At 72.0% G+C, this 81,793-nt stretch carries 64 protein-coding genes and 5 pseudogenes; 34 read left to right on the top strand and 35 right to left on the bottom strand.

Translation table 11 applies throughout. The features are described 5' to 3' along the window. Nucleotides 1–15 precede the first annotated feature (15 nt). The 5 genes from E6R18_RS23790 to E6R18_RS23770 all read right to left on the bottom strand — a co-directional run bounded on the left by E6R18_RS23790 (nt 16) and on the right by E6R18_RS23770 (nt 4,968). Nucleotides 16–2,412: an FtsX-like permease family protein gene (locus tag E6R18_RS23790; protein ID WP_136318935.1), complete on the bottom strand. Its 2,397-nt coding sequence runs from the start codon at nt 2,410–2,412 to the stop codon at nt 16–18. Then, entirely contained in the window at nt 2,409–3,095 is a 687-nt protein-coding gene (locus E6R18_RS23785) for an ABC transporter ATP-binding protein (protein WP_136318934.1), read from the bottom strand. Before E6R18_RS23785 ends, E6R18_RS23790 begins: the two co-directional genes overlap by 4 nt. Then, a complete protein-coding gene (locus E6R18_RS23780) occupies nt 3,092–3,616 on the bottom strand; it encodes a PadR family transcriptional regulator (RefSeq protein WP_136318933.1) in 525 nt (174 codons plus the stop codon). Before E6R18_RS23780 ends, E6R18_RS23785 begins: the two co-directional genes overlap by 4 nt. An 87-nt stretch (nt 3,617–3,703) precedes the next feature. Continuing rightward, nucleotides 3,704–4,000 (bottom strand): hypothetical protein, encoded by a 297-nt coding sequence (locus E6R18_RS23775; protein ID WP_136318932.1) that lies wholly within the window; start codon nt 3,998–4,000, stop codon nt 3,704–3,706. After that, entirely contained in the window at nt 3,997–4,968 is a 972-nt protein-coding gene (locus E6R18_RS23770) for an SPFH domain-containing protein (RefSeq protein WP_136318931.1), read from the bottom strand. The genes E6R18_RS23775 and E6R18_RS23770 overlap by 4 nt, the downstream gene beginning before the upstream one ends. Nucleotides 4,969–5,190: 222 nt before the next feature. Between E6R18_RS23770 and E6R18_RS23765 the strand changes: the two genes are divergently transcribed. Beyond that, nucleotides 5,191–7,467 (top strand): transglycosylase domain-containing protein, encoded by a 2,277-nt coding sequence (locus E6R18_RS23765; protein ID WP_136318930.1) that lies wholly within the window; start codon nt 5,191–5,193, stop codon nt 7,465–7,467. 85 nt (nt 7,468–7,552) lie between these two features. Here E6R18_RS23765 and E6R18_RS23760 read toward each other — a convergent pair whose 3' ends face one another. From E6R18_RS23760 to E6R18_RS23750, 3 genes are all read right to left on the bottom strand, one after another. Beyond that, complete coding sequence (locus tag E6R18_RS23760) at nt 7,553–9,442, bottom strand: ATP-binding SpoIIE family protein phosphatase (protein ID WP_136318929.1); 1,890 nt, start codon at nt 9,440–9,442, stop codon at nt 7,553–7,555. A gap of 455 nt (nt 9,443–9,897) precedes the next feature. After that, entirely contained in the window at nt 9,898–10,605 is a 708-nt protein-coding gene (locus tag E6R18_RS23755; RefSeq protein WP_136318928.1) for a DUF402 domain-containing protein, read from the bottom strand. A gap of 44 nt (nt 10,606–10,649) precedes the next feature. Continuing rightward, nucleotides 10,650–12,053 carry a class II fumarate hydratase gene (locus E6R18_RS23750; protein WP_136318927.1) on the bottom strand — a complete coding sequence of 468 codons (1,404 nt, stop codon included), beginning with the start codon at nt 12,051–12,053 and terminating at the stop codon, nt 10,650–10,652. 103 nt (nt 12,054–12,156) lie between these two features. Between E6R18_RS23750 and E6R18_RS23745 the strand changes: the two genes are divergently transcribed. Beyond that, nucleotides 12,157–13,683, top strand: coding sequence for a ricin-type beta-trefoil lectin domain protein (locus E6R18_RS23745; protein ID WP_136318926.1), 1,527 nt, complete (start codon nt 12,157–12,159; stop codon nt 13,681–13,683). Nucleotides 13,684–13,749: 66 nt separating this feature from the next. Here E6R18_RS23745 and E6R18_RS23740 read toward each other — a convergent pair whose 3' ends face one another. Both E6R18_RS23740 and E6R18_RS23735 read right to left on the bottom strand, forming a co-directional pair. Further along, nucleotides 13,750–15,051, bottom strand: a complete 1,302-nt coding sequence (locus tag E6R18_RS23740; protein ID WP_136318925.1) for a M18 family aminopeptidase — start codon at nt 15,049–15,051, stop codon at nt 13,750–13,752. Between the two features lie 718 nt (nt 15,052–15,769). Then, on the bottom strand, nt 15,770–17,446 hold the full coding sequence (locus E6R18_RS23735) for a fumarate hydratase (RefSeq protein ID WP_136318924.1): 1,677 nt from the start codon (nt 17,444–17,446) through the stop codon (nt 15,770–15,772). Between the two features lie 173 nt (nt 17,447–17,619). On the opposite strand from E6R18_RS23735, the gene E6R18_RS23730 reads away from it, so the two are divergent. Both E6R18_RS23730 and E6R18_RS23725 read left to right on the top strand, forming a co-directional pair. Next, on the top strand, nt 17,620–18,288 hold the full coding sequence (locus E6R18_RS23730) for a DUF1707 domain-containing protein (RefSeq protein WP_136318923.1): 669 nt from the start codon (nt 17,620–17,622) through the stop codon (nt 18,286–18,288). A 131-nt stretch (nt 18,289–18,419) separates the two neighbouring features. Then, nucleotides 18,420–18,785, top strand: a complete 366-nt coding sequence (locus E6R18_RS23725) for a WhiB family transcriptional regulator (protein WP_136318922.1) — start codon at nt 18,420–18,422, stop codon at nt 18,783–18,785. Between the two features lie 118 nt (nt 18,786–18,903). Here E6R18_RS23725 and glpX read toward each other — a convergent pair whose 3' ends face one another. Next, nucleotides 18,904–19,935, bottom strand: coding sequence for a class II fructose-bisphosphatase (gene glpX, locus E6R18_RS23720; RefSeq protein ID WP_136318921.1), 1,032 nt, complete (start codon nt 19,933–19,935; stop codon nt 18,904–18,906). Nucleotides 19,936–20,077: 142 nt separating this feature from the next. Here glpX and E6R18_RS23715 point away from each other — a divergent pair, with 142 nt between their 5' ends. Next, a complete protein-coding gene (locus tag E6R18_RS23715) occupies nt 20,078–20,596 on the top strand; it encodes a DUF4245 domain-containing protein (protein ID WP_136318920.1) in 519 nt (172 codons plus the stop codon). A gap of 152 nt (nt 20,597–20,748) precedes the next feature. On the opposite strand, the pseudogene E6R18_RS23710 reads toward E6R18_RS23715, so the two are convergent. After that, nucleotides 20,749–21,375 (bottom strand): annotated as a pseudogene (locus tag E6R18_RS23710) (ABC transporter ATP-binding protein); the annotation flags it as partial. Between the two features lie 152 nt (nt 21,376–21,527). Then, nucleotides 21,528–22,139 (bottom strand): annotated as a pseudogene (locus E6R18_RS23705) (ATP-binding cassette domain-containing protein); the annotation flags it as partial. A gap of 1 nt (nt 22,140) precedes the next feature. On the opposite strand from E6R18_RS23705, the pseudogene E6R18_RS35000 reads away from it, so the two are divergent. After that, a pseudogene (locus E6R18_RS35000) lies at nt 22,141–22,260 on the top strand (tetracycline repressor protein class H); the annotation flags it as partial. A gap of 146 nt (nt 22,261–22,406) precedes the next feature. Here the strand turns inward: E6R18_RS35000 and E6R18_RS23695 are convergent. The 4 genes from E6R18_RS23695 to E6R18_RS23680 form a co-directional block, all read right to left on the bottom strand. Next, a complete protein-coding gene (locus E6R18_RS23695; RefSeq protein WP_136318919.1) occupies nt 22,407–22,997 on the bottom strand; it encodes a malonic semialdehyde reductase in 591 nt (196 codons plus the stop codon). A gap of 179 nt (nt 22,998–23,176) precedes the next feature. After that, entirely contained in the window at nt 23,177–23,461 is a 285-nt protein-coding gene (locus tag E6R18_RS23690) for an exodeoxyribonuclease VII small subunit (protein WP_136318918.1), read from the bottom strand. 78 nt (nt 23,462–23,539) lie between these two features. Then, complete coding sequence (gene xseA / locus E6R18_RS23685) at nt 23,540–24,751, bottom strand: exodeoxyribonuclease VII large subunit (RefSeq protein WP_136318917.1); 1,212 nt, start codon at nt 24,749–24,751, stop codon at nt 23,540–23,542. 40 nt (nt 24,752–24,791) lie between these two features. Beyond that, nucleotides 24,792–26,165 carry an APC family permease gene (locus E6R18_RS23680; protein ID WP_136318916.1) on the bottom strand — a complete coding sequence of 458 codons (1,374 nt, stop codon included), beginning with the start codon at nt 26,163–26,165 and terminating at the stop codon, nt 24,792–24,794. Between the two features lie 74 nt (nt 26,166–26,239). Here E6R18_RS23680 and E6R18_RS23675 point away from each other — a divergent pair, with 74 nt between their 5' ends. Then, complete coding sequence (locus E6R18_RS23675) at nt 26,240–27,229, top strand: 4-hydroxy-3-methylbut-2-enyl diphosphate reductase (RefSeq protein ID WP_206308376.1); 990 nt, start codon at nt 26,240–26,242, stop codon at nt 27,227–27,229. Nucleotides 27,230–27,291: 62 nt separating this feature from the next. Next, nucleotides 27,292–28,029, top strand: coding sequence for a polyphosphate--glucose phosphotransferase (ppgK, locus tag E6R18_RS23670; RefSeq protein WP_136318914.1), 738 nt, complete (start codon nt 27,292–27,294; stop codon nt 28,027–28,029). Between the two features lie 41 nt (nt 28,030–28,070). Here the strand turns inward: ppgK and E6R18_RS23665 are convergent, their stop codons facing one another. After that, on the bottom strand, nt 28,071–28,607 hold the full coding sequence (locus tag E6R18_RS23665) for a DUF6542 domain-containing protein (protein WP_136318941.1): 537 nt from the start codon (nt 28,605–28,607) through the stop codon (nt 28,071–28,073). A gap of 256 nt (nt 28,608–28,863) precedes the next feature. Here E6R18_RS23665 and E6R18_RS23660 point away from each other — a divergent pair, with 256 nt between their 5' ends. From E6R18_RS23660 to E6R18_RS23625, 8 genes and pseudogenes are all read left to right on the top strand, one after another. Beyond that, nucleotides 28,864–29,748 carry an AraC family transcriptional regulator gene (locus E6R18_RS23660; RefSeq protein ID WP_136318913.1) on the top strand — a complete coding sequence of 295 codons (885 nt, stop codon included), beginning with the start codon at nt 28,864–28,866 and terminating at the stop codon, nt 29,746–29,748. Nucleotides 29,749–29,900: 152 nt separating this feature from the next. Continuing rightward, nucleotides 29,901–30,764 carry an ABC transporter ATP-binding protein gene (locus E6R18_RS23655; protein ID WP_136318912.1) on the top strand — a complete coding sequence of 288 codons (864 nt, stop codon included), beginning with the start codon at nt 29,901–29,903 and terminating at the stop codon, nt 30,762–30,764. 77 nt (nt 30,765–30,841) lie between these two features. Continuing rightward, the gene (locus E6R18_RS23650; protein WP_136318911.1) at nt 30,842–31,909 is read left to right on the top strand and encodes an iron-siderophore ABC transporter substrate-binding protein; all 1,068 of its coding nucleotides are present in this window, start codon (nt 30,842–30,844) and stop codon (nt 31,907–31,909) included. Nucleotides 31,910–31,941: 32 nt separating this feature from the next. Beyond that, nucleotides 31,942–34,014 (top strand): iron ABC transporter permease, encoded by a 2,073-nt coding sequence (locus E6R18_RS23645; protein ID WP_136318910.1) that lies wholly within the window; start codon nt 31,942–31,944, stop codon nt 34,012–34,014. Nucleotides 34,015–34,085: 71 nt separating this feature from the next. Continuing rightward, on the top strand, nt 34,086–35,207 hold the full coding sequence (locus tag E6R18_RS23640) for a peptidase C39 family protein (RefSeq protein ID WP_136318909.1): 1,122 nt from the start codon (nt 34,086–34,088) through the stop codon (nt 35,205–35,207). A gap of 141 nt (nt 35,208–35,348) precedes the next feature. Next, a complete protein-coding gene (locus tag E6R18_RS23635) occupies nt 35,349–36,590 on the top strand; it encodes a GNAT family N-acetyltransferase (RefSeq protein WP_136318908.1) in 1,242 nt (413 codons plus the stop codon). 356 nt (nt 36,591–36,946) lie between these two features. Beyond that, entirely contained in the window at nt 36,947–38,035 is a 1,089-nt protein-coding gene (gene ychF / locus E6R18_RS23630; RefSeq protein ID WP_136318907.1) for a redox-regulated ATPase YchF, read from the top strand. Nucleotides 38,036–38,325: 290 nt separating this feature from the next. Then, a pseudogene (locus E6R18_RS23625) lies at nt 38,326–38,445 on the top strand (type I restriction-modification system subunit M N-terminal domain-containing protein); the annotation flags it as partial. A gap of 36 nt (nt 38,446–38,481) precedes the next feature. Here the strand turns inward: E6R18_RS23625 and E6R18_RS23620 are convergent. Then, a pseudogene (locus tag E6R18_RS23620) lies at nt 38,482–38,673 on the bottom strand (transposase); the annotation flags it as partial. Between the two features lie 33 nt (nt 38,674–38,706). Between E6R18_RS23620 and E6R18_RS23615 the strand changes: the two are divergent. Next, nucleotides 38,707–38,952: a hypothetical protein gene (locus E6R18_RS23615; RefSeq protein WP_240799836.1), complete on the top strand. Its 246-nt coding sequence runs from the start codon at nt 38,707–38,709 to the stop codon at nt 38,950–38,952. Nucleotides 38,953–38,961: 9 nt separating this feature from the next. On the opposite strand, the gene E6R18_RS23610 is transcribed toward E6R18_RS23615, so the two are convergent. The 5 genes from E6R18_RS23610 to E6R18_RS23590 form a co-directional block, all read right to left on the bottom strand. Then, nucleotides 38,962–39,369, bottom strand: a complete 408-nt coding sequence (locus E6R18_RS23610; protein WP_014048105.1) for a PIN domain-containing protein — start codon at nt 39,367–39,369, stop codon at nt 38,962–38,964. Next, nucleotides 39,366–39,641: a hypothetical protein gene (locus E6R18_RS23605; RefSeq protein ID WP_136318906.1), complete on the bottom strand. Its 276-nt coding sequence runs from the start codon at nt 39,639–39,641 to the stop codon at nt 39,366–39,368. Before E6R18_RS23605 ends, E6R18_RS23610 begins: the two co-directional genes overlap by 4 nt. A 304-nt stretch (nt 39,642–39,945) precedes the next feature. After that, nucleotides 39,946–40,527 (bottom strand): Uma2 family endonuclease, encoded by a 582-nt coding sequence (locus tag E6R18_RS23600; protein ID WP_136318905.1) that lies wholly within the window; start codon nt 40,525–40,527, stop codon nt 39,946–39,948. 124 nt (nt 40,528–40,651) lie between these two features. After that, complete coding sequence (locus tag E6R18_RS23595) at nt 40,652–41,083, bottom strand: CPCC family cysteine-rich protein (RefSeq protein WP_240799835.1); 432 nt, start codon at nt 41,081–41,083, stop codon at nt 40,652–40,654. Between the two features lie 488 nt (nt 41,084–41,571). After that, nucleotides 41,572–42,570: an NAD-dependent epimerase/dehydratase family protein gene (locus E6R18_RS23590; protein ID WP_240799834.1), complete on the bottom strand. Its 999-nt coding sequence runs from the start codon at nt 42,568–42,570 to the stop codon at nt 41,572–41,574. Nucleotides 42,571–42,653: 83 nt separating this feature from the next. Between E6R18_RS23590 and E6R18_RS23585 the strand changes: the two genes are divergently transcribed. Further along, nucleotides 42,654–43,115 carry a MarR family transcriptional regulator gene (locus tag E6R18_RS23585; RefSeq protein ID WP_136318902.1) on the top strand — a complete coding sequence of 154 codons (462 nt, stop codon included), beginning with the start codon at nt 42,654–42,656 and terminating at the stop codon, nt 43,113–43,115. A gap of 31 nt (nt 43,116–43,146) precedes the next feature. Here the strand turns inward: E6R18_RS23585 and E6R18_RS23580 are convergent, their stop codons facing one another. Both E6R18_RS23580 and E6R18_RS23575 read right to left on the bottom strand, forming a co-directional pair. After that, the gene (locus E6R18_RS23580; protein WP_136318901.1) at nt 43,147–43,410 is read right to left on the bottom strand and encodes a transposase; all 264 of its coding nucleotides are present in this window, start codon (nt 43,408–43,410) and stop codon (nt 43,147–43,149) included. Between the two features lie 197 nt (nt 43,411–43,607). Then, the gene (locus E6R18_RS23575; RefSeq protein ID WP_240799833.1) at nt 43,608–46,823 is read right to left on the bottom strand and encodes a BTAD domain-containing putative transcriptional regulator; all 3,216 of its coding nucleotides are present in this window, start codon (nt 46,821–46,823) and stop codon (nt 43,608–43,610) included. A 308-nt stretch (nt 46,824–47,131) separates the two neighbouring features. Between E6R18_RS23575 and E6R18_RS23570 the strand changes: the two genes are divergently transcribed. The 5 genes from E6R18_RS23570 (at nt 47,132) to E6R18_RS23550 (ending at nt 55,138) form a co-directional block, all read left to right on the top strand. Further along, nucleotides 47,132–48,355 (top strand): SGNH/GDSL hydrolase family protein, encoded by a 1,224-nt coding sequence (locus tag E6R18_RS23570; protein WP_136318899.1) that lies wholly within the window; start codon nt 47,132–47,134, stop codon nt 48,353–48,355. A gap of 42 nt (nt 48,356–48,397) precedes the next feature. Beyond that, a complete protein-coding gene (locus E6R18_RS23565) occupies nt 48,398–49,912 on the top strand; it encodes an FAD-dependent oxidoreductase (RefSeq protein ID WP_136318940.1) in 1,515 nt (504 codons plus the stop codon). Nucleotides 49,913–49,979: 67 nt separating this feature from the next. Further along, complete coding sequence (locus tag E6R18_RS23560; RefSeq protein ID WP_136318898.1) at nt 49,980–50,528, top strand: hypothetical protein; 549 nt, start codon at nt 49,980–49,982, stop codon at nt 50,526–50,528. 1,029 nt (nt 50,529–51,557) lie between these two features. Then, entirely contained in the window at nt 51,558–52,925 is a 1,368-nt protein-coding gene (locus tag E6R18_RS34140) for a hypothetical protein (RefSeq protein WP_168712420.1), read from the top strand. After that, nucleotides 52,922–55,138 (top strand): tetratricopeptide repeat protein, encoded by a 2,217-nt coding sequence (locus E6R18_RS23550; RefSeq protein ID WP_136318897.1) that lies wholly within the window; start codon nt 52,922–52,924, stop codon nt 55,136–55,138. Before E6R18_RS34140 ends, E6R18_RS23550 begins: the two co-directional genes overlap by 4 nt. A 79-nt stretch (nt 55,139–55,217) precedes the next feature. Here the strand turns inward: E6R18_RS23550 and E6R18_RS23545 are convergent, their stop codons facing one another. The 7 genes from E6R18_RS23545 to E6R18_RS23515 form a co-directional block, all read right to left on the bottom strand. Further along, nucleotides 55,218–56,468 (bottom strand): hypothetical protein, encoded by a 1,251-nt coding sequence (locus E6R18_RS23545; RefSeq protein ID WP_136318896.1) that lies wholly within the window; start codon nt 56,466–56,468, stop codon nt 55,218–55,220. Beyond that, entirely contained in the window at nt 56,465–58,462 is a 1,998-nt protein-coding gene (locus tag E6R18_RS23540; RefSeq protein WP_136318895.1) for a hypothetical protein, read from the bottom strand. Before E6R18_RS23540 ends, E6R18_RS23545 begins: the two co-directional genes overlap by 4 nt. Continuing rightward, on the bottom strand, nt 58,459–59,250 hold the full coding sequence (locus tag E6R18_RS23535) for a toll/interleukin-1 receptor domain-containing protein (RefSeq protein ID WP_136318894.1): 792 nt from the start codon (nt 59,248–59,250) through the stop codon (nt 58,459–58,461). Before E6R18_RS23535 ends, E6R18_RS23540 begins: the two co-directional genes overlap by 4 nt. A gap of 297 nt (nt 59,251–59,547) precedes the next feature. Next, nucleotides 59,548–60,792, bottom strand: coding sequence for a helix-turn-helix transcriptional regulator (locus tag E6R18_RS23530; RefSeq protein WP_136318893.1), 1,245 nt, complete (start codon nt 60,790–60,792; stop codon nt 59,548–59,550). Nucleotides 60,793–61,101: 309 nt separating this feature from the next. Next, nucleotides 61,102–61,818 (bottom strand): lytic polysaccharide monooxygenase, encoded by a 717-nt coding sequence (locus tag E6R18_RS23525; RefSeq protein ID WP_136318892.1) that lies wholly within the window; start codon nt 61,816–61,818, stop codon nt 61,102–61,104. A gap of 251 nt (nt 61,819–62,069) precedes the next feature. Further along, the gene (locus tag E6R18_RS23520; RefSeq protein WP_136318891.1) at nt 62,070–64,931 is read right to left on the bottom strand and encodes a LuxR family transcriptional regulator; all 2,862 of its coding nucleotides are present in this window, start codon (nt 64,929–64,931) and stop codon (nt 62,070–62,072) included. A gap of 183 nt (nt 64,932–65,114) precedes the next feature. Further along, nucleotides 65,115–67,295: a M4 family metallopeptidase gene (locus E6R18_RS23515; protein WP_136318890.1), complete on the bottom strand. Its 2,181-nt coding sequence runs from the start codon at nt 67,293–67,295 to the stop codon at nt 65,115–65,117. 426 nt (nt 67,296–67,721) lie between these two features. Between E6R18_RS23515 and E6R18_RS23510 the strand changes: the two genes are divergently transcribed. The 6 genes from E6R18_RS23510 (at nt 67,722) to E6R18_RS23485 (ending at nt 73,347) form a co-directional block, all read left to right on the top strand. Next, entirely contained in the window at nt 67,722–68,048 is a 327-nt protein-coding gene (locus E6R18_RS23510; protein WP_136318889.1) for a hypothetical protein, read from the top strand. 181 nt (nt 68,049–68,229) lie between these two features. Beyond that, nucleotides 68,230–68,982: a GntR family transcriptional regulator gene (locus E6R18_RS23505; RefSeq protein ID WP_136318888.1), complete on the top strand. Its 753-nt coding sequence runs from the start codon at nt 68,230–68,232 to the stop codon at nt 68,980–68,982. Nucleotides 68,983–69,271: 289 nt separating this feature from the next. After that, nucleotides 69,272–69,454, top strand: coding sequence for an SPOR domain-containing protein (locus E6R18_RS23500; protein ID WP_136318887.1), 183 nt, complete (start codon nt 69,272–69,274; stop codon nt 69,452–69,454). 84 nt (nt 69,455–69,538) lie between these two features. After that, nucleotides 69,539–69,943, top strand: a complete 405-nt coding sequence (locus E6R18_RS23495) for a (deoxy)nucleoside triphosphate pyrophosphohydrolase (protein WP_136318886.1) — start codon at nt 69,539–69,541, stop codon at nt 69,941–69,943. A gap of 220 nt (nt 69,944–70,163) precedes the next feature. Then, a complete protein-coding gene (locus tag E6R18_RS23490) occupies nt 70,164–70,592 on the top strand; it encodes an ATP-binding protein (protein WP_136318939.1) in 429 nt (142 codons plus the stop codon). 193 nt (nt 70,593–70,785) lie between these two features. After that, a complete protein-coding gene (locus E6R18_RS23485; protein ID WP_136318938.1) occupies nt 70,786–73,347 on the top strand; it encodes a SpoIIE family protein phosphatase in 2,562 nt (853 codons plus the stop codon). An 18-nt stretch (nt 73,348–73,365) separates the two neighbouring features. Here E6R18_RS23485 and E6R18_RS23480 read toward each other — a convergent pair whose 3' ends face one another. Further along, nucleotides 73,366–74,079 carry a PspA/IM30 family protein gene (locus E6R18_RS23480; protein ID WP_136318885.1) on the bottom strand — a complete coding sequence of 238 codons (714 nt, stop codon included), beginning with the start codon at nt 74,077–74,079 and terminating at the stop codon, nt 73,366–73,368. A 57-nt stretch (nt 74,080–74,136) separates the two neighbouring features. After that, nucleotides 74,137–76,278, bottom strand: coding sequence for a TPM domain-containing protein (locus E6R18_RS23475; RefSeq protein WP_136318937.1), 2,142 nt, complete (start codon nt 76,276–76,278; stop codon nt 74,137–74,139). 141 nt (nt 76,279–76,419) lie between these two features. On the opposite strand from E6R18_RS23475, the gene E6R18_RS23470 reads away from it, so the two are divergent. The 5 genes from E6R18_RS23470 to E6R18_RS23450 form a co-directional block, all read left to right on the top strand. Further along, nucleotides 76,420–77,412 (top strand): acetylxylan esterase, encoded by a 993-nt coding sequence (locus E6R18_RS23470; protein WP_136318884.1) that lies wholly within the window; start codon nt 76,420–76,422, stop codon nt 77,410–77,412. Between the two features lie 63 nt (nt 77,413–77,475). After that, nucleotides 77,476–77,931 (top strand): MarR family transcriptional regulator, encoded by a 456-nt coding sequence (locus E6R18_RS23465; protein ID WP_136318883.1) that lies wholly within the window; start codon nt 77,476–77,478, stop codon nt 77,929–77,931. An 11-nt stretch (nt 77,932–77,942) separates the two neighbouring features. After that, entirely contained in the window at nt 77,943–79,346 is a 1,404-nt protein-coding gene (locus E6R18_RS23460; protein WP_136318936.1) for an MFS transporter, read from the top strand. A gap of 35 nt (nt 79,347–79,381) precedes the next feature. After that, a complete protein-coding gene (locus E6R18_RS23455; protein WP_136318882.1) occupies nt 79,382–79,933 on the top strand; it encodes an isochorismatase family protein in 552 nt (183 codons plus the stop codon). 234 nt (nt 79,934–80,167) lie between these two features. Beyond that, nucleotides 80,168–81,793, top strand: a 1,626-nt coding sequence (locus tag E6R18_RS23450) for an ABC transporter family substrate-binding protein (RefSeq protein WP_136318881.1), incomplete at its 3' end; no start/stop codon positions are given.

The following is an 81,793-nucleotide window of genomic DNA, read 5'->3' as shown; positions in this document are numbered from 1 at the left end:
CCGCCCGCCGGGGTCCTACTCGCTGCGCAGCCCGTCCGGGCGCATCATGCGCCACAGCGGAGGCAGGGAGAGCAGGGTGACCAGGAGGATGAGGCCCGCGCCCGCCCCCGCCAGGGGCAGGAACACCAGCCAGTCGTCGACCTGCTTGTCGACCATCCAGCACAGCGCGGCCCCCAGGGCGAGGCCGCCGGCCACCGCCACCGCGAGCCCGATGACCACCGGGACCGCGGTCTGCCACAGCACCGACCAGCCGAGCGTGACCCGCCGGGTGCCGAAGGCGACCAGTACCGAGAGCAGGCGCTTGCGCTCGCGCAGCTGCTCCAGCTGGGAGACCAGCATGGAGGCGGCGATCAGCAGCAGGGTGATGGTCGCGCCGACCTGGAGGCCGGTCTGGATGCTGGCGTACTGGCGGTCGCGTTCGACGGAGGTCATGGTGACCAGGCGCATGCCGGGGTCGATCCGGGCCGCCGTGTTGCGTACGTACTCGGCGGCCTCCGGGACGCTGTCGTCGATGCGGATCTGCGAGACGGTGCTGGCGCCCGGCAGGGTGGTCGCGTCGATCGCGCCGGGGGTGGCCATGATCCCCCAGCGGTCCTCGCCGACCGGGTCCTTGCGGCTGACGACGGTCTTCGCGTCGGCCGGCAGCGTCCAGCGCAGCTTCTCGCCGCTGCCCGACTCGAACTCGACCTCCTTGCCCTTGCGGGCGGTCTGGTCCATCCAGCCCTGCATCTCCTTGTCGTTCCCGGGATGCACGACGAAGGTGTCGCCGTCCTCGCAGGAGTCGATGCGGGCGACCTCGCGCAGGGTGGCGCAGTCGCCGACGCTGAAGGAGGTGGTGGGCTGGATGTCGTCGTCGGAGTACTTCCCCGGCTTGCTGGCGTACGCCTCGACCATGCCGATGACCTGGGTGACGCCCTTGGTGGCGCGGAACTCCTTGATGGTCCGCATGGCGGCGTCGCCGGTGACCTGCTCCGAGGAGGCGTAGAACTGGGCGCGGCCGGTGTCCTGCCCGGTGAGCTTGTTGAAGTCCGCGTTCATCGCGGCGAACAGCATCTGCACGGCCACCGCACCGGCCACCGCCACGGTGACGCCGCTGACCGCGCGGGAGGCGGCCCCGCTGCTCAGCTGGAGCCTGCGGGTGGCGAGCTGCCAGGGCACCGGGCCGCCGCGCAGCCGCTTCACGCATGCCTCGACCAGCCACGGCAGCAGCAGGGCGAGCCCGACCAGGACCAGGACCGCGCCGGAGGCGATGGCGTACGGGTTGACGACCTCGTACTCGCCGGCCTTCCCGGTGAGCGCGAACACGCCGAGCCCCGCGAGCGGGAGCAGCAGCCGCCACCACAGACGGCGCTTGCGGGGCCGGCTGTCGCGGACGACCCCGAGCGGTTCGATCACCACGGAGCGCATCGCGGTCAGTGTGACGAGCACCGCGGTGAGCGGCACGGCGAGCGCGATGAGCAGGCACAGCCGCAGGTCGGGGGCGAGGTCGGCGGGGAAGGCGCTGACGTCCCACACCTCGATGCAGCCCACGAATTGACGCCCCACCAGGAAGAGGACGAGGCCGACGACCAGGCCGAGGGCCGAGCCGAACAGGGCCTCGCCGGCCGCGATCCGGCGGGTCATCCGGATGTCCGTGCCGACCAGGCGCAGGGCGGCCAGCCGGCGGTCGCGGCGGTCGCCGCCGAAGCGCACGGCGGTGGCGATGAAGATGGCGACGGGCGCCAGCAGCACCACGCAGACCATGATCACCAGCACGATGAGCATGGGGGCGAGCGGCGGGGTGGGGCCGGGGTCGCCGTATCCGGTGATCCGGTGGCCGCCCGAGGCCGGGGTCAGGGTGTCGCTGCCGGCGTAGAACCACAGTTCGCTGGGCGAACGCAGCCCCTCGTCCGCGATCGTGCCGGTCACCTTGTACGGGAAACGCTCTTTGAGCAGGGCGTTGTCCGGCGAGCCCAGGAGGTCCTTCAGGGCGGGGGAGACGACCATCTCGCCGGCCGCGGGCAGGGCGTCGACGCCCGGCGGAAGGACCGGGTGGCTGCCCTCGGCGCGCATCACGTAGCCGATGATGGAGCGGTCGTGGTACTCGGTGTCCGCCGAGATCCGCAGCACCGAGCTGTCCGACTTCTTCGCCTGCGCGTCGGGGCTCTCGGAGATCCTGGTCTCGCTGCGTGCGTCGTCCCGTGCGGTACGTGCGTCGAGCGCGTGCGGCACGGAGGCGGCGAGGAACAGGAGCGTCACGCCGAGGCCCACCCCGACGGCGGTGAGCAGCGTGCGGGTCCAGCCCTCGCGGCCGCCGCCGGCGGCGAACCGGATGCCGAGCCCGAGGTCGCGCAGCCAGGGCGCGATGCGGGAGGGGCGGGCCGGCGGCTCCTGTGCGGCGGCCGGTGCCCGCTTCTGGTCGAGCAGCGTCATACGGCGTGCTCCAGGTCGCGGGCCCGGCCGTCGCGCACGGTGACGTCGCGGTCGGAGTACGCGGCGACGCGGGCCTCGTGGGTCACCAGGACCACGGCGACGTTGGCGGAGCGGGCGGCCTCGGTGAGCAGCTGCATGACCCGCTCGCCGTTGAGGGAGTCCAGGGCGCCGGTCGGCTCGTCGGCGAAGATCACCTTCGGGGAGGCGGCGAGCGCGCGGGCCACGGCGACGCGCTGGCCCTGGCCGCCGGAGACCTCGCCGGGGCGCTTGGCGCCGATGTCGTCCACCTCCAGGCGCTCCATCCAGGCGAGGGCGGTGCGCTCGGCGTCCTTGCGGCGGGTGCCGTTGAGCCGCAGTGGCAGGGCGACGTTTTCCACGCAGGTGAGTTCCGGGACGAGCTGGCCGAACTGGAAGACGAAGCCGAAGTCGCTGCGGCGCAGGGCGCTGCGGTCGGCGTCGGACATGGCGGACAGCTCGCGCCCGGCGTAGGTGATGGTGCCCGAGTCGGGTGTGATGATCCCGGCCAGGCAGTGCAGCAGGGTGGACTTGCCGGAGCCGGAGGGGCCCATCACCGCGACGACCTCGCCGGGGTGCACGGAGAACGAGGCGCCGTCGAGCGCGGGGGTCGAGCCGTAGGTCTTGCGCAGGTCGTGCGCGGCGAGCAGGGAGCCGGCGGGGGTCACGGGGCCACCACCTTCGCGAGCTGGCCGAGTCGCGCGGCGGTCAGTTCCAGCCAGCGCAGGTCGGCTTCGAGGTGGAAGAGCGCGTGGTCGCAGATCAGCTGGTCCGCGAGGTCGCCGCCGCGCTTGCGGTCGGTGAGGATGCGCATCAGGCGCAGGTGCTCGGAGCGCTGGGCGTCCAGCACGTCGGCGGCGCTGCGGCCGGTGAGCATGGCCAGGACGACCTTGGTGTACAGGGTCGACTGGAGGTACGGCTCGGGCTTCTCGGGCTGCGCGAGCCAGGTGGCGACATCGGTGATGCCGGCGTCGGTGATCGCGTAGCGCTTGCGTTCGGGGCCACTCCCGCTCTCCACGCCGTCGACCTCGACGAGGCCGTTTTTGAGGAGCCGGGACATGGTCGAGTAGACCTGCCCGTAGTGCAGCGGGCGGTCGTGCCCGAACTTCTCGTCGAAGGTCCGCTTCAGGTCGTAACCGTGGCGGGGGCCGGACTCCAGGAGCCCGAGCAGGGTGTGGCCGATAGACATGCCGCGCACACTACACGGCGTGTATACCTGCCGTGTATACCCGGGGGGTACACCCGGACGGCCGGCCCCTGCGGGCGGGCCGCACGGTCACGCGTCGCCCTCCGGCTCCTGCGGCTCGTGGGGCTCCTGCGGTTGCCGGGTCTCCGTGCCGGCGGCCTTCGGGGGGCGGCCCCGGCGGGCGATCGGCGCGGCCCCGCCCGGCAGCCGGCCCGCCTCGGCGAGCGCTCGCCGCAGCAGGAACTCGATCTGCGCGTTCGCGCTGCGCAGTTCGTCCGACGCCCAGCGGGCCAGCGCGTCGTGCACGGCGGGGTCCAGCCGCAGCAGCATCTGCTTGCGCTGCCGCGACCGGGACCGCGGTGCCTCCCCGGCGCTCTCCTCGGTCACTGGTAGAGCGTGCCCGTGTTGAGGACCGGCTGGGCGGCGCGGTCACCGCACAGGACCACCATCAGGTTGCTCACCATGGCGGCCTTGCGCTCCGAGTCCAGCTCCACGATGTCCTGTTCGGCGATCCGGGTCAGCGCCATCTCGACCATGCCGACCGCGCCCTCCACGATCTGCTGCCGGGCCGCGACGACCGCGCCGGCCTGCTGGCGCTGGAGCATCGCGGAGGCGATCTCGGGGGCGTAGGCGAGGTGGCTGAAGCGGGACTCGATGATCCGCACGCCCGCCGCCTGCACCCGGGCCGTCAGCTCCACGGCCAGCTTCTCGGTGATCTCCTCGGCGTTGCCCCGGAGCGACAGGCCGCCTTCCTCGTGGGCGTCGTACGGGTACTCGATGGCGATGTGCCGGACGGCGGCCTCGGTCTGCGTGGCGACGAACTCCAGGAAGTCGTCCACCTCGAAGAGGGCCTGAGCGGTGTCCTCGACCTTCCACACGACGATCGCGGCGAGCTCGATGGGGTTGCCGTAGGCGTCGTTGACCTTGAGGACGGCCGTCTCGTGGTTCCGGACCCGGGTGGAGATCTTGCGGCTGGAGGTCAGCGGGTTGACCCAGCGCAGGCCGTCGGTGCGGATGGTGCCCACGTACCGGCCGAAGAGCTGGATGACCCGTGCCTCGCCCGGTGCGACCATCTTCACACCGCCCATGCAGAAGAACGAGGCGATGGCGAGCAGGACGCCCAGGATGCACAGCGGGATGCCCACCGCGTTGTTCCCGTTCGATCCGATGACGCCCCCGATGATGGCGAGTCCGATGCCGGCGATCACGCCGAGCACGGTCAGCAGCAGCCCGAGGCCGCCCGCGATGCTGTGCGCCTTCATCTCGCGGACCTGCGGTTCCGGCATCTCCGGGGCGTCCGGCGTCAGGTCGGCCGTCGGCTGGGTCTCGGTGTTCCGGTCGAGCGGATCGGTCATGGGAGCCCCCGTGGTGTGTGGCTAGCCGGTCGCTAGCAATGTGATTACACATTACTGGATTTCGCAACCTTGCGCACCCCTCAGGAGTCGGTTCCACAGGGGGCGGGTGCTGATTCTCACGTCCGTAAAACATCGGAACGCCTGCTTTTTGGGCTTGCCAACGGTGTTAGCTGGCAGGTCCGAGCTGATCCGGCCGAGCAGAGAAACGGGAGCGACCAAGCGATGGGTCGAGCGGAAGCGCGACGAGCCCAGCGGCGGGCTGAGAAGAGCGGCATACGCAGGCTCTTCACCTGGCGCAAACTACTGGGCACCGCCCTCGGGGTGATCCTGCTGGGCATGGGCGCCTTCGCAGTGCTCTACATGCTTGTGGACGTGCCCGAGGGCAACCCCAAGATGGAGTTGCAGGCGAACGTCTACAAGTACGCCGACGGCAGCCTGCTCGCCAGGACCGGCGAGGTCAACCGCGAGATCGTGAGCCTCGCCGAGGTGCCCAAGGAGGTCCAGGACACCTTCGTCGCCGCCGAGAACAAGTCCTTCTACGACGACCACGGCGTCGACTTCAAGGGCACCGCCCGCGGCCTGCTCAACACGCTCTCCGGCAAGGGCAAGCAGGGCGGCTCGACCATCACCCAGCAGTACGTCAAGAACTACTACCTCGACCAGGACCAGACGGTCAGCCGGAAGCTCAAAGAGCTGGTCATCTCACTGAAGCTGGACCAGAAGAAGACCAAGAAGGAAATCCTCGCCGGTTACATCAACACCAGCTACTTCGGCCGCGGCGCCTGGGGCATCCAGGCCGCCGCGCAGGCGTACTACGGCGTGGACGCCAAGGACCTGAACGTCTCCCAGGGCGCCTACCTCGCCGCGCTGCTCCAGGCGCCGAGCCAGTACGACTGGGCCGTCGCGGGCCCGAACGGCAAGCGGCTCGTCAAGGCGCGCTGGGCGTACACGCTGGACAACATGGTCGAGGAGGGCTGGCTCGACGCCGGCAAGCGCAAGGGGCTGACGTTCCCGAAGCCGCGCGACCCCAAGCCGCTCAACGGGACGGCCGGCCAGAAGGGCTACATCGTGGACGCGGCCAGCAAGGCCGTGATCAAGCAGATGGGCATCAGCGAGGACCAGTTCGACCTCGGCGGCTGGACGATCACCGTCAACATCGACAAGAAGAAGCAGAAGCAGCTGGAGAAGTCGGTCGGGACCAAGCTGCTCGACAAGCTGGACACCAAGAAGCGCAAGCTCGACAAGGACATCCAGGCCGGCGCCGCCTCGGTCGACCCGAAGACCGGCGCGGTGGTCGCCCTGTACGGCGGACGCGGCCAGAACGAGCACTGGATATCGAACGCCGGCCGCAAGGACTTCCAGCCCGCCTCCACCTTCAAGCCCGTCATCCTCGCCGCCGCCCTCGACCAGAAGTCGAAGACGCAGGACGGCGAGCAGATCACCGCGAACACCCGCTACGACGGCACCAGCAAGCGCCCGGTCGTCGGCAGCGACAGATACTTCGCCCCGGAGAACGAGGACGACCACGACTACGGCCAGGTCACGGTCCAGACCGCGATGAACCAGTCCGTCAACTCCGTCTTCGCACAGATGGGCGTGGACGTCGGAATGAACAAGGTGATGGAGACCGCCGGCAAGCTCGGCATGGACGTGGAAGGGCTGCCGGCCGTACCCGCGCAGACCCTCGGCTCCATGGGCGCGAGCCCGCTGGAGATGGCCGGGATCTACGCCACGCTCGACAACCACGGCAAGAAGGTCACCCCGCAGATCGTCAAGTCCGCCGTGCACCAGGGCGACGAGCCGCTGAAGATGCCCGACGCGATCGGCGACCAGGTGATCTCGCGCCAGGCCGCGGACTCCGTGACGTCCGTGCTGACCGGCGTGGTCGACGACGGTACGGCCCGGGGCTCCGTCCGCAACGCCGAAGGGCTCCTGGAGCAGGACATCGCCGGCAAGACCGGCACATCCGACGACAACAAGTCGGCCTGGTTCACCGGCTACACCCCCGACCTGGTCACCTCGGTGGGCCTGTTCGGCGAGGCGGCCTTCGACCGCACCGGCGACGACGGCAAGAAGGTCAAGAAGTACGCGCAGGTGACCCTCCAGGGCGCCGGCGGCGGCGGCCGTGTCAACGGCGGTGGCTTCCCGGCCGAGATCTGGGCCGACTACATGGGGCACTCCCTCGCCAAGGCCAGCAAGTTCGTCCTCGACACCGACATGGGCGCCGCCGTCAGCCCGCCGCCCGCGTCCCACTCGCCGAGCCCGAGCACCTCGGCCTCCGAGGACCCCACGCCCTCCGGTAAACCGTCCGACGACACCCCGTCCTCCGAGCCGCCCCCGGCCAGCGAGACCCCGCCGAGCTCACCGCCCGCCTCGCCCTCGGGCGACCCGTCGAGCGAGCCGCCCACCGGCCCGTCGACCGAACCGGACCCCTCGGCCAGCATCGAGCTGCCGGACCTCTCCGGGAACAACCGGCCGGACAACAGCGACGACAGGTGACGCGTTGAACCGCGGCACATGACAGCGCGAACGGGCGGTGTACGAGGCTCCTCCTCGTACACCGCCCGTTCGGCGTCGCGGTCCGCTACCCGCGCACCGGCATCTCGAACCACACCACCTTGCCGGTCGACAGGCGGGTCGCGCCCCAGCGCCTGGCGAGGCGGTTGACCAGGAACAGGCCGCGGCCGTTCTCGTCCATGTCTTTGGCCCGGCGCTGGCGGGGCAGTTGTGGGGAGTCGTCGCCGACCTCGCAGCGCAGGGTGTCCGTGCGCAGCAGGCGCAGGGTCACCGGCCGCTCCGCGTACCGCACGGCGTTGGTGACGACCTCGCTGATCAGCAGCTCCACCGAGTCCGAGAGCTCGTCCAGGCCCCAGCGGCCGAGCGCCCTGCGGGCCAGCCGGCGGGCCCGGCCGGGGGCGGAGTCGTCCGGGTCCAGGAACCAGTACGCGACGTCGCTCGGCGCGATCCCGTCGAAGCGGGCGGCCAGTAGCGCGATGTCGTCGTCACGGTCGCCGGGGCCGAGCATGTCCAGCACGTCGTCGCACAGGGCCTCCAGCGGCGGCGAGTGGTCCGGGCCGGTCAGCCGGGCCGTGGTGGCGAGCCGTTCGCGCAGCAGCTCGATGCCCGTCCACACGTCCCGCAGCCGCGACTCGACCAGGCCGTCGGTGTACAGCAGCAGCGTCGCACCGGCCGGGGCGTCCAGCTCGACGGCCTCGAAGTCCACTCCGCCTACGCCGATCGGGGCGCCCGGGGGCACCCGCAGCACCTCCGCGCGGCCGCCCAGGTGGAGCAGGACGGGCGGCGGGTGGCCGGCGTTGGCGACGGTGATGCGGTGCGCGACGGGGTCGTACACCGCGTACAGGCAGGTGGCCATGCGGTCGCTGCCGAGCCGCTGCGCCTGCTCGTCCAGGTGGTGCAGCACCTCCTGCGGGGGCAGGTCGAGCCCGGCCAGGGTCTGCGCGGTGGTGCGCAGCTGGCCCATGATCGCGGCGGAGGTCATGGAGTGGCCCATGACGTCGCCGACGACCAGGGCGACCCGGCTGCCGGGCAGCGGGATCGCGTCGTACCAGTCGCCGCCGACCCGGGCCGTCTCGGCGGCCGGGAGGTAGCGCGAGGCGAGCTTGACGCCGGTGGGCTGGGGGAGCGAGTCGGGCAGCATGGTGCGCTGCAACTCGTCGGCGATGTATGCCTCGCGCCCGTAGAGCACGGCCTTGTCGATGCCGAGCGCGGTGTGCGTCGCCAGCTGGGCGGCCACCAGCAGGTCGTTGGCCTCGAACGGCAGGCGCTCGGCGCCGCGCAGGAAGACCGCCGCCCCGATCACCCGCCGGCGGCCGCGCAGCGGGGCCAGGATCACCCGGTGGCCGGAGGGCACCGTGCGGTCGGCGCCGAGCAGCTCGGGCAGTGCGACGCGGGCCGCGGCGGAGTCGCCGAAGACCGGGCGCACCCCGCGCAGCACCTCGGCGAGCGCGCTCCCGGCCTGGACCTCGCACAGCTCGGCGGCGGGCATCAGATCGGCCTGCGGGTCCACGGCGGGCAGCCGCAGCCGCTCGGTCTCCGGCAGGCTCTCGGTCTCCTCCTCCGTCAGCCGCAGCCGGTCCGAGCGGCGCAGCCGCAGCACGAACGGGCTGACCGGCCGCTCGTCGCCGACCGGCAGCGGGTCGCGGAGGTAGACGAGTATGGCGTCGGAGAACGTCGGCACGCTGGCCCGGCACAGCCCCAGCACGATCTCGTCCAGGTCTATGCCCCGGGCGATCCGCCGGGTCGCGGCCCCCACGAAGCGCAGCCGGTCGCCCTCGCGCCGCGTCGCCGCCTGTGGGTCGGGGCCGGCCGGGGCCGGGCCCTTGGCCGGGGCCGGGATCGCCGTCGCGGCAGCGGCGGCCGCCACGGCGGCGTCCCGCTGCCGCGGCCGGGTGCGTTCCTGCGGCCGGGCGGCGAGAGGCTGCCGGCCTTCGTGGGAGGTGGGATGCTCCGTCACGCGTGGGGTTCCGTCCGTCCGGGCCGGTTGTATGAGGCAATCACCTTGCGGGGCGCCACTGTGCCCCGGCAGGAGCGGCAATAACAACGGCTGACATCGCCTGCCCCGGAACGCGGGGCCGAAACCGGATGTCTGCCGGGCCGTGTCCGGAAGACCCCGTCGCACGCCCGAAGGGCGGGCCGGGCGGGACCTTCCGGACACGGCCCGGGGATGCCGGTGACAACGTTTCCGAAGGGGCGGCGGCGGACAGCGGACACGTCTCCACCCCCTCGTAGTGGCTCATGCGATGCGGGTAACTCGTGCGACTCGTGACGCCGATGCGGTCCATGAGGGCTGCGGTTTGTGCGACGAGCCGATGACTTACGGTCAGGTCCTGAGCCCCGCCTGCCGGTTGGGGCCGAGCCGCTCTCCTCGGGACGATCCTACGTTCGCCCCCCTGGGGTGCATCAAGGGTCTCACGACGGCATGGCGGAAGGCGTACGGTCCGAACCATCCGGCCGGCGGTCCCAGTCGTCCGGGAGTTCGGGCACCCGCCACGCCGGATCGGGCCGCCAGTCCTCCCAGCCGTCCCGGAACGGCGCCGCCCAGTCGCGGATCAGCCCGACCGCCGCGCGCCCAGCCGCCCGCACCCGCTCCGCCATGTCCGGCGTGATCAGGCCGACCCGCTGGGCCTGCTCGAACTCGTCCTCGTCGCGCCAGAGCCAGCTGCGGTCCGGGTAGACCGAGATGTCGAGGAAGTGGTCCTCCGAGTCGACCCCGCCGGACCACCGGGTACGGGGCTCCTCCAGGTTCACGTACCAGCTGCGGAACTGCCAGCCGCGCTCCCAGAACAGCCAGACCGACCAGGGCTCGTCCGGCCCGGCCAGCTTCAGCACCCCGTTGCCCAGCCAGACCGAGCGGGCGGTGGTGCGCGGGGCGGTGTACCGGGTGGCGAGCGGTTCGGCGTGCACGTCGGTGCCGTCCGCGAGGACCGGCTTGACGCACTCGGTGCCGGGCGCCACCCAGACCGCCAGCAGCTCCTCGGTGTCCTGGACGACCGTGACGGGGCGGCAGATGTGGAACGGATGCGCGGCGGAGTCCGGCCGCCGGGGGCCGTTGCCCCGGTAGCGCCACAGGATCTGATCACCCGGCGCCCAGCGCTCGGTCTCTCCGCTACCTGTCATGGAGAGATCTTAGAGAGCGCGCCCCCGCCCCGCAGCGGCGCCCGTCACGGACGGGTCATGCGCAGTACGTCCAGGGCTTCGTCGAGCTGCTTTTCGGTCAGGTCGCCGCGCTCCACATAACCCGATTCTAGGACCACCTCGCGGATCGTCCGGCGCTCGGCGAGGGACTTCTTGGCGACCTTCGCCGCCTCCTCGTAGCCGATGTACTTGTTCAGCGGGGTGACGACGGACGGCGAGGACTCGGCGTACTCCCTGGCCCGCTCCGCGTGCGCGGTGATCCCGTCGACCGTGCGGTCCGCGAGCAGCCGGGAGGCGTTGGCGAGCAGCCGTACGGACTCCAGCAGGTTCTTCGCGATGACCGGGAGCATCACGTTCAGCTCGAAGTTGCCGGCGGCGCCCGCCGCGGCGACCGTGGCGTCGTTCCCGGTGACCTGGGCGGCGACCATCAGGACCGCCTCGGGGATGACCGGGTTGACCTTGCCCGGCATGATCGAGGAGCCCGGCTGGAGGTCGGGCAGGGAGATCTCGGCGAGTCCGGTGCGCGGGCCGGAGGCCATCCAGCGCAGGTCGTTGCAGATCTTGGTGAGCGAGACGCCGATGGTGCGCAGCTGCCCGGAGGTCTCCACCAGGCCGTCCCGCGCGCCCTGCGCCTCGAAGTGGTCGCGGGCCTCGGTGAGCGGCAGCCCGGTGACGCGGGCGACCTCCGCGATCACGGCGGGGGCGAAGCCGGGCGGGGTGTTGATGCCGGTGCCCACGGCCGTGCCGCCGAGGGGGAGTTCGGCGAGCCGGGGGAGCGAGGCGCGCAGCCGCTCGACGCCGTAGCGGATCTGGGCCGCGTACCCGCCGAACTCCTGGCCGAGGGTGACGGGCGTGGCGTCCATGAGGTGGGTGCGCCCGGACTTCACGACCGTCGCGAACTCGTCCGACTTGCGCTCCAGGGCGGCCGCCAGCTGGTCCAGGGCGGGGATCAGGTCGGCGGTCACCGCGGCGGTAGCGGCGATGTGGATGGAGGAGGGGAAGACGTCGTTGGAGGACTGGGAGGCGTTGACGTGGTCGTTGGGGTGGACCTCGCGGCCGAGGCGTTCGGTGGCGAGGGTGGCGATCACCTCATTGGTGTTCATGTTCGAGGAGGTACCCGAGCCGGTCTGGAAGACGTCGACCGGGAAGTGCGCGTCCCAGCGCCCCTCGGCGACCTCCCCGGCCGCCTCCTGGACCGCCCGCGCGATGTCCGGGTCCAGTACCTCCAGGTCCGCGTTGACCTTGGCGGCGGCGGCCTTGATACGGGCCAGGGCCTCGATGTGGGCCCGCTCCAGGCGTTGCCCGGAGACCGGGAAGTTCTCCACGGCCCGCTGCGTCTGGGCCCGCCACTTCGCGTCGGCGGGGACCCTGACCTCGCCCATCGAGTCGTGCTCGACGCGGTAGTCGTCGCCCATTCCTTGATCCGTCATCGTTCAACCTCCTGAAAAAGATGAGCACTTGTCTTGTTCAAGCTATTCCCAAGTCGCCTACCGACCAGTAAATACCGGGGGTAACCACAACCCGGGAGGCGCAATGAGGCGCACCAGGCACAGACTCCGCTGTACCGTCGCGGCCGCCGCGGCCATGGCGGCGGCGTTCGGCGGCATGACCGTGGCGGCGGGAACGGCCACCGCCGCCCAGTCCGGTACCACCAGTACCGCATCCACCCCCCTGTCGCCCGAACTGGAGGCCATCCGCGCCGCGGAGGCCACCCAGCTGTACGGCGACCCGGCCGAGCGCCCGCTCGCCCAGCGCAAGACCGGGCTCATCTCGCTCGGCGACAGCGAGATATCCGGCGAGGGCGTCGGCACGTACGAGGCGGGCACCAACGGCCCCGACAACTGGTGCCACCGCTCGCCCGACTCCGCGATCCACCGCACCGGGATTCCGGCCGACGTCACGTACAACGTCTCGTGCTCCGGCGCGTACACCGGAAACATCGTCATCGGCGGCTCCAAGCAGTACGCCGACGAGCTGGTGCAGAGCGACAACCTGGCCGTCAAGGCGCGCAACACCCGCATCAAAATGATCGTGCTGGTGGCGGGTGCCAACGACGACCTCCAGTTCGGGCCCGTCATGACGGACTGCGTCGAGCGCTGGATACTCCTCCAGGGCGTCTGCCAGTCCAAGTACGAGGGCGGCTGGCAGGCCCGCGTCGACGGGCTCGTCCCCAAGGTCGAGAAGACCGTGCGCGACCTGCGGACCGTGATGACCGGCGCCGGTTACGCCGACAGCGACTACAAGCTCGTCGTCATGGGCTACCCGAGCCCCATCGGCCCGGACTTCTACGACAACCCGAAGTTCCCCGGCAAGCTTCCCGGCGGCTGCGCCGGATACGACTCCGACGCCGCCTGGGGCCGCAACACCGCGGTCCCCGCCTTCGAACGCGGCATGCGCAGGGCGGCCGCCGACACCGGGGCCGTCTACCTCGACAACTCCCGCCTCTTTCACGGCCACGAGGTGTGCAGCGAGTCCACCTGGGCCCGCGGCCTCTACATCGACCTGTCGCACTTCCCGCCGGACTCCAACTCGGTGCGCCAGTCCTTCCACCCGAACGCGGCCGGCCACGGCGCCTTCGCCTCCTGCCTGATCCAGATCTACAACTCGGGCCTGCGCGAGGCGAGCTGCGCCGACCCGGCGAGCACCGGACAGCCCGTGCTCCAGCCGGCCGCCTGGGACGACGTCTTCACGCCCCTGCGCGGCGAGGCGACGGCCACCTGCCTGGACGCCCCCGCCTCCGTCACCCGCAACAACACCGGGGTCACCGGCTGGGAGTGCCACGGCGGACGCAACCAGGGCTGGTGGTACGACTCCGCCACGAAGACCCTGCGCACCGAGCTGAGCCACGACCGCTGCCTGGACGTGCCGGGCGCGAACTACAAGGCGGGCGCGGCCCTGATCCTCTACAACTGCTCCGGCGCCGCCAACCAGCAGTTCGTCCGGCAGTCGGGCACCCTGCGCCCGGCCGCCTCGACGGGCCTGTGCGCGACCCTGGCGGGCGCCCACGACCCGCTGCGGCTGCAAGCCTGCGACGGCAGCGCGAAGCAGCGCTTCGCGTAACCCCCGTCGTGTACGGGTACGGGGAGGAGCCGCACCGGCCCCTCCCCGTACCAGCGCCTCAGCGCCTCATCCCGAGGTGGCGAACGCCGTCAGGATCGCCGCCAGGTGGCCCGGGTCCTCGGCCCCGCACAGCTCGCGCGCGGAGTGCATCGACAGCCCCGGGACCCCCACGTCGACGGTCGGCACACCCAGCCGGGCCGCGGTGAGCGGGCCGATGGACGTGCCGCACGGCATCGCGTTGTTGGAGACGAACGGCTGCCACGGCGCACCCGCCCGCTCACACGCCGCGGCGAACAGGGCGATCCCGGCCGAGTCGGTGGCGTAGCGCTGGTTGACGTTGACCTTGACCGTGGGGCCGCCGTTGGGCAGCGGCTGGTGGCCCGGGTCGTGGCGCTCCGCGTAGTTGGGGTGGACGGCGTGCGCCATGTCGGCCGAGACGCAGTACGCGCCGGCCAGCGCCCGCGCCCAGTCCTCGGAGCTGCCGCCCCGCGCGGTCACCGAACGGCTCAGCACCCGCTCCAGGAGCGGGCTCTGCGCCCCCGTGTCCGAGCCGCTGCCGACCTCCTCGTGGTCGAAGGCCGCCAGCACCGGGATGTACGCGGGCGCTTCGGCCGCCGTCGCCGCCGCTGCCAGCGCGGCGACCCCGGCGTGCACCGACACCAGGTTGTCCAGCCGGGAGGAGACCACGAACTCCCGCTCCGCGCCCAGGTAGCCGGGTGCCTGCACGTCGTGCAGCATCAGGTCCCAGCCCAGCACCTCGTCCGGCTCGGCCTCGGCGGCCGCCGCGACCCGGCGCAGCAGCGCGCCCTCGTCGGTCGCGCCGAGCGACCAGACCGGGGCGACGTGGCGCTGCCGGTCCAGGGCGAGCCCGTCGTTGACGGCGCGGTCCAGGTGGATCGCCAGCTGCGGCACCCGCAGCAGGGGCTCGTCGATCTGCACCAGCCGGGAGTCGGTCCGCCCGCCGGGGGCGCGCAGCGCGAGCCGGCCGGAGATGCCCAGGTCCCGGTCGAGCCAGGTGTTGAGCGGGACCCCGCCGTAGATCTCCACCGCGACCTGCCGCCAGCCGGCCGACCCCGTGTCCGGGGTCGGCTTGATCCGCAGGTTCGGCGAGTCGGTGTGCGTGCCGATGATCCGGAACGGGGTGTGGGCGGGCCGGGACTCGGGGGCGTACCAGGCGATCAGCGCGCCCCCGTGGACGACGAAGCTGCCGCCCGTGGTGCCCGTCCAGTCGTCGGTTCCGCGCAGTTCACGAAAGCCCGCCTTCTCCAGCCGCTGGGCGGCGCTCGCCACGGCGTGGTACGAGGAGGGGCTGGCGCTGATGAAGGTGAGCAGGTCGTCGGCATGGCTGCGGTGGGGGACCGGCGTCATGCGGTGTCCGCCTTTCCGGAGTGGGACGGTGAGGGTGGGACGGGCCGTACGGGTTCGGACGGCCGCGCGGCGAGGGTCGGCAGGGGCGAGGACCGGCGGCGGGTTGTGGGGGGCGGGCCCGGCGTCCGGTGACGGCACCGGGCCGGACCGCCCGGTGGTGCGGAGTTCTCCGGCAACGCCGGACAACCCACCGCATCGGCCCGGTGCCCCGCAAGTCCGCGGACGGCCCGGTGCGCGAAAGCGGCGGTGCGCCGCGGGCGGCCCCGGAACGCGGACACCGCATGGTGCCCCGGCCCGGTCCGCGCCGTGCCCCCGTGACCGGGTCCGGCGCCGCTGCGGGCCGTGCACGAGATTGGCTGATTCCCGCCGTACGTGTACCGGCTCGGAGACTCCGGGGCTCGGCCGGCATTGTCCCGGACATGACACCGTTGCCGTTGCCGTTGCCGTTGCCGTTGCCGTTGCCGTTGCCGTTGCCGTTGCCGTTGCCGTTGCCGTAGCCCGACGTGCCCACCGGCCGCCCGGTGCGGCGGGTGTACCGCCGGATCACCTGCTGGGCCGCGAGGGCGCCGAGGCCAGACCGGCGAGAAATCCGGCACCCAGCCGGACCGCCGTGAAGAAAGCGGAAAAACGCATCCCCTCGGCGAACCGGCCGGTTCGAGGGCCGGTTCGCCGAGGGGATGAGGGCTGCCGGGGGTTACCCGCCCCGGCGGGGCGGGGGTCAGCCCAGGCCGGGGCCGCGCACCGGGATGCTGGTGAACGTCGGGGCCGGGGCGGGCTCGGTGAAGAAGTCGTTGCCCTTGTCGTCCACGACGACGAACGCCGGGAAGTCCTCCACCTCGATCTTCCAGACCGCCTCCATGCCGAGTTCCTCGTACTCGACGACCTCGACCTTCTTGATGCAGTCCTGCGCGAGGCGGGCGGCCGGGCCGCCGATCGAGCCCAGGTAGAAGCCGCCGTGCGCGTCGCACGCGTCGGTGACCTGCTGGGAGCGGTTGCCCTTGGCGAGCATCACCTTGGAGCCGCCCGCAGCCTGGAACTGCGCGACGTAGCTGTCCATGCGGCCGGCCGTGGTCGGGCCGAAGGAGCCGGAGGCGTAGCCCTCGGGGGTCTTCGCCGGGCCCGCGTAGTACACCGGGTGGTCCTTCAGGTACTGCGGCATCTCCTCGCCCGCGTCCAGGCGCTCCTTGATCTTGGCGTGCGCGATGTCGCGCGCCACGACCAGCGGGCCGGTCAGCGAGAGCCGGGTCTTGACCGGGTACTTGGTCAGCTCGGCGAGGATCTCGTCCATCGGCCGGTTCAGATCGATGCGCACGACGTCGCCCTCGGTGTCGAGGTGCTCGTCGGTGGTGTCCGGCAGGAAGCGGGCCGGATCCTTCTCCAGCTGCTCCAGGAAGACGCCCTCGGCGGTGATCTTCGCGGTGGCCTGGCGGTCCGCCGAGCAGGAGACGGCGATGGCGACGGGCAGCGAGGCGCCGTGCCGGGGCAGGCGCACCACGCGCACGTCGTGGCAGAAGTACTTGCCGCCGAACTGCGCGCCGATGCCGATCTTCTGCGTCAGCTCGAAGACCTTCTCCTCCAGCTCCTTGTCCCGGAAGCCGTGGCCGGTCGGGGAGCCCTCGGCGGGCAGCTCGTCCAGGTAGTGCGCGGAGGCGTACTTCGCGGTCTTCAGCGCGAACTCCGCGGACGTACCGCCGACGACGATCGCCAGGTGGTACGGCGGGCAGGCCGCGGTGCCCAGCGAACGGATCTTCTCCTCCAGGAACTTCATCATGGAGGTCTCGTTGAGGACCGCCTTGGTCTCCTGGAACAGGAACGACTTGTTGGCCGAGCCGCCGCCCTTGGCCATGAAGAGGAACTTGTACGCGCCTCCGTCGGTCGCGTACAGCTCGATCTGGGCCGGGAGGTTGGAGCCGGTGTTCTTCTCCTCCCACATGTTCAGCGGGGCCATCTGCGAGTACCGCAGGTTGAGCTTGGTGTACGCGTCGAAGATGCCGCGCGACAGGGCCTCCTCGTCACCGCCCCGCGTGAGCACGTTCTGCCCGCGCTTGCCCATGACGATGGCCGTGCCGGTGTCCTGGCACATCGGCAGGACGCCCGCGGCGGCGATGTTCGCGTTCTTCAGCAGGTCCAGCGCGACGAACTTGTCGTTGGACGACGCCTCCGGGTCGTCCACGATCCGCCGCAGCTGCGCCAGGTGCGCGGGCCGCAGGTAGTGCGAGATGTCGTGCATGGCCTCGGCGGCCAGGGTGCGCAGCGCCTCCGGCTCGACCTTGAGGAACGTACGCCCGTCGGCCTCGAAGGTGGACACACCCTCGGCGGTGACCAGACGGTACGGCGTGGTGTCCTCTCCCAGAGGGAGCAGATCGGAGTACGCAAACTCTGGCATTACGGCCATTCCTCACTCGGCAGACAGCGGCTGGCCACCCTTGGACAGCGCACCCACCAGGGTAGGACCCGCCGGGGGCGGCGGGCTTGTGAGGTAGGGCTCACCCGGGTTCGGCGGGGTTGGCCGGGCGGCGCACCGTCCAGGCTCTGTCGCGATCTATCGCGTTTCGGTACGCTGGGCCGGTGGACCTCGAGAAGCAGCCCCAGCAGCCCGCCGCACCGGCGGGCCCCGACGTCATCCGCGCCTCCGACGCGGACCGCGACCGGATCGCGGACATCCTGCGCGAAGCGCTGGCCGAGGGCCGGCTGACCGCCGACGAACACGCGGAGCGGGTCGACTCCGTCTACCGCGCCAAGACCGTCGGCGAGCTCGAACCGCTGGTACGGGACCTGCCGGCGCCGGGCGGCACGCCCAGGGCCGCCGCGGGCACCCCGTACGCCTACGGCCCCGAGCCGGCCGCCGGACCCGCCGACAACCTGGTGGCGGTCTTCAGCAGTTCGACCCGGAAGGGGCGCTGGCGGGTCGGCGGGCGCACCAACGCGTTCTCGCTGTTCGGCAGTGTGGAAATCGACCTGACCGAAGCGCTTTTCAGCCAGCGTCTCACCGTGATCAACGCGACGTCCGTCTTCGGGAGCGTGGAGATCAGGGTGCCCGAGAACATCTCGCTGCGTGGCAGCGGAACGGGCGTTTTCGGCAGTTTCGAAGTACGCACGCTGGAATCCCCCGATCCCGAGGCGCCCGTGGTCGTGGTGAACGGATGTTCCGTGTTCGGCAGCGTCGAGGCGAAGCCCAAGCGCGGCAAGTTCATCGCGGATCTCCAGGACCGGCTGCGTAAACACCTCGGCCACTGACGGCCGGAAAAGGACTCGACCGCAATGACGCGGAACGGACCTGAGTACCACTCAGTGCATAGGCGCGCGTACAGCGGGTAGGGACTGCTGCATCGTCTCTCGCTCGCGAAGCCGTCGTCAGGAGTGGACCCGTGCTGCAACTGCCGCATCAGCCCCTGCAGGTCGCCGCCGTCCCCCCGCAGCGGGCCCCCGCTCGGGAGGACCAGGCCGGCCCCTGGCACTCGGAGGCGGTGTGCCGCCGGGACGAAGCCGGGCTGTTCTTCGCCCCGTCGAAGGAGCCGACTGCTGCCCGCCTCTCGCGCGAGGAGTCCGCGAAGCGGGTCTGCGCGCGCTGTCCCGTGATGGTCGAGTGCCGCGAACACGCCCTGGTGCAGCCCGAGCCGTACGGGGTGTGGGGCGGGCTCACCGCCGCCGAGCGCCGCGTCGCGCTCGCCCGGCGCCGGCGGCGCGAGGTGGAGCTGAAGGCGTCGGGCGCGACCGACCGGATCGCGGGCTGACGGGGGCCCGCCCCCTCCTGCCCGTACCCACGCATACGAAGAGGCGCCCCCACCGCACATGGGGGGCGCCTCTTCGGCCGGACACGCGGGCGCGCCGGGGCCGGCTGTGCCGCCGGGGCTACTTCGCGCGGTCGAAGTCGATGGCGCTGTAGGCGCGCAGCTTCGACAGCCGGTGGGTGGAACTGATCGTCCGGATGGTGCCCGACTTGGACCGCATGACGATGGACTCGGTGGTCGCCGTCTCCGCGCGGTAGCGCACCCCGCGCATCAGCTCGCCGTCCGTGATGCCGGTCGCCACGAAGAACACGTTGTCCCCGCTGACCAGGTCGTCCGTGGACAGCACCCGGTCCAGGTCGTGCCCGGCGTCCAGGGCGCGCTGCCGCTCCGCCTCGTCCTTCGGCCAGAGCTTGCCCTGGATGGTGCCGCCGAGGCACTTTATGGCGCAGGCCGAGATGATGCCCTCGGGCGTGCCGCCGATCCCCATCAGCAGGTCGACGCCGGTGCCCTCGCGCGCGGCCATGATCGAACCGGCCACGTCGCCGTCGGAGATGAACTTGATCCGGGCGCCGGTCTCCCGGATCTCCTTGACGATGCCGTCGTGGCGGGGGCGGTCCAGGATGACGACGGTGACGTCCTCGGGCGTGGAGCTCTTCGCCTTCGCGACCCGCCGGATGTTCACCGAGACGGGCGCGTTGATGTCGACGAAGTCGGCGGCCTCGGGGCCGGTGACCAGCTTGTCCATGTAGAAGACCGCGGACGGGTCGAACATGGCGCCCCGGTCGGCGGCGGCCAGCACGGCGATCGCGTTCGGCATGCCCTTGGCGTTCAGCGTCGTGCCGTCGATCGGGTCGACGGCGATGTCCACCTCGGGCCCGGTGCCGTCGCCCACGTGCTCGCCGTTGAACAGCATGGGGGCTTCGTCCTTCTCGCCCTCACCGATGACGACGATGCCGTTCATGGACACGGTGGAGACGAGGGTGCGCATGGCCTTCACGGCGGCGCCGTCGGCCCCGATCTTGTCTCCGCGGCCGACCCAGCGCCCGGCGGCCATGGCGGCGGCCTCGGTGACCCGGACGAGCTCCAGGGCGAGGTTGCGGTCGGGGGCCTCCGGGGAGACCTCCAGCTGGGACGGCAGATGATGTTCGGACATCGGAGCGCACCTTTCTGTACGACGACGACCGGATGAGGGTGATCCGACTCTATCGCCAGGTCGATAAAATGAGCAGACCGGGTCACGTTTGAGCGGGGCGCCCCCGGTTCGGTCGCGCGGAGGCTGATGCGACGATGGACCCGTGGCAAGCAAGCGAGGCAAGCAGACCGTGCGGGACATGATCCTGTCGTTGGCGGCGATCGCCGCCGTGGCAGGTGTCGTCTACATCTTCATTCCGCACGACGACAAGGCCGATCCGGTCAAGGCCGTCGACTACCGCGTCGAGCTCCTGACCGCCCGGCGCGCCGCCCCGTACCCGGTGGCCGCCCCCACCGGGCTGCCCGAGGGCTGGAAGCCCACCTCGGTCACCTACGACCGGGACGGCGGCAACAGCTGGCACCTCGGCTTCCTCGACCCGGACGGCAAGTACGTCGCGGTGGAGCAGTCCACGTCCCCGGCGAAGCTGTACATCAGCCAGGTCAGCCAGAAGGCGAAGGACACCGGCCGCACGCAGGAGGTCGCGGGGGAGACCTGGCAGCGCTGGGAGGGCCCGAAGTACGACGCGCTGGTGCGCGAGGAGAAGGGCGCGACGACGGTCGTGACCGGCTCGGCCCCGGCGGAGCGGCTGACGGAGATGGCCGCGGCGCTCAAGACGTCCTGACGCGCGTCCGCGCGTACGGGGAAGGCTTCGGGCCGGTCGCGGGGCGCCGCGACCGGCCCGTGCTCGCTCACGTCACCGGCGGAAGAACGCGGTCCGGTGCGGGCCCCGTCGCCGAGGGGCCCGGGGCGAGCTCCCAGAACGCCGCGTAGCGCCCGCCGAGGCGCAGCGCGTACGTCCACGCCGCCGACGCGCACCGCGCCCGCGTCCACGTCGTAGAACCGTGCGAGCAGCTGGAGCAGGGTGCTCTTGCCCGCACCGGGCGGCCCCACGACCGCCAGCCACCGCCCCTCGGGGACGGACAGCGACAGGTCGTCGAACACGGTGTGCTCGCCGTGCCGGAAGGCGACCGGCTCGAACTCCACCCCGTGGCCGTCCGGTATCACGGGATCGGCGGCCTGCGGCAGCGGCTCGGTGCGCAGCAGTACGTCGAGCCTGGCCAGTTCGCCGCGAGCGGCGCGCAGTTTGCCGCCGAGGTCGGCCAGCGACAGCAGCGGCTCCGCGCAGCGCGCCGCCAGCACCAGGACCGTCAGCAGTTCAGCGGCCCCGATGTGTCCGCCGAGCGCGAGGTACGCCCCCAGACCCAGCACCGCGGTGAACAGCGCCTGCACCGTCAGCGTCAGGCCCACCGCGCCGGGCAGTGCGGACAGGGTGGAGCGGCGGGAGGCCCGCTGGACCCGGCGCAGGGAGTCGTCCAGGAGCCGGAAGCGTTCGGCGGTCCGGCCGCCGGCGCGCAGGACCGGCTGCGCCCAGAGGTATTCGATGACCCGCCCGGTGGCTTGTGATCGTCATCAGGGTGAGGGTGCGTCGCATCGGGCGGGCGTGCTGATAACCCAGTACCCGCAGCAGCATGGTGATCATCGAAGGTCGTCCTCTCGCTGTTCGAAGCGGGTCCGCGGGCACGTGTTCGTCCCACCGGCCGTGCCGTGCGTGGTCACAGCCGCTCACCCTCTCCCGCTGAACCCGCCGGCTGCCGGGTACGCCACAGGGCGGCGAACCTCTCGCCCTTCGCGAGCAGTTCACCGGGCGCCCCGTACTCGGTGATCACTCCGTCCTCCAGGACCGCGACGGCATCGGCGCCGGCGACGGTCTCCAGGCGGTGCGCGATGACCAGGAAGGTCCTGTCCCCGCCCCGCAGCGTGTCCGGGGCGCGGCGCACCGCCTGCTCGGTGAGCGGATCGGCGAAGGAGGTCGCCTCGTCCAGCACCAGGACGGGGGTGTCGGCCAGCAGGGCGCGGGCGAGCGCGACCCGTTGGGCCTCGCCGCCCGACAGCCGGGCCTCCTCGCCGATCACCGTGCCGTATCCGTGCGGGAGTCCGATGACGCGGTCGTGGATGTTGGCCAGGCGGGCGGCCCGTTCCACGTCCTGGGCAGTGGCGGAGGGTGCCGCCAGCGCGATGTTGTCCGCGACGGACGCGTGCAGCAGCCGGACGTCCTGGAAGACGAAGGAGACCTTCCGGTACAGCTCGCGGCCGGCCAGTTCGCGCAGGTCTACGCCGCCGAGGCGGCGGACCGAGCCGGCCGTCGGGTCGACGAACCGGGGCAGCGGGCAGCGCGCCGGGCTCACTCGGCAGGCCGTCCTGGAGGCGGCCCTGCGGCTGGTCGACCGGGAAGGGATGAAGGCCCTGTCGATGCGGCGGCTCGGCGACGAGCTCGGGGTGGAGGCAGGAACTCGGGGGCGCGCGGGCATCGTGACGCGGCGGCGGTATGCGCGCGGGACCGCGTCGGCACATGAGTACGGGGAGGGTCCCGGAGCGTGCTCGCTCCGGGACCCTCCCCGTACCGTCGTCCGCCCCCGTGGGCGCGGTGGAACTCAGACGGTCTTGACGACCTCGTCGAACGCGAGACGCGGCAGGCGCGGGAACCAGGCGTCCTCGCCCGGCTTGCCGATGTTGACGACCATCAGGACGCTGTGGTCGCCGTCCAGGAACTCCTTCTCGATGCCCGCGGCGTCGTAACCGGTCATCGGGCCGGCGGCCAGGCCGGCGGCGCGTACGCCGATGATGAAGTAGGCGGCCTGGAGAGCGGCGTTCAGCGAGGCGGCCGACTCGCGGGCCGGGCGCTCGGAGAAGAACATGTCCTTGGCCTGCGGGAAGTGCGGCATCAGGGCCGGCAGCTCCTCGTGGAACTCGTTGTCCGCGGCCAGGATCGCGACCAGCGGGGCGGTCGAGGTCTTGGGCTGGTTGCCCTCGGCCATGTGCGTCACGAGGCGCGCGCGGGCCTCCTCAGAGCGGACCAGCACGACGCGCAGCGGCGACTGGTTGAAGGCGGTCGGGCCGTACTTGACCAGGTCGTAGATGGCCTGGACCTGCTCCTCGGTCACCGGCTCGTCGGTGAACGTGTTGGCGGTGCGGGCCTCGCGGAAGAGGAGGTCCTGGGCGGCGGGGTCAAGAACGAGGGACATCGGCGTTATTACCTTCCGGACGTACACGGGGGATCGGGTCTCACGACCACGGGGGATCGAGCGACGGCGATCACCGTACGGCGGAAGTGCGTTAATGTTCAACTAAATCCGGAGTGGGGAGACTCACCCCGCACAGCCGGAATAAGGACGCCGCGCCCCCACCGGCCCCCGCCGCGGGCTCAGTCCGCGTCGGCCGCCGTCGAGCCCGAAGGACCGCCGTCCCCCGCGCCGCCCTCTGCGGCGGCCGGGCCCGCCAGGGCCGCGTCCAGCCGGGCGCGGGCACCCTCCAGCCAGTGCCGGCAGACCTTCGCCAGCTCCTCGCCCCGCTCCCAGAGCGCGAGGGAGTCCTCCAGCGATGTCCCGCCCGCCTCCAGGCGGCGCACCACCTCGATCAGCTCGTCGCGCGCCTGCTCGTAGCCGAGCGTGCCCGTCGCGGCGGCGGTCGCCGTCCCGTCGTCCGTCATGTCATCCACCCTATGCATCGGCATGTGTCAGCTTGTGTCGGCCTGTACGCCCGGCCACCGGCCGGGGGGCCGCCCCGCTCATTCGGCGACCCGCACCGCGAACTCGCCCCCCGACACCCGGGCCCGCAGCGTCTCCCCGGCCGCGCCCGCGTCCGAAGGGTCCCGGACCACGTGCCCGTCGGCGCGCTGGAGCACCGCGTAGCCGCGCTCCAGGGTCGCGGCGGGCGACAGCGCGAGGACCCGGGCGCGGGTGTGGGCGAGCTCCGAGTCCGCCCGGTCCAGCAGATGGCCCAGCACCCGGCGGGAACGCCCGGCCAGCGCGTCGACCTCCGCCGCGCGCTCGTCCACCATCCGCTGCGGGCGCTCCATGCAGGGCCGCCCCAGCGCGTGGGCCAGGCCCCGCTCCTCCCGGTCGAGCAGCCCCCGTACCATCCGCAGCGCACGGTCCCGCAGCTGCCGCACCCGGTCCAGCTCCTCGCCCACGTCCGGCACGACCTTCTTCGCCGCGTCCGTGGGCGTGGACGCCCGCACGTCCGCGACCAGGTCCAGCAGCGGGGAGTCCGGCTCGTGCCCGATCGCCGAGACCACCGGCGTACGGCAGGCCGCGACCGTACGGATCAGCTCCTCGTCCGAGAACGGCAGCAGGTCCTCGACGCTGCCGCCGCCGCGCGCCACGACGATGACGTCGACCTCCGGGATGCCGTCCAGCTCCTGGACCGCCCGCACGACCTGGTTGACCGCGTGCACCCCCTGCACGGCGGTGTTGCGGACCTCGAAGCGGACGGCGGGCCAGCGGCGGCGGGCGTTCTCCAGCACATCGCGCTCGGCCGCCGACGCCCGGCCGCAGACCAGGCCGACCAGCTGGGGCAGGAAGGGCAGCGGCCTCTTGCGGTCGAGCGCGAACAGCCCCTCGGCGGCCAGCGACTTCTTCAGCTGCTCCAGCCGCACCAGCAGCTCGCCGATGCCGACCGGCCGTATCTCCGTCGCCCGCAGCGACAGCTGCCCCCGGGGCGCGTACCACTCGGGCTTGGCCAGGACGACGACCCGCGCGCCCTCCGACACCACGTCGGCGATCCGGTCGAAGACCTGCCGGAAGCACGTCACGCTCACCGAGATGTCGTGCGACGGGTCGCGCAGCGTCAGGAACACCACACCGGCGCCCGGCCGCCGCGACAGCTGGGTGATCTGGCCCTCGACCCAGACCGAACCGAGCCGGTCGATCCAGCCGCCGATGAGCCGCGACACGTCACCGACGGGCAGCGGGGCTTCCGGAGAAGTGTTCAGAGCCATGCGAGCGAGCGTAACGGCCGGGACCGACAACGCACCGCCTCTAACGGGCCTCCCGCCGCCGCCCCCGCTGCGCCAGGAGCACCACCAACCCCACCGCGAACCAGCAGGCCCCCACCACCTGGGCGCTCCCGGTCGCCTCCACGATCACCGCGATCAGCGCCCCGGCACCGACCACCGGCACCAGCACGTGCCGCCACCAGCTCGGCGGCCCCTCCATCCGCCGCACCGCGAACCAGCCGACCACCGACGCGTGCAGCAGGACGAACGCCGTCAGCGCCCCGACGTCCACGACCGAGACCAGGTGGTCGAGCCCGTCATCGCGCCGGGCCGCCCACACCGCCGCCACCAGCGTCACGACGGCGGCGATCAGGATCGCGACCCGGGGGACGCCGGAGCGCGGATCGACCCGGGACAGCAGCCCCGGCAGCCGCCGCTCGCGGGCCATCGCGAACAGCAGCCGCCCCGCGGCCGCCTGCCCGGCGAGCGCCGCGAACGCCGCCCCGATCGCCTTGCTCACGGCCACCAGGTCGTGCAGCCAGGTGCCCACGGCGGAGTCCACCGTGTTGTAGAAGGCCGAGCCCTGGGCCGCCGGATCGGCGGTCAGCTCCGCCGACGTCATCGGCTCCAGCAGGGCCGCCAGATACGCCTGCGCCACGAACAGCGTGCCCGCCAGCACCAGGCAGAACAGCAGCGCCCGCGCCACCTTCGCCGACCCGCCCGTCACCTCCTCCGCGAACGTGGCGATGGCGTCGAAACCGAGATACGAGAGCACCGCCACGGACACCGCGCCCAGCACCGCCGTCATGGAGAAACCGGAGTCCCCGGTGAGCGGCGTCAGCCAGCCGCGCTGCGCCCCGTCCCGTACGAGCACCACCACGGCGGACACCAGGAACACCAGCAGCACCACGATCTCCATCGCGAGCACCGCGAAACCGACCCGGGCCGCGGCGCGCACCCCCCACAGGTTGAGCAGCGTCGTCAGGACCACGGCCAGCGCCGTCCACACCCACCGGGAGACCCCGGGCACCAGCGAGTTCATCGCGATCCCGGAGAACAGGTAGGCCACGGCCGGGATCAGCAGGTAGTCCAGCATCGCCATCCACCCCGCGATGAACCCCGGCCCCTCACCGAGCCCCTTGCGGGCGTACGCGAACACCGAGCCGGCCAGCGGGGCGACCCGCACCATCTGGGCGTAACTGAAGGCGGTGAAGGCCATCACGACGGTCGCGGCCACGTACACGAGCGCGACCGCGCCGTCCGACTTCGCGTCGAGCGTCCCGAACACGCCGACGGGGGCCATCGGGGCGATGAAGAGCAGCCCGTAGACCACCAGGTCCCGGAACCCCAGCGTCCGCCGCAGCCCGGCCCGCTCCGTCGAGCTGCCAGGGGTGGAATCCGTACCGCTGCCGGCCATGAGCCCTCCGTGGGTCGCGTCAAGATCAGTCTCCCGACCCGCCGCGCCCCCCGCCTGTTCGGTACGGCCTTACGATGGGACGCATGACTGCTACGACCCCCCGACGCGTCCTCCTCGCCGCTCCCCGTGGCTACTGCGCGGGCGTGGACCGTGCCGTGATCGCCGTGGAGAAGGCCCTGGAGCAGTACGGCTCCCCGGTCTACGTGCGCCACGAGATCGTCCACAACAAGTACGTCGTACAGACCCTGGAGAAGAAGGGCGCGATCTTCGTCGAGGAGACGGCGGAGGTCCCCGAGGGCTCGATCGTCATGTTCTCCGCGCACGGCGTCGCACCGACCGTGCACCAGGAGGCGGCCGAGCGGAAGCTCGCCACCATCGACGCGACCTGCCCGCTGGTCACCAAGGTCCACAAGGAGGCCGTCCGCTTCGCGCAGGACGACTTCGACATCCTCCTGATCGGCCACGAGGGCCACGAGGAGGTCATCGGCACCTCCGGCGAGGCCCCCGAGCACATCACCCTGGTCGACGGCCCCGAGGACGTCGGACACGTCGAGGTCCGCGACCCGTCCAAGGTCGTCTGGCTCTCCCAGACCACGCTCTCGGTGGACGAGACGATGGAGACGGTCGGCGCGCTCAAGGAGAAGTTCCCGCTGCTGATCTCGCCGCCGAGCGACGACATCTGCTACGCCACGCAGAACCGCCAGATCGCGGTGAAGCAGATGGGCGCCGACGCCGACCTGGTGATCGTCGTCGGCTCCAAGAACTCCTCGAACTCCGTCCGCCTGGTCGAGGTCGCCCTCGGCGCGGGCGCGGGCGCCTCCCACCTGGTCGACGGCGCCGACGAGATCGACGCGGCATGGCTGGAGGGTGTCTCCACGGTCGGCGTCACCTCCGGCGCCTCCGTGCCCGAGGTCCTGGTCGACGGCGTGCTGGCCTGGCTGGCCGAGCGGGGTTTCGAGGACGTCGAGATCGTGAAGGCGGCCGAGGAGTCGATCGTCTTCTCGCTCCCCAAGGAGCTGCGCCGCGACCTGCGCGCGGAGGCGGCGGCGCTGAAAGGCGAGTAACCGGCGCCTTTTGGGTGCCGTTCCGGGAGTGATCGCGCGCGGGTGCCCGTACGGTGGACCACATGGAGATCTTCGGCGTGGACATCGGCGGATCCGGGATCAAGGGCGCTCCCGTGGACCTGGACCGCGGAGACCTGGCGCAGGAGCGCCACAAAGTGCTGACACCGCACCCGGCCACACCCGGTGACGTGGCCGGGTGCGTGGCCGAGGTCGTCGGCCACTTCGACTGGAAGGGCCCGGTCGGCATCACCTTCCCGGGCGTCGTCACCGGCGGTCTGACCCGCAGCGCGGCCAATGTCGACAAGGGCTGGATCGACCTCGACGCCCGCACCCTCCTCGGCGACAAGCTGGGCCTCCCCGTCACCGTCCTGAACGACGCGGACGCGGCGGGCATCGCCGAGATGACGTTCGGCGCGGGCCGGGGCCGCAAGGGCACGGTGATCGTGCTGACCTTCGGTACGGGGATCGGCAGCGCCCTCTTCGTCGACGGCAGGCTCGTACCGAACACGGAGCTCGGCCACCTGGAGCTGAACGGCCACGACGCGGAGAAGCGCGCCTCCACGAAGGCCAAGGAGGACGAGGACCTGACCTGGCAGCACTGGGCGCGCCGGGTGCAGAAGTACCTGACCCACGTGGAGATGCTGTTCTCGCCCGAACTGTTCATCGTCGGCGGCGGTATCAGCCGCAAGGCCGACAAGTTCCTGCCGCTGATCGAACACGTACGGGCCGAGATGGTCCCGGCGGAGCTCCAGAACAACGCGGGCATCGTGGGCGCGGCGATGGCGGCGGCGAGCGGCTGAGCCCGAGGGCGGGCGGGGGTGCGGTCCGGTTGCCGTGCGGTTCAGCGCTGGGACGGGCGGCGGGGGGCGCGCCCGGCCGGGCGGGGAGCCGGTGACGGGGACGGCGCGGCGGGCCGGGCGGTCTGCGCGGCCAGCAGCATCCGCCGCTGCCGGGCCCGCATCAGCCGCACCTTCCGTACGGTCGCGATGAGGCCGGCGACGAGGGTGCCGCCGTACAGCCAGCCGGCGTGCACCGCGAGGGCGGTGACGACGGCCATGGTCTGCCCGCCGAAGGCGCCGGTGCCACCGGAGATGGGGACGATCCCGACGGCGAAGGCGATGGGCACGCTGATCGGGGCGGTCACCAGGTCCGCCGGGCGCACCCAGAACGCGGTCAGGGCGCTGACCGGCAGGAACAGTACGCCGAAGACGGCGGCGGACCCGTCGAACAGCAGCCGGTCCAGGCAGCCGAGCAGGAACATGGCGGCGGCCGCGAACAGCCCGGCGCCGATGCCGGTGAGCCGGGGGTTGGGCAGCCGGCGCAGGGCGAGCACGGCGGGGGAGACCGCCCGGCCGTCGCGCCCGGCGGGCGCGCTCATCACCCGGTAGCCGAGGGCCCCCGCGCCGCCGCCGGCCTTCTTGGCCCCCTTGGCCACCCCCAGCGGGGACAGCGGGGCCTGCCGGGTCTGCCTGCGCTGCGGGGGACGTGTCCTGTGCTGCTCCACCGGGACAACGTAGGTCGCCGGGAGGGCGGAACCAGGTGCGGGACACGCGCTTTGGCCGACCTTGGCGATGAGTTCGATGCCACACGGCGCAACGGGAACCGGATCGGGACAGCCGCTTAGACTCGTCCGCATGGTCCGATCGTCCCGTGGTGAGGTGAACCCGGGTCTGTGGCGGCGCGAGGCGGGCACGGTGATGCGCCGGGCCGGGGCGCTCCCGGAGCGGGCGGCCTCCGGTGCCGTCGTCGCGGAGTTCCGGATCGTCCCCGCTCCCACGGAGTGGGCGCCGCACGCGCACCGTCTGCACGAGCTCGTCTGGGTACGCGGGGGGACGCTGACGTCCCGGGTGGGCGACCGGGTCTTCACCGTGTTCGAGGGCCACGGGCTGTGGATGCCCGCCGGAGTGGTGCACGCGGGCCGGGCGACGGAGGGCGCGCGGTTCCACGACGCCTTCTTCGCGCCCGACCGCACGCCGTTCGCGTTCGGGGAGCCGAAAGCGATCGCGATGACGCCGTTGCTCGTATCGCTGCTGGCCCATCTGTCGCGCACGGATCTCGACGAGGCGGCCCGGCTGCGGGCGGAAGCCGTCGTGTTCGACGTGATCCAGCCCTCGGAGCACCAGCTCGCGTTGCGGCTGCCCGGCGACCCCCGGATCGACGCGATCGCCGAAGCCCTGCTGGACGATCCCGCCGACTCCCGTTCACTGGAGGAATGGGCGCGGTGGCTGGGGAGCAGCGACCGCACGATCACCCGCGCGTTCCGTCGGACGACGGGTCTCTCGTTCGCGCAGTGGCGGCAGATGCTGCGGGTGCACCGGGCGCTGATGCTCCTCTCCGACGGCTTCGATGTGATGTCGGTCTCCGAGCGCCTCGGCTACGCGCAGCCCAGTTCCTTCATCGCCGCCTTCCGGCGCGTCATGGGAACCACGCCCGGCGCGTTCTTCGGCCCGGCGGACGCGGGGGCCGGGGATGTCCCGAATTCCGTATCGGGTGGCGAGAACGCCGGATTGTCTGCATGACAAGTGGAATATAGTCTTCTTGAAGTTAGGTAACCCTTAGTTGTTGTGCGCCGCGCACGGTGCTGCCCGCGTGCGGGAGAGCGTGCGGCCCGGCCGGTGAAGGCCGGGCGGGGTGCCGCACTCCGCGCCCCTCCGATCATCCGGACCTCCTCATGTTCACAAGCCCCTTCCGGCGCGCCGGAAGACTCCCGGCCGGCCCCGCCGCCCCGGCGGCCGCGCTCAACGGGCGCGACCTCGTACTGCGCTACGGCGGCAAGCCGGTCGTCCACGGTGTCTCGGTCGCCCTGGAACCCGGCCGTGTGACCGCCCTCGTGGGGCCGAACGGCAGCGGGAAGTCCACGCTGCTGCGCGCCCTGTCCCGGCTGCACCAGGTGGACGGCGGCCGGGTGACGCTCGACGCCCCCGACGGACAGGCCGAGCGTGACGCGGCGCTGCTCAGCCCCCGCCAGTTCGCCCGCGAGGTGACCCTGTTCTCCCAGTCCAGGCCCGCGCCCCAGGGGCTGACGGTCGCGGAGGTCGTGGCGTTCGGACGCCACCCCTACCGGCGTGGCCTCGCCGGACCGACCGCCGAGGACGGTGCCGCCATCGACCGCGCCATGGGCGTCACCGGCGTACGGGACATGGCGGGCCGGCTGGTCGGGGAGCTCTCCGGCGGGGAGATGCAGCGTGTCTGGCTCGCGGCCTGCCTCGCCCAGGACACCGGTGTCGTGCTGCTGGACGAGCCGACCAACCACCTGGACCTGCGGTATCAGTTCGAGACGCTCGACCTGGTGCGGGATCTTGTGGAGAAGCACGGCATCGCGGTCGGGATCGTGCTGCACGACCTCGACCAGGCGTCCCGCGTCGCGGACACCCTGGTCCTCATGCGTGCCGGCCGTGTGCACGCGGCGGGCGCACCCGCCGACGTGCTCACCGCCGAGAACATCGGCGAGGTCTACGACATCCGGGTCGACGTCGGCGTCGACCCGCGCACGGGCCGACTGCGTATCGACCCACTCGGGCGCCACCTCTCCTGAAAAGGGCGGCACCCCTCCCGGAGCAGCCCGCTCGCCGCTCCGCCGAATCGTTTGAGTCTGAGAAAGAGGACCCCTCCATGAACCGTGCCAGTCGCCTGACGGCCGCAGCCTCGACCGCGGGGCTCGCCCTCTTCGCCCTCACGTCCTGCGGTACGACCGACGCCGACGAGATCACGGCCAAGAGCAGCGCCAGTGCGGCTCCCGCGTCGAAGAGCTGCGCCCAGGACACCACGACCACCTCGACGAAGCCGGTCTCCTTCAAGGACGGCGTCGGCCGGCAGGTGAAGCTCGACAAGCCCGCCAAGCGCATCGCGGTCCTGGAATGGCAGCAGGTCGAAGACGCGCTGACCCTGTGCGTCACCCCCGCCGCCGTCTCCGACGTGAAGGGATACAGCACCTGGGTCAGCGCGGAGAAGCTGCCCAGCGGGGTGACGGACATCGGCACACGCGAGGAGCCCGACCTCGACACCCTCTACGCGGCCAAGCCCGACCTCATCGTCGTGGAGGCGTTCGACGCCAAGGACGAGACGATCAAGAAGCTGGAGAAGCGGGGCGTCCCCGTGATGGCCACGCGCGGGGCGAACCCCAAGGACCCGATCGGGAACATGCGCGAGGTGTTCAGCATGATCGGCCAGGCGACGGGACGCACCGAGCGCGCCGACCAGGTGCTCAAGGAGTTCGACGACCACCTGGCGAAGGCCAAGCAGCAGGTCGCCGACGCCGACCTGCCGACGAAGGACTTCGTGTTCTTCGACGGATGGCTGGAGGGGAGCAACCTCACCATCCGCCCCTACAGCGACGGCGCCCTGTTCACCGAGATAGGCAAGGAACTCGGCCTGAAGCCCGCGTGGACCAGCAGCGTCAACAAGGAGCACGGTGACGGGGGCGTCGACCCCGCCTACGGCCTCGCGCAGACGGACGTCGAAGGACTCGTCGCGGTCGGCGACGCCAACCTCTTCTACGCCAACGACGAAGGCGCCGGCGGATACGTCGAGGCGATCCGGAAGAACCCGATCTGGAAGACCCTCCCCGCCGTCAAGGAAGGCCGCGCCCACGCCTTCCCGGCAAGCGTGTGGGGCGCCGGCGGCCCGCGCTCCAACGAGCAGGCGATCGACGCCTACGTCGACGTGCTCGACAAGAAGTGAGCGCCGTAGACACAGCGCCACCGGAAGGGGCGGTGCCGGCGCGCCCGCGTGCGGAGCGCGGCGGCGGCCCCGCCGGGGCGGCTGTCCTGGCCGTCCTCCTCGTCGCGACCGTCCTGGTGGGCCTGTGGCACCTGACCCAGGGGACATCGGGCGTCGGGGTCGGCGACCTGGTGCGCCATCTCGCCGGGGAACGGGAGAGCGCCGACGGCGCGCCGGTCGGCGAGATCCTCACCGGCTCCCGCCTGCCGCGCCTGTTCGCGGGCGTGGCGGTGGGCTTCGCCCTCGGCTGCGCCGGCACGCTGCTCCAGTCCGTCACGCACAACACGCTCGCCTCGCCGGACACCCTCGCGGTCTCGGCCGGGTCCTACTTCGCCGTCTCGCTCGTCGCGGCCCTCGGCCTCGCCGTCCCGCTGTGGGCGTCGGGCGTCGTCGCCTTCGCCGGCGGCCTGGTCGCGGCGGCGCTCGTGCTGCTCCTCGCGGGCCGGGCCGCGGGCACCTCCGGCACCCGCCTCATCCTCGCCGGATCGGCGATGGCGATGGCCCTGGACTCCGCGACCGGGATGCTCCTCATCCTGTTCAAGCAGAACACGACCGGCCTCTACGCCTGGGGAAGCGGCTCGCTCTCCCAGCTGAACATCGACGCGTCGCTGCGCGCCGTCCCCCTCGTCGTCGTGGTGCTGTGCGCCGCCCTGGCACTGTCCCGGCGGCTGGACGTCATGAACCTCGGCGACGACACCGCCTCCACCCTCGGCGTGCCGATCCGGAGCACCCGGGTGGTCGCCGTGGTCTGCGCGGTACTCCTGACCAGCACCTCGGTGACCCTCGCGGGCCCGATGGCCTTCGTCGGTCTCGGCGCCCCCGTCCTGGCCCGCCTGATCGCGGGGCGGGTCCGCGCACTGCGCAGGCACCTGCTCCTGATCCCCGCGGCCGGCCTGCTCGGCGCGCTCCTCATCCTGCTCGCGGACGCGGTCCTGCGCGCGGTGCAGGGGGCGGACGGGGCGGCCTCCATTCCCACCGGGGTGCCGACCACGCTGCTCGGCTCGGTCGTGATCGTGGTCCTCGCGCTGCGGCTGCGCGACACGGGCCGGCTCCAGCAGCCCCCGCGCGCACGGGTCGCCGCCCGGTCCCACCGCGCCTACCTCCTCGTCGTGTCCGGCTCGGTGGCACTGCTGGCCGCGGCGGCCGTCGTGGCGGTCCTGGCGGGGAGCCTGTGGCTGCGGACCGGGGACATCGTCCTCTGGGTCCAGGGCACGGCCCCCGACCTGATCGGGGCGGCGCTCGACGACCGGGTGCCGCGCGTCACCGCAGCGGTCCTCGCAGGCGCGGCGCTCGGACTGGCCGGATGCGTCGTGCAGAGCACGGTACGCAACCCGCTCGCCGAGCCGGGGGTGCTCGGCATCACGGCGGGCGCCGGGCTGGGCGCGGCGGGCGTCGTCACGTCGGGCCTCGGCGGCGGACAGGCGGTGCTCGTCGCCGTCGCCGTCGCGGCCGGGCTCGCCACCTTCGCGGTGATCGCCCTGCTGGCCTGGCGCGGGGGCTTCCTGCCCGACCGGTTCGTACTGATCGGCATCGGCATGGGGTACGGCCTCAGCTCCGTGACCACCTTCCTCCTGCTGCGCGCCGACCCGTACAACACGCCCCGCATCTTCACCTGGCTCTCCGGCACGACCTACGGCCGTACGTTCTCCGACGTCGTACCGGTCGCGGCGGCCCTGGCGCTCGCGCTCCCCGTACTGCTGTCCATGCGCCACCGGCTCGACCTGCTCGCCGTCGACGAGGACACCCCGCGCATCGTCGGCGTCCGGGTGGAGCGCACCCGCTTCTGTGCACTGGCGATCGCCGCGGTGCTCGCCGCGCTCAGCGTGATCGCCGTCGGCGTCGTCGGCTTCGTGGGACTCGTCGCCCCGCACCTCGCCCGTTCGCTGGTGGGCGCCCGGCAGGCCCGCGCGATCCCGGTCGCGATGCTGCTCGGCGGGGTGCTGGTGTGCGTGGCGGACGCACTCGGCCGCACGATCGTCGCCCCCGCCCAGGTGCCGGCGGGCCTCATGATCGCCCTGGTCGGCGCGCCGTACTTCGTGTGGGTGCTCCGGCAGTCCCGCGCATGACCTCTGCCGGTGAGGAGCCCGCACCGACCCGCCCCCGTACCCCGTCCCCGCGTCCCGCCAGGAGCACCTGAATGTCGTCGTCCCAGCAGGAAAGGCCCGTGCGGCCCGTGAAGAGCATCGTCGTGCCGTACGAGGCCGATACCGCGCCGGCCCGGCTGGCGCGGCTCGGACACCCCGAGGTGGCGGAGCGCTGGAGCGCGGTCGACCGCTCCGCCCACGCCCCGCACATCGTGGCCGTTCCCGGCGACGACGGCGAGGACTGGACGGCTGCCGCGCTCGTGACCGCCCGCCCGGACACGGCCTATCTGAAGATCGTCGACGCGATCGGCGACGTGCCGACGGCCGTCGCGGCCGTCGTCGCCCACGCACGCGGCCGGGAGCTCGTGCAGCTGAAGTGGGAAGGATGGACGGCCCGCCCCGAGGACGCCGCCGCCGCGGGCTTCACCGCCCTGAACCCGCCGCTCACGCAGTCGGAGGGTGCGGCCGGACCGGCCGCCGGTTACGTGCGCTGGCTGCGCGACGACGCGGTGAGCGCACCCCCGTACTACGGGCAGAGCACCCACTTCACCTGCGGCGCCGTCACCGCCCTGGTCGCGCAGGTGCACGCGGGAGCCCTGCCGCAAGAGGCGCTCGACCGCCGGGCGGAGCTGACGCTGTGGCGCGACGCGAACAACTTCATGGCGTGCGAGCCGGTCGGCCTGGGCGTCGCCGTGCGCCGGGCCCGGCCGTCGTCCCGGGTCACGGTCCACCTCGACACGGACCGGCCGGTCATGCTCGACCACCTCCCTCCGGGCGACCAGGAGTGGCGCGCCCTGCTCCAGCGCGCGTCGCGTACGGATGCCGCACGCATCGGCGTCCCGATCGACCCGCGCCACCTCTCCCTGACGGAGATCCGGGACACGATCGGCCGGCAGGAGCACGTACTGCTGCTGCTCTCGCTCGCCGGGATGCAGGGGTTCGACGTGCCGCACTGGGTGCTCTGCCACGGCGTCGTGCCCGGCGCCGTCGTGATCGAGGACCCCTGGGCCAACGCGCCAACGGGCGACACCTGGGTCGACGCCCACCTCCTGCCGGTGCCGGACGCGTCGCTCGACGCGATGTCGACGATGTCACCGGAGGGCTTCCGCGGAGCCGTGACCCTCGGCCACCCGCGGCGGCGGGCCGCCTCCCCTCCCGCCGCGGCCGGCGCGTAGCCCCGTACGGCCGTCCGGTGCGGTCTGCCGGGGACTCGGCCGCTCTCTGCTCGCCCTGGTCAGAGCGTTACTCTGCCCTGTGGCCCGATACCCACCACCCGGGGTGTCGCCATCCCGAATCCCGAGGAGGAAGCGGCAGCGATGGAGATTCGTTCCACGACGAAGGAGGACCTGGACGTCTTCGTCGACACGGTCCACGCGGCGTTCGGGCAATTCCCGGAAACCCCGATCGCGGACGGCGGGCGCTGGTGGTCGGCGCTGGAAATGGATCGCGGCCTGCTCGCCGTGGCACCGGACGGAAAGCCCGTGGGCACCGCCGCCGCGCACTCCTTCGAACTCACCCTGCCCGGTCGGATACCCGTCCCGGCCGCCGGAGTGACCGCCGTCGGCGTCCTGCCCTCGCACCGGCGACGCGGCGTGCTCAGCGCGATGATGCGGCACCAGCTCACCGGCATACGGGCCAGGGGCGAATTCCTCTCCGTGCTGCTGGCCTCGGAGGCCACGATCTACGGCAGGTTCGGTTACGGACCCGCGACCTCCACCGCGCGGTTGACGGTGCAGCGCCACAAGGCCGCCCTCGCCGCTCCCCGGGTGCTCACGACGGCCGACGCCCCCGCGGCCGGCTCCGACAGGGGTTCGGTCGAGGTGCTGCGGCGTGCCGAGTGCGGCGAGATCCTCGAAGCGGTCTACGACCGGTACCGCCGCGCCCAGCCCGGCGCACTGTCCCGGCCGCACCGCTGGTGGAGTCTGGGCGCGGGGCAGCCGCCGATCTCCCCGGCGCCGCGCTACGTCGCCGTCCACCGGGACGCCGACGGCGTCGCGGACGGGTACGCCAGCTACTCCCTCGGCTCCGTCGGCGAGCAGAGCACCTTGACGGTCGACGAGACCATCGCCGTCGACGACGCGGCCTTCACGGCCCTGGCCCGGTACGCACTCGGACACGACCTGGTCTCCCAGGTCGTGTTCCGGCACGTCCCGCCCGAGCACCCGCTGCGCTGGCAGCTCACGGACTTCCGGGCCGGCGAGGTCGGCGGCCACACCGACTGGCTCTGGGTGCGCCTCCTCGACGTTCCCCGTGCTCTGACCGCACGCGGCTGGTTCACGGACGGTGAAATCGTCCTGGACGTCGACGATCCCTTCCTGGGCGAGCGCGGCCGCCACCTGCTGACCATCCGCGACGGCAAGGCCGACTGCGTGCCCACGGACCGACAGCCCGACCTGTCCCTGGACGTGCGCGACCTGGGCTCGGTCTACCTCGGCGGCACCAGGCCGAGCACGCTCGTACGCGCCGGACACATCCGGGCCCACCACCCCGGCGCCGCCGCCCTCGCGGACGCGCTCTTCGGGACCGACCGCGCCCCGCACTGCCTGCACTGGTTCTGATCGGACACGCTCCGGGAACCGTTCCTCCACGTCTCGGGAACCAGTCCCGCACGTTTCGGGAACGGGTTCGCATGTCTCGGGAACGGGTTCGCATGTCTCGGGAACGGGTTCCGCACGTCTCGGGAACGGGTTCGCACGTCTCGGGAACCGGTTCCGCACGTCTCGGGACCGTCCGTCAGCGCGCTGGACGCATCGATCTGGAGTACGAGGGAGATCTCCTCGTCCTTGTCCCTGTACCGTGATACGCGCACGTGGACGATGGCGCGCTTGGGCTGCCGTGCGAACGAGGAGCCGGTGAGCGTGTCTGGAGTCGCGGCCGACCCCACCCTTCTTGATCCTGAGCGGACGTTTGTGTCATGAGTACTAGTATCGGAATCGTCGGACTGCCGAATGTCGGCAAGTCGACCCTGTTCAACGCCCTGACCAAGAACGACGTGCTGGCGGCCAACTACCCGTTCGCCACGATCGAGCCGAACGTCGGCGTGGTCGGCGTCCCGGACCGCCGCCTGGACGCGCTGGCGAAGATCTTCGGCTCGCAGAAGGTGCTGCCGGCGACGGTCGACTTCGTGGACATCGCCGGAATCGTGCGCGGCGCGAGCGAGGGCGAGGGCCTGGGCAACAAGTTCCTCGCGAACATCCGCGAGTCGGACGCGATCTGCCAGGTCATCCGAGCGTTCAAGGACGAGAACGTCGTCCACGTCGACGGCAAGGTCTCGCCGAAGGACGACATCGAGACGATCAACACCGAGCTGATCCTCGCCGACCTCCAGTCCGTCGAGAAGGCCATCCCGCGCCTCCAGAAGGAATCCCGCCTCCAGAAGGAGAAGGTCGCGGTCCTGGCCGCGGTCGAGGAGGCCCAGAAGATCCTCGAAGCCGGCGACACCCTCTTCCACGCGGGCATCACGGCCTCCACGGAGAAGGGCCGCCTCCTCCACGAGCTGCACCTGCTCACCACCAAGCCGTTCCTCTACGTGTTCAACGTGGACGAGGACGAGCTGGTCGACGAGGACTTCAAGAACGAACAGCGCGCCCTGGTCGCCCCCGCCGAGGCCATCTTCCTGAACGCCAAGATCGAGTCCGAGCTGATCGAGCTGGACGACGACGAGGCCCTGGAACTGCTCCAGTCCATGGGCCAGGAAGAACCCGGCCTCGCCACCCTCGGCCGCGTCGGCTTCGACACCCTGGGCCTGCAGACCTACCTCACGGCCGGCCCGAAGGAAACCCGCGCCTGGACCATCAAGAAGGGCGCCACGGCCCCCGAGGCAGCCGGTGTCATCCACACCGACTTCCAGAAGGGCTTCATCAAGGCGGAGATCATCTCCTTCGAGGACCTGATCGAAACCGGCTCGGTGGCCGAAGCCCGCGCCAAGGGCAAGGCCCGCATGGAGGGCAAGGACTACGTGATGCAGGACGGGGACGTGGTGGAGTTCCGCTTCAACGTGTAGCGGCTTACATATCACCACGTCGCAGATCTGGCAAACGTGCAGGTCAGAGAGGGTCCGACTCTTCGGGGTCGGGCCCTTGGTTTTTTCCCGTGCTGGGATGGTGCTGGGATAGCTGACCCCTCGTCACCTGTCGTCATCCCTGGTCATCCGTACCGTGCTGGGATCGTGCTGGGACGCGGATGCCCTTGCCGGTGCTGGGATCCACCTCGGTGAGTGGCTGAACCGTGGGACGGTGGCTGCAGGCTCTGGCAAAGTGATCGGCACTGCTAGACGATTTTCGTGAGGAACTTGTGAGCACGCTCGGTAGCTTCATCTGGTCCATCGCTGACCAGCTTCGGGGCCCCTATCGCCCCAACCAGTACGGGACAGTGGTCCTCCCGTTCACGATCCTGCGGCGGCTCGATTGCATCCCTTGAGGGTCATGTCCCGTGACGTGGTGTAGGTGATCACTCGGTTGTGCCAGGCAGGAGAGTTGTGGTGTCCGGATAGAGGCTGTCCATGCTCTCGGTGGAGAGGTAGCGGCGAGGGAAGGCGTTCCACTCGTCGTGGAGTTCAGCCAGGACGGCGGTGGCGAGCCGGTTGACGGCTGCGGTGTTCGGGAAGACCTGGACGACGTCGGACCGGCGCTTGATCTCCCGGCCTCCCAAGTCGGGGAGTTCGTACAGGGCCTCGTGCAGCTGCTGCTTGCCGATCCGAACTTGGTCCAGCAGACCAAGGTGAATTCCAAGAAGCAGTTCCTGGAGTCACAGGACTTCCAGGCCGCCGTCACTGAGGCAGTCGCGGATAACCAAGATGCCCACAACACGATGGCTGACTACTTCTTCACTGACGGGCCGGCCATCAACGCGATCATTGTCGCCCTCGCGGATGCCTTCTATGAAGCAGCAGTCGATCAGCTGGTGGATTCACCTGAGTAGGCGCTGTGGTCAGACGTCCTTGATCTGTACGCGGTCGCCGCACAGTTTCGACCAGTCGTCGCGGTCCGAGGTCAGTACGAGTACGGGTGCCGGGGAGCGGAGCGCCATCGCGGCGACGAGGGCGTCGATGGCGTACTTGTGGCCGTGCAGACCACCGGCGTCGCTCAACAGCCGCACCGCGGTGAGGCTGTCCGCCTGGGTAACGTCCTGGACCTGCAGGCGGGACAGCAGCCAGTGCAGCCGGGCGGTGTCCGTCTTCCCGTAGACGGCCTCCACCACTGTCAGGGCCGACACAAGGACAGGCACGCCCACGCGTCGAGCGGCTTCGATTCGGGTGATCATCTGGCGGTCGTTGCGCAGTAGCAGTGACAACGCCTGGGAGTCCAGAACCAGAGACCTGGCTGCGGGCCCCTTCATGCGGCGCTGTCGTTTGACGCGTAGGGTGCCGGTGCGTCACCGAACAGTTCGCTCTGCGCGGCCTGGACTTCAGCCTCGCTCAGCGGCTCGTGCTCGGCTTCGTAGGCGGCCACGATCTCGGCGAGGCCGTCCATCGCAAGCTGGTGCCGGACCGCTGCCGTCACATACGCAGACATGCCGCGCTTGCCGGTACGTGTGCGCAGAGCACCGAGGAGTTCCGAGGGCATCGAGACGGAGATGTTCTCCGTGCCGCCGGGGCGGGGTGACTTCATGACTGCAAGTCTAGTACAGAAACTATTACAGCGGTTGGAGTGCTGCGCGACCTGTATCCGGGGCGAGCGGTGATGCGTAGTCTTGGTGCTTTCGGATCTGTTTGTACTTTGCAGCGAATTCCGTGCTGGGATGGTGCTGGGACGCGCCCGCATAACCGCAGGTCAGAGTGGTTGTGGTGGAGTTTCGCTTCAACGTGTAGCGAGTTGGTTACTTTAAGCTAGGATCTCGTCAAGAATGCTGGTCAGAGGGGTCGGACTTGGGTAAGTGCGGCCCCACCGCATTCCATGCTGACTTGGTGCTCACTCAGCTGCGGCGGGGTGGAGCGAGCTTCTCCAGGTCGAGGTTGATCTCGAAGGGCACCGGACGGTTGAGCGAGTCCCTGAAGATGCCGACGGGTACATAGGTGGCGGTTGGCTCGTCAAGTTCGTAGACGTGGACGATGGGTGCTCCGTCCTCGTCCTCGATGCGCCAGTAGTGCGGGATGCCGGCCTCTGCGTATTTGTGGAGCTTTACCGTGCGGTCCCGGTGTGCGGACTCGGGGGAGACCACCTCGACGGCGAGTCGTACTTCATCCGGTGCGAACCAGGTGCGGTCACCGTCGAAGTCGGCCGTCGTCACCAGCAGATCCGGCTCGGGCCGATTGCGTTGATCGAGTTTGATGGTCATCTCCCGTCCGACCCTTACGTTGGCCGGCGCCTGCTCCATGAGAGCCACGGTGAGCATCGTGACGAGATGGCCGTGCCACCACCGCTGCGGGGACATCATGAATACGAGGGCTCCGTCGATCAGCTCGGTGTGGCGCGGTGCTTCCGGGAGGCGGTCCAAGTCCTCCGCGAACCAGCCTTCCGCGCGGGGCGGGCGCATCCAGTCGGGCAGTGCGGTCATGGCTCAACCGTAGCGACTCAGCGAGGTCCGGGCCACGAGGTCGACGACGGCCGAAACGAGAACCGCCCTCGTCACCCAAACGCGGGCCGTCTGCCCACGCCTGCGCTGCACGCTCATCAGGGACTCACCTCGTCCGAGAACATCGGGAGCGGCGAGTCGGGCGAGTAGTCGACCGGCACGTGGGCGGGCTGGTCGGGGTGGCGCTTCGTGCCTCGCGCGGAAACCCCCTCACCGAGGTGCTGCCGCGCTTCCGGCCAGCAAGCTCCTCCAGGAGATCGTGTCGTTCTCGGCACACTTGAACTGGTCGACGCTCCTTCTGGGGCAGGCTCGGGATGACGAGTCTCGTCGGACGGCGTGAGCCCTCCGCCCAGGGTGGGCGGGGTGGCAGTGGTGACGAGTGCCTGAAGGGCCTTCGCGTCGGTCCGAAGTCCTGGAAGCTGCGCTGGGCCTCGATCAGGGAGACCTCGTCCGCTCCGCCGCCCATGGTCTGCCAGCGGAACTGGACCCCGTCGTCCTCCAGGAAGCAGACGGGGCAGAGCGCGTACGAGCCGGGCATCGCGCCCGCGCGGTGCCCACAACAGGGATAGGGGCAGGAGTCGCTCACCCGTGCAGTCGCGTTGCAGGCCCCGCCGGTGTGCCATGGATTCCTCTGCCTCGCCATACCCGGCCAGTCCGCAGCCGGTCCGCAGGACACCCGTAAATGGCCGTCGCGAGCCAACGCGTGCTAACCAGGAAGCCCCAGGTCAGAGCTCTGGATGGAGCTCCGTCGCAGGTCAGGATCAGTCCGCAGGCATTCCGCTTCAACGTGTAGCCGCTGACATATCACCACGTCGCTGCTCTGGCACATATGCAGGTCAGCGAGGGCCCGACTCTTCGGAGTCGGGCCCGTGGCTTCTTCCCGTGCTGGGATGGTGCTGTGATAGCTGACCTCTTGTCACCTGTCATCACCCCTGCTCATCGCTACCGTGCTGGGATCGTGCTGGGATCGTGCTGGGATGGGACGGGAGCGCCCGTGCTGGGTTCCGATGGCGGTGGCGGCAGCTACTACTTGCTGGGCGAGTCTTTGGCCAGGAGCGCGGTGGCGGTGTCGATGATCGTCTGTTCGGTGGGACGGGGCTGCCAGCCGAGCGTGCGCGCTTTGCTGCTGTCGACAAGCCTCTTGCGACCGATCTGGGAGCGCACCATCGCCATCTGCGGGTTCACTCGGGCCAGCAGCTTGACGATGATGTCGGGCATGGTGCGCATGGGCACCTTGGTGGCTTCGTCCGGGAGCTTGTCGCGCAGGATGCGGGCAATGTCCCGATACCAAAGGAAGCTGCCCGAAGCGAGGTAACGCTGGCCTGCGGCGGCGGGGTTCGTCATGGCGAGAATGTGCAGTTCGGCGACGTCACGGACGTCGACGACGTTCCAGCCGATGTTCGGGACTGCGGGGATCTCGCGGGCGAGCAGGCGGCGGATGACGTCGGTCGTTCCTGCCCCGTTCCGCGCGCCCAGTGGGGGACCTTGCATGAACGTCGGCAGGACGGCGGACAGTTCGAGCCCGGTCGCTTCGGCGAGTTCCCATGCATCGCGCTCGGCCAGGATCTTGGAGTCGGGGTACGCGTGAAGCGGGGTGCCGGACGGCTCGGCGTATGTCGTTTCGGTCGCGGGCGTGTTCGAGTCGCCTGCACCGGCCGTGATGCCGGAAGACGTGAGCACGGCACGCTTCACCCCGGCGCGGGCGGCGGCGCCCAGGACTCGGCCGGTGCCCTCGCGGGCGGTCTTGATGAGATCGACGCCGGAGTCGAAGGGCATCGGCGACGCGGTGTGAATCATGTAATGGGCGCCCTCGGCGGCCTTGTCCCAGCCCTCGTCGCTGAGGAGATCGGTGACGGCGAACTCCATGACTGCGGCGACCTCCGCGCCCGCGCGCCCGCTGACGGCTGTACGCACCTGCTCCGCCTTGCCGAGGCTGCGCACGGTGGTGCGCACCCGGTAGCCGCGCTGGAGCAGGCCCGCGATCACCCAGCCTGCCAGGTAGCCGGTTCCGCCCGTGACGAGCACCCTCTCACCGTTGCTACTGTGAGTCATCTACTCCTCCATATTCATTGAGTTTCTCATTGATATTGTTAACGTAGCATGGCCCCATGACTGCCGGCCGTGACGCGACGACATCGACGACTCACCGCACGGACGTCGAGCGGAAAGCCGAGATCGTCCGTGTTCTCGTGGAAGTGGGACACTCCGCGGACGCGGTCGTGGCCCAGGTGCTCGGAGAGTTCGGGGTGCCGGCCTCCGTCGCCGGCACGCTGTGGGCGCTTGCGCCGGGAACTGAACCGCCGACGATGCGGGACGTGGCGGCCCGCCTCGGCTGTGATCCTTCGACGGTCAGTCTCGCTGCCGACAAACTCCAGAGCGTGGGACTCATTGCCCGCCGCCCTCACCCCTCCGACGGCCGCAAGCGCACCCTGGCCCTGACGGAACGCGGGCACGGACTGTGGGAGGTGCTCAGGACGCGACTTCACGCCTCCGGCCTCTTCGCCGGTCTCGATGCGGAGGAACAGCGCACTCTGCTCGCGCTGCTTACGAAAATGCAACTGCGGCCCTGATGATCCAGCGGGACTCCACCATTCCCACTGGTCAGAGGCGGTCCGAGCCGTCCTGGACAGCCCCGTTCGCTGGTGGCGCACCATCCAGCGGGGCCGGCGGCCGAGCCGGTTCCTGCGTCCGCCGTTCCCGGGGACGGCTCAGCCCGGCTGCCCTCACCCAGTTCCGCAGGGCCTCCGGATTGATCCCCGGATCGGCGGCGACCGACCTGATCGTCGCTTCCGTCCGCGACTCGTACAGCGCGACCGCGTCCGCCTTGAACTCCGGCGGGTGGTTCTTCAGCGTCGGGCGGGGCATCGAGCCACTCGTCCGGAATCCGAGCGCGTCGGGTTGCCGGCTCCTGGCTGGCGAAGGCTTCACGGCCGAATTCGACGCCTCAGCACGATCACCGCCGCGGTCCTCGCTCTGGCAACGCTGAAAAGGCTCCCTACGCCTTCCTGCGGTGGATCACGGGCATTGCGCGGTCATGGCCAGCCCTTTGCGGCCGCGCTCTGTTACCGCGGGCTGGTTCCCGTGCCGCGTGGTTCGCGGCTGATGCGCTTCGGGTCTACGCGTGACAAGGCGGTCGCGATGTCCAGCTCCCAACCGCTGTTGTATTCCTCGGCGAAGGCTGTGTCGCCGAGTGCGCTGGTCGCGCGTGCGCGCAGTGCCCGGATGTACGGGTCGGTGGGATCGTGGGCGCCGCGCAGCCGGGCGGCGGCGCCGAGGATGCGGGCCACGTCGTGATGTTGGTGGTCCAGCTCTGCGAGGTCGGCCACGGTCACTGCCACGGTGGCTACGACTGGTAGATCTCTGCTGTGGACGGCGGCCGAGTACGCCTGATGCAGGGCGCGTGCGGCGGCGGCTGTGTCACCGCGTCGGAGGCAGAGCTCGGCCCGCACGATCGCAATGAGTGCTTGGCCGTGTTCGCCACCGAGCGGGTTTCGGCGGCTCAGTCCGGCTTCGGCCTGGTCGATGAGTTGGCCGGCGCGGTCCAGGTCGCCGGTCTGAAGACGAAGTCGGGATTCGCGGGCGTCGAGGAGGATCGCCATCTCGGGCGGGGTGGAACGAAGCGCGCGTTGCCGCGTGGACGAGATGAGGCTGGTGGCCTGGTCCGTCTGGTCGAGCCGTACCAGGAGGTCGAATTGGCGGAGGTCGAGGAAGATTTCGTCGCTGAGGCTGAGCGCTCCGAATTCCTGCGCGAGTCGCTTGGCCTGTCGTAGATCGGCGAGGGCGTCGTCGAGTTCGCCGTCGTATTGGCGCAGGAGAGATCGAAGGGGGAGCGCTGTGGCCAGCGCCCAGTCGTCCCCGGCCTCTGTGAAGCGGGTCAGGGCCATCGAGACGTCGTCGCGGGCGGCCTCGAGCTGTCCGCGGTTCTCCGCGGCGTGAGCGCGTGAGAGGTGGGCGTAGCCGGCCAGCCATGTGTCTGGCCCGTCGATGACGGTCTGCAGAAGCGCGGGGTTTGGCTGTGTGGGGCCGTTGAGGGCGAGCTGGATGGTGACCAGGCCGCCGGTGAAGCCGGGTAGAGGCCGGTGGCTGAGCAGACGGCGGGTGAAGGCATGGCTCTGCTCGTGGGCGACGTTGTTGTTGAAGAGCGCGCTTTGGCCCGTGGCGGAGTGGAGCTGAAGCAGAGCCTGCGCGATGTCGTGACGGACGTTGTCGTCTTGGGCCGGGAGTGCGGTGACTTGGGTGAGCCAGTGGTGGGCGTCGGCGTGGCGTCCGCGGATCTGCCAGTACCAGGTCAGGTTGAGTGCGAGTGCCAGTGCGGTGTCCGCGGCGCTGCTGTCGCACAGGTGGCGCAGGGCAGCGATGACGTTGTCGTGTTCGGCGCGCAGCGTGTTCAGGGCGTGGAGCTGCTGGGGGCCGCGGGTGAGCGGGTCGTAGTGGGCGACCAGGTCGCCGATGTAGTGCGCGGCCTGGTCGCGTGCGGGGCCGAGGGTGTGTTGTGCGTCGAGTCGTTCCAGGCCGTATTCGCGAATGGATTCGAGCATGCGGTGTCGGCCGGTATCGGGTTCGAGGGCGAGCAGGGACCGGTCGACGAGGTCGGCGAGGAGTTCGGGGATGCTGCGGACGGGCACGGTGGAGCCGGTGCAGACCGCGGCGGCGGAGGCGGGGGTGATGCCGCCCGGCAGGACCGCGATGCGTTCGGCCGTGGTGCGTGCGTCGTCTTCGAGCAGGTCCCAGCTCCAGGCGATGACGCCGCGCAGGGTGCGGTGGCGGTCCGATGCGGTCCGGTTGCCGGAGGTGAGGACGCGGAATCGGTCCGACAGTCCAGCGGACAGGTCGCTCAGGGAGAGAGTGCGCAGGCGTGCTGCGGCCAGTTCGAGGGCGAGTGGCAGGCCGTCCAGCGCGCTCACGATGTGCAGTACGTCTGCCAGGTTGTGATCGTCGACTTCGAACCCGGGGCGCACTGCGGCAGCTCGTTCCATGAACAGGCGGACCGAGGGTGTTTCACCGGCTGTTTCGCTGCTTGCGTGGGGGTCGGGCAGGGGCAGGGGGCCAAGGGGTACCAGTGCCTCGCCGTCGATGGCCAGTGGCTCGCGGCTGGTGGCCAGGACGCTGAGCCCGCCGCATCGTGCCAGCAGGACGGTGATCATGCGTGCCACGGCGTCGATCAGGTGTTCGCAGTTGTCGATGACGAGCAGGATGTCGCGTCCGTCGAGTTGGTCGGCCAGCATGTCGATGCCGCCTGTGACGGCGGCGTGGGACGCGGAGGCGTCGAAGAACGCCGTGCCACGCAGGCCGGTCGCGGCCAGCACGGCTTCGCTGATCTTGTCGGGATCGGAGACGGAGGTCAGGTCGACGAGCCAGACGCCGTCCGGATATGCCGGGCGCTGACGGCGTGCGGCTTCGATGGCGAGGCGTGTCTTGCCGGCGCCGCCGGGTCCGAGCACCGTGGCCAGTCGTCCTGCGGCGAGAAGGCTGTCGATGCGGGCGAGGTCGTCCTCGCGGCCGATGAAGCTGCTCATCGAGGCGGGCAGATTGCCAGGGCCCTGCATGGTCTTCGCCGCGGCGGGCGGCTCGGCTGCCGTGGTGCGCAGCAAGTTCAGGTGCCGCTCGCGCAGTGCTGCCCCCGGGTCGGTGCCAAGTCCGTCGGCGAGCTGCTCGCGGAACTGTTCGTAGCGGGCCAGGGCCTCACCCTGGCGGCCCTGGGCTGCCAGGGCGTCCATGAGCAGGGCGAGGGCTCCTTCGTGCAGGGATTCCTCGGCCAGCAGGTCGTTCAGCCGCGTGGTGGCTGCTGCGGCGTTGCCCAGCGCCACCTCGGCTTCGGCGAGGTCGACGGCGGCCTGGAGGGATACCTGGGCCAGTCGGGTGGCCGACGCGGGGGCCACCGCCGCGATGGCGCCCGGTTCGGCGCCGGGAGGGCCTTCCCATACGGCCATGGCCTCGTCCAGCAGGGCTGCCGCCGCGCGATGGTCCTGGGCGAGCAGCCGCCTGCGGCCGTGCGCTGCGAGGTTCTCGAAGCGCAGGGCGTCCACGTCCGCCGCTTCGATGTCCAACCGGTAGCCGCCCGTCGCCTGCACGACCATGGACGCTGAGCCCAGGGTTCTGCGGAGGCGCGAAACGAGGGCCTGCAGGGCGTGGGCGGGGTCAGCCGGCGGGTCCTGGAACCAGATGGCGTCGATGAGGGTCTCCTGGCCGACCACGCGGCCCCCGGCCAGTGCCAGCCGCGCCACGAGCTGCTGAAGCCGGGCCCCCGGGACGGGCACGGCCCTGTCGCCGCGCGCCATTTGGAACCCTCCGAGCAGCGTGATGCAAAGCCGCGCATCCCCAGTCATGGGCCGATCCTCGCGTGAGGACGCGGGCAGGACCAAATCTCCGCGCGGGTCCGACGCCAGGTGAAAGAAGCGGGCGTCGGGCGGATCCGGCTCTGGCCGCTCACGTCACGACAGAGCAGGCAGTCGGTCCCTGCGTGGGCGCGTCAACTCGGTGTGAGCCTCCTGTGAGCGGGTCGGGCCACGCTTTGAGCACCACGGCATTCCCGACGATTGCCGCGGGCTACCAGGCGTTCTCCGTATCCGGACCAAGGAGGTCTCCCATGACCGGGAACACTGACATCACGACCGCCCACCCCACCGGCGCGGCGGCCGGCGGGTGGGCACGCACGTGGGGCACCGCGCCGCACGCCCCGATCAGCGAGTTCGGCCTCCTGCCTTCGTTCGCCGACACCACCCTGCGCCAGGTGGTGCGGATCAGCGGCGGTGGCCGGCAGGTACGGCTGCGGATCACCAACGAATACGGCACCGAGCCGCTGATCGTCGGCGCCGCCCAGATCGCTCTGGCAGCCCCCGAGGGCGGCATCCGGCCGGGCAGCGAGCGCGGGCTCACCTTCGACGACAAGCCGACCGTGACCATCCCGACCGGGGCCCCCGTCCTCAGCGACCCGGTCGACCTGGCCGTGCCCGCCCTCTCGGAACTGTCCATCAGCCTCTACCTGCCCGAGGCCGTCAAGAGCGCCACCTGCCACGCCATGGGCGTGCAGACCGCCTGGGTCATGCCGGGGAACACCGTCGACGCTTTGACGCTCCCGGCCGGCAGCGAGTCCCTGCCCCTGCAGGCCCTCATCTCGGCGGTCGAGGTACCGCGCGACGGCGACACCGGGGCCACTATCGCGGTCATCGGCGACTCCAACACCGACTGCTCCGGAACGACCCCCGACACCAACCGGCGCTGGACGGACCGGCTGGCCGAGCGCCTCGCCGAGCGCGACGGAGCGACCCTGTGCGTCTCCAACCAGGGCATCAGCGGCAACCGCATGCTCAACGAGGGACTCGGTGAAGCCGCCCTGGCCCGCTTCGACCGCGACGTGCTGGCCACGCCGGGACTGGGCTACGTCGTCCTGGCCATCGGCCTCGGCGACATCGGCGTCTCCTACCCGCCCACGGACGGCAGCGGCCCCTCGCCCGACTTCCTCGCCATGTTCCCCGGCGCGCCCGTGACGGCCGACGATCTCATTGCGGGCTTCGGCCAGCTGATCGGCCGGGCACGCGCCCGCGGCGTGCGCGTGTACGCCCCGACCCTCACGCCCTACGAGGGCGACGAGATATTCACGCAGGAAGGCGAGCAGGTCCGCCAGAAGGTCAACGAGTGGATCCGCACCAGCGGCGCCTTCGACGCGGTCATGGACTTCGACGCCGTCTGGAGCGACCCCGACCACCCGAGCCGGATCCGGGACGGATTCCACGCGGGCGACCACCTGCACGGCAGCGACGCAGGCTGCCGGGCCCTGGGCGATTCCATCGACCTGGCCCTGTTCCAGTAGGGCCCCGCCCCACCCCTGACCACCATGAAGAAGGGAACGCTCATGTACGACGTCGTGATCGCGGGCGCAGGCCCCGTCGGACTGCTCCTGGCGTGCGAACTGGGCATCGCAGGCTGCGATGTCCTGGTCCTGGAACAGGACGATGCCGGCACGCCGTGGAGGGCGATGCCCCTCGGCATGCGCGGACTGTCCCCCGCCTCGGTCGAGGTGTTCCACCGCCGCGGAATGCTGCCCGCGCTGCTCCAGGCATCCGGTGTCGAGGACTACGGCGACTTCGACGCGGACCTGCAGGAGGCCCCGGCACCCCGCAGCGTGGCTCACTTCGCCGGCATGATGCTCGACCCGGCCGACATCGACACCGGCGCCCTCCCGCTCCGGCTGCCCAGCCCGGTGCTGGAAGGGGTGATGACCAGCCTCGAAGCAGTCGAGTCCGTGCTGGCCGAACAGGCCGCCAAGTCCGGCGTCACCATCCGCCGTGGGGAGAGGGTCACGGCCCTGCGACAGGACAGCGACAGCGTCACCGTGCGGGCAGGAGACCACGAGTACCAGGGGCGCTGGCTCGTGGGCTGCGACGGCGGCCGAAGCACCGTGCGCACTCTCGCGGACTTCGAGTTCACCGGCACCGAACCGCAGTTCACCGGCTACACCATGCTCGCCTCCCTCGCCGATCCCGAGAAGCTGCAGCCCGGCTTCACCCTCACGCCGACCGGCATGTACCTGCAGATGCCCACCCCCGGCCACATCGGGATGCTCGACTGCGACGGCGGCGCCTTCGACCGCACGCAGAAGCCCACCGTCGAGCACCTCCAGGACGTACTGCGCCGTGTGTCCGGCACCGACGTCACCCTCACCGACGTCGAGCTGGTCTCGACCTTCACCGACCGGGCCAGGCAGACCACGTCCTATCGCCAAGGCCGCGTGCTGCTCGCGGGTGACGCCGCCCACATCCACTCGCCCCTGGGAGCACAGGGCCTCAACACCGGAATCGGCGACGCCGTCAACCTCGGCTGGAAACTCGCCGCCACCGCACAGGGCTACGCCCCCCAGGGACTGCTCGACACCTACACCCAAGAGCGTCATCCGGTCGGCGCCCAGATCCTGGAGTGGACCCGCGCACAGAGCGCGGTGATGAGGCCGGACCCGCACTCCCAGGCCGTCCAGGCTCTCGTCCGGGACCTGCTGGCCACACGTGACGGAACCACCTACGTCTACAACCGCACGTCAGGCTCCTCACAGCGCTACAACCTGGGCAGCACGCACCCCTTGGTCGGACGCAACGCACCCGACTTCCACTTCACGGACGGCAGCCGTCTGAGCGACTACATGCACAAGGGGCACGGCGTCGCCATCGACTTCACCGCCGACCGCCGGCTCGCCGACGCGATCTCCGGCTACGAGGACCTGGTCCGGTACCTCCCCACGGCAGCGCGGAACGAACTGGACTGCGCCGCTCTGCTGATCCGCCCCGACGGCGTCATCGCCTGGGCGGACGGCCCTGACCCTGATCTCACCGCGTTCGCGCACGCTGCCGACCGCTGGTTCGGCACCACGGACTGAACGCCCCGCACACAGCCCACCTCACACCCTGCGGCGCTCACGGCGCCGCCTGCCTCAAGGGACGCACATGCCCCGTGAAGAGATGACACAGGCCGAACAGAACATTGCGGTCGTCCGCGGCTTCTACGACGCGCTGGGAACCGGCGGTGACGACGGCCTCAGCGACGACGCCATGGCCCGGGTGATCGACACCTTCAAACACGAGAAGGAGATCCAGCTCAACCTGGAAGCGCCCTACGGCGGCACCTACGTGGGTCCGGCCGACATCGCAGTCGGCCGCCACCGCCTGCACGAACTGTGCGGCTACACCTCCGCCGACCACTCCTCGTTCAAGTACTACGCCGGCGGCCCCACACGCGTCGTCGTCGAGGCCACGAACAACGGCACGGACCTCGCAGGAAACCCGTGGACGATGACCGTCGTCGAACTCGTCGACGTCATCGACGGCAAGATCACCAAGAAGCGCACCTTCTTCGAGGACCCCGCGCGCCTGCGCAACATCATGGCCGAGCGCGAGTCGGCGCTGAAGGACTCGCTCCTCGAGGAGTACTGGCACAACAGCAATCCCCTCATCGCCCTCCACGACGCCGAACCCGGCGACGCCACGCACCACTGACCCGGTACCCCGGACAGCGGCCTGAGGCTGGCTCCGCTTCCTGCCTCCGGGCCGGTTCCGGGCGAAGCCGAGTGCGCGGTGCGGTCACGAGGAACGGTGCCTACACCGCGTACTTGACCCGTGGCGCTCGGTTCTGTGTGCAGACCCGGGACGGGCGCACGGCTTATCTGCGCACCGTGGCTGCCCCTGCCGCCGGACCTGTGCGCATCGCCGTGACCGTGTGGGAGCAGCCGAGCTGACGGGGCTCGGGGCGTGGAGCCGACCGCGCTCCCGTGCGAGGAAGGTTCACAGCGCCTCCACGGGGCGGGCGCATCTCCGCGCTCAAGTGGAGTAGTGGCGGCGACTTCCGGCCAGGAAGATCGGGATGAGGGGCCGGGCGGTCCCGCGTCGGGCAGCGAGGTAGGGGAGCCGTCGGGGTGCTGGGACGGGTAGGGGTGTGACCTTGAGCTTTGGGCTCGGGGTGGGGCGCGGCCCTGGTGTGGGCAGGGGTGGGGCGGGGCGGCGCTGTTCGCTCCGGTGGTCGGGGCGGGGGTGTGGGCGGTGGGAGGCGTCCCCGGTGGCCGGGTTTGTTTTCGGTTTCGCGGCAGGTGAGGCCGACGTCGCACGTATTAAACGCATGCACCGGATCTCGACCGAAAAAATTCCCGCAGGTCATTTCTCGGGCTTCGTGTTCTGGTGAGGCGCCTGGCGCCGGTGCTATAAGTGACGAGCCCAAGGCCAAGGACTGATGAATTCTCAACAGTCCGCGTGCCGGCCGAGAAAGATCATTCCACCGAAAAGGGGGGATCCCGATGAAGAAGATCGTCGTGCGCAAGACCGGCGGTGTGAAGCTCACTACGAGCGCGAGCGCCTACTGGCCGCCGATGTGTATCGCGGGTCAGAACTGACGCAGGACGTGGTGCCCGGAATTCATCGAATTCCGGGCACCACGGCGCTGTCCCTACACGATGCCGGGAGGTCGCCGGCGAATCCCGACGCGGAGGCGGCATGGCGGATACTCGGCAGACCGCGGAGCCTGCCTTTCATCAGTTGACATTCGTCCCGGAAGGCGACGAGGTACTGGTCGGCCGGGCCGACACCGATTCGTACGCCCTCTTTCCCGCCGACGGCGCGACGCTGCTCCACAAGCTCACCACCGGCATGCCCCTGGCTGACGCCGTCGCCTGGTACAACGCCGCCTACGACGAACCCGTCGACATGGACGACTTTCTGGAGACCCTTGGTGACCTGGGGTTTCTTCGGGTGGACGGAGACGAACCGGTCGCTGAGGCGCCGGCCGCCGTACGGTACGCGCGGCTCGGCCGGGCCGTGTTCTCGCCGGTGGCCTGGGTCGTCTACGGGGCGATAGCAGTGGTGTGCGTGGTGCTCCTGGTGCGGATGCCCGATGTGCGCCCGTATCCGAAGACCCTGTTCTTCACCGAGTCGCTGCTGCTGGTGCAAGTCGGTCTGCTCTTCGCTCAGTTGCCGTTCGTGTTCCTCCACGAATCCTTCCACGCACTGGCCGGTCGGCGCATAGGTATTCCCTCTCGACTCGGTGTCGGGCGCCGGCTTTACTTCGTGGTGTTCGAGACGACGCTGAACGGATTGCTCGGAGTTCCCAGGAGGAAGCGCTATCTTCCTTTTCTGGCCGGTATGGTCGCCGACGCTCTGGTTTTCTGCCTGCTGGTCTGTGCGGCCGCCGTCGATGCGCATCGAAGCGGTCACGGCCTTTCCTTCTTCGGGCGTTTCGCGGTCGCCCTCGCATTCGTCACCGCGCTCCGGTTCGTCTGGCAGTTCTACCTGTTCCTGCGGACCGACCTCTATTACGTTTTCTCCACAGCCCTCGGCTGCGTCGCCCTGCACGACGCGACGCGTGCGCTGATCCGGAACACCGCCTGCCGCCTGTCCGGCCTGCGGCACCGCATGGTCGACCTGGAGCAGTGGTCGGACCGGGACCGCAAGGTCGCCCGCTGGTACGCGCCCTTCGCCGCGGCGGGCGTGCTGGTGATGCTGCTGACCGCGGCCGGCACCGCGGTCCCGGTCCTCGCCCACTTCGTGCGCCTCCTCGTCGACCGGCTCGGCCACCCCGGGCATCCGGACTCCGGCTTCTGGGACTCCGTCGGCTTCCTGGCGCTGAGCTTCGTGCAGTTCGGGCTGGTCGGCGTGGTGGCCCTGCGCGACCGCGCCCGCGAACGGCGGCGACAGCGGCAGCGGGACCGCACGGAAGCAGCCACGAACCCCGCCGCCGCGCCCGACCCCGCCGTTCAGGACACCGCGGCCCTCCCCGCCCCCGATCCCGCCGTTCAGGACACCGCGGCCCTCCCCGCGCCCGACCCCGCCGTCCAGGACACCGCGGCCCTCCCCGCCCCCACCCCCACCCCCGCCTCCCTTCACGCAGAACAGGAACGCGCCCGATGAGCGAGCAGCCCGCACACCTGTGGATCGTCGGTGTCACCCGCCGGGACCGTGACGCGGCGCTGGGCACCGTCCTGCCCCGGCCCGCCGCGGGAGAGTTCCACGCCGTCAGCAGCCACCGCCTGGGCCGGGGCCCGTACGCCGGGACCGCCGCCCTGCTGAACCTGGTGGTGCCCCGGGTGTGGGCCGAGGCGCCGGATCTCGTCACCGCCCACGACGTCGAACTGCTGTCGGCCGCCCCCGATCTGGAGTCCGTCGTGGCGCCGTCCCGGGAGACCCTCACCTCGCTGGCCATCCCCGAGGAACGCACCCGGTTCTACGGCCCCGGACGGACCCGGCGCCTGGCGCACGGGGTGGTGGAGTTCCTGAACCGCTGGGCGGCCGACCTCGACCGGCCGGTCACCGTACGCTTCGACGCCGTGCACGAGGCGGACGCCACCGAGCAGGAGCTGCTGGCCATCGTCCTGCGCCGGGTGGACCCGGCCCGGCTGCGCGTCGTCGTCGCCACCACCGCCGACCCGTTGCCGGCGCACGCCGCCGAACTGGCCGGCGCGCTGGCCCGGTACGCGGTACGCGTGGACGCACCGGCCACCGCCCCCGCGCCCGCCGCACCGCGGCAGGGCGCCGACCCGGTCCGGGCCTACGTGGAGTCCGACGGCACCTCCGACGTCGCCGGCGAGCGGTCCGCCTACGAGGCCGCGCCCGCGAGGATACGGGCCGAGCTGCACGACGCCAGGGCCGCCGAGCTGGAGCGGACCCTGCCGCAGGCCCACCGGCTCGGCGCCCTTCCGTACCACCTGGAACGCGGGAGCGACCCGCACGGTGCCGGGTTGCGGGCAGCGCTGGAGGCGACCGGCCGCTGCGTGGACATGGGCTTCTACCACGCGGCGATCGAACTCGGCCGCCGGGCACGGGCGCTGGCCGACCCCGAGCGGAACGAGGACGCGTACTGCACGGCGAGCACCAGGCTGACCAGTTCGCTGGCCGTCCTCGGGCAGGTGGACGAGGCCGAGGAGATCTACTTCGACCTGCGCAGCCGCTTCACCACGCCGATGGTGCACCTGTTCTCCAACTACGCGCTCGGCATGCTGTACACCCGCCACCGCGCGCCCGACTCCCGCAACCACCTCACCGCCCGGGTCCATCTGCACACCGCCATCGCCCTGGCATCGCAGATGCCCGAGGCGTCCCGCTCGTTCCAGAAGGTCTTCCAGCAGAACGGTCTTGCCCTGGTGGAGATGCACATGGGCAACCTGACGCGGGCCGAGGAGCTGGTGACCGAGGGCCTTGCCCAGCTCGACGCCGATCTGGCGCCGGGCGAGCACGAATTGCACCGCTCGGTGCTGCTGCACAACCGCGGGCAGGTGCGCGCCGCGCTGGGCCGGATCGAGGAGGGGGTCGCCGACCTCTCCCGGGTGATCGCGGCCGACCCCCACCACCCCGAGTACTACTTCGACCGGGCCTCGCTCCACCGGCGGTCCGGCGACACCGACGCGGCCCTGGCCGACTACCAGGCCGCCATCGACGTCAGCCCGCCGTTCCCCGAGGCGTACTACAACCGGGGCGACCTGCGCGCCGAACTCGGCGACGTCAAGGGCGCCCTCGCCGACTTCGGCTACGTGCTGGAGCTGGAACCGGACTACCTGCGCGCCCGGGTCAACCGCGCCTCCCTGCTGCTGGAGTCCGGCGACCTGGACGGCGCCCGCGCGGACGTGGCCGAGGGCCTCGTCCACCAGCCCGACAGCGCCGACCTGTTGTGCACCCGCGGCCTGCTCGCACTGGAGGACGGCGACCCCGGGGCCGCCCTGGCCGACTTCACCACGGCCCTGGAGCACGACCCGGCCCTCTACGAGGCGCTGGCCAACCGCGCGGTCATCGCCCAGGAACAGGGCCGGCCCGACGACGCGATAGCGGACCTCACCCGCGCCCTGGAACTCGTCGGACCCGACCCGTCCCTGCTCTACAACCGGGGCTACGTGAACCGCTCCGCCGAGCGGTGGCCGGAGGCGATCGACGACTTCACCGCCGCCCTGGACCTGCCGGACGCCGACCGGGGCGAGCTGCTGTGGGAACGGGCCGCCTGCCGCGCCGGAAGCGGCGACCTCGAAGGGGCCCGAACCGACCTGCGCCTGTGCGCCGGCCTGGACGAGGCCCCTTACGCCGACCGGGCCCGCGAGCGCCTGGCGGAACTGCCCGGCGCTCCGGAACCGGCGTAGGGGCCGCGTGGGCAAAGGGCTCCCTCTCGCCGCCGTGCGCGCCGAGAGGGGGATGGGGGAGATCCGGCCGTCTACCGGATCAGCTCACGCCCTCGTCCTCCTCGTCCCCCGCGAGAGGTGTGGGGGGCCGGTGCGGGCTGTGGGAGGTGTCCCAGGAGTACCGGGGCGGCAGGTCGTCCTCGCTCGCCCCCCACCAGCCCCGGTCCCGGTCGCTTGCGCCGTTCTCCGCCGACCCTGGCGTGAACGCGGCTGCGTCGGCGAACTCATCGGTCCCGTCCTCCCCGGGCGTGACGAGAATGGTCTGCCTGATCTCCGCGGCGGCCTCGTCCAGCCCTTCCGCTTCCAGGGTGCGCACCACACGGTGAACCATGACTGTGTACCCGTCCATGTCCGGCTTCAGGCCGGCCGCCGCCAGCAGCAGGAGCAGGCGGTCCGCGACCCCGATCTCTTCCTCGCGGTCGAAGTCCCTTCCCTCTTGGGCGGGCCCGTCCCGGAGCGGGCCTCCTACGGTTGCTTCGCTGCGGGCGGCCATGGGTGGGACGAGCAGGTGGCGGAAGAGTTCGGGTACCTCTTCGTCGTTCGCCGCCGCCGCGATCTGGGCGAGCGGGCCGATCATGTCGACCGCCTTCTCGATCTCGTCCTCGTGACGGGCCAGCCACCACACGACGGCGCTGCCCGCGCTCGTCAGTACGTCGTCCCCCAGGTAGCGCCGCTTGTTGCGCTCGTGCTGACGCTCGTACTCCCAGATCTCCTCGTCCTTGCGGAGGTCACTCAGCTTCCGCAGGCGCTCGCGGTCGCCGGGAGCCAGGGTCAGCGTCACATCGGCCACCATGGCCTCCACCCGTCCGCTGCGGTCCGTGAGCGGGATGCCTAGCTCTCCTTCCAGGAGGTATCGCGCGAAAGTCGCCCGGCCGGGCTCCTCGCGGCGGACCACTGCCAGGGCGCGGCTGACGACCGAGGACACGGCGAGGGCCGGGGAGGCGCTGTCGGACCAGTCCGCGCAGTCGGGGGCCGGCCTCCACCACACGGTGGCGGAGAAGAGGAAGTCGTAGCCGTCCGTCGCGCTGGGCAGGGCCGCGTCGATCACGCGGGTCTCCTGGTATGGCCGCTCCGCCGGTGCAGTCGGCGGTTCGGGTTCCGCGGGCTCGTACAGGTCGGCCGGTGCGCGGCCGCTGCTGGCGGCCGTCAGCACGAGCAGCAGGGAGCCGGAGACCGTGACCATGGACATGAAGCCCCAGAGCCAGGGCGACCAACGCAGGAGGTTTCCGACGGCAGCCGGTGTCAGGCCGCAGAGAGTGACGAACAGGATGCTGGGAAAGCGGTCTTTCATCGTTCCTCTTCCGTGGTCGGTGGCTCGGCGCCGCCCGTGCGTCTCGTGGGTTCGGAACGCTCTGTGCGGGCGACCGGGGCCTGGTCGATGTGTCGCCAGAAGCGGTCGGCGACCGCTGCCCGGGGGGGATCACGCCGCGCTGCCGCCCAGTCGCAGGCGATGGCGTAGAGACGGTGGAGTGCGGTCGCGCGGCCGTGTGTCGCACCGACCATCACGCCCAGCGCCATGTCCCGCGTGCCGTCCTGCGCCACGCTGGTCAGCCAACTGGTCACCAGCGGGGCCCAGCGGTCCGTCGGTGGCCCGGAGAAGACCGTTTCCCACCCCCGGAACAGCTCCGGCCACGGTGGTGGATCCGGAGCCCAATCGCTCCCCAAGAGCTCTGTGAGCAGCTGGAGATGGGCCGTCGCTCCGCGCCGCTCGCCGCACGTCCGATTCCGCAGGCGGCCGATCAGCAGCCGGTAGAGCTCGGGGTCGCTGCTGCCAAGGTCGAGAAGGGCCTCCCTCGCTTCGCGCGCCGCCTCCCCCTGCCGCGCGGCCAGGTAGTGCAGCCGCACCAGAGCCTGATCCGGGTACGTCGCAGCGAGGTTCTGGCGGCAGGCGGCGGTCAGGACGCGCACGAGGCCGTCCGACAAGGAGCCGGACCTGGCGCACTCGTACATCCGCCTGCGGAACCACCCGCCGAGCCTTTCGTGGCTGAGGCCGAGTTCGAGAGCGGCCACGGCTCGCGGGTCGCAGGCCGCCCCGGTCACGCCGTCCGCCCAGCGCACCACGAGGTCGAAGAGGTGGTCGGGCCGCCCGACGGTGAGGGACTGCTCGCCGAAGCGGATGACGACGTTGAGCCGGTCGTCGATGGTCAGTCCGCCGAATCCGGTGGCCTGGGCGATCCAGTCCCTGAGGTCGTCGCGCAGGCCGGGGAAGTTCGCCCAGAAGTACGTCCGTACCGCCTCGGCGTAGGCCAGCGGCCTGAAGTGGAGCCGTCCTTCGGCGTCCCGCTCGATTTCGAGGTCTGCCAGCCGCTCCCCGAAGTCCGTCCGGGCGAGCTCGGTCGTCGTCTCCTCCTCGTGGCGCACCGCCCTCATCAGGCCGTGCCACGCCTCGTACACGGTGTCGGCGCGGGCCCCCTCGAACACCGCGGCCGCGAGCAGCAGGGCCCGCTCGGGCGCGGTGCGGACGTCGCCCACCTGCCGGCCCACCTCGTCGGCCCGGTCGGTGACCGCGTGCATCGCCTGGTCGAGCCATCCCGCGAAGTCCGCCCCGAACCGGCCGCTGTCGCGAGCGTCTCGCACCAGTCCTGCGAGCCGTGCCAGTTCCCGCATGGGCGAGCGGTCGCAGAGGTGCTGGAGCCCAGCGCTCCGCAGGTCCGAGGGGCGGAAGTCCATCCGGGCCACGCGGAGGTGCCGGGTGATGACCGCCACGCCCCGGGGCCGCCGCAGCTTCACCGTGTCCGGTTCGAGGTCCGGCGCGTGGGCGTGCCCCATGCCCGACGGCAGAACGACCACCATGTGGGCGCCCGCCCGCTGGACCCGGGACCGGCTTACGGCGAGGCGGTGCCGAGCCTTGGCGTACGCATCCTCGTCAGTGATCCCGGAGAGATCGAGGAGGAATCGGTCGCTCTCGCCGGGAACGGGTGCGTCCTCGTCCGTGTCGGTTGCCGGAAGCTCCTCGAACCGGGCCTCGACCTCGTCGGTGCCCCCGTCCTCCCCGAGTTCGTGCAGCAGCATGATCGCCGCGGCGCGGCGACCGCTGCCGGGTGGTGCGTCCAGCAGAACCACCGACCCGGGCTTCTCCAGGCGTTCGGCGGCGGCGCGGTACCCCCCCGGCGGGGCGAACCGGTCGGCCAGGCGCACCCGGTCCTCGCGGACGATGCGCAGGGACTCGACCCCCTTGCGGCGCAACCAGTCCGGGCCGGCGCCGTAGAAGACGTACTGGTGCCCCTCACCGTTGTTCACCGGGCCGCGCGGATCGTTGACGGTGACGCGTTCCTGCTCGGTCATCGGTCGTCGTCCGAGCGCCGGCGCTCGCGCTCGAAGCGCTGGTGGACCGTACCGCTGTTGTCGCCCGCCGTGAACTGGACGCCGGTGTTGTCCCCCTCGAAGTGCGGGGCGTTGTACTGGTGCCCGCGACCCGTGTTCACGGGTCCTTGCGGCTCGTTGACGAAGGTGCCGAGGTCTCCGTTTAGGTTTCCGATGCCGCCGCGTACGCGTTGTTCCAGATCGCGTGCCCGCATCCTGGTGTGCCCGCGGTCCTTGGCCGCTTTCTTGCGGGGCTTCGCCTCTGCCCGCTCCCGTGCCGCACGGGCGTCGCGGTCCTGCTCGCCCAGCTCCGGCAGCAGCCTGGCGAGGGCGTCGCCGATCGCCGCGAGGTCCGACTCGGCGTTGCGGTGGTCGAACCGCCTGTACTGGCAGTCCGCCAGCTCCCGCAGATCCTCCGGGAGGACGGCGGGGTCGATCCGCGTGGCCTTTCCGACGAGCACGGGGATCACCAGGACCCCGCGGTCGAGCGCCGTCTCGATCTCGCGCCGGGTCCAGTCCTGCCGGGCTTCGAGTGCGGGGCGGCCGTCGGCCCCGCACACTTCCGCCCAGCGCGGGCCGATCACGGCGAGGAGCGCCTGGCACTCCTCGACCGCCTTGACCAGTTCCCCCGGATAGCGGCGACCGGGCTCGATCGAGTTGCTGTCGAGAAATACCCGCTCGCGGCCGAACCGCCGGGCGAGCTCGCGCCCGATGAGGGCGGCTGTTGTTTCCTCATCGCCTGTGCGGTAGTTGACGAAGACGTCGGGCATGGAGGTTCCCTTCTTCGGGTGGGTTGGGGTGGAGATCCCCCGACGGGCCAGGGGGGAGGCGCGAGGTGCCGGGCGCGTGACGGCATGGCACGTCCACGCGTGGAGTACGGAGGAAGGTGCGCCGCCCACGCGTCACCGATCGCAGACAGCCTCATGGGCCGGAGCGCGGTGGGGCGCGTCGGACGGGGATCAGAGTGTTGTGCGGAGAGGCATGCCCCGGAGGGCCGGGCTGCCTGGCGGACCGGGCGGCTTAGGCCGGGGTATCAGTCGCGGATACGGGGAGGCGTGGAGCCGGTCTCAGGTCTGCGCGGGGGCGAGCACCCGGGCCAGCGCCGGCTGCAGATCACGTACGGCCCGGCTGCTTCGGAACCGGTGGAGCTCTCGTGCGAGACGCCGGACGTCGCTGTTCACCGTGGCCGAGGGCACGGCCGGCATCACGCCGAGGAGTTCTCCGGCGATCGTGCAGGCGTGCTCGACCTCCCCGGAGGCCGCGTGAGCCAGGGACCTGCGGAAGCCGTACCGGGCGCGGGTGCGCAGGGCGTGCGCGGGAAGGCGGCGGCACTCCCGGTCGAGGATCTCGGCGGCGCTCCTGGGCCGACCGAGGTCGAACAGGCACCAGCCGGTCGCCATCATCGCTGGATCGCTCACATGGGTGGTGCCGAGCACCGGCCCTGTGCCGCTGCGGGCGTCCTCGCTGTCGAGTAGTTCATGCGCCCTGTCGAGGCTGCGCAAGCAGTCGCGCTCCTCCCCGACGAGTGCGTGGCCCTGCGCTTCCTGCTGAGCGGCGAGCCCTCGGATGCGGGACGGGATGCCGTCGCGCTGGGCTCGGCGGGCCAGAGCGACGGTGCTTGCGGCGTCGCCGTCGTAGAACGTGACCAAGGCACGTCGCACGAGCGCGTACGAACCGAGGTACGGGTCGCCCCCGGCGCGGGCCAGTTCGGCGGCCTCACCGGTCCAGGCGAGCGCCGCGCCGCTGCGTCCGGCCTCCTGGGCCATCCAGCCGGTGAACTCCGCGAACCGCGAAGCGAGCAGGAGCACGGGGGCGCGGGAGGCGGACGGAGTGTCGGCGGCCAGCCCGGCCACCGTCCGCGTCTGCGTCTCCAGAAGGGGGAGCAGGAGCTTCGGTGCGGTGGACTGGCCGAGTTGGCGCAACTGGTCGAACTGCGCCCGGAAGGAGAGAAGGAGCGGCCCGGCAACGGAGAGCGGCTGACCGCCGAGCTTCAGTCCCAGGTCGACCAGTGACCCCGTACCCGCCGCGAGGACCGCCCGGCGCCCGACCTGCCAGAGACCCGGCGCGGCAGCTTCCGTGGGGTCCGGAGCGGGCTCGGGGCCGACGGCCAGGCGCTCCAGTTCGCCCTTCGCTCCGAGGAAGGCGTCGCAGCGTCGGGCCAGCTCGTGTGACGCCGTACGCCCGCCGCGCTCGACCTTGCTGAGATAGCCCTTGTCGTAGTTGAGCGCCGTGGCGAAGTCGGCCAGGGACAGCCCCGCCTCCTGCCGTAATCGGCGGAGCTCCGGGCCGAAGTGTGAAGGTGTGCTCGTCATCAGACTCCCCCTCGAACAGTGACCGCGAGAGCCGTGTGCCCTCGCGGGGACTTTCGTTCGACGTTCACTGGGAGATGCGAAGACCGGTGACGAACACCCTTCGTGAGGCGTTCGTTCCGCTCCGCATCCAAGAGTGAGTCTGGCACGAGGCGCGCCTCGCGGATCACGATTCGGCAGGGTTGCCCGTTGCCTCTTGCGCGCCCCTTTCGCCCATCGGAGCCGGACGCGGGCATGGCAAAGCCCCTCCGCAGGAGCACCACACCCCCGCGGAGAGGCCGCGCCGCGCACGCGCGCGGCGAGGGGTGGACGTCAGCAGGTGCCGAGGTCCTCCCAGACGCCCCATTCGCCGGTGGTGCCGGGCTTGTCGCCCTGGACCCACCACTTGGCGCGCCAGGTGTGGCCGTTGTACGAGACGGTGTCGCCGCCGTTGTAGACGCGGCCGGCGTCCCAGGCGGCGGTGGCGCAGTCGCCCGGGTTGCCGTTGTCGCCGCCGCCGGGGTTCCCGCCGCCCCCGCCGATCTGGACGTCGATGCAGGCGTAGAAGGCGTTGGCCGTGTCGGAGATGTTCCAGACGGCGAGGACCTTCTGGCGGCCGGAGTAGCTGCCGAAGTTCACGTGGTGGGTCTTGGTGGCGCCGGGCTGGGCGCCGTTGTCGTTGAACTCGGCGATCTTCGAGCCGCCGATGTAGTACTGCCAGGTGCTCGTGGCGTGGCGGGCGGTCAGCGTCCAGGAGAAGTCGGCGGAGCTGCCGACCGGGGTGGCCTTCCAGCCCTTGCTGTCGTTGTCCAGCTCGGCGAACTGCGCGTTGCCGCCGCTGCAGCTCATGAGGCCCTTGGGGCCCTCGACGCTCTGCGGCTCGTACTTGATCTGGCCGCAGTCGACGACGCCCGAGGCGCACTGGGCCTGGCGGCTCGGCGGGTTGGAGACGTATCCGTGGGCACTGGCCGAGGCGGCCGGCAGGGCCACCGCGAGCAGGGGGGCGACTGCGGCACCGATCACGAGGGCCAGTCTTCGCTTCGCGTTCATGCCAACTCCTTCACTGGGGACTGCCGCGGGGTGACGGCAGCGGTCGGACGCGCCCGCACCGGTGCGGCCTCGTGTGGGGGAGTGCTGACACGGTGAGGGCATGGGTACGGCCGGTGGCGAGGGAGCGCCGCCCGCAGTCCCTTCGCGCGCCGTCGGCCGCTCCTGCGACCGAGGCTCACCTTCAGGTCTAGACCATACTCATGGGTGTGTCCCCGTCAAGGGACTGCGCGCGCAACCCCCTTGACCGCGCGTCAGGTTGCCGGGCGGGCCATGACGATTCGGGTGATCTCCACGCGCGACTTCGCGCCCAGCTTGCGGTAGGCGCGGGTGAGCGCCGCCTCCACCGTCTTCACACTGAGCGTCAGGCCCGCCGCGATCTCGCGGTTCGTCGCGCCCTGGGCCACCCGCGTCACCACGCTGCGCTCCGTCGAGCTCAGCCGCTCCGGCCACGCGCTGCCGTCCAGGTGCGGGAGCGGCGCCTCCTCGCCCCGGTCCCGCTCGGCCCGTACGCCCGCGACCCAGGCCCGCGCGCCCGCCGCCGTGAAGACGCGCAGCGCCTGGGCGAAGGCCGTGCGGGAGGCGCCCTCGTCACCGAGGCGGCGGCGGACGCGGCCCAGGGCCACCCGGGTGCGGGCCTCCTCCAGGGGGTAGCCGGCCGCCCGCAGGCGCGCCGCGGCGTCCTCGTAGCCCGCGGCCGCCGCGCCGAGGCGGCCGCGCTCCTCGGCGGCCGTCGCCGCCGCCCGGTCCAGGGTGGCGAGGACGCCGGTCCTGCCGAGCCGGACCGCCTGGGCGCGGGCCCGGCCGATGACGGACTCCGCCTCGTCCACCGCCCCGCTGCGGGCCAGGGCCTCGGCGAGGTCGGCGTGCCAGCGGCGGGCAGCGGGGTCGCCCTGACCCTGGGCGCTCTCCATCTCGGCGGTACGGCGCAGCAGTCGGGCGGCCTGCCCGTACCGGCCGCTGAACAGCCTGATCCGGCCCTCGGCGTGCAGCGCCCTGGGCAGGAACAGCCGGTCGTCGTCGTCCTCGCTGTGCCGCCTGGCCGCCTCCGCCGCCGCCAGGGCCTGGCTCAGGCTGCCGCCCGCGGTCTCGGCGAGGGCGACCGCGTACCAGGCGGGACCCTGGCTCAGCCCCGCCCGTTCGGCGATCCGCAGGCTCTGGCGGGCCATCGACAGCGCCTGCCGGCAGCGGCCGCGCTGGATCTCCAGCTGGGCGAGGCCGATCAGGCACTGGCTCAGGCAGTCCGCCGAACCGCGCTGACGCAGGGTGTACACGAGCGTCCGCAGCTCCGCCCGGGCCTCGTCCAGCTGGTCCTGCGCGAGGTGGAAGCGGTGCTTCAGATAGATCGGCCCGTTGTGGTGGCTCATCGCGTACGCGTCGTGCGGCGCGGCGAGGGAGGCGGCGAGCGTGGCCTCCGCCCCGGGCAGGCCCAGGAAGAGTTCCAGGGCCGCCTGCTGAGTCAGCGCCAGCACCTCCGTACGCCGGTCGCCCGCCCGCGCGGCCAGCCCGGCCGCCCGTGCCGCGTGGTCGCGCGCCCGCCGCGCCGAGCCGCCCACCATCCACGCGTGCCAGCTCATGCGGTAGTGCAGCGGGGCCAGCAGCCCGGGATCGCGCCCCGCGTCCCGTACCGCCTCGGGGAACACGTCGGCGACCTCCGACATCGCCTGCCCCGAGGAGTCGAGCACCACGTTCCAGGCGCGCACCCGGTCGGCGGGCCGGTCGGCCTCTCGCAGCACCTCGTACGCCAGCTGCCGGGCGAAGTCGAAGTCGCCCGCGTCCAGCCCGTCCTCCGCGGCCGTGAGCCGGCGGCCGATGCCGGTGGGCGTCCCGTCGGCCGGGGTGTACTGCGCCGCGAGCCGCCCGAACCGCGCCGCCGTCCCCGGCGTGCCCCGGCGCCGGGCCGCGGCCGCCGCCTCGGCCAGCCGGTCCGCCACCGCCGGGTCCGGGCCCGCGGTCAGCCGGGCGAGGTGGTGGGCGCGCTCGACCGGGTCGTCGGCCGCCCCGGCCAGGGCGCGGTGCGCGTCCATCCGCAGCGCGTACGGGGTCCGGGCCGCCAGCACCATCGGCGTGAGCGGGTCCGGGAAGCCGAGCGTGCCGTGGTCCGGCGCCCGCAGCAGGCCGTGCCGTACGCAGGTGTCGACGTCGGCCTCCGCGTACCGGCAGCCCGCCCGCCGCAGCAGCTCCACCGTCGGGCGGACGGCGGCGCTCGCGGTGAGCAGCACCTGCCGGGCCCGTGCGGGCAGCGCCTCCACCCGGTCCAGGACCGGCCGGCTCAGGGACTCGGGGACGGGCAGCGGTTCGCAGGAGTCGGGCAGGGGCGCGCCGGAGGAGACCGCTTCGTGGAGGGCGGCGGCCAGTTCCAGGGCGGTACGGGGATTTCCCGCGCCGGCCTCGTGCAGGCGCGCGATCAGCCGCTGCGGCCAGGGGGCATCGCCGTGCGCGTCCAGCACATCGGCGATCTCGCGGACGGTCATGGGCTCCACGGGCAGCGTGCGGACCGGCTGCGGGCACAGCTCCCGGGCCGCCGCGCGGTCCGGTCGCGGGCCTTCGGCGGGCGGCGCGGGCGGTGTGCGCAGGGCGGCGAGCACGGCGTACCGCGGGCCGGTGCGGCGGGCGAGGAACAGCAGCACCCGGGCCGTCGGCTCGTCCAGCCACTGCACGTCGTCGATGACCAGCAGCAGCGGCCCGGTCGCGGCGAGCGCGGCCAGGACCTTGCGCACGGCGATGCGCAGGATCAGCGCGTCCCGGCCCGTGGTGGGGTCGGCGCCGGCGGGCGGCGTACCACGCAGGAGCGCCCCTTCGAGCACGGCCCGCTCCCGGGCGTCCAGGCCGGTCAGCGGGGCGTCGCCGACGCCGGCCAGCAGGTCGATGAGGCCGAGGAAGGGGCTGTCCCGGTCGGACGGGGCCGGTGCGCAGCGCAGCACCCGGTGCCCGCGCTCCGCCAGCTCGTCCGCGAGCTGCGACACCGTCGTGCTCCTGCCGATGCCCTCGGGGCCGGTGAGCAGGACACCGCCGCCGCCCTCCAGGTGCGCGCGGGCCGCGCCGCGCAGGGCGCTGCGGGAGCCGGGGGCACGGGAGTCGGCGGTACGGAGACGGTCGGTTCTGGAGCGGGTCATCGGGGCCCCTCTGCGCGCAGCCTTCTTCCCCGCTGCCCGTGCAGCAGGGCCCGCCCATGACCGACCGAATGTAGGACCGGGCGGGGACGGGGTCAACGGCGCCCTCCCGCGCACACGTTGACCGGTCACGGCGCGACAGGGCGCGCGCCGTGACCGGTGGTCCGACGTCAGGTGCTCAAGGGGTCAGCAGGGGCCGGCGTCCGTCCAGACCGCCCAGGAGCCCGGGGCGCCCGGTTCCGCGCCGGTCGAGTACCACTGCGAGGTGTAGGTGTGGCCGTTGAACGAGACCCGGTCGCCCGGTGCGTAGCCGGTGGTCGCGTTCCAGGCCGGCAGGTTGCCGCAGCCCTCCGGCGGGTTGCCGCCGCCGGTGACGGTCCAGGTGAAGGCGGCCGTGCCCGTGGCGTTGGCGGCGTTCTTCGCGGTGACGGTCACGGCCGAGGTGCCCGCGGTGGTCGGGGTGCCGGTGACGCGGCCGGTGGAGGAGTTGATCGACAGGCCCGCGGGCAGGCCGCTCGCGCTGTAGGTGAGGGCCTGGCCGCCCGGGTCGCTCGCCTGGATCTGCAGGTTGACGGCGGAACCGACGGCGCTCGTCTGGTTGCCGGGGTTGGTCACCGAGGGCGAACCGGGCTGGCTCCCGCAGGTGCCGGGGACCGGGTCCGCGCCGGTGACGCTGACCGCCGCCCAGGCCGCGTCGATGGTGTTGTACTCGGTGCAGTGGGCGCCGTAGAGGTCGGCTGCCGCCTTCAGCGAGTCGATGCGGGCCTGGTGGTAGTTCTCCCGGCTGTTGGCGTACGAGGCCAGCGCCTTGAACCAGATCTTTCCTGCCTTGTCGTTGCCGATCCCGTTGACCGTGGAGTTGTTGCAGGTCGGGCTGTTGCCGTAGCCGTGGTTGCCGCTGCCGACGGCCGCCAGGAAGAACCAGTGGTTCAGCGGGCCCATGGAGTAGTGCGGGTCGAGGCTGCCGTTGTTGCTGTTCCAGCAGTCGGGCGACGAGCCGTCCAGCGAGGGCTGGTTCATCCAGCGCAGCGGCTGGTTGTTGCCGCTGATGTTGATCAGCTCGCCCATCGTGTAGTCGGGCTTGTCGACCGGGCTGTTGGCGTAGAACTCCACCAGCGTGCCGAAGATGTCGCTGGTGCCCTCGTTCATGCCGCCGGTCTCACCGGTCTCGTCCCAGCCGGTGAGCGCGCCGCTCACGCCGTGCGCCATCTCGTGCCCGGCGACGTCGAGTTCGACCAGCGGGCGCTGGTTGCCCTGGCCGTCCCCGTACGTCATCTGGCTGCCGTCCCAGAAGGCGTTCACGTACGCGTTGCCGTAGTGGGTCCGCGAGGGCACGCCCCGGCCGTCGCCGAAGATGCCGTTGCGGCCGTGGGCGGTCTTGAAGTAGTCGAACGTCATCGCCGCCCCGTAGTGGGCGTCTGCGCCGGCCGACGCGGGGTCGCTCGCGGAGCCGGTGCCGAAGGTGCCGGTCGAGCTGGTGAAGACGGAGCCGGTGCCGCTGGTGGCGTGGTTGAGGTTGGTGGTGTAGCCGTTGCCGTGCGACGGGTCCTGGAGGGCGTACCCGCCGCCGGTCTGCGTGACGTCGAGCGGCACCTGCCCGCTGTAGATGGTGCGGCCGGTGCCCGCGGTGGCGGCGGCGGACCGCGCTGTGACCTGGGCCTTCGCCGCGGTGGCCGTCCGGGCCGGGGCGCCGTCGCCGGAGGCCGCGAAGGTGCTCACCTCGTCGCTGGTGCGGACGACCTCGCCGGAGCGCGCGTCCACCAGGACGTGCAGCCTGCTCGGGGTCTGGTCGGCGCGCACCCCGCTGACCACGGTCTCCCAGACCAGGGTGGCGTCGTCCCCGTCCAGCTGGACCGCCAGACTCGGCGCGGAGACCGCGTCGACCGAGCCCCGGAACGCCTTCCTGGAGAGCTGGGAGGCGCGGGGCGCGGCGAGTTCGGGCGTGGTGGACACCGAGGGCGTGGCCCGCGCCGCCGTGGTCAGCGACTCGTAGGCGCCGTTCTGCTTCAGCCGTACGACGACGTCGCCGCCGTACGCCGGCAGGCCCTTGTACGTCCGGTCGAACCGTACGGAGGCGGAGCCGTCCCGGTCGACCACCAGGTTCCTGACGGTGAAGGAGTCGGAGCCGCTGCGGTGCGCGGCCTGCCCGTGGGCCGCCAGGGCCTTCTCCGCGTCGGCCTCCACGTCCTTGCGGACGGCGGCCGAGGGCTGCGTCGTGTACGGGGCGGGGGCGAAGGCGTGGGGGCCCGCGGCCGGGGAGGGGGCGGGCGGCGCCGGGGCGGCCGTCGCCGCGGGCAGGGCGATGGCGGAAGCACACGCACAGGCCACAGTGGCCGTCAGAAGCCTCGCGGCTCTTCGTATGTACATAGGAACGGGGGTGTCCTTTCACCTCGTACAGGGGGGTCCGGCCGCCGGCCCGTGGGGTGGTGGGGCGGCGGCGCGGTGGGTCGCCCCGGTGGGGAGCGATGCCGACGCACGAGTGTGGGGAGCGGGCCGGCACGGCTGCCAGGCACTGCGCGAATGCTGAGGGGTTTCCCTACGCGCGGTCCCTCTGGCGTGAAGCCGCCCCGATTGGACTGGACCAAATATGGGCAACGCTCTTGTCAGTACGCGCACATGTGTGGAGGATTCTTCACGCGATCTCCGGAAGTGTCATGAATCTGACACGTCGTAAACGCGACACGTCATGCGTGCGGCGCGAGTGGATGTCCGGCGCGAGCGGATGTCCGGCGGATCGCGGCGAGTTCCACCACTGGACCCATCACTGACCCACCACTGGACCCAAGGAGTCTCATGTTCGGGAAGCGCAGTGTGATCGGTACCGCAGCCGTTGCCATGGCCGCCGTCGGCGCGATGCTGACCTCGGCCCCCTCCGCCCAGGCGGCGCCGACCGACTGCACGGTCTCCTACGGGAGCGGTGCGGGCAGCACGATCTCCAGCCTGTGCACCGGCGGGACCGGGCACCACCGGATCCACGCGGTGCTCAACGCGCTGGACCCCCGGCTTCCGCAGCGCATCGTCCTCGGCGACTGGGCCCCCGTGGGCCAGGCGTCCGTCGCCGCCAACCCGTGGGGCCCGGGCTCCATCCAGTCCGTCTGGTCGGAGACCGTCGACTGGTGACCGGGCGCAGGCACGACCGAGGGGCGGCCGCGCTCGCGCGGCCGCCCCTCGGGGCTTGTGGCGGGATATGCGCAGGCCCGCCCAATGTCATCACTTCGAGTGAAACTGTGGCCTGCGCTTGCGGTCCGGAACCCACGGTTGCGACGCTGTCGCAGTCTGTCAACCTCTTGGGGAGTGGCCTGTGGCTTTCGGTGAGCGGCCCGCCTATCTGCGCGTGGCGAGCGATCTGAGAGAGAAGATCGTCAACGGTTCGCTGCCGCCGCACACGCGCCTGCCCTCGCAGGCGCGCATCCGCGAGGAGTACGGGGTCTCGGACACCGTCGCGCTGGAGGCGCGCAAGGTCCTGATGGCCGAGGGCCTGGTCGAGGGCCGGTCCGGATCCGGTACGTATGTGCGCGAGCGCCCGGTCCCGCGCATGATCGAGCGCTCCGGCTTCCGGCCCGACGCGGGCGCGGGCCCGTTCCGGCAGGAGCAGTCGGCGGAGGGGGCGCGGGGGACCTGGGAGTCGAGGAGTGAACAGGAGGGCGCGAGCCCCGAGATCGCCGAGCGGCTCGGGATCGAACCGGGCGACCGCGTGATGCGTACGCGCTACGTGTTCCGGGAGGCGGGCGAGCCGATGATGCTCTCCACCTCCTGGGAGCCCCTTGTGATCACGGGGCGCACGCCGGTGATGCTGCCGGAGGAGGGCCCGTTGGGCGGCTGCGGGGTGGTCGAGCGCATGGCCGCCATCGACGTCGTCGTGGACAACGTGGCCGAGCAGGTCGGCGCGCGCCCGGGGCTGGCGGAGGAGCTCCTGGCGCTGGGCGGTGTGCCGGGCCATGTGGTGATGGTGGTCGAGCGGACCTTCTACGCATCGGGCCGGCCCGTCGAGACCGCCGACGTGGTGGTGCCGGCCGACCGCTACCGGGTCGGTTACCGGCTGCCCGTGAGGTGACCGCCGCCGGGCGGGCGGGCACCTGCGCCCGATTGTCATGTTCCGCTCCTGCGCGTGATGCCGTAGGCGGCGGCGGGTGCTTCTGTGACGCCCTGGGGGCGCATCCAGCTGGATGCGCCCCCAGGGCGTTGACCCGTTCCTGGCCGGATCGGTGCCTCTTTGTGCAAAGACGTATGCGTTGAGTGAAGGTCAGGCGTACGCTCGGGCATATGCGTACTGGGGTTTCCTGGGGTTCCTTAGAAGCGTGCACGTCGTTCAGGGGAGGGGCGCGATGCTCGGGAGAAACACGATGAGTGACAGCGGTGCCGTGCTCCCGTGGCTGGTGATACGGCAGGACGACAACGGCAACCGCTACCGCGTGGGCAGGTATGCCACGCAGGACGAGGCCCGGCGGACGGCCGACAAGTTGCAGGACCGCGGCCACAAACAGCTCTACTGGGTGGAACGCATAGGGCAGGCCGCCCGCCCCTAGTGCGCCGGTGCGTTACCCGCTAGGGGTCTGACCACCCGTGGGCTCTTTCAGGGGCCCCGGGGGTGGGGCATTACGCTCCCCGTCATGACTGATCGCGTGGTGGTGGCCGGGGCCGTCTACGACCGGGGGCGGCTGCTGGCCGCGCGACGCAGCGCGCCGCCGGAGCTGGCCGGCCGCTGGGAGCTGCCCGGCGGCAAGGTCGAGCCGGGGGAGAGCGGTGAACAGGCCCTCGTGCGCGAACTCCGCGAGGAGCTGGGCGTGGAGACGGAGCCTCTGGAGCGCATCCCCGGCGCATGGCCCCTGGGGCGCGGCTATGTCCTGCACGTGTGGACCGCCCGGCTGGTGTCCGGCGTGCCCGCACCCCTCCAGGACCACGACGAGCTGCGCTGGCTCGGGCCCGGCGAGTGCGACACGGTCGACTGGCTGGAGCAGGACCGGCCCGCCGTCGCGGAGGCTGTACGCCGGATGCCCGGCGCCGCCCCGCGTTGAGCACGGGGGCGCGGGGCGCGGCGCACGCCCCCGGGCGGAGCGACCGTGCTGCGGTGTGCGGCGCCGCGCGTGTGCGCCCCCGCTTCCCGGGCACCCGTACGTGCGCACCGCCGTACACCCGTACGCCCCACGTGCCGACGGCGGCGGTATTTCGACCTGAATATCGGGTATGTGCTGTTTAGCCCCCGCATGCAGGGCGTCACCGTTGCAGGCCCTGGGAGTGATCGGTGTGACCGATACCGAAGGCGACCGCGCCGAGTGGAGCTTTCCGGCTGTCCCCGGCGCCGTGCGCACCGCCCGGCACGCCGTGCAGGACGCGCTGCGCTGCTGGGGGCTCGACGCCGCCGTCGGTGACGAGGCGGTTCTGCTGGTCAGCGAGCTGGTGACCAACTCCATGCGCTACACGGACGGTCCCATCGGGGTCCGCCTCATGCGCTCCCACCCCGACGGGGACCGCTCCGGCGCCCACCCCGGACTCCTGGTGGAAGTCTCCGATCCGCTTCCGGATCCGCCCACCGAACGTGCGGCCGGGCCCGAGGACGAGAGCGGCAGAGGGCTCCAACTCGTGGCCTGCGCGGCCCGGCGCTGGGGGACCCGGCGGGGAAAGAGCGGCAAGACGGTGTGGTTCGAGCTGGCCCTGCCTGGTTAGGAGTGAGGTGGGACGCACAGCGATCACCGGAGGTCGGGCAGAACCTGGCTGAAAGGGACTGAGACCGTGCTGTGATCGTGAACGCCGTGCCGGACGGGGCCGTAGTGCTGAATACTGCGGGCATGACCGGTCCGGTGTGTGAGCTGGAGGGGACGGTCGCGTGAGCGAAATACCTGGGACAGCGGGCGACGTCGTGTGGCAGAGCAGTCCGCCCGGCTCGATCTACGACTACATCAAAGTCGCCTCCTTCTCGATCGGGCCGGACGGCCTGATCGAGCAGTGGAGCCGCCGGGCCGCCGGTCTCTTCGGCGTTGCCGCGCACCAGGCGGTGGGCAAGGACCCGGTCGAGGCGTTCCTGCCCGGGGAGGTGCGCCGCGAGGGCCGCCGCCGGGTCGGCGAGGTGCTCGACGGCAAGGAGTGGACGGGCCTCGTTCCCTTCCGGATGCCCGGCGAGGGCGGGATGCACGGGCTCGCCGAGATCTATGTGATGCCCAGTGAGACCGCCACGGGCGAGCGGGCGGCGGTCTGCATCGTCGTGGACGTCCGCGCACTGCGCCGGATCGAGACGGATCTCGCCGCCTCGCAGGCGATATTCGGCCAATCTCCTTTCGGCTTCGTCCTCTTCGGCACCGACCTCACCGTCGTACGGGCCAACGAGCGGTTCGCCACCGTCTTCGGCGGCCGGGCCGACGACCACCGCGGCCGCACCGTCGGCGACTACCTCACGGGCGCGGAGGCGGACCGCCTGACGGCCACGCTCGAACGGGTCCTGGAGACGGGCAACTCCGTCACCGACCTCCAGCTCGTCGGCATGGCCCCGGGCGACACCGAGCGCCGCCACTGGTCGATGAACCTCTACCGGGTGCACAGCGGATCGGGCCGCCCCATCGGCATCGCCGGACTCGCCACCGACGTGACCCGGCGCCACATGGCCGCACGCGAGGCCGCCAGCGCCCGCCGCAACCTCGCCCTGCTCAACGAGGCGAGCGCCCGCATCGGCAACTCCCTGGACCTGGAGACCACCGCCCGTGAGCTCCTCGACGTCGCCGTCCCCGTCTTCTGCGACCTCGCGTCCGTCGACCTCCACCAGGCCCTCCTCACCGGCGAGGAGGCGGCGCCCGGCAGCTGGAGCCCGCTGCCGCAGGAAGCGGTCGGCGGCTCCGCCGAACTGCGCCGCGTCGCCTTCGCCAGCGCCGTGTCGGACGCCCTGCCCGCCCCCGCCGCGCCCGACTCCGGACCGCCGGGCGCCGCCGCCGGGCCCCCCGCGCTGGGCGCCGTGCACCGCTACCCCTTCGGCTCACCCTGCGCCGTCGCCCTGCGCACCGGCCGGGTGGCGGACGTGCCCGGCGACGACCGGGGCTTCGTGCAGTCCACGCTCGCCGTGCCGATGGTCGCCCACGACACCGTGGTCGGCCTCGTCCGGTTCTCCCGTACGAAGGGCAGCGAGCCGTTCGACGACCGGGACCGGGCCCTGGCCACCGAGCTGGCCGCCCGCGCCGCCGTCTGTATCGACAACGCCCGCCTCTACCGCCGCGAGCACGAACGCGCCCTGATCCTCCAGCGCAGCCTGCTGCCCCCCGGCGACCCCGAGGCCGCCGGGCTCGACATCGCCTGCCGCTATCTGCCGGGCAACACCGCGACCGAGGTGGGCGGCGACTGGTTCGACGTGATCGAGCTGCCCGGGCACCGCACCGCCCTCGTCGTCGGCGACGTGATGGGCCGCGGGCTGCGCGCCGCCGTGGCCATGGGCGAACTGCGCACCGCCGTCCGCACCCTGGCCCTGCTCGACCTGGAGCCCGCCGAGGTGCTGTCCGCGCTCGACGAGGTCGCCCGGGGGCTCGGCGCCCCCGGCGGCGCCTCCGCGTCCGACGGCGGCGGGGGCGCCCAGTGGCCCGCGCGCGCCGCCCACAAGTCCCGCGAGGCCGACCTCTCCGAGGTGTACCTCGCGACCTGCGTGTACGCCGTCTACGACCCGGTCACCCGGCGCTGCACCTTCGCCAACGCCGGCCACCTGCCGCCCGTCGTGGTCGAGCCGGGCGAGGCCGCGCTGCTCCTCGACGTACCCCCCGGGATGCCGCTCGGCGTCGGCGGCGAACCCTTCGAGGAGGTCGAGGTCGAGCTGAAGGAGGGCGCCCTGCTCGCCCTCTACACCGACGGTCTCGTCGAGTCGCGCGACCACCCGCTGGACGAGGGCCTGGCCGCACTCCGCACCGCCCTGGTCGAACCCGAGCGCCCCCTTGAGGACGTCTGCGACCGCGTCCTGACCTCGCTCCACACCCGGCACGGCGAGGACGACATCGCCCTGCTGATGGCCCGCATCCAGGGGCTGCCCACCGAGGCCGTCGGCGACTGGCGGCTGCCCCGCGAGCCCCGCTCGGTCGGCCGCGCCCGCGAGCTGGCCCGCGACCAGCTGACCGCCTGGGGCCTGGACGAACTGGTGGACACCACCGAACTGCTCGTCAGCGAGCTGGTCACCAACGCCCTGCGGTACGGCGAGGGGGAGATCAGGCTCCGGCTGCTGCGCGACCGCACCCTGGTCTGCGAGGTGTGGGACGCCGGTCTCGTCCAGCCCCGGCGCCGGCGGGCCCGCGACACGGACGAGGGCGGGCGCGGCCTCCAGCTGGTCGGGCTCCTCAGCGCGGCCTGGGGGGCCAGGCGCACCCCGCGCGGCAAGACGGTCTGGTTCGAACTGCCGCTGCCCGACGGCCGGCCGGCCGCCGAGCGCTCGGTGGAGGAACTGCTCAGCATGTTCTGAGACCGCCGACGGCGGCTTTCACTTCGTGGTCTTCAGCGCGGCGAGGCGGGCCTCCACCTCGGCGCTGTCGCCGAGCGCGTCCAGCTGCTCGAACTGGGCGTCCAGCGAGGAGGCGGCCAGCTCCTGCTTGCCGAGCGCCTTCGCCTCCTCGCGCCGGACCTTGTCCTCGAACCGGCTGAGCTCGCTCGTCGGGTCGAGGACGTTGATGTTCTTGACCGAGTCCATCATCTGGTTCTGCGCCTGCGCGGACTTGGCGCGCGCCACCAGCTCGTCCCGCTTGGCCTTCAGCTCCGCGAGCTTCGCCTTCATCTGGTCCAGGCCCGCCTTGAGCTTGTCGACCACCTCCGTCTGCGCGGCGATGGTCGGCTCGGCGGTCCTCGCCTCCTTCTCCGCCTGGAGCTGGCGGCCGAGCGCGACCTTGGCCAGGTTGTCGAACTTGTCGGCCTCCGGCCCCGAACCGCCCGCCCGCAGCTCGTCGGCCTTGCGGCTGGCGGCGAGCGCCTTGCCGCCCCACTCCTTCGCCGCTTCGACGTCCTCGACGTGGTCCTGCTCCATCAGGCGCAGGTTCCCGATGGTGGCGGCCACCGCCTGCTCGGCCTCCGCGATGTTGGAGGTGTAGTCGCGGATCAGCTGGTCCAGCATTTTCTGCGGGTCCTCGGCCTGGTCGAGCAGGGCGTTGATGTTGGCCTTCGCCAGCTGGGTGACGCGGCCGAGAACGGTCTGCTTGCTCATGGCACCTCTCCTGTGTGTCCGGTCCTGCTGTTCGGTCGGGCTGGGGCGTACGGGCGTTCAGAAGCGGCCGCCTCCACCGCGCCGGCCCCGGGTGCCCCCGCCGCCGAAGCTGCCCGGCCCGCCGCCCCCGCCGAACCCGCCGCCGAAGCCCCCACCGCCGAAGCCCCCACCGCCGAAACCGCCCCCGCCGAAACCGCCGCCCCGGCCGCCTCCGCCCAGGAGCCCGCCGAGGAGGATCCCGCCGAGGACCGCGCCGCCCATGCCCCCGCCGCCCCCACCCGCCATGCCGCCGGGACCGCCGCGGCCCCCGTACCCCCGCACGTCCTGCTCGGCCAGGCTGCGCGCCTCGCCGGCCAGCGCGTCCGCCCGGTGCGCCTCGGCCAGCGCGGCCTGCGGGTCGCCGGCGCCCGCCAGTTCACGGGCCCGCTCAAGGCGGCGCTGCGCCTCCGCGAGCCGGGTCCTGGCCACGCTGCCGACCGCGCCCCGGTTCGTGGTGATGAAGTCGGCGGCGGCGCCGACCGCCGAGCGCGCCGTCAGCATCGCCTGGTCGAGCAGCGAGCGGGCCCGCACATCGCCCTGCTCCCGCTCGCGCGCACCGGCCAGCGCCTCGTCCAGCGCCGCGTCCGCCTCCTCCACCCGGCGCAGCGCGTCGATCGGGTCGTACCGGCCGGCGCCCTGCTCCTCGCGCACATCGCCGGCCACCGACCGTGCGCGGGCGATCCGGCCCCGCAGGTCCGCCGTGGACGCCCCCTGTGCCGTGCCTTCGAGCAGCCCGCCCGCGTCCGCGAGGTCCGTCTCCATCTCGGTCAGCGCGGCCGGCAGCTTCTGGGCCGCCTCGTCCAGCTCCCGCGCGCGCCGCTCGACGCCGTCGACGAGGGTGCCGGCCTGGCCGATCGCGCCCTCGGTGGCCCGTACGTAGACGGCCGCGGCCGCGTGGTCGCCGCCGTCCACCGCCTGCCGGGCCCGGTTGAGCGAGGAGGTGGCGAAGACCAGCCGGTCCTTGGCCTGTTCGACGTCACCGGCGACCGGTGCCCAGGCTCCTTCCGCGTACCGCTCGCGCATCGAGGCGAGCGCCGCCCCGGCCGCCGAGACCCGGCCGGCCAGCTCGCGGAACGCGGTCTCGGCGGCGGCGAGGGCCTGCGGGGCATCGCGCTCCAGCTCGCGCAGCCGGTCGAAGTCCTCGGAGACCGCGTCGAGGCGGCCGTCGGCGTCCGCGCAGCGGCTGATGATCTCGTCCAGCATCCGCCGCCGGGTCGCGTCGTCCTCCGGGAAGGCGTCGTCCAGCTGCTGGCGCAGCCGGAACGCGGCCGTCAGCTCGCCCTTGGCGTACGCCACCGCCTCGGTGAACGGCGCGGCGGCCTCTTCCCCGAACTGGGCGGTGGCGAACCCGAGTTCCTCCTCGCTCGTGCGTACCGCGTCGTCGGTGGCGACGAGCGTCTCCTCGGCGCGGGCGTCGAGTTCGGGCAGCGGGGCCGGCGGCGGGGCGGCCCCGCCCCGGCCCGGTCCTGCCGGTCCCCAGCCCGTGGCGCCGGGCGTCGTACGGGTGGTGGCGCGCCGCCTGCGCCGGAGGAAGGCGTACGCGGCGACGGCCGCGACGGCGCCGACGAGGACGATCGGCAGCAGGAGGTCGCCGGTGCCGGTCCCGCCGGAGCCCGTGCCGGGGTCCTCGGCGCCGGGGGTGATCGCCGGGGTGGGCACGGCCTCGCCGGCCAGCACGGCCGTGTAGCCGTCGGCGGCCCCGATCGCGGCGCCCGCCCAGTCGCTCTGCCTGAGCGCCGGTTCGACGGCGGTGTTCGCCACGTCCTGGAGCTGGGCGTCGGTGAGGCGGGAGTCCTGGTCGACGGAGTAGGCGTACTGCCGGTCATGGGTGGCGACGGCCAGCAGGACGTCGTCGCGGCCGAGCCCGTTGCGGTCGGCCGTCTCGTCGGCCCAGTCCTGCGGGGAGCGGCCGGAGAAGTCGCGGACGTACGCCACGAAGAGCTGGACGCGGCGCTTGTCGTAGAGCCGGTCGAGCGCCGTGACCACCTGGGGCCCGCGGTCGCCGAGCGCGCCCACCTTGTCGGTGATCTGCCCGTCGCGGGACAGCGTGATCGGCCCGTCGGCGCGGGCGAACGGCGCGGGGGCCAGGGCCAGCCAGCACACCGTCAGCAGCACGGCGAGCAGCGCCCGGCCCGGTATGAGAATCCGGGTACGGCTCACAGGCGGCGTCACGTTTGTGAGGCTATGTCCACCTTGCGGGGTCCGCGACCCGGCGAGAGGCCCCGCAAGGTGGCGGGCTCACGGGGCCCCCGGCGGGTAAATGGCTCGGCTCCGCCGCGCCGACTCAATACTGTCGCGATCATGACTCCCTTCGCGCACGACTTCGCCTTCGATCCCGCCTACGGGCACACCCTCGACGACCTGAGGGCGATCCCCGCGCCGCCCGCGCCGGACGACTTCGCCGCCTTCTGGCAGGAGCGGTACGCGGCGGCCCGCGCGGTCGCCACCGAACCCGAGATCGGCCCGCTGGAGGAGGAGCGCGACGGTGTGCGCGTCCACCGGGTGACCTATACCTCCGTGGGCGGGGTGCGCCTGGGCGGCTGGCTCGCCCTGCCGGCTGACACGGCTCCGGGGGAGCCGGTGCGCCACGGCTTCGTCATCGGCCACGGCTACGGCGGCCGGGCCGAACCGGGGCCGGACGTGCCGCTGCCCCTGCCCGCGTCGGCGGCGATCCTGCCCTGCGTACGGGGCCTGGGGGAGCGCGGCCGGGTGGCGGGCATACCCGACCAGGCCGACGGGCATGTGCTGCACGGCATCGCCTCGCGCGACACGTATGTCATCGGCGACTGCGTGGCGGACCTGTGGTGTGCGGCCTCCGCGCTCCAGGAGCTGGTCCCGGAGCTGGCCGGGACGGGCCGGCTGGGATATCTGGGCGAGAGCTTCGGCGGCGGGCTCGGCGCGCTGGCCCTGCCGTGGGACGAGCGGTTCGCGGCGGTGCAGCTGACGGTGCCCACGTTCGGGAACCACCCGCTGCGGCTCACGCTGCCGTGCGTGGGGAGCGGGGAGTCGGTGCGCGGGCACCACCGCGAGCACCCCGAGGTGACCGAGGTGCTGCGGTACTTCGACGCGGCGACGGCCGCCGCGTTCCTGGAGCGGCCGACGCTGGTGGCGGCGGCCCTGTTCGACCCGGCCGTGCCGCCGCCGGGGCAGTTCGCGGTGCACAACGCGCTCGCCGGGGAGCGGGAGCTGCTGGCGGTGCCGGCCGGGCACTTCCTGTACGAGGGGATGGGGCAGGACATCGCCGAGCTGGAGAAGGCGCGTCAGGAGTTCTTCGGGAGGTGGCTGGAGCGGTAGCGCGCCCGTAGGGATTGACAGGCCGCCTTGCAAGGCAGCCTGTCGTTCTCGTACGGTGAATGTATGACGCAAGCATCGGGCGGCGGGTCCGTCGATCCGTCCGCCGAAGAGGTGGCGAACCAGCTGGCCTCCGTGGTCGGCCGGCTGCTGCGGCGGCTGCGTTCCTCGTCCTCGGAGTCCCTGCTGACGCCGACCCAGCGCTCGGTGCTGGCCCGGCTGGACGACGGCGGCGCCGCGACCACCGCGGAGCTGGCCCGCGCCGAGTTCGTACGCCCCCAGTCCATGCGGCTGACCCTGGGCGCGCTGGAGGGGCAGGGGCTCGTGGAGCGGTCGCCGGACCCGGCCGACGGGCGTAAGTCGGTCATGTCGGTCACGGACGCCGGACGCACCACGCTCGCCGAGGTCAGGGCCGCCAAGCGGAACTGGCTGGCCGAGGCCGTAGCCGCCGAGCTCGACGGGCGCGAGCGGCGCACGGTGGCGGAGGCCGTCGCCCTCATCGAACGCCTGGTCGGTTCGTGACCGGTCGCGAGGTGCCTCCCGGGGCGACACGCGCGACGGACCGCCCGCGGCGGACGGCGCCCGCCGCCGGGTTCACCGCCCGGCTCACCGCCCCGCTGCTGCTCGGCTCGCTCCTCAACCCGCTGAACACGACCATGATCTCCACCGCCCTGGTGGCGATCGGGCACCACTTCTCCATCGGCGCGGCCGACACCGCCTGGCTGATCTCCGTCCTCTACCTCGCCAGTGCCGTCGCCCAGCCCGTCCTGGGCCGGCTCGCCGACGTCCTCGGGCCGCGCCGGGTCTTCCTGGCCGGTCTGGTCGTCGTCGTCGCCTCCGGCCTGGTCGGCGCGTTCGCGCAGGGTTTCGGCCAGCTCATCGTGTCGCGGCTGCTGCTCGGCATCGGCACGTCGGCCGCCTACCCGGCCGCGATGGCGGTGCTGCGCGACGAGTCCGCCCGGATCGGGCGGCCCACCCCGCGCCCGGTGCTGGCCCGGCTCTCCTTCGCGGCGCTCGGCAGCGCGGCGGTCGGGCCCACGCTCGGCGGGCTGCTGGTCATGACGGCCGGCTGGCGCGGAATCTTCGCCGTCAACGTGCCGGTCGCCCTGATCGCGTTCGGCGCGGCCCTGCTCTGGATCCCCGCCGACCCGCCGCGCGGCCCCGCCGCCGGCCGCGCGCCCCGCCTCGGCCTCGACCCGCTCGGCATCGGCCTGTTCGCCACCGCCCTGACCGTGCTGGTCTTCTTCCTGCTCGACCTCGCCCACCCCCTGTGGTGGCTGCTCGCGCCGTTCGCCGCGCTGAGCGGTGTCCTGGTGCGGTGGCAGCTGCGCACCCCCGCGCCCTTCATCGACCTGCGGATGCTGGCGGCAAACGCCGCGCTGTCGCGTACGTATCTGCGGCACGGGATCAGCTACCTGCTGATCTACTGCGTGATGTACGGATACACGCAGTGGCTGGAGGAGGCCCGTGGCTACTCGTCCGGGCACACCGGGCTGCTGATGCTGCCGATGTCCCTCGCCGCGCTGGTCTGCTCGCTGCTGGGCGCCCGTACCAAGGGCATACGCGGCCCGCTCGTCCTGGCCTGTGTCCTGCTCACCGCCGGGGCCGGGCTGCTGTTCCTGCTGTCCGGCGACACACCGGTGGCCGTCCTGCTGCTGGCCGGCGCCTGCTTCGGCGTCCCGCAGGGCCTGATCGGTACGAGCAACCAGGCGGCCGTCCAGGCGTACGCACCGCCCGAATCCGTCGGCGCCGCGGCCGGCCTCCAGCGCACCGCCCAGTACCTGGGGGCCATCACCGCCTCCAGCCTCATCGCCCTCGCCTACGGGCAGTCGGCCGACGACCGGGGCCTGCACCTGATGGCCGCCGTCGCAGCCGTCCTGGGCGTCCTGCTCATCGTCCTCACCGTCACCGACCGCGCCCTGCGCGGCCGTATCTGACCCCCTTCGAGCGCCACCTCACAAGGAGCACCACCATGACCGCCACCGTTCTCGACCCGAAGACCGCGCTGATCGTCGTCGACCTCCAGAAGGGCATCACCGGCCTGCCCGCCGCCCACCCCTGCGCCGACGTCGTCGCACGCGCCGCGACCCTCGCCGACGCCTTCCGGGCCAAGGGCCTGCCCGTCGTCCTCGTCCGCGTCACCGGCGGCGCCCCCGGCCGCACCGAGGGGCCCGCCCGCTCCGGGAAGCCGGCCGCCGACTGGGCGGAGATCGTGCCCGAGCTGGGCCCGCGCGAGGACGACATCGTCGTCACCAAGCAGCAGTGGGGCGCCTTCTACGGCACCGACCTCGACCTCCAGCTGCGCCGCCGGGGCGTCACCCAGGTCGTGGTGGCCGGGATCGCGACCAGCATCGGCGTCGAGTCCACCGCCCGCTCGGCGCACGAGCACGGCTATCACGTCACCCTCGCCACGGACGCCATGACCGACATGAGCGCCGAGGCCCACGACAACAGCGTCGAGCGGATCTTCCCGCGCCTCGGCGAGAGGGGCACCACGGAGGAGATCGTCAAGCTGCTGGGCTGACCGGCCCGGGGCCGAGGGCCCGGACGACACGGAGCGCCGTGGCCCGCCGGGCCACGGCGCTCCGCCGCACGGGTGAGCTTTCGGGTGGCTGCGCCGTGTCTCCACCACCTCCTCGCGCGGGGCGTTTTCAGTGGAGGGGCGGAATCAGTGTGATCAGCTGCAAATTCCACCCAACACGCACAATCCGGCCCCTTCCGGTGCGGGTGGGCCGGGCCGTCCCCGGAGGTATCAGCCATGTCCCACGTCGGCGTCCCGCGCGGGACGGCCCAAAAGCGCCGCTCCCTCGCGCTCCTCACCACGGGCGTGCTCACGATCCCCGTACTGGCCGGGTGCAGCTCGGGCGGCGAGGAGACGGCCGCCTCCGTCGTCGTCCCGCAGGACGTGGCGCCCGCCGCCCGCTCGCAGATCGCCGAGGGCGGCAAGGTCACCTGGGCGATCGACGCGATGCCCGCCACCCTCAACGCCTTCCAGGCGGACGCCGACAGCGCCACCACCCGGATCACCGGAGCCCTGCTGCCGACGCTCTTCCCTCTCGACGCCAAGGGCATGCCGCAGCTGAACCCGGACTACCTGGAATCCGCGAAGGTCGTCGAACGCGAGCCCCGCCAGGTCGTCCTCTACCGGATCAACCAGCAGGCGGTCTGGAGCGACGGCCGCGAGATCGGCGCCCCGGACTTCGTCGCCCAGTGGCGCGCGCTGAGCGGCAAGGACTCCGCGTTCTGGACCGCCCGCAACGCCGGGTACGAGCGCATCGAGAAGATCGAGCGCGGCTCCGACGACCTGGAGGTCAAGGTCACCTTCGCCAAGCCGTACGCGGACTGGCGCTCCCTGTTCTCCCCGCTGTACCCGAAGCAGGTGACGGGTTCCCCGGACGCCTTCAACGACGGGGCGCGGACCACCATCAAGGCCACGGCCGGACCGTTCCGGCTGCGCGAGGTGGACAAGAAGACCGGGTCCGTCACGCTGACCCGCGACCCGCGCTGGTGGGGCAGCCCCGCCAAGCTCGACTCGCTGGTCTTCAAGGCGGTCGAGCCCGAGGACCGCACCGACGCACTGGCCGAGGGCAAGGTCGACGTCGCCGACATCGACGCCTCCGCCGCCCACCGCATCGTCCAGGCGGCCCGCGAGGGCACCGGCGGCGCACAGCCCGCCGCCGGACCCGGCGCCGAGCTGACCCCGGCCGCGGCGCTGCGCTCCTGGGCGGTCGCGCACGGCTCCGACGAGGAGGCGGCCGAGGCGGAACAGGAGGTCAGGGACGACAAGGCGAGGGCCGCCGAGGCGTACGCCACCGAGCAGAGCGGGCTGCGCGCCTACGCCGTCCGCAAGTCGCTGGAGCCCGCCTACACCCAGCTCGCGCTGAACGGTGAGACCGGGCCGCTCGCCGACGACCGGGTGCGCCGGGCCGTGGCCCGCGCCCTGGACCGCCAGGAGCTCGCCGACACCGTACTCAAGCCGCTCGGCCTGCCCGCCCAGCCGCTCGGCAGCCATCTCGCCCTCGCCGGGCAGCCCGCGTACGAGGACGGCAGCCAGGCGCTCGGCACCCAGAACACCGAGCAGGCCCAGGCGCTGCTCGCGGACGCGGGCTGGACGCGCGAGGGCGCCCTCGAGAAGAGCGCCGGCACCAAGGCCGGCAGCGAGGGCGAGAAGCAGAAGAAGGACGCGGAGGACAAGAAGGACGCGGAGGACAAGAAGGCCGACGAGAAGAAGGGGAGCGCAGGGAAGGCCGGGGCCGAGGAGGACGGCAAGGCGAACCGCGCCGCCGCGGGCGAGCCCTCCGCCGACGACGGCCTCTCCATCGTCGGCGACGACGACAAGCCCGGCGAGGCCGCCCACGTCATCGCGCCCGCCCCCGCCGCCGCG

This window comes from Streptomyces sp. A1277 (genome assembly GCF_004795015.1).
In the GTDB taxonomy this organism is placed as follows: Bacteria; Actinomycetota; Actinomycetes; order Streptomycetales; family Streptomycetaceae; genus Streptomyces.
This window is presented reverse-complemented; position numbering and strand designations above follow the sequence as displayed.

What these genes read in the sequence shown, in the direction of transcription:
- E6R18_RS23790 (WP_136318935.1), bottom strand. Translation starts at nt 2,412, where the DNA reads ATGACGCTGCTCGACCAGAAGCGGGCACCGGCCGCCGCACAGGAGCCG.
- E6R18_RS23780 (WP_136318933.1), bottom strand. Translation starts at nt 3,616, where the DNA reads ATGTCTATCGGCCACACCCTGCTCGGGCTCCTGGAGTCCGGCCCCCGC.
- E6R18_RS23770 (WP_136318931.1), bottom strand. Translation starts at nt 4,968, where the DNA reads ATGACCGATCCGCTCGACCGGAACACCGAGACCCAGCCGACGGCCGAC.
- E6R18_RS23765 (WP_136318930.1), top strand. Translation starts at nt 5,191, where the DNA reads ATGGGTCGAGCGGAAGCGCGACGAGCCCAGCGGCGGGCTGAGAAGAGC.
- E6R18_RS23755 (WP_136318928.1), bottom strand. Translation starts at nt 10,605, where the DNA reads ATGACAGGTAGCGGAGAGACCGAGCGCTGGGCGCCGGGTGATCAGATC.
- E6R18_RS23750 (WP_136318927.1), bottom strand. Translation starts at nt 12,053, where the DNA reads ATGACGGATCAAGGAATGGGCGACGACTACCGCGTCGAGCACGACTCG.
- E6R18_RS23745 (WP_136318926.1), top strand. Translation starts at nt 12,157, where the DNA reads ATGAGGCGCACCAGGCACAGACTCCGCTGTACCGTCGCGGCCGCCGCG.
- E6R18_RS23740 (WP_136318925.1), bottom strand. Translation starts at nt 15,051, where the DNA reads ATGACGCCGGTCCCCCACCGCAGCCATGCCGACGACCTGCTCACCTTC.
- E6R18_RS23735 (WP_136318924.1), bottom strand. Translation starts at nt 17,446, where the DNA reads ATGGCCGTAATGCCAGAGTTTGCGTACTCCGATCTGCTCCCTCTGGGA.
- glpX (WP_136318921.1), bottom strand. Translation starts at nt 19,935, where the DNA reads ATGTCCGAACATCATCTGCCGTCCCAGCTGGAGGTCTCCCCGGAGGCC.
- E6R18_RS23695 (WP_136318919.1), bottom strand. Translation starts at nt 22,997, where the DNA reads ATGTCCCTCGTTCTTGACCCCGCCGCCCAGGACCTCCTCTTCCGCGAG.
- E6R18_RS23690 (WP_136318918.1), bottom strand. Translation starts at nt 23,461, where the DNA reads ATGACGGACGACGGGACGGCGACCGCCGCCGCGACGGGCACGCTCGGC.
- xseA (WP_136318917.1), bottom strand. Translation starts at nt 24,751, where the DNA reads ATGGCTCTGAACACTTCTCCGGAAGCCCCGCTGCCCGTCGGTGACGTG.
- E6R18_RS23680 (WP_136318916.1), bottom strand. Translation starts at nt 26,165, where the DNA reads ATGGCCGGCAGCGGTACGGATTCCACCCCTGGCAGCTCGACGGAGCGG.
- E6R18_RS23675 (WP_206308376.1), top strand. Translation starts at nt 26,240, where the DNA reads ATGGGACGCATGACTGCTACGACCCCCCGACGCGTCCTCCTCGCCGCT.
- ppgK (WP_136318914.1), top strand. Translation starts at nt 27,292, where the DNA reads ATGGAGATCTTCGGCGTGGACATCGGCGGATCCGGGATCAAGGGCGCT.
- E6R18_RS23665 (WP_136318941.1), bottom strand. Translation starts at nt 28,607, where the DNA reads ATGAGCGCGCCCGCCGGGCGCGACGGCCGGGCGGTCTCCCCCGCCGTG.
- E6R18_RS23660 (WP_136318913.1), top strand. Translation starts at nt 28,864, where the DNA reads ATGGTCCGATCGTCCCGTGGTGAGGTGAACCCGGGTCTGTGGCGGCGC.
- E6R18_RS23655 (WP_136318912.1), top strand. Translation starts at nt 29,901, where the DNA reads ATGTTCACAAGCCCCTTCCGGCGCGCCGGAAGACTCCCGGCCGGCCCC.
- E6R18_RS23650 (WP_136318911.1), top strand. Translation starts at nt 30,842, where the DNA reads ATGAACCGTGCCAGTCGCCTGACGGCCGCAGCCTCGACCGCGGGGCTC.
- E6R18_RS23640 (WP_136318909.1), top strand. Translation starts at nt 34,086, where the DNA reads ATGTCGTCGTCCCAGCAGGAAAGGCCCGTGCGGCCCGTGAAGAGCATC.
- E6R18_RS23635 (WP_136318908.1), top strand. Translation starts at nt 35,349, where the DNA reads ATGGAGATTCGTTCCACGACGAAGGAGGACCTGGACGTCTTCGTCGAC.
- ychF (WP_136318907.1), top strand. Translation starts at nt 36,947, where the DNA reads ATGAGTACTAGTATCGGAATCGTCGGACTGCCGAATGTCGGCAAGTCG.
- E6R18_RS23610 (WP_014048105.1), bottom strand. Translation starts at nt 39,369, where the DNA reads ATGAAGGGGCCCGCAGCCAGGTCTCTGGTTCTGGACTCCCAGGCGTTG.
- E6R18_RS23605 (WP_136318906.1), bottom strand. Translation starts at nt 39,641, where the DNA reads ATGAAGTCACCCCGCCCCGGCGGCACGGAGAACATCTCCGTCTCGATG.
- E6R18_RS23600 (WP_136318905.1), bottom strand. Translation starts at nt 40,527, where the DNA reads ATGACCGCACTGCCCGACTGGATGCGCCCGCCCCGCGCGGAAGGCTGG.
- E6R18_RS23595 (WP_240799835.1), bottom strand. Translation starts at nt 41,083, where the DNA reads ATGCCCGGCTCGTACGCGCTCTGCCCCGTCTGCTTCCTGGAGGACGAC.
- E6R18_RS23585 (WP_136318902.1), top strand. Translation starts at nt 42,654, where the DNA reads ATGACTGCCGGCCGTGACGCGACGACATCGACGACTCACCGCACGGAC.
- E6R18_RS23580 (WP_136318901.1), bottom strand. Translation starts at nt 43,410, where the DNA reads ATGCCCCGCCCGACGCTGAAGAACCACCCGCCGGAGTTCAAGGCGGAC.
- E6R18_RS23575 (WP_240799833.1), bottom strand. Translation starts at nt 46,823, where the DNA reads ATGGCGCGCGGCGACAGGGCCGTGCCCGTCCCGGGGGCCCGGCTTCAG.
- E6R18_RS23570 (WP_136318899.1), top strand. Translation starts at nt 47,132, where the DNA reads ATGACCGGGAACACTGACATCACGACCGCCCACCCCACCGGCGCGGCG.
- E6R18_RS23565 (WP_136318940.1), top strand. Translation starts at nt 48,398, where the DNA reads ATGTACGACGTCGTGATCGCGGGCGCAGGCCCCGTCGGACTGCTCCTG.
- E6R18_RS23560 (WP_136318898.1), top strand. Translation starts at nt 49,980, where the DNA reads ATGCCCCGTGAAGAGATGACACAGGCCGAACAGAACATTGCGGTCGTC.
- E6R18_RS23550 (WP_136318897.1), top strand. Translation starts at nt 52,922, where the DNA reads ATGAGCGAGCAGCCCGCACACCTGTGGATCGTCGGTGTCACCCGCCGG.
- E6R18_RS23545 (WP_136318896.1), bottom strand. Translation starts at nt 56,468, where the DNA reads ATGAAAGACCGCTTTCCCAGCATCCTGTTCGTCACTCTCTGCGGCCTG.
- E6R18_RS23540 (WP_136318895.1), bottom strand. Translation starts at nt 58,462, where the DNA reads ATGACCGAGCAGGAACGCGTCACCGTCAACGATCCGCGCGGCCCGGTG.
- E6R18_RS23535 (WP_136318894.1), bottom strand. Translation starts at nt 59,250, where the DNA reads ATGCCCGACGTCTTCGTCAACTACCGCACAGGCGATGAGGAAACAACA.
- E6R18_RS23530 (WP_136318893.1), bottom strand. Translation starts at nt 60,792, where the DNA reads ATGACGAGCACACCTTCACACTTCGGCCCGGAGCTCCGCCGATTACGG.
- E6R18_RS23525 (WP_136318892.1), bottom strand. Translation starts at nt 61,818, where the DNA reads ATGAACGCGAAGCGAAGACTGGCCCTCGTGATCGGTGCCGCAGTCGCC.
- E6R18_RS23520 (WP_136318891.1), bottom strand. Translation starts at nt 64,931, where the DNA reads ATGACCCGCTCCAGAACCGACCGTCTCCGTACCGCCGACTCCCGTGCC.
- E6R18_RS23515 (WP_136318890.1), bottom strand. Translation starts at nt 67,295, where the DNA reads ATGTACATACGAAGAGCCGCGAGGCTTCTGACGGCCACTGTGGCCTGT.
- E6R18_RS23510 (WP_136318889.1), top strand. Translation starts at nt 67,722, where the DNA reads ATGTTCGGGAAGCGCAGTGTGATCGGTACCGCAGCCGTTGCCATGGCC.
- E6R18_RS23500 (WP_136318887.1), top strand. Translation starts at nt 69,272, where the DNA reads ATGAGTGACAGCGGTGCCGTGCTCCCGTGGCTGGTGATACGGCAGGAC.
- E6R18_RS23495 (WP_136318886.1), top strand. Translation starts at nt 69,539, where the DNA reads ATGACTGATCGCGTGGTGGTGGCCGGGGCCGTCTACGACCGGGGGCGG.
- E6R18_RS23480 (WP_136318885.1), bottom strand. Translation starts at nt 74,079, where the DNA reads ATGAGCAAGCAGACCGTTCTCGGCCGCGTCACCCAGCTGGCGAAGGCC.
- E6R18_RS23470 (WP_136318884.1), top strand. Translation starts at nt 76,420, where the DNA reads ATGACTCCCTTCGCGCACGACTTCGCCTTCGATCCCGCCTACGGGCAC.
- E6R18_RS23465 (WP_136318883.1), top strand. Translation starts at nt 77,476, where the DNA reads ATGACGCAAGCATCGGGCGGCGGGTCCGTCGATCCGTCCGCCGAAGAG.
- E6R18_RS23455 (WP_136318882.1), top strand. Translation starts at nt 79,382, where the DNA reads ATGACCGCCACCGTTCTCGACCCGAAGACCGCGCTGATCGTCGTCGAC.